Origin of the sequence: Streptomyces sp. NPDC052299 (genome assembly GCF_040679335.1) — a bacterium.
Taxonomy (GTDB): Bacteria; Actinomycetota; Actinomycetes; order Streptomycetales; family Streptomycetaceae; genus Streptomyces.
The window spans coordinates 168,988-282,763 of sequence record NZ_JBFAUP010000006.1; the positions used below are offsets into that span (position 1 = coordinate 168,988).

Below are 113,776 nucleotides of genomic sequence, written 5' to 3' on the forward strand. Positions count from 1 at the left end.
GTCAGCCACGAGCTGACGCGGCTTGGAGCCCAGGCCATGACCGCTCGGTCTTGAGGGAAGTACTTGGTGGCCCGAAGACTTACCTGGTCCGGGCCACCAACGAGCGTAAGTCAGATGGAGCCCTCCTGGATTGCCCCGTTCGCCAGACTGACCCCACGCTAGTTCGGCAGGCTGATCACTGCCCTCCGCCAGCAGAGGCGTGGGTCAGCCAGCTTGCCGTAGATCATTTATAAAACATCGCTTAAGGTGTATTGACTTTTCAGTCTCAACCACGCTCACCGCGAAGAACTGCACGCCGACCACCTGACGCATTTGCAGGCCACTGCTGTGCGCTGCCAAGAGCCACGGGATTGGTGGACGGTCGAAGGGCGGACAAGGGCGGCCGCAGCTGTGTGCGCTGCAGATCCGTTTCACAGCGGTGTGTAGCCCCGCGGAAAGTGCGATGAGTGGCACATCGACCACGACCATGTTTGCTGCCCCCGGGGCACTACCTGCGGCGAGTGTATTCGAGGGATACTGTGCAGCGAGTGCAACGTCCGGGGAGTTACATGGAACGAGTCGCTGCCGATGCGACTCCGGACGTTTGACCTTTTGAACGGCTACCTGAACGATCCGCCGGCCCGGCGGTTGAGGCGGATGAGGGAGACTGTAGCCGCCGATCCCAGCCGGTGAGAGATCGGTTGCTACACCCCCGTGTGACTCGCCCTTCCGACCAAGTGGCGTGTAAGCGAACTCCAGGAGGAGCGGTGCTTTCGTTCACGCTCGACACCAACTGCCTCATCGCAGTCGAGGAAGAACGCCCTGAGGCTGCAGCTGTTCGTGAGCTAGTGGCGCGGCAATGCGCGGGCCGGGCAACAGTGCGGCTGGTCGCCACCATGGCCGCCGAGAATCAGCGAGATGGCAGCGTCCTGGACAATTTCGCCCACTTTCAGCGGCGTATCACCGAACTCGGCTTCGGAGAGTTGGAGATCCTTGCGCCCGTGGCGGTGTTTGACCTGACCTATTTCGACTGGTGCGTACTCGCGCATGAGGAAGCTGAAGCGGAGGCCATCAGGCTGCACGAGGTGTTGTTCCCAACCTCGCCCTTCGGCTATGCACACGCGGTTCCAGCGCATTTGGACGAACAGAGGCGGGCATTCGCCGAACGCAAGTGGCGCAATCAGCGGCTCGACGTGTTGGTACTGCATACCCACATTATGGCCAACGCGGATATCTTCGTAACCAGCGATAGGAACTTCCTGAAGCAGAGCAAGCGATCACGCTTGGTGGAACTGGGGGCAGGGCTGATCCTCACCCCCGCTGAAGCTGCAGCCCACGATGTGACCAAGGCGTCCTGAATCGAATCTGCACTCCAGGCGTTGCCCGGTAAATTATCTACGCGCGCTGGCTGAAGCGCCCCTGACGGAGACGGTGATTAGCCAGCCGAACTGGGGCGTGGGGTCAGCCCGGTGATCGGGCTATCCAGGAGGGTTCCGAGGTGGTAATCGCTCCAGGTAGGGAAAGATCATCCTACCGCTGATCGGCAGTTACGGGACAGGTCTTGGGCGGCAGGAGGGGCCCACTTGCCCCGGATATCCGTCAGCTCACACAACCCGTCAGTGATCATTATCAATGAGGTGCTAGTCCGTATTGGGGAAGACCGCTTCCAACAGGTCGGCTGCGTCGATGAGGGGCTCGGTAGGAACCCGGAGATCGCCACTGGTCACTGCGTCGTTGCCATCTTCGGTAAGTTTCCATGAGACCTCCACCGTACTGGCCTGAGGATCCCTTGCGATGATCACGTAGTCATCTTGGTTGCTCATCCAGGATACATTCGGGCGAAAAGACTCCGGAGTAAGTGTGACTTCGGCGTCCTCGCCGTGGTTGTTCCAGCTAACGGGATAGTCTCGTGGGAGAAGGCGGATAGTCGAGTAGTCGAAGCTCGACGGGAATGGATCGTGCGGCCGCAGTACTGGCTCGATCATCTTCTCGAAGTCGGCGTTGTTGGGGTCGAGGTAGTCCAGGATCTCGCAGTTATGGAACGTCAGAATCAGATGAGGCTTGGCCACGAAACGATCGCGGCTGACCACCTGGACGCCAGCCCCCGGCATCCCGACGCCCAGGAAGTACTCCCGCCCCTGCGCGAGGTGCTTGGCCTTCTTGCTTCGCCACGCGCTGAGTGCTTGCTCCCGCTCCTCCGCCGACATCGGTTCCCGGCCGCCGAGGACGCTCGACGCCAATCTGAACGACGTCAAGGCGAAGGTATCTCCATCCACGGTTGGCTGTTTGGTGAACTGCTCTTCTTCGTAGCCGCGCAAGCTTTCCAAGATCTCGTCCACGCGGTCGACCCTGCAGATGGGGCCGAGCAGTCGCACCTCAAGATCAATCGGGGGCTTTCCGCCTCGGCGGACGCGCTCGACGAGCGCGAGGACCTCACCGGAGCGTGCAGGCCGCGTATTGCTGGTGCCTCGCACGTAGATCGCGCCGTCCTCGATACTGTCGCGGCGGTCGTCACCTTGATAGCTCTTGTGGCACGGGAAGATCGTCTGGCCGTCCTCCGGCGGCTGGGCGATGACGAACAGGACCTCGTTGGCGGAGTCGATACCGATCCGACCAAACTCGAAGGCTGGGAACTGGGGGCCGAGGTAGGGGCGGAGACGATCCTCGAGCTCGTGGGCCTCGGTTCCACGCGGTACTCCGGGAGCGACGCCCTTCTGCGCGCCGATGACTAGGAGCGCGTAGCCGTGGAAGTATCGGGCTGCCTCGGCCGGACGCCGGTTGGCTGCGCCCAGGAGGAACTTTGCGATCTTGGCCGCAGTCGCCTTGCTGTTCATGTCGAGGAAGCTCTTGACCTCGAGATATGTCGTCTCGGCCTCGTCGCCGACAGCCACCACATGGTCTAGAACGCCTCGCAGGGCGCGCTCACCCAGTGGGATGACGGTGGTGTCGAGAGCCGGCGTCCTGGTGTCTGAGCCGTCTGAAGGCGGGAGATTCGGCATGGAACGATTCTCCCCTCGTTGGCGACCGCTTGTTTAGGGCTCGATAGCTACGAACTTCGGTTCTCGCCAGGTGGAGTACCCCAAGCGGTGTCCGACCTGCCCTTCAATTGCCCGGAGCAGGAGACTGACTTCTGGATGTCCCTTGTTGGCGTGCCTTTGCCGATCACCTGGGCCGTCAACGGTGCCTACTGCGCCCTTCGGGCCTGGTAGCCGCCGGCGTGGCTGGTGGATGTGGTGTGGCGGACATGGGCAGCGCTGCGCTGGTCATGCTTCGGCTGTGGGCCGCCTGCGTCCGCCGGTTCGGTTGAGCGGTGATGCGCCAGGTGAGGACCTCGGCGGGGTGCTCTGCGCTGTCGAGCTCCCGCTGGGCGGCCACTTGGGCCAGGAGGCGTCGGGGGTTGTGGCCGGCGGTTTCGGCGTGGGCGAGGGTGGTGGTGAGGGCGGTCCAGTTGGGGTCGGTGAGGATCCGGTCGGCGTGGGTAGGGAGAGCCGCGCGCACGTCTTGCTCGTAGCGGTGGGCGGTTGTGGCTCGTGGTGCGCGGCGGGCCAAGTCTGCGAGGGCGGGCGTGGCTGCCTGCTGGTATGCCGACTGGAGGTGGCGAAAGGCTTCCTCGGCTGCGGCCACTTGTTGTTCGTGACCGCGCTGTTCATGCCACTTGGCGGCGGCGCGGGCCAGGTGCACGGCGGCGAAGAGCAGGGAGATGGCGAGTCCGCCCGGCTCGTTGGAGGCATAAGCGAGTTCCTTGGCGGCCTCGCGCAGGGCGGTGGCGGCCTGGTGGTCGGCACGGATGGCGGAGCGGCGGGCGCGGTTGAACGCCATTGCCGCCGCTCGTAGTTCTGTCCGGTGTGGGCCGGTCGTGGCGCTGGCGATGTTGTACAGGGCGTCGCCGAAGGCGGCCAGGTGGCCCTGGGCGGCGGCATCGTCACCGGAGTCGAGGACGGTGTGCGCCGTGTGGATGGCGGTGGTGGTGTGCCGCCATGGGTCGGCGGGGTCCGCCACATACCGGGGGCGGTCGGCCACCTTCTGGTTGGGGAGGCGTTCGCGTAGGCGGTTGATGGAGAGGTCGGGGGCGAGTTTCGAGCCGCCGTACCAGACGGGTTCGCCGGCCGCGTTGGTGTCGCCGGGGGCGGCGAGGCTGTAGCCGATGACGTCGCCGGTCTCGGGGCCGAGGCGGGTCTTGACCTTGATGCCGAGGGACTGCAGCACGGTGAAGTAGTCGGCCTCGGTTCGTACGGCGGCGGCGACCGCGTACGCCTGCTCGCGCAGCCAGCGCCGTGCAGTGACCGTCTGGCCCTGGCGCTCGGCCTTGGCGCGTTCGGCGCCGGTGGGGGTGCGGGGCGCGGTGAGGTCGCCGGACTTCAGGCGACGCAGGCCGAACTCGGCTTCGATCTTGCGACACTCGGCTTGGGCGCGCTGTCCGTCGCGGTGGGTGCGTGGGCGGCGCCCGTCGGCGCGGACGGTGGTGGCCATGATGTGGATGTGATCGTCGGCGTGGCGTACCGCGATCCACCGGCATGCCTTCTCGTCGCCGTCGGGAGCGATGCCTGTGGCGTGAACGATGCGGCGCGCGACCTCCGCCCACTCGGTGTCGGTGAGATAGCGGTCGCCTGGCGCGCTACGGACCGGGCAGTGCCAGACGTGCTGGGTTGGTTTCTTGCCGCCCAGCTCGCGGGTGCGCAGGTCGACGTGGGCGTCGAGCCGCTTGGCGAGCTGGGAGTAGGTGGCCTCGGGGGCGCGGCCGGGGTCCGGGGCGCCGGCCAAGTCCCAGGCGGCGACGATGTGAGGGTCGGTGTGTTCGTCCCGGCGGCCAGGGCCGAAGAGGTAGGCGATCAGCCCGCGGGTGTCGGAGCCGGTGGAGACGTCAGGAACCATGCGCGGTGCCCTCCGTCAGGAGCTGGTCGATCAGCCAGTAGCGGTTCTCGGCGGCTTGCTCGACGCGGTCCAGCACCGCCTCGGCGCGCTCGGGCACAGTCCCTCGGTGGATGGCCGCAGTGATCTGGTTGAGGTTCCTGCCGATGCGGTCGAGCGCGACGGTGTGTGCCTCGACGGCCTCGATCACTGGGCGGAGGGGACCGTCCTCCGGGCTGCCTACCAGCCCGGCCTTGCCCTGGGCGACGGCGAGGGCGGCGTCGCCGACGAAGCCGGCGAACTTCTGACCGCGCTGGTGAGCGGCGGCGCTGATCACACCGACCGCGGTCCGCGTGAAGCGGATGGTCTTCTCCTGGTCGCGCTTCTCCACGGTGCGCTTGCGGTTCATCAGTGCGGGCAGGACGGGAGCATCGAGATCCCGCCAGGAAAGCTGCTCGACGGGCAGTTGGACTTCGCCCGGCGGCTGAGTACTTGGGGCGATGGAGTCGACTGCCGGCGGGCAGATGTTCTCGGCTCCTGACTCCTCCGGCTCGGGCGCCCCCTGGCGTTCGGCCTTCTCCTCCGCCACCCCTGGGGCGGGGGCAAGCGCGGACGAAGCCTCGTTAGAGGCTCGTTCGCTCCAGCTTGCTGCTGATCGGCGGGTCAGGCCGAAGAACCCCTTTCGGCGGCGGGTGGGGGCGTTGTCGGTGCTCGGTTCGGGCATGGTGGTGCTCCGGTGGTCGTGTGCGGTGGGGCTTCGTCACGTCCGTCGCATCCGTCCCGTAGCTGGTCAGGACAGGTACGGAGACCGTTGCAGGTACGGAGTGATCCGTATCGGCAGGGAACTCCGTCCCCGCGCTGACCTGCGCGGGGACGGATGCGACGGATGGATACGGAGCTGGGGTCAGCGAGTGCGCCGGGGGCCGGCAGGCTCGCCGGGCGGGCTAACGAGCGGCGGGCCGGTCGGTGGGATCGGTGGCCTGCCTTGGGCCCGATGTGCGGGCGCGGCGTCGCTGGCTGTGGGTGCCGGTGGGGTGGGGTCGGGGCAGTAGCGGGCCCAGGCGTCGAGGAACTGGTTGCGGGTATACGCCTTGGCCTGCCTGCCGTTCTCGAAGCGGTGGTTGGCCGGGGCGACGCCGAAGTCGCGTAGCAGGTTGGCCAGGTGGTAGGCGTTCAACCCCTTGGTGCCGTACTCGGCCCACGGTGCCTCGGCGTCCTGGACGAGAGCGGCGAGCAGGTCGTGGCTGCGCATGGCCCTTGTGTCGCCCTGCTGCTCGAACACGCGGCGGATGTCCCGGAGCAGCCGGGTCTTCAGTGTTGTCTGCTCGTCCTGCACCACCTCGTTCCTGGTCATCGCCAGGCAGGCGGCACGGGCCCGCGAGGGCCAGTGCCCGCCGGCCAGGTCGGCGACGATCACCAGCGGCTCCCATGTATCGGCAGCGCGGTCCTCGACCGGCATCCGGGGAACCAGGCCCCCTGCGGTACTCCGCAGCGGGGCCAGCCAGGCGGTCAGGCGGTTCCGCAGCGCGTTCAGTTCCGGAACGGAATACCGCGAGCGGAATGGGGCGATGCGCTCGCCCGGCTTGCGCTTCTGCATACGGAGCACGACCGCCCGGTCCATGATCGTGTCCGGCAGGTCGCCGATCCCCGCCAGCGCCGCCATGGCGAAGGTGGGAAACGCCGTCGGCTTGTGCTCCGGACCTGAGATCCGCCAGGCCGGGCGGTTGCGCTGGTGCCCGGCGTTCAGCAGACCGCGCAGGTCCTCCTTGTCCCCGGCCTTGGGGCCGAAGATGGTGTCGGCCTCGTCCACCAGCAGCGTCGGCGGGTTCTTGCCGATCACACGGAAGACCACCGCAGGCGAGGTGTTCACCGTCATCATCGGCTGATGCACGGTCTCGTGGAGCACGTCCAGGACGCGGGACTTGCCGCAACCCTTCGTCGGCCCCACCACCGCCAAGCGCGGCGCATGCTGGAGAGCGGGCTGAATATGGGAAGCCGCCACCCACAACGTGACCGCCGACAGCGCCTCCACGCTCGGCAGCACCACATACCGGCCGATCGCCGCCCGCAGATCGTCCAGTACGACGGGCCCTTCCTGGTCCCCGCCTGCCGTGAGTCCGCCACCCTCACGGCCCCCGGTCCCCGGTCCGGGTTCGCGGACCGTCCCCGGAGCACCGTGGTCCGCCAGGACCGTTGGTCCGGGTTCGCCAGCCGACTGACCGGAACTCTCCGCCCGGTCCCCGGCTTCCGGACCGGGTCCATGGTCCGGGTTCCCGGTCCGGTCCGATAGGCCACTGAGCTGCGCGTTCTCCGTTGGTCCGGGCCCCTGGTCCGGGTTGACCGAAACCTCGGTCCGGGTCTCGGTCGCGGACCGGTCCGGGACCGGACCGACCGGACCAGCGGCACGGACCGGTCGATCGCCGGTCCCCGGAGAAGGGGACCGGTCGTCCGCTCGGTCCGGACGGTGCCACGGGATGCCCTGGCCAGGGACCGCAGCGGCAGGCCAGACGACCTTGTGGGATGGGTTCGAGGTGGCGGGGGACGTAGAGTCCTCCATCGACGTTCCTCTCAGGTGAGGGACGGGACGGGCAAGGTCCCGCCCCTCACCGGTTCGTTCGTTCAGGGATGGGCGATGGGCAGGGGAATCTCCGGTCCTCGGTGTTGGCGCGCCGGGGGCCGCTGCTGTGTCCGGGACTGCCTGCGGCTCATGAGGCCAGGCCCCACTCGTCTCCTCCGTCGGCCAGCGCGTGCTCGTAGCGCAGCAGTTCGGTCTCGGGGTAGAGCACCCGCTTGCCGACCTTGATGCCGCGCGGCCCCTTCTTGAGCTGGCGCCAGTAGCGGACGGTGCTCTCGGCTGTGCGGTAGCGCTTGGCGATCTCGGCGGTGGTCAGGTATCGCATACATTCCCATTCGGCTAGGTGGCGATTCGATCTGCATAGAGTTGTACCCCAGGATCGGCGGTTACCCAAATCGGGAAGACCATGTTTCAATTGGGATAGCGACGGTGATGATGGAGGTTCGATGGCAGGCGACAGGCCCGAGGGTGGCGAGGTGCCGCTGCTCTACAGCGAAGGCAACGTGGCAGGCCGTGTGGCCCTGGAGCGCGAGGTCAGAGGGTGGAGCACGACCGAGCTGGCAGAGCGCGTGACCAGAGCGGGCGTGAAGATGAACCAGACGGCTGTCTGGCGCATCGAGAACGGATCACCCCGCAGGCGGATCAATCTCGATGAGGCGCTCGCCTTCTCCCGCGTCTTCGAGCTGCCCCTCGAAGAGCTGATGTCACCGCCCCTCGAAGGGCTCGACATCGACAGTCGGCGGCTAGTCCAGGAAGCCGTTGAGGCGTTCTACGAGACTCGTGACGCCCGGGACCGCCTGCACCGTGCCGTCGTCGCCGTCGCCGACCACATTAAGGCCCACCCTGACAGCTCGCGGGCGATCCACGAGCAGTGCCTCCGTCTCATGGGCGACGAGCGGGACGCCCGTGTCCTCAGCGGCGACATCGAGGACGGCGGCCACTACTGACAACCGAGACGAAGGAGAGGCCACTTGGCCAACGTTCAGAAGCGCCCCACCGGCAAGTGGCGGGCCCGCTACCGGGACCTCGACGGCAAGGAGCACGCACGCCACTTCGACCGGAAGCTCGACGCTCAGCGCTGGCTCGACGAGGTCACGACCAGCATGGTCACCGGCCAGTACGTCGACCCCCGCGCCGGCCGCGTTACCTTCGAGAAGTACGCCGAGAGGTGGCAGGGCTCGCTCATCGCGAGCGAGGCGGGTGAGCGCATCACCGACAACGCGCTGCGGCTCCACCTCGTACCCGCGCTCGGCGCCCGCTCCATGGCGGCGATACGCCGCAACGACATACAGGTGCTCTTCAAGCACCTGTCCGACCAGCTTGGCCCCGGCAGCGTGCGGAACGTCTACGACGTCCTCGTGCGCGTCATGACGGCGGCCGTGGACGACAAGGTCATCGCTTCCAGCCCGTGCCGCCGGATCACCCTTCCGGTCATGTCGGACGAGGAGGTCACTCCGCCCACCGTCGCCCAGGTCGAGGCCATGGCGCGGGTGATGCCGCCGTACATCCGTGCAGCCGTCGTCACGCTCGCCGGGTCAGGTCTGCGAATAGGAGAGTTGCTGGGTCTCAAGGTGGCGGACGTCGACTTCAAGGCCGGCAGCATTCGCGTGGAGCGGCAGCGGCTCCAGTCGGGGAAGGTCGGCCCGCCGAAGACCGCGAAGTCACGTCGGACGGTTCCGGTCGGGGAGGTCGTCACCGACGCGCTCCTCGGACACCTCGCCGCGCGCCCCTCCACGGAGTGGCTGTTCACGATGGAGGAGGGGGAACCGCTCAACTACCGCCGTTGGAAGACCGAGTGGAACTGCGCCCGTAGGGCGCTCCAGGCGGAGGAGAGCGAGGCGGCCAAGAACGAGGGCCGCAAGCCCGTCGAGCTGCCGCACATGGTCACCCACGACCTGCGGCACTTCTACGCCTCCGCGCTCATCGGCGGCGGGGCGAGCGTCAAGCAGGTGCAGATGGTCCTCGGGCACGCGTCCGCCGTCATCACGCTGCGGATCTACGCGCACCTGTGGCCGGGGGAAGAAGACCGCACCCGGTCCGTGATGGACGCCGTTCTCGGCGGCCTGCGGACCGGGTGCGGACCGGTAGGGAGTCTGACCAGCGAAACCGCAGGTCAGACGACCTAACCAGAGATCAAGCCTTCTTGGTCTCCCAGAAGATCTTGTCGATCTCCGCGATCAGGTCCAGCGCCTTCTGGCCGGTGGCCGGGTCGGTCGAGCCCTTGGCGGCCGAGAGGGCCTTCAGGGTGTCGTTGACCAGCTGGTGCAGCTGCGGGTACTTCTCGAAGTGCGGGGCCTTGAAGTAGTCGCTCCACAGGACCGAGACGTGGTGCTTCGCGAGCTCGGCGCGCTGCTCCTTGATGACCACGGCGCGGGCCCGGAAGTGCGGATCCTCGTTGGCCTGGTACTTCTCCTGGACGGCCTTGACGGACTCCGCCTCGATGCGGGCCTGGGCCGGGTCGTACACGCCGCAGGGGAGGTCGCAGTGGGCGCTGACCTTCACCTTGGGGGCAAACAGGCGGGAAAGCATTGAGCTGTCCTTCCTCGTGATCGTCTTCTCAGGTGGGACATTACTCCGTGAGAACCCTGTTTCAGCGAGTGCCCCCAGGGGCTTAGGCCAAAAGTCCGGGATACGTGTGGGACCAGTGGCCGAATGTACGAAACCCTGTGGGGGACGGTGTACTGGACGGACGGGGAGGAGTTGAGGGAGGTGCCGGAGGTGCCGGAGCCGGCGGACGAGCAGCCCGCGCGCGGGCTGGCGGGGCGGGTGCCGTTCCAGGTGGTGGAGGTGACGGGGCCCTCGATGGTGCCCACGCTCCACCACGGTGACTGGCTGCTCGTGCAGTACGGGGCGCCGGTGCGTCCCGGTGACGTGGTGATCCTGCGCCACCCGTTCCAGCAGGACCTGCTGGTGGTGAAGCGGGCCGTGGAGCGCCGGTCCGGGGGCTGGTGGGTGCTGGGGGACAACAGTTACGCGGGAGGGGACAGCACGGACTACGGGGTGGTGCCCGAGGAGCTGGTGCTGGCCCGGGCCCGGGCGCGGTACCGGCCGCTGACGAAGGATCAGCGCTCGGTGCGCGGGGTGGTGACGTGGGCGGTCTCCGCGCTGCGTCCGCTGTCGGCGGCGCGCTCCGTCTCCAGGCGCTTGCGGGCCCGGTAGGCCGCCACGTTCGCCCGGGTCGCGCAGCGGTCCGAGCAGTAGCGGCGGGAGCGGTTGGTCGAGGTGTCCAGATAGGCGTTGCGGCACGGCGCGGCCTCGCACAGGCCGAGCCGGTCCACGCCGTGCGACGTGAGGTGGAAGGCCAGGCCCATGGAGGCGATCGCGGCGTAGCCCGCGGTGGCGTTGGACGGGTGGTCCGCCAGGTGCATGTGCCAGTCCGGCCTGCCGTCCGCGTCGCGCTCCTCGTGGCCGGAGATCTGCGGGCTGACCGGGAACTCCATCAGCAGCGAGTTCAGCCGGTCCACCGCGAGCCGTTCGTCCCCGGCGTCGGCCGCCTCGAACACCGCGCGCAGCCGGGCCCGGACGGAACGGAACCGGGTCACGTCCGCGTCGGTCGCCCGGCGGGCCGCCTGGCCGCTGGGCCCGAACAGCTCCCGGACCGCGTCGACCGAGGTGAGGGCGTCCGTGTTCCGGGCCGGCTGCTCGGTGTTGACCAGGCGCACGGCGTAATCCGCGTAATAGGCCAGTTCCACGAGATGTCCTTACGGCGTCGGTCCAGGGGCGGTGCGAAGCAGGCGTAATGGGTCGCTCAGCGTACAGGGTATTACGGACGGGGGCCGGGGCGGCCGGGAGGTCCGGGCGTCCCCGAAAATACCTCCGGGCACGGTGCAACCCGCCGTGCCGGCCACCGCACTGGAAGGGTGAGACGGTCCGCGCCCGCGGGCCGGGGGAGGGACAACCGGATGCGGAGCGATGACCACGCCGCGCTGCACGCCTTCGTGGAGGGCAGGCGTACCGCCCTGTTCCGCAGCGCGTTCCTGCTCTGCGGCGACCGGCACGAGGCCGAGGACCTGGTCCAGACGACCCTGGTCAAGGTGGTGCTCGGCGGCCGGCGGCACGGGCGGCTCGACAACATCGAGGCGTACGCGCGCAAGACCCTGGTCAACACCTTCATCGCGGGCCGCCGCCGGTTCTGGCGCCGCGAGCAGGCGTACGGGGAACTGCCCGAGCGGGCCGCCGAGGCACCCGACACCGACACCGGCCTGGCGGTACGGGCTGCGCTCGCCCGGCTCACGCCCAGGCAGCGGGCGGTCCTGGTGCTGCGCTACTGGGAGGACCTGAGCGTCGAGGCCACGGCCGCGACGCTCGGGATGCGGGAGAACACGGTCAAGAGCCACACGGCTCGGGGGTTGGCGGCGCTGCGCGCCGAGATGGCGGAGGTATTGGTATGAACGACGTGCGTGAGCTGCTGGGGCAGGCCGCCGACGACGCGGGACGGCCGGTCATCAGCACGGAGGCGGTGTTCGCCAAGGCGGGCCGGGTGCGGTGGCGGCGTCGGGCCGCGGTGACGGCGACGGCGGTGTGCGCGGTGGCGGCGGGGTCGTTCGTCGTGCCCCAGCTCTCTCCGGGGCCGGACGCCCCGCAGACCTCCTCCGTGGCGTCCCTGGCGCAGGAGTCCGGTGAGTCGCCGCGGGACGTGCGGCTGCTCAAGCTGCTGCCGGATCTGACCGGCACGGTGGAGGAGGTGTCGTTCGCCGACATCATCAAGCACGTCTCGCCGCCGCCGCCCGAGCCGTCCAGGACCGGGCCGCTCGACGGGCAGTACGAGATCCGCCAGGACGGCGGCGTCGGGTATCTGACCATCGACGTCATGGACGCCGAGGCCGTACGCAAGAAGCTCGGCGGCGGAGCACCGGACGCGGACCTGTGCAAGCCGGAGAACGGCGAGCCCGCCCGTACCGACTGCGTCCGCGAGGAGCTGTCCGGCGGCCGGGTGCTCACCATCTGGAGCGACGACATGGACTACGGCGACGGCACCCCGCAGTGGGGCCCCGAGCTGGTGGGCCGGCTGACCCTCGCGGACGGCTCGCTGCTGGGCGTACGCGACAGCACCGGCTTCGAAGCCGATGTCGTCCAGGGCCCGATGCTCAAGAACCCGCCGCTCACCCGTGCCCAGCTGCGCGAGCTGATGCTGCGTCCGGAGCTGCTGCCGGCGAAGTGATCCCCGAACGCGGAAGGGCGGTACGGACCGGTGTGGTCCGTACCGCCCTTCCCCGTACCGCCTAGAGCACCTTCGACAGGAACGACTTCGTCCGGTCGTGGTGCGGGTTGGTCAGGACGTCGCGCGGGTGGCCCGACTCGACCACCACGCCGTCGTCCATGAAGACCAGCGCGTCGCCGACCTCGCGGGCGAAGCCCATCTCGTGCGTGACGACGATCATCGTCATGCCGTCCTCGGCGAGGCCCCGCATCACGTCGAGCACGTCACCGACCAGCTCCGGGTCGAGCGCCGACGTGGGCTCGTCGAAGAGCATCAGCTTCGGCTCCATGGCCAGCGCCCGGGCGATGGCCACCCGCTGCTGCTGCCCGCCGGAGAGCTGCGAGGGGTAGTTCCCGGCCTTGTCGCGCAGGCCCACCCGGTCGAGCAGCCGCTCGGCACGGGCCCGGGCGACCGCCTTGGCCTCGCGGCGCACCTGGACGGGCGCCTCCATGACGTTCTCCAGCGCCGTCATGTGCGGGAACAGGTTGAAGCGCTGGAAGACCATGCCGATGTCCCGGCGCTTCAGGGCGACTTCGCTGTCCTTGAGCTCGTAGAGCTTGTCGCCCTTCTGGCGGTAGCCCACCAGCTCGCCGTCGACGTACAGCCGCCCGGCGCTGATCTGTTCCAGGTGGTTGATGCACCGCAGGAACGTCGACTTGCCGGAACCGGACGGGCCGATCAGGCAGAAGACCTCCCGCGGGGCGACCTCCAGGTCGATGCCCTTGAGGATGTGCGCGGCGCCGAAGGACTTGTGGACGCCCTCGGCCTTCACCATCGCGGTCATGCGATGCCTCCCTTCGGGCGGCCCACCGAGAGCACGGTGGCCCTCAGCTTCTGGAACGGGGTCGGCGGCAGGCTGCGGCTCGATCCACGCGCGTAGTACCGCTCCAGGTAGTACTGGCCCACGCTCAGCACCGAGGTCATGATCAGGTACCAGGCGGCGGCGAGGAAGTACATCTCCACCGGCGCCCCGGACGCCTGCCCGATGTCCTGGGCGTTCTTGAAGAGTTCGTAGAACTGCACGGCAGCCACCAGCGAGGTCGTCTTCAGCATGTTGATGACCTCGTTGCCCGTGGGCGGCACGATCACCCGCATGGCCTGCGGGATCACGACGCGCCGGAGGGTCTTGGCGTGGCTCATGCCCAGCGCGTGCGACGCCTCGGTCTGGCCCTCGTCCACCGAGAGCAGACCGGCCCGGCAGATCTCCGCCATGTACGCGGCCTCGTTGAGGCCGAGCCCGAGCAGCGCCGTGAGCAGCGGCGTCATGAAGCTGGACCAGTAGTCCTTGTAGATCGGCCCGAGGTTGATGTACTCGAAGACCAGGCCCAGGTTGAACCACACGAACAGCTGCACCAGGACGGGCGTGCCCCGGAAGAACCAGATGTAGAACCATGCGATGGACGACGTCACCGGGTTCTTCGACAGGCGCATGACGGCGAGCAGCACGCCGCCGACCACGCCGATCAGCATCGACAGGGCGGTGAGCAGCAGTGTCTGGCCCACGCCGTCGATGATGCGGTCGTCGAAGAAGTAGTCCGGGATCGCGCCCCAGTTGATCTTGCCCTGGCTGAAGGCGTAGACGATCGAGGCGAGCACGGCGATGGCGACCAGCGCCGATACGTACCGGCCGTAGTGCCGGACCGGAATGGCCCGGATGGCTTCCGGCACGGGCGCCGCCGCCGTGGCGGAGGATGCGGGCGGCTCGTCGGCCGGTCCCGTCTTCTTGATGTCAGTCACGGCTGATGCCTTTCAGCGTGGATCCGGTCAGGACCCGCCGTTCACCTTGGCCTCGGTGACCGCACCGGCCTCGACGCCCCACTTGGCGATGATCTTGTCGTACTCGCCGCTCTTGATGATCTCGTCCATGGCCGCCTTGATGGCCTGGGTGAGCTTGTCGTTGCCCTTGGCGATCGCGATGCCGTACGGGGCCGCCTCGACCTGGTCGCCGACGATCTGGAAGTCCTTGCCGCCGCCCGAGGTCTTCACCGCGTACGCGGCGACCGGGAAGTCGGAGGAGCCGGCGTCGGCGCCGCCCGAGCGGATGCGGGTCTGGGCCTCCAGGTCGGTGTCGTAGGCCTCGATGGCGATCTTCTTGCCGCCGGCGCACTTCTTGGACTCGTCCTTGGCCAGGTCGTGCGAGACGGTGTTGCGCTGGACGGCGATCTTCTTGCCGCAGAGGTCGGCCCAGGTCTTGATGCCCTGGTCGTCGCCCTTCTTGGTGTAGATCGAGACACCGGCGGTGAAGTAGTCGACGAAGTCGACGCCCTCGCCGACCTTCTTCTTCGTCTCCGGGTCGATGCCCTCCTGGCGCTCCTTGCTGTCCGTCATCGCCGACATCGCGATGTCGTAGCGCTTGGCGCGCAGGCCGGTGACCAGGGTGTCGAACGTGCCGTTCTCGAACTTGAACTCGACGCCCAGCACCTTGCCGAGCGCCTCACCGAGGTCGGGGTCGATACCGGCGGTCTTGCCGGACTTGTCCTTGAACTCGACCGGCGGGTAGGCGATGTCGGAACCGACCCGGATGACGCCCTTGGACTTGATGTCCGCGGGGAGCAGGTCGGCGGGGGAGGCCGTACCGGCGGAGGCGCCGGTGCTCGCCTTGGTCGACCCGGAGTCGTTGTTCTTCGTCTGGTCGCCACAGGCGGTCAGCAGCATGGTGCCCGCGACCGCGAGGGCGCCGACCGCGGCGATGCGGGTGGTCGCGGCCGTACGACGGGTGAAGCGTGCGGTCATGTTCGGGTTCCTCCGGCAGGGTGGGGGTGGTTCGCCAGGGCGGTAATGAAACACGGCATCGGGTATCGCCGCCTTGTGTGATTACGGCATGTTGCCACGCGGATTAGCCCGAACAGGGGGCCCGGCATGTCAAAATCGGGTAACGGGCGATCCCCGAACCTCTTGAGGCCGGTACACCAGGGCCGGACCTTTTATGGGGTTTCCTTCTCGCGGCCGGAGGATCTGCGGCGCGTCTCGCGTGCCGGACTCAGGTCCGGCACGAGGCTGACCTGTTGAAATGGCAGCCCACTATGAGTCATGTCACGGAGCGCATATGGACTCGTCCGTGACCAGGTCCGTCCGGTAAGAAAGACCTTTACACCCCTCATCCGGGGCTCAGGGCGCGTGTGCGGCGCGCCCGCGCGTACGCAACTCCCCCTGCCGGGGCGGGCCAACCGCCCGGCGCAGGGCTCGTACGCGGTGCCCGCCCACCCCTCCTCAACCAGGAGTGGCCACCCTCAAACGATGAAGACTTAAGGGGTCAACACCATGGCAGCGGAGATCGTCAATCCTCGCAGCGACAGCAGTACCGACAGCACCACCGACGAGCCGTTCGATCCGGCCTTCGCGCTCCACCGGGGCGGGAAGATGGCCGTGCGGGCCACCGTCCCGATCCGGGACCGGGACGACCTGTCCCTCGCGTACACGCCGGGCGTGGCGAAGGTGTGCTCCGCGATCGCGGAGCAGCCGGGGCTCGTCCACGACTACACCTGGAAGTCGCAGGTCGTCGCCGTCGTCACGGACGGCACGGCGGTGCTCGGCCTCGGGGACATCGGTCCCGAGGCGTCCCTCCCCGTGATGGAGGGCAAGGCCATCCTCTTCAAGCAGTTCGGCGGAGTGGACGCGGTGCCGATCGCGCTCGCGACCACCGACGCGGACGAGATCGTGGAGACCGTCGTCCGGCTCGCCCCCTCCTTCGGCGGGGTGAACCTGGAGGACATCTCGGCGCCGCGCTGCTTCGAGATCGAGCGCAAGCTCCAGGAGCGGCTGGACATTCCGGTCTTCCACGACGACCAGCACGGCACGGCCGTCGTCACGCTGGCGGCCCTGCGCAACGCCGCGAAGCTGTCCGGGCGCAGCCTGGGCGACCTGCGCGCGGTGATCTCCGGCGCCGGTGCGGCCGGGGTCGCCATCGCCAAGTTCCTGCTGGAGGCGGGGCTCGGCGACGTGGCCGTCGCGGACCGCAAGGGCATCGTGAGCCGGGACCGCGAGGACCTGACCGACGTCAAGCGGGAGCTGGCGGAGCTCACCAACCGGGCGGGCATCTCCGGCCCCCTGGAGGTGGCGCTGGCCGGCGCGGACGTCTTCATCGGCGTTTCCGGCGGCACGGTGCCGGAGGCTGCGGTCGCCTCGATGGCGCCGGGAGCCTTCGTCTTCGCGATGGCCAACCCGAACCCGGAGGTCCACCCGGACATCGCCCACAAGTACGCGTCCGTCGTGGCGACGGGGCGGTCGGACTACCCGAACCAGATCAACAACGTGCTGGCGTTCCCCGGGATCTTCGCGGGTGCGCTGCAGGTGCGGGCGTCGCGGATCACGGAGGGCATGAAGATCGCGGCGGCCAATGCGCTGGCCGACGTCGTCGGCGAGGAGCTGGCGGCGGACTACGTGATTCCGTCGCCGTTCGACGAGCGGGTCGCTCCGGCGGTGACGGCCGCGGTGGCCGCGGCCGCCCGTGCGGAGGGCGTCGCCCGGCGCTGAGGCGTTGCGGGGGCGCCGCCCCCGTGCTCCCCGCTCCTCAATCGCCGGAGGGGCTTGATTCTGGCCGCGGCCACTTTCAGCCCCCCGGCGGTTGAGCGCGGCGCGTGTCACAGGCGCAGGCGGTTACGCGCCAGTACGCCGCGCCCTATCGTCGGCGGCATGTTCGCCGCCTACGCAGCCAGCCTGGACCCCGCCCACCCCCTCAACGGTCTGGAGCTGGGCGATCGCCCAGCCCCGCGGGACCGGCCCGGGTGGACCACCGTCGACGTCCGGGCCGCTTCCCTCAACCACCACGACCTCTGGTCCCTGCGCGGCGTCGGCCTCGCGGAGGACAAGCTCCCGATGATCCTCGGGTGCGACGCCGCCGGGGTCGACCAGGACGGCAACGAGGTCGTCCTGCACTCCGTCATCGGCCAGACCGGGCACGGGGTCGGGCCCGACGAGCCCCGGTCCATCCTCACCGAGCGCTACCAGGGCACCTTCGCGGAGCGGGTCACCGTCCCCACGTACAACGTGCTGGCCAAGCCCAGGGAGCTGAGCTTCGAGCAGGCCGCCTGTCTGCCGACCGCCTGGCTCACCGCTTACCGGATGCTCTTCACCAACGCCGGGGTGCGCCCCGGGGACTCCGTGCTCGTGCAGGGCGCCGGCGGCGGGGTGGCGACCGCCGCGATCGTGCTCGGCCGGGCCGCCGGGCTGCGGGTCTACGCCACCAGTCGCGACGAGGCCAAGCGCAGGCGGGCCGTCGAGCTGGGCGCCGTCGAGGCGTTCGAGCCCGGCGCCCGGCTGCCGCACCGGGTGGACGCCGTCATCGAGACGGTCGGCGCGGCCACCTGGTCCCACTCCGTCAAGTCACTGCGCCCCGGCGGCACCCTGGTCATCTCCGGCGCCACCAGCGGCGACCGCCCCTCGCACGCCGAGCTGACCCGGATCTTCTTCCTGGAGCTGAAGGTCGTCGGCTCGACGATGGGCTCCAAGGACGAGCTGGAGGACCTGCTCGCCTTCTGCGCCACCACCGGCGTGCGCCCTGTGATCGACGAGGTGCTGCCCCTGGACCGTGCCCGGGAGGGCTTCGAACGCCTCGCGGCGGGCGACCAGTTCGGGAAGATCGTGCTCACTGTCAACAACGGTTGACATCCCGGCGATGTCAACGTAAGTTGACATCATGACCGAAGCAACGGATCTCGCCGAGCGGGCGGGCGACCGCGACCCCCGGGTGGGGCTGCGGTCGGTCGCTGCGCTGCGGCGGCTGCTGGAGCAGCTGGAAGCCGTACAAGTCAGAAGCGCCCGCGCCAAGGGCTGGTCGTGGCAGGAGATCGCGGCCGAACTGGGCGTCAGCAGGCAGGCCGTGCACAAGAAGTACGGGAGGCATTGATGTTCGAGCGATTCACCAAGGACGCCCGCGCCACGGTGACCGGCGCCGTGGGGCATGCCGAGCGCACCGGGGCCGGCACGGTCACCGCGGAACATCTGCTGCTCGCCCTCCTCGACCGGGAAGCCGGCCGGGCCTCCTTCGCGCTCACCGCCCTGGGCCTCGTGGACCGCAGGGAGTCCGTGGACGCCGCGCTCGCCGAGGCCCGCAGGCGTGGCGGCATGAGCAGGGCCGACGCCGACGCGCTCGCGGACATCGGCATCGACCTCACCGCCGTCGTCTCGCGCATCGAGGCGGCGCACGGCGAGGGGGCCCTGCGGGGCGACCGCGGGGGCCGGTGGCGGGCGGGCCGCCCGTCCTTCTCCCGCGAGGCGAAGAAGATCCTGGAGAAGTCGCTGCGCGTCGCGCTCGGGCGCGGCGACCGGTTCATCGGCGGGGAACACCTGCTGCTGGCCCTCACCGCGACCCCCGGCCCCGTGGCCGACGTGCTCGCCGACCACGGCGCGACGTACGCCTCGGCCGAGCGCGCGCTGTACGGCAACGGCGGGGCGAGCGGCCAGGACCGCAAGGCGGGCTGACCGGGGCGGGGGCCGGGCGGCCGGCCCCCGCGCCTACTTCTCGCCGTCGCCCCGCAGCACCGCGCCCAGATGCGCCGCCGCCGTCGCCAAGTGGCGTCGGGCCTCCGCGAGCTGGGCCTCCGTCACCCCGTGGTCCCGCGCCGCGTCGCGGATCTCGTCGCGGAAGCGGTCGAGCAGCCGGTCCAGATCGCGGGCCGGGTCGCCCGTGCCGCCCGTGTCCCTGCCCCACTCCGGGTCGGTGCCGGCGGCGTCCGGTTTGACGTACGGCCCCCAGCTCCCCGTACGGGCGAAGCCGCCCAGTTGGCCGGTGATCTCGGCCAGGCCCTCCCGGACCCCGGCCGGCCAGTCGCCCCGGGCGAAGTGCTCCTGGACCTGGCGGGCGGCGTTCTGCATCTGCTCGCGCGCCCGGTCCTGGGCCTCCTTCGCCTGGCGGCGGGCCTGCTGGGCGTCCTGGCGGGCGCGCCGGGACTCGTCCTTGGCGCGGCGGGCCTGCTCCTTCCACTCCTGCTTGGCCTTGCGCAGCTCCTCCTTCGCGAGGCGCCACGTCTCGTGGTCACCGAAGCCGCCGAACGGCTCCCTGCCGCCCGGCTCGGAGCCCGGCGCGGCGCCCGGGGTGTGGCGCGACTCGTCGGCCGCCGCTCGCATCTCGCTGCGCAGCTTGCCCGCCGCCCCGCGCACGTCGTCGCGCATCTCGGCGGCCAGCTCGGAGACCGACTCGCGGATCTCCAGTTCCAGATCGGCCAGCTCCCCGGTCCGGTCGGCGAGTTCGGCGCGGCCGGATTCGGTGATCGAGTAGACCTTGCGGCCGCCCTCCGTGGCGTGCGTGACCAGGCCCTCCGCCTCCAGCTTGGCCAGTCGGGGATAGACCGTGCCGGCCGAGGGGGCGTACAGGCCCTGGAAACGTTCCTCCAGCAGGCGGATCACCTCGTAGCCGTGCCGGGGCGCCTCGTCCAGCAGCTTGAGGAGATACAGCCGCAGACGGCCGTGGGCGAATACGGGGGGCATGTCAGAGCACCTTTCCGGTCGGCTCGGCGTCGTACGGTTCCTCCTCGGCCGACGGGCGGCGCAGGAGCGCGATCGAGCCCGATACGGTCGTCGCCCTCAGCGTGCCGGTGCCGGGGCCCAGGGTGCCGGTGATCTTCTTCGCGCCCCACTGGCCGCTGACCCGCAGGTCGTCGAAGCCGTTGGAGACGGAACCGCTCGCGGTGTTCGCCTCGACCCGCGCGTCGGCGGGGTGCGGCAGCCGGATGGCGATCTCGCCGGAGACCGTCGTCAGCCGGATGTCCGTGGGCTTCCCGGTCGGGTCCAGATCCAGCACCATGCCGCCGCTGACGGACTCCGCCTTCACGGAGGCGCCCGCCCCCTCGACCACCGTCAGGTCGCCGGAGACCGACTTGAAGCGCAGGTCGCCGGTGACGGACTGGGCCTCGATGCTGCCCGACACCGTCTCCGCGCCGACCGGGCCGGCGAGCTTGACGAGCGTGGTGTCGCCGGTGACGCCACGCACCTCCGTACGGCCCCGGACACCGGAGACGAAGGCCCCGGCGCCGACCACGCCGACCTCCACCGAGGAGTCGGCCGGGACCGCGAGCGAGACGACCGCGGTGCGGCGCCACTCCTTGCGGTCGAACCACTTCAGCAGGCTCTGCCAGGCCAGGTCCTCGTATGCCACGGTCAGGACGCCGTCCTCCTGCGTCACGACCAGCGGCGGGCCGTCGATGGCGGAGACCTCCAGGCGTGCGGTCGGCTCGTCGGTGCCGACCACGTTGACCGTGCCGTTGACGATGCGCACCTTCAGCGCGGTCACGGGCTCCTCGAAGGCCAGTTTCCGCGGCGCGGCGACGGCCCACGTCGAGACAGGCATGGATCTGACCTCCCGGTAGCGCTGACGACGCAACATATCGCGTCTCTTGAACAACACGATATATCGCGGCTTGGTGAAGTCAAGGAGAGGGGGCCGGGAGCGGGCGGGCAGGGTGCACAAAACCCCACAAGCAAGGACAAGGTGTCCTACGGTGTGAGGCATGGACGCGACCTCACCCGTGGGTGCCCTGCTGCTGTGCCGGACCGTGCCGGACGCCGTGCGCCCGGTCGCGCAGCTGCTGCGCGAACCGCTGCTGCTCGCGCCGGCCGGACCGGGCTGGAGCGTTCTCGTGCCGGAGGGGGAGCCCTGGCAGGGCGGCCGCCGGGCCAGGGCGGGGGAGGGTGAGCGGGCCGAGCCCGTCGACCGGGTGCTGGGCGGCTGGGCCACCGCGCTCGCGGTCGGCTCCACCTGGCCGGTGCTGGCGCTGTGGTGGGACGGCGACCGGGCCGGATACACGCTCGCCTCGGGATTCCGCCGCCCCGTGGGCTACGTCTGGCTGGCGGACGGCACCCCGGCCGGTGAGGACGAGGCCATGCGCACGTTCGCCGAGCGGCTGGGGCTCGACCCCGTACTGGACGTGCAGTCGCTCGAAGCGCTCACCCGTCCCGACCCGGACGCCGACGCCCGGGCCCGGCTGCGCGGGCTCCTCGCCGTGCTCACCCGCACCGGCCTCGCGCTCCCGGCCGATCCGGGCACCGGGACGTGGGAGGGGGCCGAGCACATCGAGTGGCCCGGGTGGCGGGACGCGGTCAGGGTCGACCTGGGCGCGGTGGAGAGCAGCCGGTTCGGACCGTGGGTGCGGGGCCCGCGGGCGCGGGCGCTGGCGGGCGCCCAGCTCGCGGCCGGACTGCCGCTCGCCCTGTGGGGAGCGGCCCGGCGCAGCGGCGGCTGGGCGTTCGCCGGGGTGCTGCTGATGGCGCACGGGGCGCTGGGACTCGCGTACGACCGCGTGCGCGAAGGCCGCCCCGGCGGGGAGTGACCCCTAGGGCCTTTCGTTTGGATCAGGCCGGGCTCGCGCGGCGTGGTACGCGCCTCTGCGGCGTTGTCGTCGGTTGCCAACGCTCCGCGTTGTCGCCCTCCTCCGCCTTGCAGCCGCACGCACCACGCCCCGCTCCCTGATCCGGCCTGATCCAAACGAAAGGCCCTACTCGTCGTCCTCGTCGTCCAGACGGGCCAGCCAGGTCGCGAGGCGCTCGACCGGCACCTCGAAGTCGGGATTGAGATCGACGAACGTACGAAGCTGCTCGGCGAGCCACTCGAAGGTGACCTCTTCCTCGCCTCGCCGCTTCTCCAGCTCCTCGATACCGCGGTCGGTGAAGTACATGGCTCGATTCTAATGGGCCCCGTCAGACAGGGGTCGGCTCCCGCGCGAGCCGTGTGGGCAGGGGCCTGTTGCGGGCCGTCGGTGTACGCACCGTCGGTGCGGGTGTCTGGGTGTACCGGTGCTGTGCCGCTTCGGCGCCACGAGCGCGGACCGTTCTCTACGACCCTCCCAGACGTCCGCGGCCGGGTTCCGTGCCACGAGCGATTCCCGGCGTCCGAAGCCGGATTCCGTGCCACGACGATTCCGACGTCCGAAGCCGGATCTGGTTCCGTCCGCCGCGCGATCGTCTCTTACCGGTGCCGTCCGGCGTGGATACAGTGCGTCGCACTCCAGCGCTGACAGGAAGGAGGGGGTGCACGAGAACGGCTGCGGCCCCCTGCTGCGAACAGGAGGCCGCGTGCCTTGCCCACCAGCTCCACCCGATCAAAGGAGAGAACCATGGGTTGCACCTGCGAGCCTACGGGCGCCGCGGAAGGCGCGTCGATCCCGGTGCGTCGCCGCAGTGGGTCGTGGTCCCTCGCCCGCACCGCCGGTCACGGACTGGCCCGAGGGCTCGCGTCCGCCGTCGGCGGCGCCCTCGTCGCCGGTCTCATCCGGTGGTGGCACCAGGGATGATCCGCAGGGGCCTGCCGCCCGCCGGGCAGCAGGCCCCACCCACAGCGCCGCTCGCGGCATGGCCGAAGTGCCTCGCCCCGGACCGGTACGCCCGTTAATCTGCGGGTAGTTGGCGAACGGGGGGTGTCATGGGTGACAGTGGGTCCCGTATTACGCGCATTGAGCTGCCGGACGGCACGCCGGTCTGGGCCAGGATCTCCGGGGCCGAGGAGCTGACCGGGCCGGCGCCCGGCGGCGGCCCGACCTACACGGACACCGGGTTCGGGGACTTCGCGGACCAGGTGCAGGCCCGGGTCGAGAGCCTGCACTCCGTGGTGACCGGGGTGGCGCGCTCGCTCGCCGTGCCGCTGCGCGCGGTGCGGCCGGACGAGGTGAGCGTCGAATTCGGCATCGAGCTGACCGCCAAGGCCGGGAAGATCGTCGGGCTGCTCGCGGACGGTGAGGCCAAGGGCGCCATCACGGTCACGCTGACCTGGAACGGCGGCGGGCCGCCCGTCGACGCGCCCCCGCCCGCCCCCGTACCGGCGCAGACCGCGCCGCCGGACCCCGCGCCCTTCGCGCCCCCCGCACCACCCCCCGCCGCGCCGCCGGGCGCCGGCGCACCTCCCGCGTACCCGCCCGCCGGGGCACCCCCCGGCGCACCGGCACACCCCGGCGGTGCGGACGACACCGACGGCGGCGGGGCATGACCTTCGGCGACCAGGGGGGCGCAGAGGGGGCCCTCGGTCCCGCCCAGGCCGCTCTCATGGACCTCGTCCAGGACGCCACCGTACGCATCCATCGCCCGCCGTCCGGGTATGCCCAGGACGGGCCGGAAGGGGACTTCCTGGGCAGCGGCTTCTTCGTCGCACCCAGCTGGGTCCTCACGTGTGCGCACGTGGCGATGCGGGGGGAGGGGGGCATGGTGGGCGTGTGGTTCAAGCAGGACCGCTACAGCGCGGAGCTGACCGAGGTGCCGGGCCGCGTCGTCGCCGCCCTGCCCGGCACCCGGCCCCCGGGCCCGGGCGGCTGGCCGGCCCCCGACCTGGCGCTCATCCAGCTCCAGCGCCCCGTCGAACACCCCTGCGTGTACGTCACCGAGCGGTCCGAGGCGATGCTCCGCAGCCGCGAGGTCCGCTGCGTCGGCTGGGCCCCCGTCCAGGGCGGCGGGCTCCAGAACCGCAGCGGCGTCTGCGTCGTCAAGGGCTCGTACGGAGGATCGGGCGACGCCGAACAGGTCGTCAGGATCGACGGCGACTGGGTGGAGCTCGGCATGTCCGGCGGCCCGCTGGTCGACCTGGCCAGGGGCGAGGTCGTCGGCGTCATCAAATCGCAGATCAACGGCCACCAGGGCGGCACCGCCGTCGGCGTCGAGCGGCTGCGCACCCTGGAGGTGCCGGCCGGGCCCGTCGAGACCGAGACCGACGACATATACCAGTCCGTCTTCCACGCCCACGACCGCTACCACGCCGACCGGCACACCAGCTCCGCCGGGTCCGAGCGGACCTGGACCGACGCGCAGAGCGAGCTGCCCGACCCGCCCGGCGGCATCCTCGGTCCCAAGCTCCGCGCCGAACTCCTCGGCCGGCTCGCCGAGCTGTCGCCGCCGGCCAGCACCCGGTCGCTGCTGACGCTGCTCGACCGGCTGCCCGGGGTCTACGCCCGCGACCACCGCCCGGCCCCGCGCGGCTGGCGCGACGGACTCGGCGCGCTCTACGACGCCCGCGCCCGCGACCGCGAGGCGCGGTTCGAGCTGATCATCCGCTACTGCATGGGCGTCCTCGCCGCCGACCGCCCCTGCGGCCAGCTCTCCGTGCGCAACGCCAAGGCGCTCTGGGACTGGGTCAAGCGCATCGCCGACACCGAACTCCCCCGCGACCTGCGACGGCAGCTCGACGTGGAGTGGGCCGCGATCCGGCTCCGTCTGGAACAGAACCGCCAGCGGTCCGCCCGCGCCCCGGCCGGCGACCCCGTCCTCTACGGCGAACGCGACTGCGTCGTGCTCCACGTGGACCTCCAGGGCTGGGCCCGCGACCAGTACGACTGGCGGGTCGCCGTGGACCGCCGGGGCGGGGAGGCGGAGCCCGTGGACGAGGACAGCCGCGGCGCGCCGCTCGGCACCGTCCCGGACCGGCTCGCCGCCGCGCTGACCGAGGCGTTCCGCCGGTGCGACGAACCGGACAGCCCCGCCATGCTCCAGGTCGTCGTCGCGCCCGCGCTCTTCGGCCTCCCGGTGGACGACTGGGAGCTGCCGCCGCACGGGACGCGGCTCGGAGCCGTACGACCGGTGGTGCTGCGCAGCCCTTACCAGGGCGCGGCCGAGGAGCGGCCCGCCCGCTGGGACGCCGGTCTCGCGGCCGCGATCCGGGCCGAGGTGGTCGACTGCGAGGACGAATTGCGGGTACGTGTACCGGAGACGGCCCGGCTGCGCACCCTGGCCCACGAGACCGTGCCCGTCCTGTGCCGCTACGGCAGCCCGGACCCCGACGTGACGGCCGGCGTGGTGCGGCTGCTCGACAGCGGCTTCGGCGTGGCGCTGCTCCAGCGGCGCGCGGCGGAGGGCGACACGGTCTGCAAGGAGTTCCACCGGCGGGTGACCGAGGCGGTGTCGGACACCGGCACCCACGACCGGCTGCCGTGGAAGATCCACGAACTGAGACGCGGGGTGAGCGCGGGGCGGACGGAGATGTACTGGTCCGCCGGCGCCGCCCTCTACTACGACGATCCGCACCGTCCGCTGCCGGGTTCCGACTTCCTGGAGGCGCCGTGAAACACCGCGCAAAGCACCAGTCGTGTACGCGAACTGGCCTTTCCCTTACGGGCGTTGGGCCGGATCGCTACGGTAGGGCACGTCCGACGCAGGCCGCCCCTGGCGGACGAGTGACAACGAGGGACACGCTATGAGTGAACCGAGCGAGTGGCTCATCTACCGGGGCATCGGCGAACCGCACGACGAGGTTCCCCAGCTGCCGCCCCCGCCCCCCTGGCGGGACTTCACCGGGGGCCGCGGGCCCGGCGGGGTGGACGGCGGCGAGTCCGCCGACCGGAGGCTCGGCATCCCCGGGCGGGTCGCCGAGGAGCACCGGCCCGGCGCCGAGGAACTGGAGATGATCAACGCGGCGCTGTATCTGCGGCGCCCGCTGCTCGTCACCGGGGACCCGGGCGCCGGCAAGAGCACCCTCGCCCACTCCGTGGCGCGGGAGCTGGAGCTGGGCAAGGTGCTGCGCTGGCCCGTGGTCAGCCGCACCACGCTCCAGGACGGCCTCTACCACTACGACGCCATCGCCAGGCTCCAGGACGTCCAGATCGCCTCGCACGCGGCGGCCGGCGGCGCGGAGGGGGCCGACGCGGCGCAGAGCGTGGGCAGTTACATCCGGCTCGGACCGCTCGGCACCGCGCTGCTGCCCTCGGACCGGCCGCGCGTCCTGCTCATCGACGAGCTCGACAAGAGCGACATCGACCTCCCGAACGACCTGCTGAACGTCCTGGAGGAGGGCGAGTTCGCCATCCCCGAGCTGGAACGGATCGCCGACCGGCTGCCCGACGGCGAGACGGACGTGCTCGACCACGACGGCAACAAGGTCCGCATCAAGGGCGGCCGGGTGCAGTGCCGGGCCTTCCCCTTCGTCGTCCTCACCAGCAACGGCGAACGGGACTTCCCGGCCCCGCTGATGCGCCGCTGCATCCATCTGGAGCTCGGCCGCCCCGACCACAAGCGCCTCGCCTCCTTCGTCAAGGCCCACCTCGGCGAGGAGGCCGCCCGCGCCAGCGACGACCTGATCGCCCACTTCCTGGAACGGTCCCGCACCGAACTCCTCGCCACGGACCAGCTGCTGAACGCCATATACCTCACGCACGCCGCGTCACCGGCGGGCCGCGACCGGCTCGCCGACCTGCTCATCCAGCGACTCGACCGGCCGAGGTGAGGCTCTGATGTCCGGTGCGGCGGACGAGACCGGTGGCGGCGGCGGGCCCGGTGCCCCGGAGCTCCACGACGACGGGTTGCTGCCCGAGCTGGTCGCCCGGCTGCGCGGCGCCGGGCTCGACCCGGACGTCGAGCAGCTCTGCGACGCCCTCTGGCTGGCCCGGTGGACCCGCGGCGCGACCGCGCCCGGCGATGAGAGCGGCCAGGGCCCCGCGCGCCGCCCCGGCCACCGCCCCTCCGAGGAGCGCCCCGGCCCCCGCCGCACCACCACCCCGGACAGCCCCGCCCCGGACGCGGACCCGGAGGCCCGGCGCGAGAAGACGCCCGCACCGGGCGACGGCGAGCGGATCTCCCTGCACCCCGTCCCCGCCCGCACGCGGACCGGCGCCCCGGACACGGCTCCGGACCCGACGGACGTCCGGCCCGGCGCGGACGCCCGCGCCACCGTGCTGCCCCTCGGCGTCCCGGCCGCGCCCGTGCTGCCCGCACCCCTCGAACTGACCCGCGCCCTGCGCCCGTTGCAGCGCTACCGGCCGGTCTCCGCACCCCTGCGCCAGGTCCTGGACGAGGCGGCGACCGCCGAACGCAGCGCCCGCGCCGGGGGCGTGGTCATGCCGGTCTTCCGCGGGGTCCGGCGCGGCGACGCCGTCGTGCAGTGCGTCATGGACGCCTCCTCGTCGATGCTGGTCTGGGACCGGCTGTTCGAGGAGCTTCAGCAGATCTTCGCCCGGATCGGCGCGTTCCGGGACGTGCAGATGCGCTACCTCCACCCCGGACCCGACGGCGGCTGCACGGTCAGCCGCAGCCCCGACCCAGCCGCCGCCCCGCTGCACTCGGCGGACCGGCTCAGCGACCCCACCGGGCGCCGGGTGACCGTCGTGGTCAGCGACTGCGCGGGCCCCCTCTGGCGCACCGGACACGCCCACCGGCTGCTGCACCAGCTCGCCCGGCTCGCCCCGGTCGCCGTGCTCCAGCCGCTGCCCCAGCGCATGTGGAACCGGACCCGGCTGCCGGTCACCTTCGGCTCGCTCACCCGGGGCGAGGGCCCGGCCGGGGCCACCCTCCTCAAGGTCAACGGCGACGCCGGGACGGGCCCCGCCCACCCCGGCGCCCTCGCCGTGCCCGTGCTGCCGCCGGTCGCGGACGCGCTCGCCGCCTGGGCCCGGCTGCTCTCCGGCACCGGCTCGGCCTCGGTCCCGGGCGCGGTCGGCTGGGTCAGGGCCGACCAGCCCGCGGCCCCCGCCCGCCGCCCGGGCGACGCCCCGTCCTCGCTGCAACTGGTCAGCCGGTTCCGCTCCACGGCCTCCCCGGCGGCCGGCCAGCTCGCCGTCTACCTCGCCGCGGCCCCCCTCTACCTGCCCGTCATGCAGCTCGTCCAGCGCACGATGCTGCCGCACTCCGGCCCCTCCGAACTCGCCGAGGTCCTGCTGAGCGGACTCCTCAGGCGGCAGGAGGGCGGCACCGGAAGCGGACAGTGGTACGCCTTCGAGCCCGACGTCCAGGAAGCACTGCTCGGGCCCCTCGGCCGCGACGAGGCCCTTCTCGTACTCAAGCACTGCTCGCAGTACATAGAGCAGCGGTTCGGCAAGGGCGGGCCCAACTTCCCGGCCCTGGCCTACGCCCAGCTCGGCGACGGCACCACGAGCGGCGCCGCGCACGGCACCCCCTGGCCCCTCCCCGGTACGGACCCCGCGTCCCGGGACGGCGCCGGGGACGCGGAGGACGCCGACGACAGTGAGGAGACCGAGGGGAACGGGGGGAACGAGAGACCCGGGGGTCCGCGCGTCCCCCATGCCTTTGCCGAAGTCGCAGCCCGCGTACTGGAGCGATTCATGCCCGTACCGCCACGATTCGTCACCCGGGAGCCCAAGACACCCGGAAACCCCCAGGCCGCCGGCCTCGCCGTGCGCCGCGCGCGGGAGCTCGTGCGCCACTTCGAGACCGACAAGATGGTGCAGCGCCTGATCGACGCCGTACAACTGCTCAGGGGGGCAGCCGACCACGGCCGGGCCCCCGCCGACGACACCGAGCTCTGGGCCGAGTACGCGCGCTGCGTGCTGCGCCTGTGGGAGGTCCAGGGCGGCGCCGACCTGCTCGAAGAGGCCGAGAGCGCCGCCGAACGGGCCGCCGCCCGCCCCGGCGCCGTACGGGAACGCGCGGTGCTCGCCAAGGTGCTGCACGCGGCCGCCGACGACCGGCGCAGGCGCGGCGACCGGCGCGGCGCGCTGGAGCTGCTGCGGCGCGCCGACCGCGAGTACACCGCGGCCTGCGCCAGCCCCGGCCTGGAGCCCGGCGAAGCCCTCCGCCTCACCCTGGAACGGGTCCGGGCCCTGGAGGCGCAGTGGCGGCTCGACGGGGACACCGCGCTCCTCCAGAGCGCCTGCGGCATGCTCGAAGCGTTCGCCGACGCCTGGCCCGACCAGGAGAACCGCCCCGCCGTCCTGCCCCTCCAGCACGGCCGCACCCTCCTGAAGCTGGCCCGGGCCACCCAGGACGGCGAACAGTCCCGCGAATACGCCCGCCAGTCGGCCCGGTCCCTGCGCACCGCGTTCGCCCAGAGCACCGGGCAGACCATGGGCACCGAGGTCCGCATCGTCCTGGACCTGGTCGACGCGCTGCTCGCCTCGGGAGCCGAGCCGGAGGAGGCCGCCACCCTCACCGCCCAGGCGCTGGAGACCGTACGCGACCAGCGGCAGCGCGCCCAGCTCCAGACCCGGGCCGGGCGCGTCCGGGCCGCCCGCTACGAACACACCGGTGACCCCGCCGAACTCGTCGCCGCCACCGAGTGGTTCGCCCGCGCCGCCCGGGGCATCCCCCGCGACTCCCGCGCCCACACCGACCTGCTCGCCGAATGGGGCGCCACGCTGCTGCGCCGCGCCGAACTCCCGGACGGGCGCGCGCACATCGGCGCCGCGGTCCGGGTCCTGCGCGACTGCCGCTCCGAGATGCCGGCCGGCGGCGCCCAGCAGTCCGAGCGCCTGCTGATGCTGGGCCGCGCCCTGATGCTGCGCCACCGCGCCACGGCGGACCGGGTCGACCTGCGGGAGGCCGAGTACCTCTTCAAGCTGGCGGCCGAGGAGGCCACCGCCCCGCTCACCGCCGCCCGCTGCTGGCTGGAGCTGGGCCGCGCCCTCCTCCAGGCCGCCGGCGTCCTCGACCGCCCGGCCCGCCGGGACGAGGCCGCGGAGGCGTTCCGGTCGGCCGCCGACGCGGCCGGCGAGGCACAAATGGAGCAGGAAAGTCCACAACATCTCCAGGAAGCCGTGGAGTTGGCTGCTACAGCCAACCACTGGCGGGGTATGACGTACGAGAGGGCGGGACGCCCCCGGGCCGCGCGCGACGCGTACCGGGCGGCCCGCCAGGAATGGCGCAAACTGCCGGACACCGGCGGCGCGGCGGGCGAAGCGACCGCCGAGCGGCTGGCGGAGCTGGAGCGGTGAGAGCGGCGCGCTCGACGGCGAGCGCGCCCGGGCCCCGGCGCGCACGCACGGCAGCGGACGACAGAGCGGGCCAGGGACGCGGGCCCGGCGGGACGCGCTCAACGGCGAGCGTGTCACCGGCCGGCCCGGAGCTGCGGTACGGGGAGGCGTGATGAGCGAGTCGACACGGTACGAGGGCACGGGCGCGGCCGGGACGGGCGAACTGCCGGACCTGCTGGGCCTGGACCTGGTGACCCTCCGGACGATGGACCACCCGGTGCTGTCCGAGGTGGTGGCTGATCTGCGCGGACGGGCGGAGCAGCCGAGGGAGATGCTGTGGGGGTTCACCAACGCCTTCTGAGCGTCGTACCGCACGGTTTCGGCCGGGGGTGTGCCCGATCAGGACATCATGGCCCTGGCCGGGCCTGCGTCCGCTGTACGCCGGGGACACTCACCCCGGGCCGGCAGCGGGGCCATCCCGGCCGGCGTACAGCACGGGGGTGCTCGAATGGCTGGACGGACGACGCCGCGGGGGGAGCGGGCCGCGCCGCGCGGTGACACCCGTGCGCGCCAGGTGCCCTTCGGCCAGTTCATCGTGAAGGTGCACGGCCGCTGCAACCTGGCCTGCCGCTACTGCTACCTGTACGAGGGCCCCGACCGCACCTGGCGCGACCGCCCGTCCGCCGCGCCGCCCGCCGTCCTCGACCGCACCGCCGCCCGGATCGCCGAGCACGCCGCCGCGCACGATCTCGGCAGCGTCGCCCTCGTCCTGCACGGCGGCGAACCCCTGCTCGCCGGACCGGGCCGGCTGGCGGCCCTCGCCGACGCCGTGCGCGAACGGGTGCCGGGCGGCTGCGCCGTACGCGCCACCGTGCAGACCAACGCCACGCTGCTCACGGACGGCGCCGTCGCCACGCTCGCCCGGCACGGCATCCGCGTCGGCATCAGCCTCGACGGCGGGCTCGCCGCCCACAACACCCTGCGCACCGACCACGCGGGCCGCCCCTCCTGGCCGGCCGCCTCCCGGGGCGCCCGGCTCCTGGCCGACCGCCACCCCGAGGCCTACGCGGGCATCCTCACCGTCGTGGACCCGCGCACCGACCCCGTGGAGATGTACGAATCACTGCTCGCCCTGCGCCCTCCGGCCCTGGACCTCCTGCTGCCGCACGGCAACTGGTCCAGCCCGCCGCCCGGCCTCGCGGCGCTACCCGGAGGCACCGGCCGGGCCACCCCGTACGGCGACTGGCTGTGCACGGTCTTCGACCGCTGGTGGGGGGCGCCCCGGCGGGAGACCCGGATCCGGCTGTTCGAGGAGTGCTTCGCGCTGCTCCTCGGGCTGCCCGCCGCGACCGAATCCCTCGGCCTGGACCCGGTCAACGCGGTCGTGGTCGAGACGGACGGCTCCATCGAGCAGGTCGACTCGCTCAAGTCCGCGTACGACGGCGCGGCCGCCACCGGCCTCGACGTCTTCCACCACACCTTCGACGAGGCGCTGCGCCACCCGGGCGTGGCCGCCCGCCAGGCGGGGGCCGGCGCGCTCGCCGCCGCCTGCCGCGCCTGTCCGCTGCTTGCCGTGTGCGGGGGCGGCCACTACGCACACCGCTACCGCGCAGACAACGGCTTCCGCAATCGCTCCGTCTACTGCGCCGACCTCGAACGGCTGATCCGCCACATCGCGGACCGGCTGGCCGAAGCAACCGCTGGAGACCCCCCATGAGTCCTGCCGTCCCCGACCACGTCCTGCGTCAGCTCGGCCGCACCGAGGGCGACGCCGTGTCGCTGGGCCTGCTCGTCCGCGACCAGGACACCCGCCGCCTCGTCCTCCTGCGCGCCGTGCTCGACGCGGCGGAGGCCGCCCCGGCCGCCGCGTGCCCACCCGCGTTGCTGGACCGCCTCCGCGAGGACTGGGCCCTCCTCGAAGCCGCCGAACTCGCGGACCGGGAAGCGGTGCGGACCGTGCTCTTCCACCCCATGGCCGGGCCGTGGGCGCAGCGGCTGCTGGGCGGGCTGACGTCGGAGGCGCCGGCCGGGCCCGACCTCCTGGCCGACCTGGCCCACCTGACGGCGCTGGTGGCCGCGGCGGGGGTGCGGGCGGGGACGGGCTTCCGGGTGCGGCTCGGTCCGCGTGGCGGCTTCCTGTCACTGCCCACGCTGGGAGCCGTACGCGCGGACCACGGACCGGTCGAACTCCGTTTCCGCGAGGGCGAGCTGACGGTACGGCCCGCCGACGGTGCGCCCTTCACCGTCCAGGTCCAGCAGGACGGGGCCACGAGCTCGGCGGACCCCCGCTGGGTGCCCCTGGTCATGCTGCCCGCCGTGGTGCCCGGGGCGGGCCCCGTACTGCTCGACGACCTCGACCCGTACCGGACGCAGGGCAGCGGGGCCGAGAACCACGGGCTGGGCGACGCCGCCCAGATCGACGACTGGGAGCGCAAGGCGTGGGCCGAGTCCTGGTCCGGGGTCGAACCGCTGCTGCGCGTGGGCGGCGAGCACCGGCTCACCGAGGCGTCCGTCCTGCTGCGCTCCATGGTCCCGCTCGGCCCGCCGCCCGGCTCCGGGCCCACCGGCCGCAGCGCAGCGCACTGCAGCGGCACCCGGCGCGAGGCGTTCGGCGCGGTGCTCAGCAGCAAGCCCTCCACCCCCGCGTACTTCGCGGCCACCCTCGTGCACGAACTCCAGCACACCAAGCTCTCCGCGCTCTGCGCCCTCGTCCCCCTGCACCACGAGGACGCCACACCCCGGCACTTCGCACCCTGGCGCCCCGACCCCCGGCCCTTCGACGGACTGCTCCAGGGCGCTTACTCGCACCTCGCGCTGGCGGACTTCTGGCAGCGGTTCGCCCTGCACGCGCACCGGTCCACCCACCGGGACCTGGCCTGGGCCGAGCACGCGCGCTGCCGGCAGCAGGTGGGGGCCGTACTGCCGGTGCTGGCCGGGTCGGCGGCGCTCACGCCCGAGGGCCGGACGGTCGTCAACGAGATGATCACGGTCTACCACCGTCTGGAGGATTCACCGCCTCCCACGGGTCACCTTGCGCGCGCGGAGGCCTACGTGGCGACCGCCAGAGTGATATGGCAGCAGAGGAACGGCTCGCGAAGGCAGTGAACATCGCCCGGATTCCAGTCGGAGCGGCCATGCTCCGGGGTATGTTGAGAAGGCTCGTATCGAGGCAGGGAGACGGTTGAATGCCCGGAACGCGTAAGCCAGTTGGAGTAACCGGGGCGAATACCGTCACGATCAGTTTCGCCGGTTTCAACCGCGCCTGGGCGGCGTGGATCGCGGACCGTCTGGAGCGGCGTGGTGTGGAGGTCGTCCAGCAGCGGTGGGACCCGCCGGTCTCGATCCCGCTGGAGGAGTCGCTGCGGGACCTGACGCTCGCACGCGGCCGCGTCCTGGTGATCCTCAGCGACTGGTACTTCCAGCTCGGCCCCCGGAGCCACGACGAGTGGAACCGCGCCCTGCGCTCCGAAGTCGCCCCGAATCCGGACCGGTTCGCCGCCGTGTGCGTCACCACGTCGGCGCTTCCCGGAGCCACCTCCGCACTGGGTGCCGCCGACCTCACCAACGTCGGCGCCGAGGAGGCGGAGCGGCGGCTCCTCGTCCGGCTGGGGCTGCCCACCGACCCGTTGCCCGCCGGCGCCCCCGCGGGCCCGCGATTCCCGTCCGACACCCCGCAGGTGTGGGGCGGAGTGCCGCGCCGCAACATCCGCTTCACCGGACGCGAGCAACTGCTCACCGACGCCTACCGGGCGCTCCAGGAATCCGGACCGGGCGCCGGGGTCGTGACCCTGCACGGCATGTCCGGCGTCGGCAAGACCCAACTGGCGGCGGAGTACGTCTACCGCTTCGGCTCCGAGTACGACGTGGTGTGGTGGGTGCAGGCCGACCGGCGCGCCCTCTACCGCCAGAAGCTCGCCGAACTCGCACCGGAACTCGGCCTGTCCACCGGCCCCGAGTACGGTGAACGGCTCAGGGCCGTCCGCGACTCGCTGCGCCGGGGCGACCCCCACTCCCACTGGCTGCTGATCCTGGACGGCGCCGACGAACCCGACCAGATCTGGGACCTCGTGCCCACCGGGCCCGGGCACGTGCTCATCACCTCCCGCAACCCGGAGTGGAGCGAGCACAACAGCAACCTCGTCGAGGTCCCCGTCTACCGGCGCGACGAGTCCGTGGCCTTCATCCGCCGCCGCGCCCCGCGCCTCACCCCGGCCGAGGCCGACCAGCTGGCCGAGGCCCTGGAAGACCTGCCGCTGCTGCTCGACCAGACCGCGGGCTGGCTCAACGACTCGGACCTGTCCGTGGAGGAGTACATCGAACTCCTCGAAGGCGGCATCGACCAGGACGTCGTCAAGGTCTCCGCCGACTTCCCGCTCGCCTTCCAGACCGCCTGGTCGATACTGCTGAACAAGCTCCGGGACACCGTTCCCGAGTCCGTCGACCTGCTGCGCCTGTGCAGCTTCTTCGCGCCCGGCTCCATCCCCGTACGGCTGCTGAAGGAGATGCCGCCGGGGGATCTGCCGGAACAGGTCTCCGGGCTGATGAGCGACCCCCTGCTGTGGAACAAGGCGATCAACCAGCTCCGCCAGTACTCCGTGGTCCGGCTGGAGTCCCACGAGTCGGTGGTCGACGCGGCCTCCGCCGGTGAATCCATCTACATGCACCGCATGGTCCACCAGATCGTCGGTCACGACATGTCGGAGGAGAACCGCCAGGAGTTCATCGACGTCGTCCGGCGCGCCCTCGCGGCGGCCGACCCGGGCCGCCCCACCGACACCCGGCTGTGGCCGGCGTACGCCGAGATCACCCCGCACCTCAAGTGGGCCGACGTGCTGAAGAGCACCGACCCCGCGGTGCAGACGCTGGTCCTCAACTGCCTGCGCTACATGTTCCTGTCGGGGGAGTACCGGGCCGGCATCAAGCTGGGCGAACGCGCCCTGGCCGCCTGGCGGGAGCTGTTCGGCGAGGACCACCCGAGGATCTGGGACCTCAGCTACCACTACGCCAATCTGCTCAGGTCCGTCGGCGACTACGCGGCCACCGAGGCCATCGAACGCGCGGCGGTCGAGCACCTGCGGGTCGAGCATGGCGCCCAGGACCTCGAATACCTGCGCGCCGCCACCGGACTCGCCGCCGACCTGCGTGGCCTCGGGCGATTCGACGAGGCGCTGGAGATCTCCAGCTCGGTGCTGGTCGGATATCAGGGACTGCTGGGCGACCAGGATTCGCGCACCCTCAGCGCGCAGAACAACCTGGCCACCACACTGCGGTTGCTGGGCAGGTACAGCGAGGCCCTCGAACTGAACGGGCGGACCTTGGACGCCCGTCGTCAGCTCCTGCGCCAGCGCCACGCATGGACCCTCTACTCCGAGATCAACTACGCCACCGACCTGCGGCTCCTCGGCCGCTACAACGAAGCGCTCTCCCTTCAGAACCAGAGCGCTCAGACCCACCGGCGGGTCCTCGGGGTGGACAACCCGCAGACCCTTCGCGCCGAGCACAACCTCGCCCTGTGCCACTACCGCAACGGCGAACGTGCCAGGGCGGCAGATCTGTTCACCCGGGTCCTCGAACGGGGCGAGCGCGCTCTGGGCGAGAGCGACCCGCTCACCATGATGTTCGCCGCCAGCCAGAGCTTCTTCGCGCGCGAACACGGCGACATCGACCAGGCACGGGCCATAAGCGAGAAGGTCGTCCAGGGCTACGTGGACATGCTCGGTGAGGAACATCCGTATGTGGCGGGCACCCGCGGCAACCACGCGCTGATCCTCCGTAGCGTCGGAGAGCGCCAGCAGGCGTACCACCTGATGGAGGAAGCGCTCGCGGGCATGGAGCGGGCCGTGGGCGAGCACCACCCCTGGACGCTGGGCTGCTCCATCAACGCCTCGGCCATCCGCAACCTGATCGGTGACGTGGAGTCGGCCGTGGCCCTGACGGACTCCGTGGTCACGCGTGCCACCGAGGTCCTGGGACGCACCCATCCCCTGACGCTCTCGGCCCGGATCGCCCACGCCGCCGACCTGCGCGGAATCCGGGACAGGCGGCGGGCGGAGAAGGTCGAGGAGGAGGCGCTCGGTGACCTGGAGGCGACACTCGGCGCGCAGCACGTGCACACCGTGTCGGCCCGCTCCAGGAACCGGCCGTACTGGGACTTCGAACCCCAGATGATCTGAGGGCATGGCACCGGTGATGCCCTGTCAGTAGCCTTGTCCGACAAGGTAATTGGGCGACTGGGGGCAACGATGGCGGTAGTTGTGGGACCACCCGCACCGGGCGAGGACGCCCCCATCCCGGTGGTCGTGGACGCCGACGCGTTCGCCGCCACCGGGGTGCCCGTCACCGACGCGGACTCCCTGTACGGCAGCGAGGAGACCCGGGACGGCGCCGGGCGCCGGGCGCTCGGGGCGGCGCAGGATCTCTACGGGGACGGTCTCGACCTCGCCGCTCGCTGACCTGGAGCGCATCCGGCGGGACGCCCTGCGGACCTTGGGCGAGTTCGCCCCGCTCACCCTCATGATCAGCACCGGAACCGCCTCCGTGCAACGGGAGGCGGGCGACCCCCGCGATGCCCTGGACCTCCACGAGCAGGTGGTGGCCGGCTACCGGAGCATGCTGGGCGACGAGCACCCGTACACCATCGGCACGCGCGGGAACCTGGGGCTGATGCGGTGGACGGCCGGCGACCGGGACCGCGGCGCCGAGGGCATCGAGCGGGCCGTCGTCCGGATGGGGCGGGCCGTCGGCGAGGACCACCCCTGGGCGATCGGCTGGGCGTTGAACGCCGCGCTGGTGCGGCCCGCGGACCGGCGTCTGCCGGGGCGTACGAACAGCGCCCGGGCCGACGAGGCGCTGGGGCCCCGTCACCCGCTGGCCGTGGCCTGCCGCCAGGTGCTCACGGCCGGTCCGGCGGACCCGCTTCCCCGGTTCTGGCCCTTCGAGCCGCTCGTCACCTGAGCCGCTCACGGCCGAGGGGCCCGCCCCGCGAACGAACGCGGAACGGGCCCCTCGGGGCGTACTGCTGCCGGTCAGGCCTCGAAGACCTCGTTGACCAGCTGGGTCTGCTCCGCCTGGTGGCGCTTGGCCGAGCCGACCGCCGGGGACGAGCCGTGCGGGCGCGAGATGCGGCGCAGGCGCTCGCCGTGCGGAACGTCCGCGCCGACGGCCAGGTCCAGGTGGTCGATCAGGTTCAGGGCGATGAACGGCCAGGCGCCCTGGTTGGCCGGCTCCTCCTGGGCCCACAGGTACTTCGCGGCGTTCGGGTACTTGGCGATCTCGGCCTGGATCTCGGCACCCGGCAGCGGGTACAGGCGCTCCAGACGGATGATCGCGGTGTCCGTGACGCCGCGCTTCTCGCGCTCGGCCTCCAGGTCGTAGTAGACCTTGCCGGCGCAGAAGACGACCTTGCGGACGGCGCTCGGGTCGACCGTGTCGTCGCCGATGACCGGGCGGAAGCCGCCGGAGGTGAACTCCTCCACCTTGGACGCCGCCGCCTTGAGGCGGAGCATCGACTTCGGGGTGAAGACGATCAGCGGCTTGTGGTGCGGGTTGTGCACCTGCCACCGCAGGAGGTGGAAGTAGTTCGACGGCAGGGTCGGCATCGCGACCGTCATGTTGTCCTGCGCGCACATCTGGAGGAAGCGCTCCGGGCGGGCGGACGAGTGGTCCGGGCCCTGGCCCTCGTAGCCGTGCGGCAGGAGCAGCGTGACGCCGGAGGTCTGGCCCCACTTCTGCTCGGCCGAGGAGATGAACTCGTCCACGACGGTCTGCGCGCCGTTGACGAAGTCACCGAACTGGGCCTCCCAGATGACCAGCGACTCCGGACGGGCCAGCGAGTAGCCGTACTCGAAGCCCATCGCCGCGTACTCGCTGAGGAGCGAGTCGTAGACGTTGTAACGGGCCTGGTCGTCCGTCAGGTAGAGGAGCGGGGTGTAGTCCTCGCCCGTGACCTGGTCGACCAGCACCGCGTGGCGCTGGCCGAAGGTGCCGCGGCGGCTGTCCTGGCCGGCGAGCCGGACCGGGGTGCCCTCCATCAGCAGCGAACCGATGGCCAGGGTCTCGCCCATGCCCCAGTCGATCGTGCCGTTCTCCACCGAGGCGGCACGGCGCTGCATCTGCGGCATCAGACGCGGGTGCACGGTGATCGACTCGGGGATGTTGACCTGCGACTCGGCGATCCGCTTGACGACCTCGGCGGAGACCGCGGTGTTCACGGCGACCGGGAAGTGCGCCTGCGGGTCGGAGACGTGCGGCTGCGCGGGCTGCGAGGTGGCCTCGCGGACCTCGGCGAAGACCTTCTCCAGCTGGCCCTGGAAGTCCTGGAGCGCCTGCTCCGCCTCTTCCAGAGTGATGTCGCCGCGACCGATCAGGGACTCGGTGTAGAGCTTGCGCACCGAGCGCTTCTTGTCGATCAGGGTGTACATCTGCGGGTTGGTGAACTCCGGGTTGTCGCCCTCGTTGTGACCGCGGCGGCGGTAGCAGATGAGGTCGATCACGACGTCCTTGTTGAACGCCTGGCGGAACTCGAAGGCGAGCCGGGCGACCCGGACGACGGCCTCGGGGTCGTCGCCGTTGACGTGGATGATCGGCGCCTCGATCATGCGCGCCACGTCGGTGGCGTACATCGAGGAGCGCGAGGACTCCGGGGCGGCGGTGAAGCCGACCTGGTTGTTGATCACCACGTGCACGGTGCCGCCGGTGCGGTAGCCGCGCAGCTGCGACATGTTGAGCGTCTCGGCGACGACGCCCTGGCCGGCGAAGGCCGCGTCGCCGTGGAGCGCGACGGGCAGGACGGTGAAGTCCGTGCCGCCCTTGTTGATGATGTCCTGCTTGGCGCGGGCGATGCCCTCCAGGACCGGGTCGACCGCCTCCAGGTGCGAGGGGTTGGCGGCCAGCGAGACCTTGATCTGCTCGCCGTCCAGGCCGGTGAAGGTGCCCTCGGCGCCCAGGTGGTACTTGACGTCGCCGGAGCCGTGCATCGAGCGCGGGTCGAGGTTGCCCTCGAACTCGCGGAAGATCTGGGCGTACGACTTGCCCACGATGTTCGCCAGGACGTTCAGGCGGCCGCGGTGGGCCATGCCGATGACGACCTCGTCCAGGCGGGCCTCGGCGGCGGAGTCGATGACCGCGTCGAGCAGCGGGATGACGGACTCGCCGCCCTCCAGCGAGAACCGCTTCTGGCCGACGTACTTGGTCTGCAGGAACGTCTCGAACGCCTCGGCGGCGTTCAGGCGGCGCAGGATGCGCAGCTGCTCCTCGCGCTCCGGCTTGGGGCGCGGACGCTCCACCCGGTCCTGGAGCCACTTGCGCTGCTTCGGGTCCTGGATGTGCATGAACTCGATGCCGGTGGTGCGGCAGTACGACTCGCGCAGGACGCCGAGGATGTCGCGGAGCTTCATCATCGACTTGCCGGCGAACCCGCCGACCGCGAAGTCCCGCTCCAGGTCCCACAGGGTGAGGCCGTGCTCGGTGATGTCGAGGTCGGGGTGCTTGCGCTGGTGGTACTCCAGCGGGTCGGTGTCGGCCATGACGTGGCCGCGGACCCGGTAGGAGTGGATCAGCTCGAAGACCCGCGCGGCCTTGGTGACGTCGTCGTCGTGCGAGGCGTCGATGTCCTTGAGCCAGCGGACCGGCTCGTAGGGGATGCGCAGCGCCTTGAAGATCTCGTCGTAGAACTCGTTCTCGCCGAGCAGCAGCTGGGAGAGGATGCGCAGGAACTCGCCCGAGGCGGCACCCTGGATGACCCGGTGGTCGTACGTGGAGGTCAGGGTCATGACCTTGGAGATGCCCAGCTTGTTCAGGGTGTCCTGCGAGGTGCCCTGGAACTCGGCCGGGTAGTCCATCGCGCCGACGCCCATGATGAGGCCCTGACCGGGCATCAGGCGGGGCACCGAGTGGACGGTGCCGATGCCGCCGGGGTTGGTCAGCGAGGCGGTGACGCCGGTGAAGTCGTCCATGCCGAGCTTGCCGTTGCGGGCGCGCCGGACGATGTCCTCGTACGCCTGCCAGAACTCGAAGAAGTTGAGCGTCTCGGCCTTCTTGATGGCCGCGACGACCAGCTGGCGGTCGCCGTTCGGCTTCACCAGGTCGATGGCGAGGCCGAGGTTGACGTGCTCCGGCTTGACGAGGGTCGGCTTGCCGTCCTTCTCCGCGTAGGAGTAGTTCATGGCCGGCATGGCCTTGAGCGCCTGCACCATCGCGTACCCGATGAGGTGCGTGAAGGAGATCTTCCCGCCGCGGGCGCGCTTGAGGTGGTTGTTGATGACGATGCGGTTGTCGAAGAGCAGCTTCACCGGGACGGCGCGCACGGACGTGGCCGTGGGCAGTTCCAGCGAGGCGTTCATGTTCTTCGCGACCGCGGCGGACGGGCCGCGCAGCGTCACGTACTCCGGTCCGGCCGGCGCCTCGGTGTCCGCGGCGGCCTTGGCCTTCGCGGCGGGGGCCTTGGCGGCCGGGGCCGGGGCTGCCTTCGCCGGAGCCTTCGGCGCGGCGGGCGCGGCGGGCGCGGCCTGGGCCGGGGCGGCGGGGGCGGCCGGGGCCTGGGCGGCGGGCTGGGCCGGAGCGGCCGGGGCCGCCGGTGCGGTGGTGGGGGCGGCCGGGGCCGCGGGCGCTGCAGCCCCCGCGGCTGCGGCACCGGTCTTGTCCGCCGTGCCGGTCTTGCCCGGCTTGTAGTCGGCGAAGAAGTCCCACCAGGCACGATCGACCGAATTGGGGTCCTGGAGGTACTGCTGGTAGATCTCGTCGACGAGCCACTCATTGGCGCCGAATGCCGCGGCCGGGTTGGTGCCCGGGCCGGCCTGGTCGGTCGAGATGCTCGAGTTACTGGGGGACTGAGACGACACGGCGGTGACCGCCCTCTTCCGCTTCGCAAGGTGATGGACAGCGGGAATCAAGGCTACGCCTCCGCAGCCGTTCCTTGCAGGCCGGGGAGGTCTTCGTCGTGCAAGTCACATCGGAAGCCGGGTTTCGGCGCTGGAAATGGCGGGAAACAAGCATGGTTCCGCTTCGCTCCGGGTACGCGAGGCCGCCGCAGCGGCCTCCTCGACCGTATCCCGTCACCGGAACACGGAGAACGCGGCCTTCCGGTTCGAACCCTATGTCAACCCCGTGGTTGCGGAATCCCCGGAAGGGTGACGCGGATACGGCAGCCGCGAGCAGATTCGGCCACTCCGATCCGGCCGCCGTGGAGATCCACCGCCCAGCGGGCGATCGCCAGGCCGAGCCCCGTACCGCCGTCGCTGCCCGGGCCGTGCGGCGAGGCCACGTCGCCCCGGTTGAACCGCTCGAAGACGCGGTGGCGCTCGGACTCCGGGATGCCGGGGCCCTCGTCCACCACCTCCAGATGCAGGGACTCCGGCTGCGGACCGCGCCGGGCCAGCACCGTGACCCGGCCGTGCGGCGGGCTGTGCTTGACGGCGTTGTCGATGAGATTGGCCACCACCTGGTGCAGCCGCTCCGCGTCCGCGTGCGCGGTCAGCTCCGGCGGCGACACGTCCAGGTGCAGATGGACGTCCGTACGCGAGTGGTTGCCCGACCCGGAGGAGAGCCGGCGGTGCGCGGCGGCGAGGTTCGCCTCCTTCAGCACCCCGGAAAGATAGGGCCACACCTCGAAGCGGTTGGCCTTCAGTGTGACGACGCCGTTGTCGAGGCGAGACAGGTCGAGCAGCGTCTCCACGAGGCGGCCCAGGCGCTCCGTCTGTTTCAGCGCGGTGCGCATCGTCTCCGGATCGGCCGAGGACACCCCGTCCACGACGTTCTCCAGGACGGCTCTCAGCGCCGCGATGGGCGTGCGCAGCTCGTGCGAGACGTTCGCCACCAGCTCCTTGCGGTGCCGGTCCACGGCCGCCAGGTCGTCGGCCATCAGATTGATGGTCTGCGCCAGGTCGCCGAGCTCGTCGCGCCGGCCCGCCCCGTTGACCCGCCGGGTGTAGTCGCCGTGCGAGATCGACCGGGCCACCGCGCGCATCTCGTCCAGCGGCGCGGTCAGGCCGTGCGCCACGAACTGCGTGATCAGCAGGGTCGCGATGACCGAGAACACGGTGATGAACCGCAGCTCGGTCCGCGTACGGAAGGCCACCATGATCAGCCCGGTGGTGATGAACACCGAGACCACCACCAGGGTGCCCAGCTTGGCCTTGATCGAGAACGGCCGCAGCCCCGGTCCGGGCGAGGTCATGGCGCGGGGGTCTCCAGCGCGTAACCCACCCCGTGCACGGTACGGATGCGCTCCGCGCCGATCTTCCGGCGCAGCGCCTTGATGTGGCTGTCGACCGTCCGGGTGCCCGAGGCGTCCGCCCAGTCCCACACCTCGGCGAGCAGCTGCTCCCGGGAGAGCACCGCGCGCGGGGTGTTGGCCAGGCAGACCAGCAGGTCGAACTCGGTCGGGGTCAGGTGCACGTCGTCGGCGCGGACCCGCACCCGGCGCTGCGCGTGGTCGATCTCCAGCTCGCCGAGCCGGAGTATGCCGCTGCGCGGCGTCACCGCGGCCAGCGCGGCCCGCTCCACCCGGCGCAGCAGCACGTGCACCCGGGCGGCCAGCTCACGCATCGAGAACGGCTTGGTCATGTAGTCGTCGGCGCCGACCCCGAGCCCGACGAGCATGTCGGTCTCGTCGTCCCGCGCGGTCAGCATCAGCACCGGCACGGGCCGCTGGGCCTGGACCCGGCGGCAGACCTCCAGGCCGTCGAAGCCGGGCAGCATGATGTCGAGCACCATCAGGTCCGGCTGCCATGCCTCGGCCGCGTCCACGGCGGCGGGGCCGTCGAGCGCGGTCTGCACGAGAAAGCCCTCCGCCCGCAGCCGGGCGGAAATGGCATCGACGATCGTGGCGTCGTCCTCGACCACCAGCACCCGGCGCTGCGCGCCCGGGGTGGCCGCGACGCCGCTGTGGGTGGTGTGTGTCTGTTCCATCGCCCCGCCCCTGCCCGTTCTCACGGAGGCCATTCCCCCGGACGTACGGTTTTCGCTCGTGAATTTAGTTGGGTGATCCCGCTACCGGTCAGCAGCGTAGAGGCAGCGGAGGCTTTCCGGCTACGCAGGGTGCAAGGCCGGCCCGCCGTGCGAGGCTCCCGCGCGGGGCGGGTGCCGGGCTTGTGGGCCTTGGCCCCCGGGTGTTCGGGGGCTTTCGATACCCGCCGGGGGAATCTCACTCGTCCCGGATTGCGAGATGGACCACGTCGGGCACACCTCGGGCAACGCCCACTTCTTCCGCCCGAACCCCCTGGAACCCGGCATTCCGCAGGGCCTGGTCGAATGCGGCGGACGGTTGTGCGGACCAGACGGCGAGCACCCCGCCCGGGTTGAGCCGCGCCCGGCAGTCGGCGAGACCGGCGGGGGAGTACAGCTCGTTGTTGTCCTCGGTGACCGTCCAGTCCGGCCCGTTGTCGATGTCCAGACACAGGGCGTCGTAACGGTCCGTAGTCGTACGCAGGTACGCGACGAGGTCGGTCGTCAGGATCTCCGTACGCGGGTCGGCGAGCGCGGGCCCCGAGATCCGGTCCAGCGGGCCCCGCCGGTGCCAGTCCACGATCGCCTCCTCCCGCTCGGCGACCGCGATCCGGCCCCACCGGGGCTCGGCGGCGGCCCGGGCGAGCGAGAACCCGACGCCGAGCCCGCCGATGAGCACGGCGGGCCCGGTGCGGCCGGGCGGGAGCGCGTCGAGCGCGGCGTCGATCAGCAGCCGCTCCGAGCGCCCGTCGGAGGTGTCCATCAGGAAGCACCCGTTGGCGATGATCTCGAAGTCCTCGCCGCGCCGGCGCAGGACGACCTCCCCGTACGGTCCCTCGCGGCGGTCCAGGGTGACGGGGGCGTCGGCGTCGGGGCCGAACGTGTGGGGCATGGCGCTGATCTCCGGTGGCCGGGGTGACTGTCCCTGCCATCCTGTCGCGCGGGGGCGGGCGGGGGCCAGCGGGTTCGTACGGGGCGCGGCCCGGCCGGCCGGGCCGCACACGTCACGCGGGGGCGCGGTGCGGGTGCGCCCCCGGCGGCGCCGTGAACCGTACGGCCGAGGCGGGCGTGGTGACGTTCGCGTCCGCGCTGATCGCCCAGGCGGCGACCCGGGAGACGACGGCGGCGGGCACCGCCTCGCTGATGCCGGGGGCGGCCGGGACGTCGTGGGTGGCGTGGGCGTCGTGGGGGAGGACGACCCGGTAGCCGCGCTCAAGGGCGGTGCGGGCCGTCGCCTGGACGCACATCTCCGACATGACCCCGCAGACGGCCAGGGACTCCACGCCCGCCGCCGCCAGGACGGTGCCCAGGGCCGTGTCCCTGAAGCCGTCGTCCCAGGTCTTGCGGATCACGGACTCCGCGGGGCCCTCCTCGACGGGCAGATGCAGCGCCCAGCCGGGCGTGAACGGCTCGTCGCCCGACCCGGGGTCGCCGTCGTTCTGGAGGTGGACGACGACCGCGCCCGCCCGGCGGGCCCGGGCAAGCAGCCCCGCCGTGCGGTCCAGCAGCACTTCGGCGGCGGGGACCGCCCCCGCGCCGGCCACCCCGTCCTTCTGCACGTCCACGACGATCAGGGCCTGTACGGGGGGCGGGGGCTCGGTCATGCGGCCATCCTGTCCGGCGGAACTCCCGCGCTCCACGGAATATCGGGGGCGCTCAGGGCCGGGGCATAAGCGTCCCGCGCAGCTGGTTGATCCCCGTGTGCCAGGGCCCGTCCTCCGCTTCCTCCCAGAGCTCCAGCGCCTCGGACGGTTCCGTCAGGACCCGGTCCAGCGCCCGGAGCGCGAGCTCGCGCAGACCGGTCAGGTCCGGAAGGGGCTCGTCCGGGCCGTAGGCGGAGTCGACGGAGGCGCCCCCGGGGCACTGCGCCGCGACCAGGGCGGCCGCCGCTATCGCCTCGTTCGCCACGTCCGAGTCCAGATAGTCCGCGGTCTCCACCGTCTCGGTCAGCGCGGCCCGGACCATGCCCTCGCGCGCCTCCGGCGCGGCCTCGTCCAGGCCGCCGCACCAGTCGGCGGCGGTGTCGTTGTCGAAGGGGCCCACGTCCCACGTACCCATGCATGTCTCCCTGGCGAATCGATCTCCACGCATCGTGACAGGCGCCACTGACAACGGCCCCGAGTGCCCGTCCCCGGGTGCCTGTCCCCGAGGGCCACGAGCTGATCGCTCAGAGCGAACAGGGCTTGGGGAACATTGCGGGGCTCACAAGCATTGAGCCGGTATAGCTCAACTTGACTGCCGAAGGGGAGATCATGGCTACTGAGTCCAACGCCGTCACACCGCTCACCCTGCCCGTGCTGCCGCTTGACGACGAGGTCGTGCTGCCGGGAATGGTGGTGCCGCTGGACCTGTCGGACACCGAGGTGCGCGCCGCCGTGGAGGCCGCGCAGGCCGCCGCCCGGGAGGGCGGGGGCAAGCCCGAGGTGCTGCTCGTCCCGCGCATCGACGGGACGTACACCGGCATCGGTGTCCGCGGCACCGTCGAGCAGGTGGGGCGGCTCTCCGACGGCGACCCGGGCGCCCTCATCCGGGGCCGCGACCGGGTCCGCATCGGAGCGGGCACCAGCGGCCCCGGCGCCGCCCTCTGGGTCGAGGGGGTCCGGGTGGACGAATCCGTCCCCGACCCTCTGCCCGGGGCCGTCGCCGAGCTGGTCAAGGAGTACAAGGCGCTCGCCACCAGCTGGCTGAAGAAGCGCGGGGCCTGGCAGGTCGTGGACCGGGTCCAGCAGATCGAGGGAGTCTCGGCGCTCGCCGACAACTCGGGGTACTCGCCCTTCCTCACGACCGCCCAGAAGGTCCGCCTCCTGGAGACCACCGACCCGGTCGCCCGGCTCAAGCTCGCCATCCAGTGGCTGGGCGAACACCTTGCCGAGCAGGACGTCGCCGAGTCCATCGCCAAGGACGTCCAGGAGGGCGTCGACAAGCAGCAGCGCGAGTTCCTGCTGCGGCGCCAGCTCGACGCCGTACGCAAGGAGCTCTCCGAGCTGAACGGCGATCCGGAGGACGAGTCCGACGACTACCGGGCCCGCGTCGAGGCCGCCGACCTGCCCGAGCACGTCCGCGAGGCGGCGCTCAAGGAGGTCGACAAGCTGGAGCGCGCCTCCGACCAGAGCCCCGAGGGCTCCTGGATCAGGACCTGGCTCGACACCGTCCTCGAACTGCCCTGGACCGAGCGCACCGAGGACGCGTACGACATCAAGGGCGCCCAGGAGATCCTGGACGCCGAGCACGCCGGCCTCCAGGACGTGAAGGAGCGCATCACCGAATACCTCGCGGTGCGCAAGCGCCGGGCCGACCGCGGTCTCGGCGTCGTCGGCGGGCGGCGCGGCGGCGCGGTGCTGGCCCTGGTGGGTCCGCCCGGCGTCGGCAAGACCTCGCTCGGGGAGTCCGTCGCCCACGCCATGGGCCGCAAGTTCGTCCGCGTCGCGCTCGGCGGTGTCCGGGACGAGGCGGAGATCCGCGGCCACCGGCGTACATACGTCGGGGCGCTGCCCGGACGCATCGTGCGCGCCATCAAGGAGGCCGGCTCCATGAACCCGGTCGTCCTCCTGGACGAGATCGACAAGGTCGGCTCCGACTTCCGGGGCGACCCGGCCGCCGCCCTCCTCGAAGTCCTCGACCCCGCGCAGAACCACACCTTCCGCGACCACTACCTGGAGGTCGAGCTCGACCTCAGCGACGTCGTCTTCCTGGCCACCGCCAATGTCCTGGAGGCCATCCCGGAGGCGCTGCTCGACCGCATGGAGCTGGTCAGGCTCGACGGCTACACCGAGGACGAGAAGGTCGTCATCGCCCGCGACCACCTGCTCCCGCGCCAGCTGGAACGGGCGGGCCTGGAGAAGGACGAGGTCACCCTGGACGAACCGGCGCTGCGCAAGCTGGCCGGCGAGTACACCCGTGAGGCCGGGGTGCGGAACCTGGAGCGCGCCGTCGCCCGGCTGCTGCGCAAGGTCGCGGCCCAGAGCGAACTGGGCGACCGCGAGCTGCCCTTCACGGTGGGCGCGGACGACCTGCGCGGTCTCATCGGCCGCCCGCACCACGTGCCCGAGTCCGCCCAGGACCCGGCCGAGCGCCGTACGTCGGTGCCGGGTGTGGCCACCGGGCTCGCGGTGACCGGGGCGGGCGGGGACGTCCTCTTCGTCGAGGCGTCGCTCGCCGACCCGGAGACCGGGGCGTCCGGCCTGACCCTGACCGGCCAGCTGGGCGACGTCATGAAGGAGTCGGCGCAGATCGCGCTGAGCTTCCTCCGGTCGCACGGCGCGGAGCTGGAGCTGCCGGTCGCGGACCTCAAGGACCGGGGCGTGCACATCCACTTCCCGGCGGGCGCGGTCCCCAAGGACGGCCCGAGCGCGGGCATCACGATGACGACCGCGCTGGCCTCGCTGCTCTCCGGACGGCTGGTCCGCACGGATGTGGCGATGACCGGTGAGGTCTCGCTGACCGGGCGGGTGCTCCCGATCGGCGGCCTGAAGCAGAAGCTCCTGGCCGCGCACCGGGCGGGCATCACCACCGTGGTGATCCCCAAGCGGAACGAGGCCGACCTGGACGACGTGCCGGCCGAGGTGCTGGAGACCCTGGAGGTCCACCCGGTCACCGACGTCCGTCAGGTCCTGGAGATCGCCCTTTCCCCGGCCACGGCGGAGCGCAGGATTCCGGCGGCGCAGGCGGCGTGACCGGCCCGGACGCGGCGGCCCGCCTCCCCTGACCGGGGGAGGCGGGCCGTTCCGCGTACCGCCGCGCCTACGGACGGTAGATCGTGCCCGGGACCGGCTCGGCCGGGGCCATCAGCTGGGGGACCGTCACGAAGGTGTAGCCCTGCTTCTTCAGGGTGTCGATGATTCCCGGCACGGCGGGCACGGTGCCCTTGTAGATGTCGTGCAGCAGGATGATCCCGTCCTTGCTCGCCTGGTCGACTATCCGCTTCCTGATCAGGGCGGAGTCGGTCGTCGAGTAGTCCTTGGCGGTGGCGCTCCACAGGATCTGGGAGAGCCCGAGGTCCTTGCAGATTCCGGAGATCGTGTCGTCGGTGCGGCCCTGCGGCGGGCGCATCAGCCGGGGCTTCTTGCCGGTGATCGCCGCGATGGCGTCCTGCGTCTTCTCCAGCTCGGCGCGTATCTCGGCCGGCTTCCGGTCGGTCAGGATCTGGTGCGACCAGGTGTGGTTGGCGATCTCATGGCCTTCGGCCGCGAGCCGCCGCACGGTGTCCGGGTGCTTCTTGACGTGGTTCTTGCCCAGCAGGAAGAACGTCGCGTGGACCTTCTTCTCCTTGAGGATGTCCAGCAGCCGGGGCGTGTCCTCCGCCGGGCCCGCGTCGAAGGTCAGGGCGATGCACTTGGCCTTGCGGCAGTCCACCGGGCCCATCGGCGCCTTGGCGTCCGAAGCGGCGTCGTCGCGGGCCGAGCCGGGCGCGGTGGTCTCCATCGTGCAGCCGCTCAGTGCGAGCGTGAGCGCTGTCACAAGACCGACGGCCAACCCCGCACCGGTCGACTTCCTCTTACTGGGCACGGCGTGCCACTCCCTCTGATGAACGAACGCACTGGTGTGCGACCTGGAACGATGACTATACATGTGATGTATACACCGGGTTCATAGTGGGGTGACCGGGACGCGGCGAAGCCCGGCGACGGGGTACGTCACCGGGCTTCGCGTGGTGCGGGGAGGCTGCCGCCGCTATCCGTTGGCGAGCGCCTGTACGCGGTCGAGGGCGCCGTTGAAGTGGTTGTGGTCGCCCACCGTCGGGCCGGAGGACGTGTACTGCCAGATCGTGTAGAAGCCCCAGCCGGCCGGGAGCGTGCCGACCGTGGTGTTGTAGCGGGCCACCCACAGCGGGTTGGTGGTGCCGAAGCTGGAGTTGTTCCCGGTGCAGGTCTGCCACCAGCTCGTCGCGGTGTAGATGACCGCGTCGCGTCCGGTGCGGGCCTTGTAGGTGTTCACGAAGTCGCGAATCCAGGACACCATTCCGGCCGCGGTCTTGCCGTAGCACTGCGCGCCGTACGGGTTCCACTCGATGTCGAGCACGCCCGGCAGGGTCTTGCCGTCCTTGGACCAGCCGCCCCCGTGGTCCACGAAGTAGTTGGCCTGGGTGGCGCCGCTGGTGGTGTCGGGGGTGGCGAAGTGGTAGGCGCCGCGGATCATCCCGACGTTGTACGAGCCGTTGTACTGCTGCGCGAAGTAGGGGTTCGTGTAGTACGTCCCCTCGGTGGCCTTGGTGTAGGCCCACTTCACGCCGCTGTTCCAGAGCGTCGACCAGGCGACGTTGCCCTGGTGGCTGCTGACGTCCACGCCTTCGGTCTGGGTGACGGTGGAGCCGACGGGCAGGCCGCCCTTGCCGTCGTGGGCGATGACGCCCATGCCCATGGTGGCGGTGCCGCGCGCGGGTGCGGTGGGGTCGCCGCCCGCGGCGTTCGAGGCGCCGGGGAGCGCGATGAGGAGGGAGAGGGCTGCGAGCAGAGTGCCGGCCGCGGCGAAGCGCGAGCGGCGGGACTTCGTGGAGCCGGATCTGTGCACGGGCATTGCGTGCCTCCGAGACCTCGGTGGGGGGGATCTGCTGACCCGGGAGGCGCCGCACGGCACCCCCGGATGCATGCCATGGTGTGGACATGCCATGCATGACGCTACGCACGTAGACCCGTGCGGCGGAAGAGGGCCTGGGCGGCGCCGTTGGTCTACTCCTGCGAAATACTGGCGGAGCTGCGGTGATGACCGGCGGCGGAAGAAACTTTCATCTGCGGGAAAGCTCTTGAGGGGAGTTGACGTGCACGGGAGCGAAAGCGGACGTGAACCCGGCGCTACCGGAGGAAGTGGTGTGGACCACGAATTCCTCGCCCTGGAGCTGGAGTTGGCCGTCTTTCTGCGCCGGGCGCGGGCCAACTCCGGCGAGATGGCGCGCGAGGTGCACCCCGAACTGGAGGCGGCCGCCTACGGCCTCTTCGTACGCCTGGAATCCGCCGGCCGGCAGCGGGCCACCGATCTCGCCGCCTACTTCGGCGTCGGCAAGGCCACCATGAGCCGGCAGCTCCGCGCCCTGGAGGCGCTCGGCCTGGTGGCGCGCGAGCCCGATCCGGCCGACGGGCGCGCGTTTCTCGTGCACCTCACCGAGGAAGGGCTCGCCCGTTTCCGCAGCGTCCGCGACGCCCGCCGCGACCGCTACGTCCGCAAGCTGGCCGACTGGGACCGCGCCGAGGTCGCGGAACTCGCCCGCCTGCTGCACCAGCTGAACGCCCGCGCCGAGGACTGAGCGCCCGGGGCCCGCGGCCGGACGGCCCTACAGCAGTACGTACGCCGCCGTCGCGTCGTCGTGGGTCTTGCCCCGCAGAAGCCTGCGCTCCGTGTCCGCGTCCTCCAGGGCGCGGACCCGGTCGATCAGCGCCTGCGGGCCCTCCTTCTCCAGGACTCCGAGGCACGCGGCCCAGTCGCCCTCACCGAACATCTCCGTCCAGCGGCTCGCCCCGTCCGTCATCGCGGCCAGGGCCCGCACCCCGGCGCGCGGCGTCCGTCCGGTGACCGCGCGCTCCACCACGGCCGGGTCGGCGGCGGCCGTGAAGAAGCCGCCCTCCTTGTTGCGCGCCCGGGCGTCGGCCACCGCGTCCGAGACCAGGAGCTCCCGGGGCAGCCGGTCGAGCCGGTCGTCCAGCACCGCGCGGACGTCCCCGGCGGGCGAGGCGAGCAGCAGCACCGAATCGGACAGCACCAGGTGCTCCACCTCGGCCTCGTCCCAACGGACCACGACGACGGTTGCCTGTGGCGTACGCACGTGAGAAAGGTCACAGGTCGAACGGTGGGCGTCCGCGGTGCGCCGGATGGACTCCGCGAGGATCTCCCGCAAGGTCAGATCCCGCCGCGAACCGGACAGTTCGACCAGGGACCCGCCCAGCCGGGCCGTGAACCACGGGACCGAGTGCACACAACCGGCATCGCCCCGCGGCGGGGTCACGCCGTCGAGCAGCACCAGCCCGCCGCCCCGACCGGAAGCGGGGAGGACCGAGGCCGTCCAGTCCTCGTTCGGGCGGTCCGGAGTGCCGGCGGCGGTCGCGAGTTCGATGCGCATGCCGCCAGTCTGCACGATGCCTTCACCGTGCCTGCACCGTGCCGCGATTGGTGTGTACCAGCAGGTCAGAAGGTTGAGAGAGGCGGAAGCGATCACTCCGCCCCGAGGTGCGGGCGGGCATCCTGCCAAAGCCCGGGCGGAAGTTCCAGCCGGTGTCCACGCATGGCCCCGGGGCCCGCTGGGGAGACTTGTTCGCCAACTCGGGAGTGTTGTTCACTCGTTCGTGTGGCGGAGCGGTTGATGCGCGCCCCCTCCTGAAAAGCACTGGAATGGTCGGGAGCCGTACCAGGGGGCGGGACGCTCGTTCATGTGACCGTGCGTCACCTCTGCTTCAAGGGCGGACGAGTCGAGATTGCGAGCACCGGTGCAGAAGAAGCGGCCTCGGAGCAAGGGCGGCAGCAACAGCGGTTCCGAGGCGGCGCCGACGACCCCGGCGGAGGGCGGTCGCCGCGTGCGCGTCCGCAGCCGGCTGGTCGCGGGCGTCGCCGTCGTCGGGATCACCGTCATAGCGGCGGGGACACCGGCCGTGCTCGCCGCCTCGTCCGACCTCACCGACTCGCAGCAACTGGTCACCCTCGCCGAGCTGAACCAGCAGGCGATCTCCCTGGCCCACTCCCTCGCCGACGAGCGCGACGAGGTCACCGTCTTCATCGCGGGCGGCCGGGAGGGCGAGCCGGGCAACCGGAGCGCCCGGGTCGACCAGCAGGTGGACGAGATCCGCGGGACCGCCCCGGCCGACCTCCTGCGCGACCTCTCCACCATCCCGTCCCTGCGCCGCGACGCGATCAGCGGCAAGGGCACGGCCCTGGAGGCCCACCGGGCGTACTCCGAGGTCATCGCCAAACTCCACGGCCTCGCCGACGAGCTCGCCCGCTCCACCCCGCCGCGCGCCGCCGACGCCACCCGCACCCCGCAGGCGCTCGGCCGGGCCACCGAGGAGGCGTCCGCCACCCGGGGGCTGCTGCTCGCCGCGCTCGCCGTGCCCCGCCCGGAGCCCGCGCCCCCGCGCATCGACCCGTTCACCGGTCTGCCCGTGCAGAGCGAGGACGAGGGCGAGACCAAGGAGGACCGCACCCGGAACGCGCTGAGCGCCGCCGCCCAGCAGGCCCGGGTCGGCGAACTCTCCGCGCTCGCCGGCTTCGACCAGTCCGCCGGTGCCACCGCCCGCGACAAGCTGGCCTCCACCGTCACCGGACCGGAGGTCAACAGCGCCGAGAAGTACCTCGCCGAGCTGACCGACCGCCCCGAACTGTCCGAATCCGACCTGAAGGTCAGCGAGAAGAAGGTCGCCGCGGCCCTCGCCGCCCGCGTCGACCGGATGCGCTCGGTGGAGTCCGCGCTCGGCACCACCCAGGTCCAGCGCCTCGAACAGCTCCGCGACGACGACGTCACCGCCCTCGAACTGCGGATCGCGCTCCTCGGCGGCTGCCTGCTCGTCGCGGTCGCCGTCTCCACCGCCGTCGCCCGCACCCTCACCCAGCCGCTCGCCGTGCTCCGGATCGGCGCCGCCCGCCTCGCCGCCGAACCCGAGACCGCCGAACCGGTCCGCTACACCGGCCGCAACGACGAGTTCGCCCAGACCGTCCGCTCCATCAACGCCCTGCACGGCCGCCTGCAGAGCCTGCTCCAGGACTTCAACGGGCGCTTCGCGCAGCTGGAGACCGAGCGCACCGAACTGCTCGCCGGGCGCGAGGCCCTGACCGTGCAGCGCGCCGAGCTCCAGGTGCGCGCGAAGGACCTGACGGCCGAGCTGGAGAAGCTGCGGAACACCGTCCACCACACCTTCGTCAACCTCTCGCTGCGCACCCTCGGCCTGGTCGAGCGGCAGCTCGGTGTCATCGAGTCCCTGGAGGAGCGCGAGCAGGACCCGGAACGGCTCGGCACGCTCTTCAAGCTCGACCACATGGCCACGGTCATGCGCCGCCACAGCGAGAACATGCTGGTCCTCGCGGGAGCGGACCACGGCCACGGCCACCCGGGCCCGATCCCGCTGGTCGACGTCCTGCGCGCGGCCGTCAGCGAGATCGAGCGGTACGAGCGCGTCACCATCCAGTCCCTGCCGCCGAACGCCCAGGTCGCCGGATTCGCCGCGGACGACCTCAGCCACCTGGTCGCGGAACTCCTGGAGAACGCCACCTCGTTCTCGCCGCCCGACTCCCACGTCCAGCTCTCCGGCTGGCTCCTGGAGAGCGGCGAGGTGATGCTCTCCGTCCAGGACGAGGGCATCGGCATGTCGTCCGTACGGATGGGCGAGCTCAACACCCGCCTGGCCGACCCCGCGCTCTTCGAGGCCGGCGAGCAGAACGCCGACGGGGCCGGGCTCGGTCTCCGGGTGGCCGCGCTGCTCGCCGCCCGGCACGGCGTACGCGTGGAGCTGCGCGAGCAGAAGGGGAGCGGGGTGGCCGCGGTCGTCGTCCTCCCGGAGGCCCTGCTGCCCAAGGACCTCCCGGCGGCCACGCCCCCGCCCGTCACCGCCCCGGGCGACGCGCCCGCGCTGAACCTGCCGGGCTCGGTGGCCGAGGCCAACTCCAACACGCTGCCGGGCCGCGCCGCGTCCACCTCGGACGACCCGATGATCGCGGCGGCGGAACGCGCCCTCGCGGAGGCGGGGGCGCCGGAGACGCCGGTGACCCCGGAGACGCCGGTGACCCCGGAGGCGCCGGTGACCCCGGAGGCGCCGGTGGCCCCGGAGGCGGACGCGGAGTCCGAGGCCCCTGACGCGGATGAGACCGCGGAGGCGGACGCGGCCCCGGAGGTAGACGGGACTCCGGAGGCCCCCGAGGCCGACGCGCCCTCCGAGACGCCGGAGGCCCCCGCGACCCCCGAGGCCGACGCGCCCTCCGAGACCCCGGAGGCCCCCGAGGCCGACCCCGAGCGCACGCTTCAGGTCCGCCTGCCCCGGCCGCCGCAGACGGCGGACGCGGCGGACGCGATCGCCGCCGGCCCGTACGCCATCGGCCCCGACCGCCACGAGCGCGCCGCGGACGAGGCCCCGGCCCCCGTCACACCCGCGGCAGCGGAACGCGCGGAACCGGCGGAGACCGTCCCCGCGCCCCGCAGGCCCGAGGGTGAGGCCGTCACCGACAAGGGGCTGCCCAAGCGGACGCCCAAGGTCGTGCGGCCCGCCGGGGCGCCCGTGGCCGAGCGGCGGGGGAGCGTCGACAAGGAGGCCCTGCGGCGCAGGCTCGGCGGCTTCCAGCAGGGGGCCAGGGACGGCCGCCGCGACGTCGAGGCCGAACTCGCCGGGGGCGCCGGCCCCACACGTACCGAGCACGCCGAGCCGGCAGGCCGTAGCGACGGCCGGACCGGAGAGACGGGGGACACAGTCGAGGAGGCACGTAGTTGACTGCGCCCAGCACATTCGGGCTGAGTACCGAGGCCCGGAACCTGCACTGGTTGCTGAGCAATCTCGTCGAGGAGGTGCCAGGGGTCCACTCGGTCACCGTCGTCTCGTCCGACGGGCTGATGCTGCTGTCCTCCGACCCCGGCCACCACGACGCCGCCGGGCCCGCGGCCCCGCAGAGCGGCCCGCGCGGCTCCAGCGCCGACCTGGCGACCATCGTCTCCGGCATCGGCAGCCTCACCGTCGGCGCCGCGAAGCTGATGGACGGCGGCGGCGTGAAACAGACCATGGTCGCCATGGACGAGGGCAGCGTCTTCGTCATGTCGATCAGCGACGGATCGCTGCTCGGGGTGCACGCCTCCCCCGACTGCGACATGGGCGTCATCGCGTACCACATGGCGCTCTTCGTCGGCCGCGCCGGACACGTACTCACCCCCGAACTCCGCAGTGAGCTGCGCAAATCGATGGAGAGCGCCCAGTGAGCCACGCCGCAGCCGGACCCGCCCGCAAACTGCCCGTCCGGGGGGCCGGCAAACGGCCCGCGCGGGTCCGCCCGTACTCGCTCACCGGCGGTCGCACCCGCTTCGGGCACGTCCTGCTGGTCGAGACGTTCGTCGCCGCGCTGGAGGCCCCCGAGGAGCGCCGCGAACTCACCAACGGCAGCCTGACGACCCGTCTGATGCCGGAGCTCAGGGCGATCGTCGAGCTCTGCCGCCGGATGCGCACCGTCGCCGAGATCTCGGCGCTGCTGAAGATGCCGCTCGGCGTGGTCCGGGTGCTGCTCAGCGACTTGGCCGACCAGGGAAAGATCCGCGTGTACGGGACCGGGCACGGCACCGGCCAGCCCGACCGCGCACTGCTCGAAAGGGTGCTCGATGGACTCCGCCGTCTCTGAGTCGCTGTTCGCACCGCGGCAGCCGGGCCCGGAGTCGCAGCCCGAGGAGAAGCTCCAGCCCTGGCAGCTGGACCGCACCAGGGCCCCGATCGCCACGAAGATCGTGGTCGCGGGCGGCTTCGGCGTCGGCAAGACCACGTTCGTGACCGCGGTCTCCGAGATCACCCCGCTGCAGACCGAGGCCATGATGACCCGGGCCAGCGAGGACACCGACGACCTCAGCGCCACCCCGGACAAGGCCACCACGACCGTCGCCATGGACTTCGGCCGGCTCACGCTGGACGACGACCTCGTGCTGTACGTGTTCGGCACCCCGGGCCAGCAGCGCTTCTGGTTCATGTGGGACGACCTGGTGCGCGGTGCGATCGGGGCCGTCGTCATGGCCGACACCCGCCGCCTCGCCGACTGCTTCCCCGCCCTCGACTACTTCGAGAGCTGCGGCCTGCCGTACATCGTGGCCGTCAACCACTTCGAGGGAACGCCGGACTTCGAGGCCGAAGACGTCCGGGAGGCCCTGACCGTACCGGCGCACGTGCCCGTAGTGATCATGGACGCGCGCAACCGGATCACGGTGGTCGAGTCCCTGCTGGCCCTCGTCGGCCACGCCCTCGACGCCACCCCGGCATAGCCCCCAGCCTCCCCCCTCAGCACCACACAACGGAGAACCGCGATGCGGAAGATACTGATAGTCGGAGCCGGTCAGTCCGGGCTCCAGCTCGCCCTGGGACTGCAGTCCAAGGGGTACGAGGTCACCCTGATGTCCAACCGCACCGCCGACGAGATCCGCTCCGGGCGGGTCATGTCCACGCAGTGCATGTTCCACACCGCGCTCCAGCACGAGCGGGACCTCCAGCTCAACTTCTGGGAGTCGCAGGCCCCCCGCATCGAGGGCCTCGGCGTCTCGGTCGCCGCCCCCGACTCCTCGCGGGCCGTCGACTGGGTCGGCAGGCTCGACGGGTACGCCCAGTCCGTGGACCAGCGCGTCAAGATGGCCGGCTGGATGGACACCTTCGCCCAGCGCGGCGGACAGCTCGTCATCCACGGCGCGGCCGTCTCCGACCTGGACTACTTCTCCCGCGCCTACGACCTGGTGCTGGTCGCGGCCGGCAAGGGCGAGCTGGTCTCGATGTTCGGCCGGGACGCCTCCCGTTCGCCGTACGACGCCCCGCAGCGCGCGCTGGCCGTCGCGTACGTGCACGGCATGGGCCCGCGCCCGGAGCACCCGGAGTTCGACGCGGTCCGCTGCAACCTCGTCCCGGGCGTCGGCGAGCTCTTCGTGATGCCGACCCTGACCACGTCCGGCCGCGCCGACATCCTGTTCTGGGAGGGCGTCCCGGGCGGGCCGCTCGACGCGTTCCAGGGCATCAAGGACCCCTCCGAGCACCTGGCGAAGACCCTGGAGCTGATGGAGAAGTTCACGCCCTGGGAGTACGCCCGCGCCACCAAGGTCGAGCTGACCGACGCCAACGGCACCCTCGCCGGCCGCTACGCCCCAACCGTCCGCAAGCCGGTCGGCCGGCTGCCCGGCGGCGGCCTGGTGCTCGGCGTCGCGGACGTGGTCGTCGCCAACGACCCGATCACCGGCCAGGGCTCCAACTCGGCGTCCAAGTGCGCCGCCGCCTACCTCGACTCGATCGTGGAGCACGGCGACCGCGAGTTCGACGAGGCGTGGATGCAGGCCACGTTCGACCGCTACTGGGACACCGCCCAGCACGTCACCAAGTGGACCAACGCCATGCTCGGCGTCCCGCCGGAGCACGTGCTGAACCTGATCGGCGCCGCCGGACAGCTCCAGCCGGTCGCGGACCGCTTCGCCAACGGCTTCAACGACCCGGCGGACTTCGAGAACTTCTTCTTCGAGCCGGAGAAGGCGGACGCCTACCTCGCCTCGGTGGCGGGCCCGGCCGCCTGATCGTGCCCTCCGGCCCCGGCTCCTACGACGCCGGGGCCGAGGACGCGCCGTACCCCTCGTCCGAGCCGTCCGTCGCGCCGGCGGGCAGCTCCGGGCCCTCGTACGAGGCGAGCGGCGTGCCGTCCGGGTCGGGCCGGACCGCGCCGAGCACCGGGTTGGACGCCACGGGCGAGACCTTCACGCTGGTACCGGGCCGGGGCGCCTGCACCACCAGGCCGTTTCCGATGTACAGCGCCACATGGGTCGCCTTCGGGAAGTAGACCACCAGGTCGCCGGGGCGCAGCGCGTTCATGGGGACCCGGGGCAGCTGCCGCCACTGCTCCTGCGAGGTGCGCGGAATGACGCGCCCCGCGCTTGCCCACGCCTGCGAGGTGAGCCCGGAGCAGTCGAAGGAGCCCGGACCCTCCGCGCCCCACACGTACGGCTTGCCGATCTGCCGGACCGCGTACCCGACGGCCTCGCCGCCCTGGGCGGTCGGCGGCCGGGACGAGGAGAGCGCGCCCGAGGCCACCAGGGCGTCCTGGGCCCGGTCCGTGTTCTTCCGCTCCAGCCCCGAGACCTCGGCGAGCTGGTCCGCGGTGAGCGAGGCGAGCTTCGCCTCCACCTGTTTCAGCCGGGTCCGTACGGTGTCGCGGTCCTTCTTCTTCCGCGCGGCCAGGGTCCGCTGCTCGGCGAGCACCTTGCGGGACTCCTTCGCCAGCTCAGCGGCCCGCTTCTCGGCCGCGCCGAGCCGCTGCACGGCCGCCACCCGCCCGGCGGCGAGGCGCTGGATGACCTGGCCCTGGGTCAGGGCGGCCTCCGGGTCGCGCATCAGGAGCAGCCGCAGATACGCGGAGAGCTCGGACCGGCCCTGGTACTGCTCCCGGGCCAGCTGCCCGGCGGCGTCCCGGCCCCTGGCCAGCGAGCGGCGCGCGGTGACGAGGGCCGCGTCGAGCTTCTTCGCCTCCGCGGCACGCTTCTTCAGCTCGGCCGTCGTGCCGTTGTAGGTCTCGGTGGCCTCTTCGGCCTGCTGGTAGAGGCGCTGCAGTTCGGTCAGCAGCCCGGCGACACCGCCGGCTTCGGGGGCGGGGGCGGGGGCGGCTACGGCCGTGGCCGGCGAGATGACGACGACGGCGGCCAGCGCCGCCGTACCGAGGGAACGCACCAGGGTGCCCGACGACACGACATCACCTCCGGAACCGGGGTGAATCGTGCGACTACCCCATGAGTGAGCGCAATTCGTTCATACGCTCACCCGTGCGACGGGGTGATGCAAGAAGCCACGGCCGTGGCGGCCGTCCACCGCCTTCCGGATTCGCCCGTAAGGCGGTGCGCGGCGTCAGGCGACCGGGAACGCGTACACCGTGCGGCCGCGCCGGACGATCGCCGTCTTGTCGTACGCCAGCACCTGGTAGCCGGCCTTGACGGTCTCGCCGTCCGGGGCCTGGTTGCCGATGTCCTGGAACTTCCAGAGGCGCTTGCCGTCGGCGGCGGAGAAGGCGGTGACCTGGCCGGGGTCCGCGGCGAGCACCGTGCTGCCCGAGCCGCTGACGGAGACCACGGGAGCCTTGTCGCCCGCCGCTTCCGTGGACCGGCGCCACTTCGGCTTCCCGGTCTTGGGGTCGAGCGCCCCCACCTCCTGGTTGCGGTTCGTCGTGTACAGCAGGTCGCCCGAGGGGAGGGACGCCCCGAAGACGGAGCCCCGGGTGCCCTTCAGCGTCCACTTCGCCTTTCCTGCGGGCGTTTCGAAGGCGCGCAGATGGGGGCCGTCCGCCGCGTAGATGGTGCCCTCCTCGTCGCCGACGGCCGCGCCGTCGAGTGCGACGTTCCCGAACCTGCGGCTCCACTGCGCCTTGCCGGTCTCACGGTCGAAGCTGCGGAAGATGCCCTTCTTCTTCGCGGCCTTCAGGGCGGCCGGGGTGAGGGTCCGGGAGTCCTGCCGCACGACGATGGCGTCCGGCCGGATCGCGATCAGCCGGAAGACGGGTGCGATCGGGCCCCGGCCGCTGGGCACCGGGGTCCGCCACAGCTCCTTGCGCTGCACGATGTCGTACCCGAACAGGTAGGACTTGACGACCTGCCGGTCCTTGCCGGGCTTCTTGCCCTTCTTCGGCTTGGGGGCCTTCACCGTGGCCTTGTGCGACCCGGTGAACCAGATGACCGACCCGGCCGAACCGACGAGCGTACGGACCGAGAGGTCCGGTGCGTCCTGGAAGCCGTCGGCGTACGCCACGCGGTGGGCGACCTTGCCGTCCTTCGCTGACAGCCACAGGAACTCCGACGGACCCGCGACGAAGCACAGCTCGTCGCCCGCCGCCAGGGCGGCCTGTCCCTTGGCCCCGTCGGCGTTCTCCCAGAGCCGTCGGCCGGTGCGCAGGTCGACGGCGCTCACATGGCTGTCGTCGGTGAGGACCAGCAGACGGTCCTTCACGAGCGCGGCGGTGAGGGGAACCGGCTCGGACGCGGGGTGGTTGTAGATCCAGCGCGGTGTCGGCGCGACCCCCGCGACGCTGGGCCCGCCCGATGTCGGCGCCGGCTTCGGGTCCGGGCCGGGCTTGTCCTCGTCGTCGCCGGAGGTCAGCGCGTACAGCGTCCCGCCGCCGACCAGCAGCCCGGCCACGCCGCCCACCGCGCCGAACAGCAGCCCGCGCCGGCTGGGCCCGGAGCGCCGGGGCTCGGCGGGCGGTGCGATGTTCGGGATGGGCGCGGGCGGCAGGGGCACGGGGGCGGGCTGGGGCGCCTGCTGCTGGTACGGCGGCTGGGGCTGCGGCTGCGGATACCCGTAGGCGGACTGGTCCGGCCACGGAGCGGGCTGCCCGGGCTGTCCCTGCTGGGCGGGCTGCCCGATCGCCCCGAGCTGCGTGGTGCGGGTGTCCGGAACGGCGCCGGACACGTCCGGGACCGTGCCGCCCGCGGCGACCGTCGGCTGCTGCCACTCGGGCACCGGGGTCGGCTGGTGCTCCGGCGGCACGGCGTCCTGTATGTCGGGCTCGGGCTCCGGCCGGGGCGCGGGCGCGACCGCGTCCCAGACGTCCCCGTACGACTTCGGGGGATGGGCACTCCGGCCGCCCGAGGGGTTCTCGTCGGACACCGGATACTGATCGGACACGGGGTTCTCCACGGACACGTTCTTTTCGGGCACGGGCAGGTTCACGGGCGGGACGGCGCCCACGGGTGCGGCGGCGGACGACGGCGCGGAATCGGGTGTCGGCGGGGCGTCGGCCCCGGGCGTGGCGCCGGACGCGGGCGGCGGGGTGTCGGCGCCGGGCGCCGGGCCCGCCCCGGCCGGCGAGTCCGCCCCTCCCGCCAGCCTCCGGGCCGTGGCGCCCTGTTGGGCCACCGACGCCGCGAGCTGCCCCGGGAGCCAGTCGCCCGCCGCCAGGGCGGACGCGCCCTCCAGGGCGAGTTCGGCGGCCACCGTGCCCGCCGTGGGGCGGTCGGCCGGGTCCTTCGCCAGGCAGCGGGCGATCAGCTCGCGCAACTCGCCGGGGACCCCGCCGAGCTCCGGGGCGGCCTCGGCGATGCGGTCGGCGGCCTCGGCCGGGGGACCGTCCGCCAGCGGGGTCGTCCCGGTCGCCGCGTAGGCGAGCAGCAGGCCGAGCACGAAGAGGTCGGAGGCCGGGCCCGCCTCCTCGCCCGCGAGCTGTTCCGGGGTCAGGTAGCCGAGCCGTACGGAGAGCCGGCCGCCCGGGCCCGCCGACGCCTCGGCCGCCGCGCCCAGCGGGCCGAAGGCGGTGAGCCGGGGGCCGTCCTCGGCGAGGAGCACGGTCCCGGGCGCGAGTCCGTGCAGCACGGCGCCGGTGGCGTGGACCCGGGACAGGGTCTCGGCGAGTCCGGCGCCCAGTATCCGTACGGCACGCCCGGGCAGCGGCCCCGCTGCCTCTATGGCCTCGGCCAGGGTCAGCGCGGGGACGTACGCGGCGGCGGTCCAGGGCGCGTCGGGCTCGTCCCCGCGGGTTTCCAGCGGCCCGTCGACCCAGCCCCCGGCGAGCCGGCCCGCGAGGCGCGCCTCGGCGTCGAAGCGGTGGCGGAAGGCGGGCGAGGCGGCGAGCTCCGGCCGGGCGGCGGTGACCACGACGAGCCCGGCGGGGTCCTCGCCGCGCGCGAGGTACTGCACGGCGGCGGCCGTCTCACGCACGCGGGCCAGCACGGTGTACGGACCGAAGCGACGTGGCTCGTCCTGACGCGGCGCCTCCATGGCGCATCCCCCCTTGTGACCGTCCCCGTCCCGTCCCCAGGGACCAGACGTTCGATCCTAGTGGGGCGGTTCCTCGGGCTTGCCGCCCGGCTTCGACCACGGCCACCGGGGCCGCTCGCGACCCTCGGGGGCGTACTCGTAGATCCACCCCCGCTGGATGCCGAGCCGCTTCGTGTGACCGGCCGGGGTCCTGCGGTACGCGTGCACCGTGGGAGGTCCGCCGGCCGCGTCCGGGACCGGGACCTCGTACCACTTGGGCGGGTGGCCGGTCGCGCCGGTCAGGACGGGCAGGACCCGGCCGTCCAGCGGGCCGCCGACGAAGGCGGTGTTCTCACTTCTCACCGGGCCAGTCTGACCGATCGGACGGACCGGAGCCGGACGGGCCGCCGGTCCCGGTCAGCCGGGCGGCAGCAGATGCGCGGCCGCGCCGGTCAGCGGGGCCAGCCGGTCCACCAGCCGCCCGGCCGGGCCCTCGGCGGTCTCCAGCGGGAGCAGCGCGGCCACGGCCGCCGCGGTCTGCGGGTCCGAGGACGAGGTGACGGCCAGCAGGCCGATGAACTGGTCGACCAGCCAGTCCCGCAGCCCGGCGGCGTCCGGCCGCTTGCCCTCGTCCAGCCAGATCAGCGAGGCCGCCTCGACCGCCGCGATCCAGGTGCGCACCATCATGCTCATCCGGGGCGCGGGTTCGCTGTGCTCGTCCTGGCCCAGGTGGCACAGGATCTGCTCGGCCGCCGCGCGCCGTACCTCGTCCACGATGGTGGTCGTCCGGGAGGTCTCGGCGACGCTGCCGCCCCGGAGCAGGGCGCTGAAACCGGCGTCGTGCTCGTCCACGAAGGCCAGATAGCGGTCGAGGACGCGGGCCACCCGCTCGGTCGGCGGGCCCTCGGCGGGCTCGGAGAAGCACAGCTTCAGCTGCTCGGCGGCGGAACGGAGCGCCGCCTCGTACAACTGCTGGCGCCCGCCCGGGAAGTAGCGGTACACCAGCGGGCGCGACACCCCGGCCACCGTCGCGACCTCGTCCAGCGAGACCTCGTCGGGGGGCCGGTGGGCGAAGAGCGTGAGGGCCGCGCCGAGCAGCTGGGTGCGGCGTTCCTCGACGCTGAGTCTTCGGTACGCGCGGCCGGGCGGCGCGGCGGCAGCTGGGGTCATGGCCCCCAGCCTAAGCGTGACCGCCCTCATGCCAGCAGGCCCGAGCTCTTCCAGAGCCTGCGCCCCACCCCGTTCAGGACACCGATGTCCTCGAAGAAGTCGGTCAGCCGCTTGGCGCCCGTCTGCATGACCTCCGTGCGGTGTCCGCTGGCCCTGACCTGGGCGACGGCCTCGTGGCGGTCGAGCCCGACGTTCTCGTACACCCGCGGGTTGATGAAGCAGACGGAGAAGACGCGGGCCGCCTGTCCGCAGCTGACGCGGGCCAGTTCGCGTTCCCAGCGGGGGGCGGTCACCATCTGGCGGCGCAGCTCCTCGCGGGCGTAGCGGACGTGGCGCGCCTCCTCGATGACGTGGATGCGGGTCACGCCGCGCACCAGGGGCTGGACGCGCTCGTCGGGGAAGGTCAGCCGCTGCATCCAGTCGAGGATCTCCTCGCCGAGGAGCGTCCCGGCGAACGAACCGGGCGTCGTGGACACGCTTTTGAGGACGCGCGCCATGTTGTGGTAGCGGCGCGGCACGGTGTAGGTGGGGCCGCCGCCCCAGGTGATCATGCGGCCGAACATCATCGAGTGCCGGCACTCGTCGGCGATCTCGGTGAGCGCGTAGCGGACGTGGTTGCTGGTCGGGGCCTTGTCGTAGACGTGCCGTACGAGCAGCTGCATGAGGATGATCTCGAACCAGATGCCGAGCGAGGCGAGGGACGCGGCCTCGTGGCGGGCCAGTTCCTGCCGCTGGTCGTGGGACATCCGCTTCCAGAGCGGTGTGTCGTAGAGCGAGACCAGCTCGGGCGGCCAGAACCACTTGCCGTCCTCCGGCGGCGTGTCCCAGTCGAGCTCCTTGTCGGGGTCGAAGGAGTGCTTGGCGGACGCCTCCAGGAGTCGTTCGGCGATCTGCTCGCGGCCGCGCAGCGGGCCGAGTGCGTCGTGGAGCGTCTGCAGGTCGCTTGTCGTCACGGTCGTCATCGCGGAGGCACCTCACCCATGGGTTACCGACGGTCACCCATTATGAGACTGCTTGTCAGCAAGGCCGTCAATCCCTTGTGTGCGACTTGTTGACCGCGCGTCTACCAACGTGTGAACCTGCCAACTGAGCGGGGAGCCCGCCGACTTCCCGGCAGTCGCGAGGCGAAGGAGCCGTCCGTGTCGACCCACGACCTCTACACCACCGCCCCCGAGGAACCGCTGTGGACCGTGCCCGCAACGGGCGCCGCCCGCTTCAGCTGGGACTACGACGACGGCCGCGAGCGCCTACTCGCCCTGTACCAGAAGGGCAAGGACAAGCAGTGGGACGGCAACAAGCGCATCGACTGGAGCCTGGAGGTCGACCCCGCCGACCCGCTCGGCACCCCCGACGAGGCCCTGACCCTGTACGGCACCCCGCACTGGGCGCGGATGACGGAGAAGGACCGGGGAGAGCTGCGCAAGCACTACACCTCCTGGCAGTTCAGCCAGTTCCTGCACGGCGAGCAGGGCGCGATGATCTGCGCCGCCCGCATCGTGGAGGCCGTCCCCGACCTGGACGCCAAGTTCTACTCGGCGACCCAGGCGATGGACGAGGCCCGGCACGCGGAGATATACGGCCGGTTCCTGCACGAGAAGATCGGGATGCTCTACCCGGTCAACGACAACCTGCAGAGCCTGCTCGGCGACACCCTGCGCGACTCCCGCTGGGACATGCCCTACCTCGGCATGCAGGTCCTCATCGAGGGCCTGGCGCTGGCCGCGTTCGGCATGATCCGCGACACCACCACCAAGCCGCTGCCCAAGCAGATCCTGGCGTACGTGATGCAGGACGAGGCCCGGCACGTCGCCTTCGGCCGGATGGCGCTGCGCGACTACTACAAGCAGCTCAGCGACGCGGAACGGCGCGAGCGCGAGGAGTTCGTCATCGAGGGCTGCTACCTGATGCGCGACCGGCTCAGCGGCGTCGAGGTCCTGGAGAACTTCGGCATCGGCAAACAGGAGGCGAAGGAGCTCTCCGAGCACTCCGAATTCCTCCAGCTCTTCCGCAAGCTGCTGTTCAGCCGCATCGTCCCGTGCGTCAAGGACATCGGCCTGTGGGGCGAACGCCTCCAGAAGGCGTACGTCGACATGGGCGTCCTGGAACTCGGCGACTCCAGCCTCGACCTGCTCATGGCCCAGGACGAGGAGATCGCCGAACAACTCGACAAGGAGCGCTTCGAGGCGGAGGAGCGGGCGAGGGTGGCAGAGGTGGCCGAGGCGATCGAACAGGGCGGGACGGACGGGGCCGCGGGGCGGTGACCCTAAGCGGGCCGCTCCATGCAGACGAGGTCCGCACGGTCGTCCCACGACGGCACGACGGTGAAGCCGAGACGTTCGTAGAGGGCGACGGCCCCGGTGCGCCAGCGCCAGACCGAGAGCCGCACGGCGCGGGCGCCCGAGTCGCCGGCCCGCTCCAGCGCGGCACCGAGCAGCATGGTGGCCACGCCCCGGCCGCGCGCGGCGGGGTCCGTCCAGAGCCGCTTGACCTCCACCGCTCCGTCGACCGGGCCGGTGACCACGACACAGCCCACCGCGGCACCGCCGTCCCGCGCGACGAGCACGGTGGCGTCCGCGAACGCGTGGTCCGGGTCCTCCGTCTCCCGCCGGTAGCGATCGGGCAGCCGGGACGGGTCGGGGACGGGTGCGCCCTTCTCCGCCTCCGTGCACAGGTGGTAGTCGGTGAGCAGCCCGGCCAGGCCGGGCACCGCGCGTAGCGAGCCGGGTGGCGGGGAGTCCACGGACACGGGGCGTCGGTCGTCCATGGCCCGAGAATCGCACGGCCGGGCCGCCCTCGGCCGGGCGGCCCCCCGAAGCCGCCTGGGCGCATGCCGTAGCTTGGGCGGCATGAGCATGCCCCCGCCGCCTCAGGACCCGTACGGCGCGCCCCAGGGCCCTTACGGGCCGCCGCCGTCCCAGCCGAATCCGTACGCCCAGCAGCAGCCCTGGGGCGCCCCGCAGGGGCCTGCGCCGCAGCCGTGGGGGGCTCCGCCCGGCGGGGCCGGGTTCCCGCCCGCCCGGCGGACCCGGCCCGGGGTGATCGCGGCGGTCGTCGCCGGCGCGCTCCTGGTGGCGGGCGGCATCGTCTTCGGCGTCGTCCAGCTGGGGGACGAGGCCGAGGACAAGCTGCCGGTGTCCAGTGGGTCGGACGGGTCCGGCGGGTCCGGCGGGTCCGACGGGTTCCCGGCCGCCGAGTACAAGCTGACCGTGCCGAAGACGCTGCTGGAGGGCGACTACACCCTCCAGGAGGACACCTCGGCGACGGACGGCAAGGACATCGAGGACACCTACGACCCGACCATCCGCGACCCCAGGGCCGTGGTCACGCAGTACGCGTCGAAGGACGGCGGGACGCTGATCGTCTCCGGGATGTGGGGCCGCATCAAGAAGCCCGAGTTCTCCCGCGACACGATCCTCAAGGGCGCCGCGGAGACCGAGGGGATGACCGTGGCCGTGCCCCCGCGGGAGTTCACGCCCGCCGGTTACGGGATCACCGTCGCCTGCGAGGTCGTCCGGTCCGAGGACGGGGGCGTCACCAGCACGCTGCCCATGTGCGCCTGGGGCGACGACAACACCGCCTCCTTCGTCGCCGTCGTCACCGAGGAGACCGCGCTCCAGGACCCCGACAAGGTCGACCTCGCCGAGGCGGCACGTCAGGCGGCCCAGGTCCGCAAGGAGATGCGCAAGCCGATCGGCGGCGCGGGGGCGGCGGGCTGACCGGACGTCACTGCGAGACCTCGATGATGTTCCCGTCCTTGTCGAGGCTGTGCTCGTTCCAGTACGTCCACCACTTGTCGTCCACGTGCTCGGGGACCTTGCCCTCCGGGTAGCGGGTGTATCCCTCGGGCGGCTCCTCGCCGTCCTTCACGCAGGCGCTGCCCGTGCTGCCGATGTACAGCACCGGGTACTCGCCGTCGGAGCAGACCGCGTCCGCCGTCGAGCAGGCGGACGTGAGCAGGGCGAACACCGCCCCGCAGGCGGCGAGGGCGGCGGTGGTCCGCAGCGGGCGGGGGCGACTGGTCGTACGCATCGGGGCACTCCTTCGGGGGGTGGCTGTCGGTGTCCAGGCTGCCGCCCCGGCCGCCGGGCCGCCCTGAGTACACGTACTCATTCACGAGGTCCGCGTACCTGTGCGAACGGCGCCCCCGGCCCCGGCAGCGCCCGCTCCACCGCGCCCGCGGCGCCCAGCAGCTCCGCGTCCCGCCCCCGGGCGGCGACCAGCTGGAGCCCCGCCGGGCAGCCGTCCCCGGTGAATCCGGCCGGAACGCTCGCCGCCGGATGTCCGCTCAGGTTGAACGCCCAGGTCAGCGCCGTCGAGAAGGTGTCGCCCGGGCCCTCGTGGCCGTGCGGGCGGTTGGGCGTGACCGGGGTCAGGAGCAGCGGTGTCCGGGCGAAGAAGGCGTCCAGACGGCGGTCGTTCTCCGCGCGCACCTCCGCCTCCGGCGGGCGCACGTCCCCGCTCCGCACCGCGGACCAGGCCGCCCCCGGGTCCAGCAGGTCGCAGCCGCCCCCGGTGAGCCGCACGACCCCGGCCGCCTCCAGCCGCCGTACCGCGCCCCGCGCCACCGCCGCCACCTCCGGCTCGGTCTCCGCGAAGCCCAGGTCAGGGCTGAAGGCGGCGGACAGCGGCAGCACCGGCGAAACACGCGAATACCCGTCCAGCACCCAGCGCAGATACGTCTCCGCCTCCGCCGTCGAGGCCGCCAGCACCCCGGCCGACGCGAGCCCGGACCGGTCCGGCGAGGGCAGCAGGCCGTTCGTCGTCTTCAGGCCGAACACCCCGCACCAGGCGGCCGGGATGCGCACCGACCCCGCCCCGTCGCTGCCCGTCGCCAGCGGCACCAGGCCCGCCGCGACCGCCGCCGCCGAGCCCGCCGACGAACCGCCCGGAGTCCGGTCCGGGCGCCAGGGGTTGAGCGTGCGGCCGTGCCGCCCGAGACCCCACGTCTGCCAGTCCGTCCCCGGACCGGGCACGGAGGTCGAGCCGACCGGGACGCCACCCGCCGCGATCAGCCGCTGCGCCGCGTACGAGCGGAGACCGGCGGGGCCCTTCACCGCGAAGGGGAGCCCGGCCAGCGGGAGCCGGGACGCGGCGGGGAGCCGGGCGAGCGCGTCCTCGGGCCAGACGTCGAGGAAGGCGCGGAGCCCGGGGTCCGCGCGGGCGATCGAGGCCAGCACCGCGCTCATGTCCCGGTAAGCCGTCATGCGCTCAGTCTTCCAGGGCCGCCTCCATCACCGCACGGGCGATCGGCGCCGCGCTGCCGCCGCCGCTGATGTCCGCGCGGTCGGCCTCGGCGTCCTCCACGACCACGGCGACCGCGACCGCCGGGCGGGGCGCGCCGTCGGCCTGCGCCCAGGAGATGAACCAGGCGTACGGCAGGTCCGAGTTGTCGACGCCGTGCTGGGCGGTGCCCGTCTTGCCGCCGACCGTCGCCCCGTCGATCGCCGCGTTCGTCCCCGTACCGTCCTGGACGACGTCGATCATCATCTGCCGCAGCTGTGTCGCCGTCATCGGGTTCATCGCCCGGTGGTAGGAGCGCGACCCCGTGGTGCGTACCGTCGCCCCGTCGTGCTTCGTCGTCCGCTCCACGAGGTGCGGGTACATCAGCTCGCCGCCGTTGGCGACGGCCGCCGCGACCATGGCCATCTGGAGCGGGGTCGCGGTGGTGTCGAACTGGCCGATCGAGGACTGCGCCAGCTGGTCGTCGCTCATCTCCGTGTCGAAGTTGCTCTTCGCCACCCCGGACGGGATCTTCAGACCGGGGTCGTTGAAGCCGAACCGTTCGGCCGCCGCCACCATCCCGTCGAGCCCGACCTCCACCCCGAGGTGCGCCATGACGGTGTTGCAGGAGACCCGGATCGCGTCGGCGAGGGACGCCTTCTCGCAGCCGCGCGACTCGTTGGGCAGCACGGTCGAGGTGCCCGGCAGGACGTACGGGGACGGGGTGTCGGTCTCCGCGTCCGGATCGGTGACGACCTCCGTGTCCAGGGCGGCCGCCGCCGTCACGATCTTGAACGTGGAGCCCGGCGGATAGGTCTGCCGGATCGCCCGGTTGAGCATGGGGCGGCTCTCCGCGCCGTTCAGCTCCCGCCAGGCGTCCGTGACGGACGAGCCGGTGCCGGAGAGCCGCCCGGGGTCGTACGAGGGGGTCGAGACCAGGGCCAGGATGCGCCCCGTCGCCGGTTCGACGGCGGCGACCGCGCCCCGCCGGTTGCCCAGGCCCTCGTACGCGGCGCGCTGCATCGCGTCCCGGACCGTGGTCACGACGTCCCCGCCCGGCTGCTGGGTCCGGGTGACCTCGCCCCACAGGGGGAGCGGGGCGAGCAGCGGGTCGGTGCCGGCGAGGATGCCGTCCTCGGCGTTCTCGATGAGGGTGGTGCCGTACGTCTGCGAGGCGTAGCCGGTCACCGGCGCGTACAGCGGCCCGTAGCGGTAGGTCCGCTCGTACGCCAGCTGCTCGCCGGTGTCCTTCGAGCCGGTCACGGGCCGCCCGTCGGCCAGGATGTTGCCGCGCGGCTGGTCGTAACGGGCGATGGTGTTGCGGCGGTTGGCCGGGTTGTCGTCCAGCGCGTCGGCCTCGAAGACCTGGACCCGGGCGGCGTTGGCCAGCAGCGCGACGAGCAGCAGCAGGCAGAACGCGGCGGCGTGCCGGATGTAGCGGATCACCGCTCGTCCTCCCCGGCCGGTGACTGCGACGGGCCCGCCGGGACCGACGCCACCACACCCGTCTCCACCTCGTCCGGCGCCGGTCTGCGGGCGAGGTCGCTCACCCGGATCAGCAGCGCCACGATGATCCAGTTGGTGACCACGGACGAACCGCCCTGCGCCAGGAAGGGCATCGCCATCCCGGTCAGCGGGATCAGCCCCGTCACCCCGCCCGCGATCACGAAGACCTGGAGCGCCAGGATCGAGGCGAGGCCGATCGAGAGCAGCCGCCCGAACGCGTCGCGCAGCGAGAGCCCCGCCCGGAATCCGCGCGCCACCAGCAGCGCGTACAGCAGGAAGAGCGCGGTCAGCCCGGCGTAGCCCAGCTCCTCGCCCGCCGTCGCCAGGATGAAGTCGGACTTGGCGGCGAACCCGATGAGCACGGAGTGGCCGAGCCCCAGCCCCGTACCGAGCATCCCGCCGGCCGCGAAGGCGAACAGGGACTGCGCCAGCTGGCCGGGACCGCGTCCGGCGTCGATCGAGGCGAACGGGTCGAGCCAGTCCTGCACCCTGCTGTGCACGTGCGGTTCGAACGAGCCGACGACGAACGCGCCGACCGCCGCGAGCAGCAGCCCCACCGCGATCCAGCCCCGGCGCCCGGTCGCCACGTACAGCAGGATCACGAACAGGCCGAAGAAGAGCAGCGAGGTGCCCAGATCGCGTTCCAGGACCAGGACGCCGACGCTGAGCAGCCAGATCGCCACGATCGGGCCGAGCACCCGCCCGGTGGGCAGCTGGAACTTCCAGACCTTGCGGCCGGTGTACGCGAGGGCGTTGCTGTTCGCCGCGAGGTAGGCGGCGAAGAACACCGCGAGCAGGATCTTGGCGAACTCGCCGGGCTGGAAGGAGAATCCGCCGACCCGGATCCAGATCTTCGCCCCGTTCACGGCCGGGAAGAAGATCGGCACGATCATCAGGACCAGCGCTGCGGCCACCGAGACGTACGCGTAGCGCTGGAGGACGCGGTGGTCGCGCAGGAACACCACGACCGCGATGAAGAAGGCGACCCCGATCGTGGACCAGATCAGCTGGGTCGGCGCCGCCCGGTCGCCCGGGGTCTCCAGGTCCAGCCGGTAGATCAGCACCAGGCCGATCCCGTTGAGCAGGACGGCGATGGGCAACAGCAGCGGATCGGCGTACGGGGCGCGGAGCCGCACCGCGAGATGCGCGAGCAGCGCCAGCAGCCCGAGCCCGCCGCCGTAACCCGCGACGTCGGGCGGGACCGCGTCGTCGTGGGCGAGCCCGACCGCGGCGTAGCCGTAGACGGAGATGAGGACGGCCCCGATGAGGAGCGAGAGTTCCACGCCGCGCCGCCTGGGCAGGCGCAGCTCGGGCGGGGGTGCGTCCGCCGTCGATGCGGTCATGCCCCGCAACGTAGCAAGACGCGGGTGTTATGTCGGTTATGTCGCGGCGCGTACGAGCGGCCCCTCGCCGTCCGGTCCCGCGTAGCGGGGCAGCGTCAGCCGGGCCACCGCCCCGCCGTCCGGCGCGTTCCCGAAGGTGAGCACCGCGCCCATCACCTCGGCCTGCCCGGCCGCGATGGTCAGCCCGAGGCCGTGCCCCTTGCCGCCGCCCTCGGTGCGGAAGCGCTGCGGGCCGCCCTCCGTCAGGTAGGCCGGGAAGCCGTCGCCGTGGTCCCGCACGGTCACCACGGGCCCGTCGACGGTCAGCACCACGGGCGGCCTGCCGTGCCGGTGGGCGTTGCCGATCAGGTTGCCCAGGACGCGTTCCAGGCGCCGCCTGTCCGTCTCGACGCGCACCGGCTCCCCGGTGACCTCGACCCGGGTGTCCGTGCCCTGCGCGGCGCGGGCGGCGAGCGGGGCCAGCTCGTGGACGGCCAGATCGACGTGTTCGGTGCGGGCGTCCAGGCGGGAGATCTCCAGCAGGTCCTCGGTCAGGGCGCGCAGGGCCCGGGCCCGGTCCTGCACCAGCTCGGACGGGCGGCCCGGCGGCAGCAGCTCGGCGGCGGCCGACAGACCGGTGAGCGGGGTCCGCAGCTCGTGCGCCACGTCCGCGGTGAACCGCTGTTCCGCCTGGAGCTTGCGCTGGAGCGCCGAGGCCATGGTGTCGAGCGCCCCGGCGACGACGGCGACCTCGTCCTGCCGCCGCGACGGGTCCGCCGTGCGCGGGTCGTCGACACGGGCGTCCAGGTCGCCCGCCCCGATCCGCCGGGCCACCCGCGCGGTCTGGTGCAGCCGCCGGGTGACCCGGGTGACCGCGAACGCGCCGACCAGCAGCGTGGCGCCGATCGCCAGCACCGAGGAGCCGAAGATCGCCCCGTCCAGGCCGTTGATGGTGCGGGCGCTCTGGGCGTAGTCCGTCCAGGCGGCGAGCGCGTGCCCGCCGTCCGCCGGGGCCGCCGCCCACATCACGGGCCGCCCGGCGAGCCGGCCGACCATCGTCCCGCGCCGCCCGCCGGAGGCCAGCGCCCGCAGCGGCCCGGGCAGCTCCGGCGGATCGACCCCGGAGCGCGGCGGCAGGGCCTCGCCGGCCTCGTAGGCGCGCGACACCTCGGTCAGCCGGGTGAGGGACTTCTCGCGGGCGTGCCCGACGGTCTGGCGGGTGACCGCGGTGTGCACCAGGACGCCGAGGAGCGCGGCGAGCCCGCAGCACATCACGGTGATGAACACCGCGGCCTTCCAGGTCAGCGTCGCGGTCCAGGCCGGGAGGCGCGGCCGGGAACGCCGCCGCGGGGCCCGCGCCCGGCGGCTCACCTGCGCTCCGCCGACAGGGAGGCCGTGGGCCGGGGCGTGCGCGGGGCGGAGGGGCGCGGCACCGGCGTGCGCCGTCCGCCGTCGCGGGTGCGCAGGATCTCGTCCTGCGTCGGCAGCATCGCGCGCTGCCGCTCGTCCCAGGACCAGGCCGTGCGGTACTCGTAGCCCGTGATCGCCGACGGCGCCCGCATGATGAGGTCGAGCCCGGCGAGCTGGACGCTGATGACGGCGTCCGAGGTGGACATGATCCGGGTCAGCCCGCCGGACTCCGGCATGTAGACCCGTACGGACAGCTGGCGGCCGGGCATGCGGACCGCGAGGACCATCTCGTCCCGGCCGTCGCCCGTGAGGTCCCGGAAGTACGGCGGCAGCACCGGGCAGGTCCGGGGCGCCGACCGGCAGGCTTCGACCAGCTCCACCGTCCGGGCCGGCAGCTCGCCGCCCTCCCCGGCCCGCTCGGGCGGCACCTTCAGGCCCGCCCGCACCACCGCGACCGGGTCGAGCCGGCGCACGTCGCCACCGGTGACCCGGATGCCGGGGATGCGCGCGGTCTCGCCCTCGCCGTAGTCGTAGGGGGCGGCGGACGCCGGGGGGAGCGTCGGCCACAGCCGCACCGGGCCGTGCGCGGGCGCCGCCCGCCCGGCGCTCCGCAGCTCCCCGCCGGTACCGCAGCCGGCCAGCAGCACGGCCCCCAGGGTCACCAGGGCGGGCAGCCGCAGACGCATGACTTCCTCCGTTCCCGGCGGGCGGACGGGCCGACCCCGCCGACCTTATGCGGAAGGAAGTCTCTTATGTGTATTTAGTGCTGATGGCGCATTCGGTGCTGACGCCCGGTCAGGGCGGCGCCGCCTACTGCTGGTACGGGTTCTGCCCCTGCCCCGAAGGCCCCTGGGCGCCCGGCGCGTAACCCTGCTGCGGCGCCTGTCCGAACGGGTTCCCGCCCTGCGAGGCCATCTGCTGGGACAGCAGCTGGTCGGCCTGCTCCTTGGGTATCCGCTGCTCGCCGCCGCAGAACGTGCACTGCGTGGCGTACGAGGTCGAGATCGGGAACAGCGGCACGAAGAACAGCGTGAACTTCGTGACCCGCTTGCGCAGCGTGTGCGCCGCCGGGTTCCCGCACCAGCCGCAGACCAGCGTGAGGATCGCCAGCTGGTACAGATAGCCCCGCGTGCCGAAAATGATCATGTCGATTCCTTCCCCGTGTTCCCCGGGAGCGCCCGGCGGCAGAGCGCCAGCAGCTTTTCGTCGGTGTACGTGTCGTGGCTGCCGTAGGCGCCTTCCGGCGCGTTGTGACGGCGTACGGAGGTGAGCTCGGCGAGCAGCACACGTGCCGCGTCCGACCCTGCACCAGCGGGCCCCGTCCGCGCCAGGCATTCCGCCACCCGGACCCGGACCCGCCGGTTCTGCTCCCAGGCGGCCAGCAGCACCGGGACGGACTCCTCGGCACGACCGGAAACCTCCCACAGAGCGATCGCCGCGTCCACCCTCAGCCACACGTTCCCTTCGTACAGCAGCTCCCGCAGCCGGGGCGCGGTCGCCGCCGCCCGCGCGCCGAGCCGCCGCACCGCGCCCGCCGCCGCCCGTCGCGCGTCCACGTCCCAGGCGGCAAGACCGGCGGTCAGCGCGGGCAGCACCGCGTCGGCGTCCCCCTCCACCGCCCACAGCGCCCCGGCCGCCTCCGCAGCCTCCACCGTGCCGGTCCGCCGCATCAGGGCCCGCAGTTCCGGTACGGCGCAGAGCGAGGCGGGCCCGAAGGCGCCGAGCGCCCGTAACGCCGCCGTGCGCAGCCGTTCGCCGCCGGACTCCGGCGCCCCGCGCAGCACCCGCAGCACCTCCGGGGCCGCCGCGCCCGCCCGGAGCGCGGTGAGCGCGCCCAGCAGCGGCCCCACCCGGTCGAACGCGCACTCGTCGAGCACCGCCTCGCCCAGCCGCCGCTGCAGCGCACCGGTCAGCGGCCGGGCCGCCTCGCCCAGGCGGGCGACCCCGGTCTCCAGCTCGGGCGGCACCAGGGGATGTCCGAGGGCCGCCGTCAGGGCGGGCAGGGCGCGCGGGTCGCCCAGCCGGGCCAGGGCCGTCGCCGCACTGCCCAGCCGGGTCCGCCCGTCCGGACAGGTCCGCACCCAGTCCCCGGGGTCCGCCGCGACCCGCGCCGCCAGCGCGTCCGCCGCCGGGGCGGCCAGCCCGGACAGCCCCTCCAGCAGGTGCGCCGCCGCCTCGGCGAGCCTCGGCTCGGGCGCGGCCAGCTGCTCGCCCACCAGCCGCACCAGCTCCGCGTACGAACCCCGCCAGCCGCCGATCAGCCGGTCGCTCATGCGGACGGCGTCGACGCGCTGCCAGGGGTCGGGGCTGCGCAGCTGGTCGGCCAGGAGCGCGGTCCGCTCGGCGACCCGGTCGTCGAGCCCGGTGTGCAGCGCGCGCAGCAGATCGGCCGTCCAGGGCGCGGCCCGCCCCGCCGTCTCCTCGGCGGACAGCGCCCGCACCTGCCCCCGCAGGGTGAGCGGGACCGCCTCGGCTTCCGGCCCCGGCGGCTCCACGGGGCGCGCCCGGGGACCGCCGGGGCCGGAGGACGAGGTGCGCAGCTGCCCCAGCAGGCCCGTCACCACGGGCACCACGTCGCCCGGCAGCGCGCCCGGGGCGCAGCGCGCCAGCTGGGCCAGGGCCGCGAGCCGAAGCCCCGGCGGCCCGGGGTCCCTCGCCAGCCGGCCGAGCCAGTCGGCGACCGGACCCGCCAGCGGCCGGTGGCGCAGGGCGAGCCGTCCCGCCGCCTCGACCAGGGCGAGCCGCACCTCCTCGTCCCGCTCCGCCGCCAGCCGCGCCCGCAGCAGGGCCAGCACCCTGGCCGGGTCGTCGTGCAGGGCGGCCAGCGCGAGCGGGGCGCTCAGCCGTACACCGGGGTCCTCGTCGGCCAGCAGCGCGAAGAAGACCCCGGCACCGGCGGTGACGGCCGCCGCGGCCATCGCGTAGTTGGCGGCGCCCTCCGCCTCGTCCTCGCCGATCTCCGCCTCGTCGTCCGCCCCGAGGTCGATGCCGCCGATGCTGGTCAGCAACTCGACTATGTCGCCCCGGTCCGGCACCCAGGGATCGGCGACCAGCTCGAAGAGGAAGGGGATGGAGGCCAGGGTGCACGGATAGACCTCGCCCTGGTGGTGCACCGCCCCGTACATCCCGTCCAGCGCCCGTTCCCGCTCCGCCGGATCGGGGGAGGCCAGCCCCCGCAGCAGCGCCGGCACGTCGTCCGCCGGTCCGTAGGCATGTCTCATCGAGGCCCAGTCGACCTCTTCGATCCCCGCGAACACGCCATCGCCTCCCCGCCGACGTCACACACGCAGTGTCTGCGCAGAGTGTGCACCACGGCCCGGGCGATCCGGTCCCGTCCGGCGAGGATTTGCTCTGCGCCATGACAGAGTCGCGCCCGTGCGGTATGCGCGGGGGCGGCTACGCGTGCGGAAGCGGCCGCCCCTCTTCCGGTTCGCAGAGTGGGGCCAGCAGATCGCCGTGCCGGTCGAGGCGTGCCGCCATGGCGTCCGCCAGGAACACCAGATCGCCGGGGGAGCGGCAGCCCTCGATCTCCGCCCAGGTCACCGGCGCCGAGACGGCCGGCTCGGCGCGGGCGCGCAGGGTGTAGGGCGTGGCCGTCGTCTTCGCGGCGGCGTTCTGGCTGAAGTCGACGAAGACCTTCCCCGGCCGCAGCGCCTTCCGCATCCGGTGCACCACGAGGTCCGGGAGCTCCTTCTCCGCGCGGACGGCCAGCCCCTTCGCGTACGCCGACACCGCCGCCGAGTCGGTGGGGACGATCGGGACCAGCAGATGCAGGCCCTTGGCGCCCGAGGTCTTCCCGTACGCCGTGAGGCCGTCCTCGGCCAGCCGCTCCCGCAGCCACAGGGCGACCCGGCAGCACTCGACCACCGTCGCGGGCGGCCCCGGGTCCAGGTCGAGGACCAGCCGGTCGGCCACCGCGGGGGTCTCGGCCCGCCACTGGGGGGTGTGGAACTCCACCACCAGGTTGGCGGCCCACATCAGCGAGGCGAGGTCCTGCAGGACCACCTGTTCGGACGGCTCGCTCTCGCGGTGCGGCACCGGGGCCCGGCGTACCCAGGACGGAGTACCGGGCGGCGGGTTCTTGGTGAAGAAAAGCTGGCCCTCCGGCCCGTCCGGATAGCGCAGGAAGGACACCGGCCGGTCCCGCAGATGGGCGAGCAGCACCCCGGCCGCCGTGGCCGCGTAGTAGTGCAGCACCTCGCCCTTCGTGGTGCCGGTGGCCGGATACAGCACCTTGTCCAGATTGCTCAGGGACAGCCGTCGCCCCTCCACCTCGGTGATCGGCGTCATACGATAAGAATCACACGCATAACGCATCTTTCTCCGCATATGCGGATTCAAGGGGTGAATCGTGAGGTCCATCTGGAACGGCGCCATCTCCTTCGGGCTCGTCAGCATCCCGATCAAGCTGGTCAACGCCACCGAGAACCACTCGATCTCGTTCCGGCAGATCCACGTCGAGGACGGCGGGCGCATCCGCTACCGCAAGGTGTGCGAGCTGGACGGGGAGGAGGTGACCTCCGCCGAGATCGGCAAGGCGTACGAGGACGCCGACGGCACGATGATCCCGATCACCGACGAGGACCTGAGCCATCTGCCGCTGCCCACCGCGAAGACGATCGAGATCGTGGCCTTCGTCCCGGCCGACGCGATCGACCCGCTCCAGATGGACGCGGCGTACTACCTCTCGGCCAACGGCGTCCCGGCGGCGAAGCCCTACACCCTGCTGCGCGAGGCCCTGAAGCGGAGCCGGAAGGTGGCCCTCGCCAAGTACGCGCTGCGCGGGCGCGAGCGGCTCGGCATGCTCCGGGTCGTGGACGACGTGATCGCCATGCACGGGCTGCTCTGGCCGGACGAGATCCGGGCCCCCGAGGGCGTCGCCCCGGAGTCCGACGTGACGGTGCGCGACGCGGAGCTGGACCTCGCGGACGCCCTGATGGACACCCTCGGCGAGGTCGACATGGACTCGCTGCACGACGACTACCGGGAGGCCGTCGAGGAACTGATCGCCGCGAAGGCGTCGGGCGAGGCGCCGGAGCCGGCCGACAAGGGCGCGAAGGGGGGCGGCAAGGTCATCGACCTGCTCGCGGCCCTGGAGAGCAGCGTCAAGGCGGCGAAGGAGGCCCGGGGCGAGGAGGGGGAGGAGTCCGTGGCGGACGTCACCTCCCTGGCGGACCGCAAGTCGTCGGGCGGCGCCGCCAAGAAGTCCGCCTCCTCGCCGAAGTCCACCGGCGGCAAGAAGTCCACGTCGAGCGGCAAGGGCAAGCCGGCGGCCAAGAAGACGGCCACCAAGAGCACCGCGAAGAAGACGGCGGCCAAGAAGACGACGGCGAAGAAGCAGAGCGGGTCGAAGAGCGCGGCGTCCCGCAAGCGCGCCTCGGCCTGACGCCTGACGCCTGCCCCCGTCATGGACGCGGGGCCGGCCACCGTGATCGGTGACCGGCCCCGCTCGTCCCAGCGCCGGGCGGTCAGCGCCGGCGGTAGGAGCTCACATAACCGGCGGCCGGGGTGCCGACGCCCGTCACGTCGTCGTAGCCGTGCACGGCCGCCAGCGAGGCGTCCTTGCCCAGGCTGCGCACGGTGGTCCGCAGACCGTCCGCCGCGTCGTACCCGTTGATGTAGTCCACCCGGACCACGGCCAGGTCGCGGTCCGCGCCCAGCGGGTGGTCGGTCACGTCGTGGTACGCCTTCGAGCCGTACCGGGCGTAGATCGCCGGGTTGGCGAAGCCGATCGGACGCCCGTGCCGGGCCTCCTGCGCGAGGGCCTGGATGCCCGCGATGACCGGGGCCGCCAGCGAGGTGCCGCCGATGCGGTACTCGTCGTAGCCCAGCGAGCCGTCGGGCAGGGTCTGGGTCTGGCCGACCAGGAAGCCGGTGTTCGGGTCGGCGACGGCCGCGATGTCCGGGGCGGTGCGCATCCGGGTCTTCCCGTTCGCCTGAGCCAGCGAGTCGGGCACGATCCCGCGCTGGTAGGACGGCTGCTTCACGGTGGAGCTGGTGCCGCCGCCCGCGCCCGAGGTGTAGGCGCCGGGGAATCCGGTCCAGCTGCGGCCGTCCGCGGCCAGCGGGGCGTTGAGCGTGCCCCAGCCGGTCTCCCAGAGGTACTTGTCGTGCTTGCCGACCGCGAGCGCGGTGCCGCCGACCGAGGTCACCCAGGCGGAGTTGGCCGGGACGTCGATCTGCTTGGTGCCGGTCGAGGCGACGTTGTCGCCCGCGTCACCGGAGGAGAAGTAGAAGCCGATGCCCTCGACCGCGCCCATCTTGAACACCTGGTCGTAGGCGAGCGCCAGGTCCGGGGTCTGGTTGGCCTCGACGTCGCCCCAGGAGTTGGAGACGATGTCCGCGAGGTGGTGGTCGACCACCTTGTTCAGCGAGTCCAGCAGGTCGTTGTCGTAGCAGGAGGCGCCGCCCACGTACACGATGTCGGCGGCGGGCGCGACCGCGTGCACGGCCTCGACGTCGAGGGTCTCCTCGCCGTACCAGCCGGACGCCCCGCACTCCTCGGTCTTCGTGTAGTCCTCGGGCAGCACCTGGCTCAACTGGCCGCGCTTGTAAGGCGCGTCGCCGTTGCGCTTGGCGTATTCGGCGGCGTCCTTCGCGATGGTCGGCGAGGCGTACGCGTCGGTGATGGCGATGGTCACCCCCTTACCGGTGTAGCTCCCGGCCCCGTACGCGGCACGCAGCTGCTTGCCGGTGTAGCCCTTGACCGCGTACGGCGCCTTGGAGCCGTACGCGTCCGGCAGCGTGGTGGCCGTCTTCTGCCCGAAGTACGTGGAGAGCGGGCCGGAGTTGCGGAAGACCGCGTCCGGCGGCGGCAGCACGTCGTCGTGGCGCGAGGTGTGCGGGGCGTTGTCCAGGCCGGACACGGCGAGCACGGCGTCGGCCAGCGCGGCGGGGACCGAGGCGGTGGCGGAGGGGGCCCGGTAAGTGCGTCCGCCCTTGCGGTAGTTGCGCAGCTGGGTGGAGAACACCTTCTCGGCCGCGGCGACGTCGCCGGTGGCCGAGACGTAGTGCTCGTTCGCCCCGGTGACCGTCAGCCCACCGGCCTCCAGCCACTGGCGGACCTGGTCGGTCTGCTCCTGGGTGGCCCCGAACCGGGCCTTGGCCTGCGCGGGGGTCAGGAACTTCCCGTACGAGGAGGAGTCCGGGTCCGACACGGCGGCGGCGTAGGCGGCGAGGCCCTTCGCGTCCCGGCCCGCCAGGTGCACCCGGACGGACACCTTGGCGCTGTCGGACGCGGCCCCCTGGTCGGCCGTGGCCGTGGCCCAGGACGGCTTGGTGCCCTGCAGCGCCTCCCGGCCGCTGTGCGCGGAGTCGGCACTGGCGTCGGGCATCCCGAGGGCGAGCGCCCCGGCGAGCAGCGGCAGTGTCACTGCCATGCTCAGCCCGGCACGTCGTCCGGCGCGGCTGAATATCAAAACAACAACCCCCTGCGATATGGGTCTCGCGTGCGGAGCATGTGCCGAATGAAGTGCACATGTAATGCGCCACTGTGGCGAGGAACGATTCATGCAGGGGGCATGCATTGGCCAAGAAACAGCCAAGTACGCCCGGCCGAGAGCCGGTTCACCCGAAATTGCCGGGTAGATGATCATTGTGCCCCTCGCCCGGGTGCGCGGTAAGGTACGGAGGGCCGCGACTGGCGCGCACCTTCTCGCAAGGTGCTCAGTGGAATCGACCACGAGGGAGCGGCACACCCCGGGGGCGTCATGCCGGAGAGCCGTCCGCCTGGGCATCCGGGTCCACGCCGCAGCCATGCGACCGACCCGGGAGGAACCCGTGACCGCGTCCGTACCCGCACATCCCCGCCACCCCGCCCTGGCGGGCGCCGACCCCGAACTCGCCGCCCTCGTGGCCGCCGAGGAGCAGCTCCAGGCGGACACCCTGCGCCTGATCCCCAGCGAGAACTACGTCTCCGCCGCCGTGCTCGAAGCCTCCGGCACCGTGCTTCAGAACAAGTACTCCGAGGGCTACCCCGGGAAGCGCTACTACGAGGGCCAGCAGGTCATCGACCAGGTCGAGACGCTGACCGCCGAGCGCGCCAAGGCCCTCTTCGGCATGGACCACGCCAACGTCCAGCCGTACTCCGGCTCACCGGCCAACCTCGCCGTCTACCTGGCCTTCCTCAAGCCCGGCGATACCGTGCTCGGCATGGCCCTGCCCATGGGCGGCCACCTCACGCACGGCTGGGGCGTCTCCGCCACCGGCACCTGGTTCAACGGCGTGCAGTACGGCGTGCGCCGCGACACCGGCCGCGTCGATCTGGACGAGGTACGCGACCTGGCCCTCGCCGAGCGGCCCAAGCTGATCTTCTGCGGCGGCACCGCCGTGCCCCGCACGATCGACTTCGCGGGCTTCGCGGAGATCGCCCGCGAAGTGGGCGCGGTCCTGGTGGCGGACATCGCGCACATCGCGGGCCTGGTCGCGGGCGGCGCCCACCCCTCGCCCGCGCCGCACGTGGACGTCGTCTCCACGACCACCCACAAGACCCTGCGCGGCCCGCGCGGCGCGATGCTCCTCAGCCGCGCCGAGTACGCCCGCGCCCTGGACCGCGCCGTCTTCCCCGGCCTCCAGGGTGGCCCGCACAACCAGACCACGGCCGCGATCGGCGTGGCCCTGAAGGAGGCGGCCACCCCGGACTTCCGCGCCTACGCCCACGCGGTGGTGGCCAACGCCCGCGCACTGGGCGAGGAGCTGGCGGCCCGGGGCTTCGACCTGGTCTCCGGCGGCACGGACAACCACCTGCTGCTGGTGGACCTCACGGCCAAGGACGTCCCGGGCAAGCCGGCGGCGAAGGCCCTGGACCGGGCGGGCATCGTCGCCAACTACAACGCCGTCCCGTACGACCCGCGCAAGCCGTTCGACCCGTCGGGCATCCGCCTGGGGACGCCCGCACTGACGTCGCGGGGCGTCCCGGTCTCGGAGATGGCCCGGATCGCGGAGTGGATCGACCGCGTGGTCACGGCCGCCCGGGCGGGCGACGAGGACACGGTCGGGAAGGTGCGGGCCGAGGTGAAGGAGCTGATGGACGCGTACCCGGCCCCGGGGCTGCCGGTCGGCTGAGCACATGACAGTGCCCCGCACCACCGGTGCGGGGCACTGCGCGGGGCTCAGCCCTGGACGGCGTACGCGACGAACTCGCCCCAGGCCGTGGGCGAGAGGGCGAGCTCGGGGCTGCGCTGGTCCTTGGAGTCGCGGACGTGGACGGCGGCGGGGCAGGTGGCGACCTCGACGCAGCTGTCCCCCTCGGAACCGCTGTAGCTCGACTTGTGCCAGTCCATCGCCACCTCGACACAGGCGTCACCCTGCGAGCCGCTGTAACTGCTCTTGAACCAGGTCAGGCTGGACGTGCTCATAGCGCTCCTCGCATTCGCTTCAGCAGGCTCAGCGAGTCCTCGGGGCTCAGAGCCTGTGAGCGCAGTTTCGCATACCGCTGCTGAAGGATGCTGATCTCTTTCGGATCGGAGATCAGCCGCCCGTTCTGCTGACCCTCCGAGTAGGCGAACCATCGGTGTTCGGGCGTCTCCGCCAACAGGATCGGGCCATCCGTGCCTGCGTGGTGTGGCTGACGCGTGGGCATGATCTGAAACTCCACGTTCCAGTTCCCCTCGATCAACTCAATCAAGTGATCCAGGAGTTCACGCGTGACGTCGTCCCCGCCTGTGTGCCGCTCCAGCACCGACTGCTCCACGATGAAGCTGAACGCAGTGGGTGGCCTCCGGTCGATGGACAGCAGCTCCTGACGGGCCAACCGTGCCGCGATTCGCTGCTCCAACTCCTCAGGGTTCGGCAAGGGCGGCACGTCGAGCGAGATGGCCCGTGCGTACGCCTCGGTCTGCAACAGGCCCGGAATCACCCGGCAGTCGTACGTGTAAAGGCTGATCGCGGTCGCTTCCAGGCGTGCCCACTGCACGAACCAACTCGCCAGCCCGGGCTGCCGGGTCAGGTAGGGCGCGGCCTTGCGGAGGGCCCCCGTGTTGCCGAGGGCCGGTTCCGCGCTCTCCACGAAGCCGCGTTCCGGCCACCGTCGGCCCTGCTCAATGGAGGCGATCGTGTGCTTCGAGTAGCCGACGAGTTTGCCGAACTGCTCGCGGCTCAGGCCCGCGTGTTCGCGCAGGGCATGGACGACCGCGCCGAAGGTGCGCAGACTGTCCGAAGCCTCCGGCTCCGTACCGCCCGCAGATCCCGTACCGCCGTCCGTGTTCCCGTAGGCCATCGTGGCCACCTTTCGCGCCGCCGCACCCCGTCGTACCGCTTCTGACTCGGTGTCATGGTCGAGGCGGGGGCTACGTACTGTCCACCAGGCGTGTGCGTACGCTGACGCAGCGTACGCGCTCCGGGCCTGGTGTGAGCGGGGTTCTCGGCGTTGTGTGCGAAGGACCGCGCCGGGGCGTCGACCACCTGTACGTTCCCGCCATGGACATGGACAAAACGAGCGAGAACGCGGAGTCGCGGTTCTCCGCTCTCCTCGCCGCTGCGGCGAAGCTTCCGGGCGTGCGGATCGACCGGGACGCGTACCTCCGGACGGCCCTGCGTCGTCACTGCTCGGAGGAGGACATCCGCCGGGCGACGGAGGAGACCCCGGCGGCGGCGGGGATACCCCTCGATGTCCTGGACCGGGTGGCGAACGAGTCGATCCGCTACGAGACCGCCAAGGTGAGCGCGCTCTCGGCGGCCACCGGGCTTCCGGGCGCCCTCGCCATGCCCGCCACCGTGCCCGCCGATCTCGCTCAGTACGTCGGACACATGCTGCGGATCGCGCAGAAGCTCGCCTACCTCTACAGCTGGCCCGATCTCTTCTCCGGCGAGGACGACGTCGATGACGCGACCAGGAGCGTGCTCACGCTGTTCTTCGGGGTGATGTTCGGGACGCAGTCCGCGAACGTGGCCGTGGGGAAGGTGGCCGAGGCGATCTCCAAGGAGGTCGCCAAGAAGCTGCCGCAGAAGGCGCTGACCAAGGGCGTCGTCTATCCGGTCGTGAAGAAGGTCGCCGCACACCTCGGGGTCAAGATGACGAAGCAGACCTTCGCCAAGTCCGTCTCGAAGGCCGTTCCCGTCGTCGGGGCCGTGGTGTCCGGCGGGTTCACCCTGGCGACCTTCCTCCCCATGGCGAAGAGGCTCAAGAAGCATCTCTCCGGCCTGGAACTCGCCGAGCCGACCGGCCAGGTCATCGTGGGCGAGACCGTACCGCCCACGGACGAGGTGAACATCCCGAAGCAGGGCCGCGATTGGCGGCTCGTGCGGCGCCGCAAGGAAGTCGAGGAGTGATCGCCCGCCCGGATCCCGGGTCTCGGATCTCGGGTCCCGGGCGGTGTGTTCGGGGTGCGCTTGAGCTTCGGGATCCGAGACCCGAGCGGTGTTCTTCATCCGGCGGGGAAAGGCGGGAAGGGGAAACCCTCCCACCCTCCCCACCCCGTCACGGCCAGCAAGTATGACTAATTGTGAGCGAGTTGCAGCGGAAAGTCGCGACTGCTTACGGTGCCCCCAACGAAACGACCCCGACGCGGTGTTCTCAGCACCGGCCGGGGTCTGACCAAAGATCGAATCCACTGGAAAGTACCGATCTCATGGCTGCTCAGCACTTTAGTCCCGCCCTCCCCGCGCCCGAAGCGCCGCGCCCGCACCGCGCGGCCAAGTCCGGCTACGGCAAGCAGGCCGCCCCCGGCCAAGCCCCCTCCCGCCCGGCCGACTTCGCCTCCCTGCCCGAGCGTGAGCGGTACATCGCGGGCTACATCGACCGCCTCCCCGAGGGTGCCGCCATGGACATCAAGTCGCTGGCCAAGGACCTCCCCCTCTACGGCCAGATGGCCATCGGCTCCGCCCTGCGCGCGCTCGCCGTGGCCGGACACCTGCGCCGCGTACGGCGCCGGGTCGAGGGGGAGGGCGCGAGCCGGTGGGTGACGTACACCTACTGGTCCCGGACCGCCCGCGACAACGAGTGGTGGACCGCCGCGCTCTCCGGGCCGACCGACGTACCCCCGCAGCGCACCGCCCCCGAGCCGCCCGCGCTGCCGAAGGCTCCCGGCGCGCCCTCCGCCGCCTACCTCACCCTCGCCGCACTCGGCCGCCGCGACCCCCGGCTGGCGCTCTCCGCCGCCGACTGCGCCGCCCTGGAACCGCTGGCCGCCGCCTGGTTCGCGCGCGGCGCGGGCGCCGAGCACCTGACGTCGGCCCTCACCGCCGGACTGCCGGAGGCTGTGACGCACCCGCTCGGCCTGGTGCGCCGCCGCCTCACGGACAAGATGCCGCCGCACGTCCCGGACGCGCCCGGCCCCGCGAACGGCCTCCGGGTCGAGTGCGTCGAATGCGGCCGCCCCGGCCCGGCGCCCGCCCTCCGGGACGGCCTCTGCCGCCCGTGCCGGGGCCCGCAGGCACGGACCGCGCCCCCGGAAGCCGCCGACGGGGTCCCGGCCCGCGTCGCCGGGCTCCGGGAGCTGATGCGGACACCCTGAGCGCGTACGCTCACCCGGAGTACGCAGGTGATCACTGGTGCGCGCCACCGGCGTACCGCCATTTTGGGGGCATGACACCACTGCCCACCGCGGACGCCCCCCACGCTCCGGCCACCGCATACGCGTTCACCCAGCGCTTCAGCTCCACCCCGCGCGGCGCCCGGCTCGCCCGTCGCCTCGCCCTGCACCAGCTCGACGCCTGGGGCGTGCCGCACGGCAGCACCGCGTCCGACACCGCCGCCGTGCTCGTCGCCGAACTCGCCGCCAACGCCGTCACGCACGGCCGCGTCCCCGGCCGCGACTTCGAGCTGTCCCTGCGCCTCACCGGCCGGACCCTCCGCATCGAGGTCTCCGACGCCCGAGGCGAACGCCGCCCGCCCGCCGGAGGCGTGGCCGAGCCCGCGCCGCTCGCCGAGGAGGGCAGAGGGCTGCTCCTGGTCGCGGCGCTCGCTCACCGCTGGGAGGTGCTGGACCGTGCCCCCGTCGGCAAGACGGTCGCGGCCGAGCTGGAGCTGCCGGGCTGATGGCGGGCTGCGGAGTCTGCTGAGCGACGCAGAAGGGGGGGGAGAATCCGAAAGTAGGAAAGTGCGAGGCTCGCACTTTCCTCCGGCCCCGGGTACTCTGATGCAACGAGGCAGACAGGGATGCGGAGAGGGAGGTCACTCATGGCTGCGACCACGTTCCATGCCGGCGTACGCGACAAGGGGCAGCTGACGCTGCCCGTAGGGGTCCGCGAGGCGCTGGGGGTCTCCCCGGGTGACGAGCTTGAGTTCGCCATCAACGACGACGGGGTTGTCGAGGTGCACGGACTACGGAAGATCCGCACGGACCAGGCGTGGTTCTGGACGGAGCGGTGGCAGGCGGGTGAGCGCGAGGCGAGTGAGGACATCGCCGCTGGGCGCACCACCCGGCATGAGGACGCGGACGCGATGTTCGCGCACCTCGCCGAGGAGAACTGACCCCGACCCCTGGGAGGCCCATTGCCGACTTTCGAGACGACCGCTCGCTTCGACCGTGATTTCAAGAAGCTCCTCCCTGAGGAGCGGGCGCGGTTCCAGGACTGCATCCGGAAGAAGTTCGTGCCGGACGCGGTCGACGGGCGGTTTCGGCCCGGCCTCCGGGTCAAGCCGGTCCAGGGAGTCCCGCTCCCGGCCGGTGCACGTCCCGTCATGGAGATGGCCTGGGCGCCCGACGGGCGTGCCACCTGGCAGTACGCGGACGAGGTCCGCGCGGGTGAGCCGCACATCGTCTGGCGCCGGGTCGGCGGACACGAGATCTTCGATCCCGGCCCCGCTTGAGGGACAGAGGGCCGCACACGGTGTGTGCGGCCCTCGCGCGATGCCGGGGCTGCCCGACGTGGGGGCCTCAGCCGGTGGTGAGCAGGCGCTGCCAGGTCGCGGGGCCGGTGATGCCGTCGGCGGTCAGCCGGTGGCCGCGCTGGAACACGCGGACCGCGTCGGCCGTGGCGTTGCCGTAGGCGCCGTCGACGGCGATGCGGGCGCCGTGGCGGCGCAGCTGGGTCTGGACGGCCTTGACCGGGGTGCCGTGCGCGCCGGAACGCAGGGTCGGGGCGAGGCGCTGCCAGGTGACCGGGCCCAGGATGCCGTCGGCGCGGAGGCGGTGGCCGCGCTGGAACGCCTTCACCGCCCGGGCCGTGGCGGGGCCGTAACGCCCGTCGGCCTTGATGCCCAGCAGCTGCTGGGCCGTGGTCACCGCGTGCCCCCGTGAGCCGGAGCGGAGGGTGGGCCAGGCCCGGCTCACGGGCGTGGTCGAACCGCCGGGACGGTAGGTGATGTCCCAGTGGTTGCCCTCGCGGAGGTACTCGACGGTCCCGGCCACGCGCTTGGAGCCGCTGGTGGGGCGGGAGTGGTTGACGATGTACCTGTTGATGCAGTCGCCGAGGGCGATGTCGACCTTGTACCCCTTGCCGTGGGTGTAGGCGCCCTTGGTCGTGTGCGGCGGGATCTCGGCCGCACCGGTGATGACGATCCGGCAGCGGCTCGCGCGCCGCAGGGCGATCACTCCGTCGACGGTCGTCCTCCGGATGCCCTGGAAGCTGGTGCAGCCGTTCCGGTTCTTGTCCTCGCAACCCTTGCTGGCTCGCCAGGCGATCCCGGCCCGGCGGAGCTTGGCCTTCGCCTGGGACGGGGTGTAGTAGGGGGACGCGGCCGGACGGGCGGCGGCGGTGCCGTGCTTGCCCGGGGTGGGGGACGTGGCCTCCGCCGCGGTGCCGAGCAGCAGGGTGGCGGCCGTCGCGGTGCCGATCGCGAGCGTGAGCAGGCGGGCGGGGAGAAGCTGCGTACGGGACACGGTGTGCACTCCTTGCGTGGGTGTGGGGTGGGGAAACGGGCGGCGTCAGGCGCCGCGCGGGGAGACGTAGCCGGAGACGGGGTGCGAACGGGTCCGGGCCGTGCGCGGGTCGATGTTCTTGCGGAGGGTGACCTTGTCGCCGTAGTTGCCGTCGACCGTGTCGATGCGCCCGTCGCCGTGGACGGCGACGACGATGCCGACGTGGCCGCCGGTCCGGTTGGCGGGCTTCCCCCACACGACGATGTCGCCGGGCTGGGGACCCGTGCGGTGGAAGAGGCCGTTGCGCTGACCCCACAGCCCGACCGCGCGGGCGACGAGCGTCCTCGGCACCGACGAGTCCTGGACGCCCGCCTTCCGCCACGTCCACGAGGCGAACGCGGCGCACCACGCCGTGTGCGCGCAGTCCTTGAGATAGGTGCGGCAGCCGGACGGTTCGGAGACGCCGATCTGGCCGCGGGCGGTGGCCACGATCCGGGCGCGCAGTGCGGAGACGTCGCCGGAGGGGTGGCCGGGGGCGGCGGTGGCGGCGAGCAGCGCCGCCCAGGTGCGCGCTCCGGCCACCCCGTCGACGGGCAGCCGGTGGGCCCGCTGGGCCGCCCGCACCGCGTCGCCCGTCTTCGGACCGAAGGTTCCGTCCCGGTCGATGCGGTGGCCCTCCTGGACGAGCTGGCGCTGGAGCGCCCGTACGGCCCTGCCCTCCGCCCCGGGCCGCAGGGTGACGGCCAGGGCCACCCAGGTCCGCTTGCCGACGACGCCGTCCGGGGTCAGGCGGCGGGACGACTGGAAGCCCTTCACCGCGCGGGTGGTCGCCGCTCCGAACACCCCGTCCGCGGCCACCGGGCGCCCGGCCCCGGCGAGCAGGTCCTGGACGGTGCCGACGTCCGTACCGCGTGCCCCGGCCCGCAGCACGGGCCACGTTGCCGCGGTCCTCACGACGGAGGCGTGCGAGGCCGGGGCGGCGGCCGCGAGGGAGGGGGCCACGGGTGCGAGCAGCGCACCGGACAGCGTGACGGTCAGCAAGGCACGGGAGAGAGCGCGGGGCCGGATCACAGGGTTCTCCTTCGAGGTGGCCTCCGCCGCGCAGGGCACGACGAGCCACGCCGTGGCACGGCGAGGAAGCCCGTTCGGGGCGGAGGGAGAGGGATGTGCGGCGCCGCGTCGGCGACCGCCGGACACAGATTGCCCCGCCGGCCCGACGGGCCTCTACTCTGCGCTGGGGGCCGTCTCATGCACCGCTGATTCAGCGGTCATGCACGGCCCTGACCTGCTGTTTCGTAGCTGTGCATGCATATGGCGATCAAGGGATGGGCAGATGGGGCAACCCGATCAGGTGAATGCGGGGGCCGAGTTGTCCACGCTGCTCCGGCAGTGGTGGCAGGGCGAAGAGGTCGTGCTCAAGCAGGACTCCGTCGTCGGCAAGCTCAAGGCACACGGAATCGAGATCACCCAGGCGACGCTGTCCCGGTACCTGGACCCGGGCAAGCCGTCGATCGCCCGGGAAGAGGTGATCAGGGCGCTCCACACGATCTTCCGGCGCCCGCCGGAGGACCTGCCGCTCGCCCTCGGCCTGTGGGAACGCGCCACCACGGAACGCACGGCCCGGAACCGGACGCGGGCGACGCCCCCGGCCGACCCGGCACCAGGCCCGCAGCGCCCCTCGCGCCGCCGGCCCTACGGACTCGCCGCCGCCGTCCTCGTCCTCCTCGGCGCCGGGGCCCTGTGGCTGGCCGCCCCCTGGGAGAGCGCGCGTCCATCCGACGACGCCGCGCCGGCCGCCGCCACCCCGTCGCCAGGGGCCCTGGCCGTCTGCGAGGGAGAGGCGTGCACCGGACTGGAGCCCAACTACACGGTGTGCCGCAACGACGCGGTCACCACCTTCGTCGACGCCGACGAGGTGGTCGGCGTCGAGCTGCGCTACAGCCGGGCATGCAAAGCGGCCTGGGCCAGAATCGGCCAAACCCGTCCCGGAGACATCGCCCGGATCACCGACCGCGACGGGCGGACCCAGAAGCGAGCGCAGATCAGCGGGCACGGAACCCACTCCGCGATGCTGCCGGCCGCCCACCCCCGGGACGTCAGGGCCTGCGCGGTGCTCGCGGCGCGCACCATCTGCGCCAACATCCCCACCAGCGCCGGACGATGACACAAAAAAGCGCTGACCGACATTTCTGTGGGTCAGCGCTTCTGTGGCACTTCCTGCGAAGTGCCCCCGGCAGGATTCGAACCTGCGCACCCGGCTCCGGAGGCCGATGCTCTATCCCCTGAGCTACGGGGGCGTATCGCGGTGCTGCTCTGCGACGGGTGAAACACTACCAGCTCCGACGGGGTGCCCGTGAACAGGTATTGCGCGTCATCGCGTGAGGGCGCGTGCCCCCTCGTACACACATTTGGCCATCCTCGTGGGGCCTCCTCCGGGGGCGGAAGTGGGCAAAACCCGGACGCAGCCACTCCGGTGCGCCTACTCTCGAAGGGTGTCTGGGGCATGCGGCCGCGTGCTTGTTGTCGACGACAACAAGGTCATCCGGCAGTTGATCAGGGTCAACCTTGAGCTGGAGGGCTTCGAGGTCGTGACCGCGGGCGACGGTGTCGAGTGTCTGGATCTCGTGCACCGGGTCCGCCCCGACGTCATCACGCTCGATGTGGTCATGCCCCGGCTCGACGGCCTCCAGACCGCCACCCGGCTGCGGTCCGACCCGCGCACCGGGCATGTGCCGCTCGCGATCGTCAGCGCCTGCACGCCGTACGAGGTGGACCACGGGGTCGCCGCCGGGGTGGACGCGTTCCTGGCCAAGCCGTTCGAGCCGGGCGAGCTGGTGATGCTCGTGCGCCGGCTCGCGGAGCGGGGCCGGGCGACCGCGCCGGTCACCGGGCCGGGGGCCGGGCGGGCGGAGAGCGCCGCCGGCTGACCGCATGGCGAAACCGGTTCGCGAAGGGCCCCCCTCCCTCCCATACGCTTGTCCCGTGACCCCCGTCGATCTCTCCACGACCGTGCTGCACGCCGTGCGCCGCGCGGTCCGCGAGGACGCCCTGCACGCGCCCGTGCCCGCGCGCGTACGGGTGGAGAGGACCCGGCCCGGCGGACGCGGCGACTACGCGAGCGCCGTCGCGCTGCAGCTCGCCGGACCCGCCGGCCTCCACGCCCGCGAGGTCGCCGAGATCCTGCGCGACCGGCTCGCCGGGGCCCCCGGAGTCGCCGGGGTCGAGATCACCGGACCCGGCTTCCTCAACTTCACGCTCGACGCCGCCACCGGCGCCGCCGCCCACCGCGACCTCGTCCACCGGGTGCGGGAGCAGGGGGAGCGGTACGGGCACGGGGACACCCTCGCCGGACAGCGGCCGCACCTCGTCCACGCCCGCGAGGTCCGGGCCGCCGTCACCGCCGACGCCGTCCGCCGCCTCCTGGCCGCCCAGGGCGCCGGCGCACGCCTCGCCTGCGAGGGCGGGCCGGACCCGGACTGGACGCGGCTCAGGGTGAGCGCCGAGGCGTACGACATGCCCGCGGGGGCCGCCGGTGCGCGGGCGGAGGCCCCGATACGCCCCGTCCCCGCCGGGGACACCGCCGCCGACCTGCTGGCCCGGCTCGGCCCCGACGCCGCCCGCTGGGGTCTCCTCCGGCCCGCCGGGCACGACCGAGCCCCGCTCGGGCCCGGGCTCCTCGCGCAGACCGAGGCCAACGCGCTCTTCCGCGTCCGCTACGCCCACGCCCGCGCCCGCGCCGTGCTCCGGGGCGCGGCCCGGCTCGGGGTCGCCGCCGCGGGGCCCGGTGAGGACATCGACACCACCGGGGCCACCACCCTGCTCACCCTCCTCGACGCGCACCCCGCCGTCCTCGCCGCCGCCGCCCGCCACCGCGCCCCCGACCGGCTCGCCCGGCACCTCGAAGCGGTCGCCGCCGCCTTCTTCGACTTCCACGACGCCGCCCCCCCGCTTCCCGTCGGGGACGAGAAACCCTCGGCCGCCCACCGCTCCCGGACGGCCCTCGCCGAAGCCGCCGGGACGGTGCTGGCCGGCGGCCTGTCCCTGCTCGGCGTCAGCGCGCCCGAACACCTCTGAGCACCCGAAAGAGCAGAGCCACACGATGAGCCGATCCGCACACCCCGCCGGACCCCGTCACGCCGACGTCATGTCCGACGGCCACTACCTCGCCCCCGCCGACGACCTCAACGTCCTGGACGAGAAGGTCTGGTCCCGCACCGTCGCCCGCGACGAGCACGGCGCCCTGACCGTCGGCGGGCTCACGGTCTCCCACCTCGCCGAGGAGTTCGGCACCCCCGCCTACTTCCTGGACGAGACCGACTTCCGGTCCCGCTGCCGCGCCTGGGCCGACGCCTTCGGGCCCGGGGCCGACGTCTTCTACGCCGGGAAGGCGTTCCTCTCCCGGGCCGTCGTGCGCTGGCTCAAGGAGGAGGGGCTCAACCTCGACGTCTGCTCGGGCGGCGAGCTGGCCACCGCGCTCGACGCGGGGATGCCCGCCGAGCGCATCGCCTTCCACGGCAACAACAAGACGGTCGAGGAGATCGAGCGCGCCGTCGCCGCGGGCGTCGGGCGCATCGTCCTCGACTCCTTCCAGGAGATCGTCCGCGTCGCCCACGTCGCCCAGGGCCTCGGCAAGCGCCAGCGCGTCCAGATCCGGGTCACCGTCGGCGTCGAGGCGCACACCCACGAGTTCATCGCCACCGCCCACGAGGACCAGAAGTTCGGCATCGCGCTCGCCGGGGGACAGGCCGCCGAGGCCGTGCGCCGGGCGCTCACCCTGGACGGGCTCGAACTCGTCGGCATCCACTCCCACATCGGATCGCAGATCTTCGACATGGCCGGCTTCGAGGTCTCGGCCCGCCGCGTCGTGCAGCTGCTCGCCGAGGTGCGCGACGAGCACGGCGTCGAGCTGCCCGAGATCGACCTCGGCGGCGGCCTCGGCATCGCGTACACCTCCGAGGACGACCCGCGCGAACCGCACGAGATCGCCAAGTCGCTCGGCGACATCGTGACCCGCGAGTGCGAGGCCGCCGGGCTCGCCACCCCCCGCATCTCCGTCGAGCCCGGCCGCGCCATCGTCGGCCCGACCGCCTTCACGCTGTACGAGGTCGGCACGGTCAAGCCGCTGGAGGGCCTGCGCACCTACGTGAGCGTCGACGGCGGCATGTCGGACAACATCCGGACCGCGCTGTACGACGCCGAGTACAGCGTCGCGCTCGCCTCGCGGACCTCGGACGCCGAACCGATGCTCGTCCGGGTCGTCGGCAAGCACTGCGAGAGCGGCGACATCGTGGTCAAGGACGCCTTCCTGCCGGCCGACCTGGCCCCCGGCGACCTCATCGCCGTGCCCGCCACCGGCGCGTACTGCCGTTCCATGGCGAGCAACTACAACCACGCCCTGCGCCCGCCGGTCGTCGCCGTGCGGGACGGGGAGGCGCGGGTGATCGTCCGGCGCGAGACGGAGGAAGATCTCCTGCGTCTCGATGTCGGCTGATGCCGTATTTCCGGGGGCGTACCACGCTGCCCCCGTAAACATCTCAGGATCCGGACGGGTGGCGGGAACACCCGTCCGGTGAGTGAGACTGGTCCGTACTACAGGTGTAAAGGAAACGAGGTCGGATGATGCGTACGCGTCCGCTGAAGGTGGCGCTGCTGGGCTGTGGTGTGGTCGGCTCAGAGGTGGCGCGCATCATGACGACGCACGCCGACGACCTCGCCGCGCGCATCGGCGCACCGGTGGAACTCGCCGGTGTCGCCGTCCGCCGGCCCTCCAAGGTGCGCGAGGGCATCGACCCCGCGCTGATCACCACGGACGCGACCGCCCTCGTCAAACGCGGCGACCTCGACGTCGTCATCGAGGTCATCGGCGGCATCGAGCCCGCCCGCACCCTGATCAGGACCGCCTTCGAGCACGGCGCGAGCGTCGTCTCCGCCAACAAGGCCCTGCTCGCCGAGGACGGCGCGGCCCTGCACGCCGCCGCCGAGCAGCACGGCCGGGACCTCTACTACGAGGCCGCCGTGGCCGGTGCCATCCCGCTCGTACGGCCGCTGCGCGAGTCCCTGGCCGGCGACAAGGTCAACCGGGTGCTCGGCATCGTCAACGGCACCACCAACTTCATCCTCGACAAGATGGACACCAGCGGCGCCGGCTACTCCGAGGCGCTGGACGAGGCCACCGCCCTCGGTTACGCGGAGGCCGACCCCACCGCCGACGTGGAGGGCTTCGACGCCGCCGCCAAGGCCGCCATCCTCGCCGGGATCGCCTTCCACACCCGGGTCCGCATCGGCGACGTGCACCGCGAGGGCATCACCGAGGTCACCGCCGCCGACATCGCGTCCGCCCGCCGCATGGGCTGCACCGTCAAGCTCCTCGCCATCTGCGAGCGCGCCGCCGACGGCGCCTCCGTGACGGCCCGCGTGCACCCCGCGATGATCCCGCTCAGCCACCCGCTCGCCTCCGTGCGCGAGGCGTACAACGCGGTCTTCGTGGAGGCCGAGGCGGCCGGGCAGCTGATGTTCTACGGCCCCGGCGCGGGCGGCGCTCCCACCGCGTCCGCGGTCCTCGGCGACCTCGTGGCCGTCTGCCGCAACAAGCTCAACGAGGCCCCCGGGCCCGGCGAGTCCGCGTACACGCGCCTGCCGGTCAGCCCCATGGGCGACGTCGTCACGCGGTACCACATCAGCCTCGACGTGGCCGACAAGCCGGGCGTGCTCGCCCAGGTCGCGACGGTCTTCGCCGACCAGGGCGTATCCATCGATACGGTCCGCCAGCAGAGCCGGCCGGACAGTCAGGAAACCGACGGCGAGGCATCGCTCGTCGTCGTCACCCACCGCGCGCCCGACGCCGCCCTCTCCGGGACCGTCGAGGCGCTGCGCAAGCTCGACACCGTGCGCGGTGTCGCCAGCATCATGCGTGTTGAAGGGGAGTAAGGACCCATGACCACCAAGGGCACCCACCAGTGGCGCGGCATCATCGAGGAGTACCGGGACCGTCTCCCGGTCACGAGCACGACGCCGGTCGTCACGCTCCGTGAGGGCGGTACGCCGCTCGTCCCCGCTCAGGTCCTCTCCGAGCGCACGGGCTGCGAGGTGCACCTCAAGGTCGAGGGCGCCAACCCCACCGGGTCCTTCAAGGACCGCGGCATGACCATGGCCATCACCCGGGCCAAGGAGGAGGGTGCGCAGGCCGTCATCTGCGCCTCCACCGGCAACACCTCCGCCTCGGCCGCCGCCTACGCGGTCCGGGCCGGCATGGTCTGCGCGGTCCTCGTGCCGCAGGGCAAGATCGCGCTGGGCAAGATGGGCCAGGCGCTCGTGCACGGCGCCAAGATCCTTCAGGTCGACGGCAACTTCGACGACTGCCTGACGCTGGCCCGCTCGCTCTCGGACAACTACCCGGTCGCGCTGGTCAATTCGGTCAATCCGGTCCGTATCGAGGGCCAGAAGACCGCCGCGTTCGAGATCGTCGACGCCCTCGGCGACGCCCCGGACATCCACGTCCTCCCGGTCGGCAACGCCGGCAACATCACCGCGTACTGGAAGGGCTACACCGAGTACGCGGGCGACGGCATGTCGACGCACAAGCCGCGCATGTGGGGCTTCCAGGCGTCCGGCTCCGCGCCCATCGTGCGCGGCGAGGTCGTCAAGGACCCGTCGACCATCGCCACCGCGATCCGGATCGGCAACCCGGCCTCCTGGAACTACGCGCTGGCCGCGCGCGACGAGTCGGGCGGCTTCATCGACGAGGTAACGGACCGTCAGATCCTGTCCGCTTACCGGCTGTTGGCCTCCCAGGAGGGCGTCTTCGTGGAGCCCGCGTCGGCCGCGTCCGTCGCCGGTCTGCTCAAGGCCGCCGAGGAGGGCAAGGTCGACCCCGGCCAGCGCATCGTCTGCACGGTGACCGGAAACGGCCTCAAGGACCCCGACTGGGCCGTCGCGGGCGCCCCGCAGCCCGTCACCGTCCCGGTCGACGCGGCCGCCGCCGCCGAGAAGCTGGGCCTGGCGTAAGCACGTAACGCCTCACCCCGGGCCGGTCCGCACGACGGCCCGGGGCGGGCGACGACTCGTCAGAAAAGGCGTCCTACCGGCCCTTTCCGGCAACGAGAGCGCACCGCGGGCGTGCGACACGCATCGTGCGCCTCCTGTGCGCCCTATGTCGCCACAGAACCTTCCTTCGATAAGCTGTACCCAACCCGCCCCGCCGCGTCTGCCGGGGTGCCCCGGGCCGTTGCGGCTCCCCCGAAGAACCCCCGCCCGCAGCCCCCGGAATCCCCGCCGCCTCACAAGGAGAGTCGTCACAGCGATGGCCGGTCCCGCCTTCCGAGCCGCCGCCGTCCGGGTGCGCGTCCCCGCGACCAGCGCCAACCTGGGCCCCGGTTTCGACGCCCTCGGCCTGTCGCTCGGCCTGTACGACGACGTCGTCGTCCGCGTCGCCGACTCCGGACTGCACATCGACATCGCCGGTGAGGGCGCGGACACCCTGCCCCGCGACGAGAAGCACCTGCTCGTACGGTCCCTCCGCACCGCCTTCGACCTGCTCGGCGGGCAGCCCCGCGGCCTGGAGATCGTCTGCGCCAACCGCATCCCGCACGGACGCGGCCTCGGCTCCTCCTCCGCCGCCATCTGCGCCGGAATCGTCGCCGCCCGCGCCGTGACGACCGGCGGCGACGCCCGGCTGGACGACGCCGCCCTGCTGGAGCTCGCCACCGAGATCGAGGGCCACCCCGACAACGTCGCGGCCTGCCTGCTCGGCGGATTCACGCTCGCCTGGATGGACGGCGCATCAGCCCGCGCGATCAGGATGGATCCCGCTGAATCCATCGTTCCGGTGGTTTTCGTCCCCGGCAAGCCGGTACTCACCGAAACCGCCCGCGGCCTCCTGCCGCGCACCGTCCCGCACGTCGACGCCGCGTTCAACGCCGGCCGTGCCGCCCTCCTCGTAGAGGCCCTGACCAGGCGCCCCGAGCTGCTGCTCACGGCCACCGAGGACCGGCTGCACCAGGACTACCGCGCGCCCGCCATGGCCGAGAGCGTCGAACTCGTGGCCCGGCTGCGCGCCGAGGGCGTCCCCGCGGTCATCTCCGGCGCGGGACCGACGGTGCTGGCCCTGGCCGGGGACGGCGAGGCCGACAAGGTCGCGGCGCTGGCGGGCGAGGGATGGGCGGCCAACCGGCTCGCTCTCGACGCGCAGGGCGCGAGCGTCCTGCCACTGACGCCGTAGCCGCGAGGCCACTGGCCGAGAAGTGATTGCCGGTGAGTGAGAGGGGGAATGTTTGTTGGAGCCGGTAGTGTTAACCTCAAGTCTGCAATCGACGTCCATGAGGCGCGTTGCTTCGTGTCCCCTTCGGGACCACCATTTCTTCCGGGAGCCTCCCCAACTGCCTGAGCAGCCTGCCTGAGCAGTTGCGAGCACGCTCCGGAACCGGCACGACACCCCTCGCTCGTCCAGGAGTGGGACCGAGCAGGGGGATGCTCGCGCCGGGCACATGCACACCTCATCTCTCCGCCGTTCCATCCGGCGGACCACCGCCCCGGCACGGGCCGCACCAACCGAGGACCGCAGCCGGACAGCACAACCGGTCGCCGAGCCAGAAGGCCGACGTCCGCTCCAGGGAAGGACCCTTCGTGAGCGACACCACCGATCTGATGGGCGTGACTGCCGACAAGAACGTCGACAGCGCCGCGCCCGCCGAAGGTGCTGCCACTGGCACCACCGCACGGCGCCGCCGCTCCGGCACCGGCCTTGAGGGCATGGTCCTGGCCGAGCTGCAGCAGGTCGCGTCCGGCCTCGGCATCAAGGGCACCGCGCGGATGCGCAAGAGCCAGCTGATCGAGGTCATCAAGGAGGCCCAGGCCGGCGGCGGCTCCTCCGCCCCCAAGGCCAAGGCCGCCGCGGCCCCCGCCGAGGGCGCCGAGACCAAGCCGAAGCGCCGCGCCACCTCCAAGGCCCGCACCGGCTCCGACGAGGCCCCGGCCGCCGCGCCCGCCGACAAGGCCACGGCCCAGCAGCAGATCGACATCCCGGGCCAGCCGGCCAGCGACGACCAGCCCGCGGGCGAGCGCCGTCGCCGCCGCGCCACCGCGCAGGCGGGCAGCCCGGAGAGCAAGCCGGACGCCAAGGCGCAGACCAAGGACCGCGCCCAGGACGAGCCGAAGCAGGAGCAGAAGCACGAGGCGCCCGCCGAGGACCGCTCCGCCGAGTCCAAGGCCGAGGCCGGCGCGGACAACGCCGAGGGCCGCCGGGGCGACCGCCAGCGCGGGGACCGGGGCGAGCAGCGCCGCGACCGCCAGCGCGACGGCCGGCGCGGCAAGGGCGACGACCAGGGCGGCAACCGGCGCCAGGGCGGCGGCGGCCAGAACCAGGGCGGCAACAACGGCCCGCAGGACGACGGCTACGACGACGAGGGCGGCCGGCGCGGCCGGCGCGGGCGCTACCGCGACCGCCGGGGCCGTCGTGGGCGCGACGACTTCGCCGACGCCCCGCCCGTCACCGACGACGACGTCCTGATCCCCGTCGCGGGCATCCTGGACATCCTCGACAACTACGCGTTCATCCGTACCTCCGGCTACCTGCCCGGCCCGAACGACGTGTACGTCTCGCTCGCCCAGGTCCGCAAGAACGGCCTGCGCAAGGGCGACCACGTCACCGGCGCGGTGCGCCAGCCCAAGGACGGCGAGCGCCGCGAGAAGTTCAACGCGCTGGTCCGCCTCGACTCGGTCAACGGCATGGCGCCCGAATCGGGCCGCGGCCGCCCCGAGTTCCAGAAGCTGACGCCGCTCTACCCGCAGGACCGGCTCCGCCTGGAGACCGACTCCAACGTCCTGACGACGCGGATCATTGACCTGGTCGCCCCCATCGGCAAGGGCCAGCGCGGTCTGATCGTGGCGCCGCCGAAGACCGGCAAGACCATGATCCTCCAGGCCATCGCCAACGCGATCACGGTCAACAGCCCCGAGTGCCACCTGATGGTCGTCCTCGTGGACGAGCGTCCGGAAGAGGTCACCGACATGCAGCGGTCGGTGAAGGGCGAGGTCATCTCCTCGACCTTCGACCGCCCCGCAGAGGACCACACCACGGTCGCCGAGCTGGCCATCGAGCGCGCCAAGCGCCTGGTCGAGCTGGGCCACGACGTGGTCGTCCTGCTGGACTCGATCACCCGCCTGGGACGCGCGTACAACCTCGCGGCCCCCGCCTCCGGCCGCATCCTGTCCGGTGGTGTCGACTCGACCGCGCTCTACCCGCCGAAGCGCTTCTTCGGTGCCGCGCGCAACATCGAGGACGGCGGCTCGCTGACCATCCTGGCCACCGCGCTCGTCGAGACCGGCTCGCGCATGGACGAGGTGATCTTCGAGGAGTTCAAGGGCACCGGCAACATGGAGCTCAAGCTCGACCGCAAGCTCTCCGACAAGCGGATCTTCCCGGCGGTGGACGTCGACGCGTCCTCCACCCGCAAGGAGGAAATCCTGCTGGGCGGCGAGGAGTTGGCGATCGTCTGGAAGCTGCGCCGGGTGCTCCACGCGCTGGACCAGCAGCAGGCCATCGAGCTCCTGCTCGACCGGATGAAGAAGACCCAGTCGAACGCGGAGTTCCTGCTCCAGATCCAGAAGACGACACCGGCCCCGGGCAACAACGACTAGTCGTCGCCCGCCGGCAGCACACAGGGCCGCCCCCGCACTTCCGGTGCGGGGGCGGCCCTGTGCCGTGGTCCGTTGCCGTTCCGAGACCTTCGCCACACGGACGGCGTCGCGCGGCGCCTTCGTACGACCGTGGCACGGTCCAAGAAACCGCAGGTGAGCGCCCGAATTCCGGCCGGCGCCGCTCCCGCGCGAGCCGTTCCGGACCCACACGGGGGACACAGCCGCCTGTGCCACGCTTCTTGTCGCCGCCGACGCAAGGGGGTAGCCGACCGAACGAGGGAGACGCATGAGCGAGCGAAGCGGGAGCAACGGCCGAATACGGGCCACCGGCAAACGCCGGAAGAAGCCGTCCCGCGGCCGCAGGGCGAAGCGCGTGGCCCTCTGGAGCCTGGCCGGTGCGGTCGTGGTGGGCGGTGCGGGTCTCGGCTACGCGTACGTCCACCTCAACGGCAATCTCCAGGCCGTCGACATCAACACCGCGCTCGGCAAGGACCGCCCGGAGAACGTCGACAACGGCTCCGAGGACATCCTCGTCCTGGGCTCCGACTCCCGTTCCGGCGCGAACGGCGAGTACGGCGCGGACGAGGGCGCGGCCCGCTCGGACACCGCGATGGTCGTCCACGTCAACAAGGGACACAAGACCGCGAGTGTGGTCTCCATCCCGCGCGACACCCTCGTCACCCGGCCCGACTGCACCGGCGACGTCAGCGGCGACCCCGTGCCCGGGCAGCAGCGCGCCATGTTCAACACGGCGTACGAGGTCGGCGGACCGGCCTGCGCGGTCAAGACCGTCGAATCCATGTCCGGCATCCGCATGGACCACTACCTCGAGGTCGACTTCACCGGCTTCAAGAAGCTGATCGACAAGCTCGGCGGCGTCGAGATCACCACCACCAAGGCGATCGACGACCCGGACAGCCACCTGGACCTCGAACCCGGCACCCACACCCTGAACGGCGAGCAGTCCCTCGGCCTCGTCCGCACCCGGCACAGCGTCGGCGACGGCAGCGACCTCGGCCGCATCCAGCTCCAGCAGGCGTTCATCAAGGCGCTGATGCAGCAGGTCAAGAGCGTGGGCGTGTTCGACGGCACCAAGCTGTACGGCATCGCGGACACCGCCACCAAGGCGGTCACCACCGACTCCGACCTCGGCTCGGTCACCGAACTCGCGGGCTTCGCCAAGGGCCTCAAGGGCCTCGGCTCCGACCACGTGAACATGGTGACCCTGCCCGTCCAGTACGACCCCGCCGACCCGAACCGCGTCATCCCGCTGGAGAAGGCCGACCGGCAGGTCTGGGACGCGCTGAACGCCGACAAGCCGGTCCCCGCGTCCGCGACGAAGCAGTCGGCGGGCGACAAGGGCGACGCGAGCACGATCGTGCGGTGACCCCGGCCCCCGGTCGTGTCCGGGGGAATACCCGGCCGTCCACCCTGGTTTTGGGAGATGCGGCCGGTCCTGGCAGACTGGTACGTCGGCCCCGGTTCACGGACGCGCAATCCGCGCGTGCGACCCGGAGCCCTCCCGAACCTAGGAGACACCCTTGAAGCGCGACATCCACCCCCAGTACGTCGAGACGCAGGTCAGCTGCACCTGTGGCGCGTCGTTCACCACCCGCTCCACGCTGGACAGCGGCACCATCCGTGCCGAGGTCTGCTCCGAGTGCCACCCGTTCTACACGGGCAAGCAGAAGATCCTCGACACCGGTGGCCGTGTGGCCCGCTTCGAGGCCCGCTTCGGCAAGGGCGCCAAGGCCGCCGGCAAGTAGCGAGCCGTCCGCGCCGGTCCGCGGTGCCCTTTTCCGAGGGCGCCGTGGCCGGCGTTTTTTTCCGGTCCGGGCACGGGGTCTCCGTACCCCGGCCCCGGCAGGCACCCACCGGCCGGCAGGCACGACGAGCGAAGGAACCAGGAGCCCGAGATGTTCGAGGCGGTCGAGGAACTGATCGGCGAGCACGCCGATCTCGAGAAGCAGCTCGCCGACCCCGCGGTCCACGCCGACCAGGGCAACGCGCGCAAGCTCAACAAGCGCTACGCGGAGCTGAGCCCGATCGTCGCGACGTACCGCTCCTGGAAGCAGTCCGGCGACGACATCGAGACCGCCCGCGAGCTCGCCGCCGACGACCCCGACTTCGCCGCCGAGGTCAAGGAGCTGGAGCAGCAGCGCGAGGAGCTCACCGAGAAGCTCCGCCTCCTGCTCGTCCCCCGGGACCCCAGCGACGACAAGGACGTGCTCCTGGAGATCAAGGCCGGGGCGGGCGGCGACGAGTCCGCGCTGTTCGCCGGCGATCTGCTGCGCATGTACCTGCGCTACGCCGAGCGCGTCGGCTGGAAGACCGAGATCATCGACTCCACCGAGTCCGAGCTCGGCGGCTACAAGGACGTCCAGGTCGCCGTGAAGACCAAGGGCGGCAACGGGGCCACCGAACCGGGCCAGGGCGTCTGGGCCCGGCTGAAGTACGAGGGCGGGGTGCACCGCGTGCAGCGCGTGCCCTCCACCGAGTCCCAGGGCCGCATCCACACCTCCGCCGCCGGTGTCCTCGTGACGCCCGAGGCCGAGGAGGTCGACGTCGAGATCCACGCCAACGACCTCCGCATCGACGTCTACCGCTCGTCCGGCCCCGGCGGCCAGTCCGTCAACACGACCGACTCCGCCGTCCGCATCACGCACTTGCCGACCGGCGTCGTCGCCTCCTGCCAGAACGAGAAGAGCCAGCTCCAGAACAAGGAGCAGGCGATGCGCATCCTGCGCTCCCGGCTCCTCGCCGCCGCCCAGGAGGCCGCCGAGCAGGAGGCTTCGGACGTACGTCGCAGCCAGGTGCGTACGGTCGACCGCTCCGAGAAGATCCGGACGTACAACTTCCCGGAAAACCGGATCTCGGACCACCGCGTCGGCTTCAAGGCGTACAACTTGGACCAGGTGCTCGACGGCGACCTGGACGCGGTCATCCAGGCGTGCGTCGACGCCGACTCCGCCGCCAAGCTGGCCGCCGCCTGAGCCCACCGCCCGCCCCGCCCCGCTCGTGAACCCGTACGGAGAACCGCGATGAACCTGCTGCTCGCCGAGGTGGCCCAGGCCACCCAGCGGCTGGCCGACGCCGGTGTTCCCTCACCGAGATTCGATGCCGAGGAACTCGCCGCCTTCGTCCACGGCGTCAAGCGGGGCGAGCTGCACAACGTGCCGGACGCCGACTTCGACGCCCGCTACTGGGAGACCATCGCCCGCCGCGAGGCCCGCGAACCCCTCCAGCACATCACCGGACGGGCCTTCTTCCGCTACCTGGAGCTCCAGGTCGGGCCCGGCGTCTTCGTGCCGCGCCCCGAGACCGAGTCGGTCGTCGGCTGGGCCATAGACGCCGTCCGCGCGATGGACGTCGTGGAGCCGCTGATCGTGGACCTGTGCACCGGCTCCGGCGCCATCGCCCTCGCCATGGCCCAGGAGGTCCCGCGCTCCCGCGTGCACGCCGTGGAGCTCTCCGAGGACGCCCTGAAGTGGACCCGGAAGAACGCCGAGAACTCCCGCGTCACCGTCCACCGCGGCGACGCGCTCACCGCCCTGCCCGAGCTGGACGGCCAGGTCGACCTGGTCATCTCCAACCCGCCGTACATCCCGCTCACCGAGTGGGAGTACGTGGCGCCCGAGGCACGCGACCACGACCCCGAGATGGCGCTGTTCTCCGGCGAGGACGGCCTCGACACCATCCGGGGCATCGAGCGCACCGCGCACCGCCTGCTCCGCCCCGGCGGCCTGGTCGTCATCGAGCACGCCGACACGCAGGGCGGCCAGGTGCCCTGGATCTTCACCGAGGAACGGGGCTGGGCCGACGCGGCCGACCACCCCGACCTCAACCGGCGGCCCCGGTTCGCCACCGCCCGCAAGGCGATGCCGTGACCGGGGGCCGCCATCCCTACCAGCCCTACCCGTACATGCTTGAGGAGGCCGGCTGATGGCACGGCGATACGACTGCAACGACGCGACCGACCGCACGACGGGGCTGCGCGAAGCCGCGTCGGCCGTCCGCCGCGGCGAGCTCGTCGTGCTGCCCACCGACACCGTGTACGGGATCGGCGCGGACGCCTTCGCCTCCGAGGCGGTCGGCGACCTCCTGGAGGCCAAGGGCCGGGGCCGCAACATGCCCTCGCCGGTCCTCATCGGCTCCCCGAACACCCTGCACGGCCTGGTCACCGACTTCTCCGAACAGGCGTGGGAGCTGGTCGACGCGTTCTGGCCGGGCGCCCTGACGCTGGTCGCCAAGCACCAGCCCTCGCTCCAGTGGGACCTCGGCGACACCCGGGGCACCGTCGCCGTCCGGATGCCGCTGCACCCGGTCGCCATCGAGCTCCTCACCGAGGTCGGCCCGATGGCCGTGTCCAGCGCCAACCTGACCGGCCACCCCTCGCCGGAGACCTGCGACGCCGCCCAGGAGATGCTCGGCGACTCCGTGTCCGTCTACCTCGACGGCGGCCCGACCCCCGGCATCGTGCCCTCGTCCATCGTGGACGTCACCGGCAAGGTGCCCGTCCTGCTGCGCGCCGGGGCGCTCTCGGCGGAGGAACTGCGCAAGGTGGTACCCGACCTCGAGGTGGCCAATTGACCGCCCCCGAGGGGCGTGGCATAGCGGGGCGGCCCGACACTTTCCGCATCCTCCACGTCAGCACCGGCAACGTCTGCCGCTCGCCGATCACCGAGCGGCTGACCCGGCACGCCCTGGTGCACCGGCTCGGGGACCCGCTCCAGGGCGGGCTGATCGTGGAGAGCGCCGGGACCTGGGGCCACGAGGGCGCCCCGATGGAGGCCAACGCCGAGGTGGTCCTCGCCGACTTCGGCGCGGACGCCACCGGCTTCACCGGCCGTGAGCTGCTGGACGAGCACGTGATCCGTGCCGACCTCGTGCTCACGGCCACCCGCGACCACCGCGCCCAGGTCATCTCCATGGGCCACTCGGCCGGGCTACGCACCTTCACGCTCAAGGAGTTCACCAGGCTGGTCCGGGCCATAGACCCGGCCACCCTGCCCGACGCCCGCGAGGAGGGCGTGGTCGAGCGTGCCCGCGCCCTGGTCCGGGCCGCCGCCGCGCTGCGCGGCTGGCTGCTCGCCCCGACCGCGGACGCCGACGAGGTCCACGACCCGTACGGCGCCCCGATCACCTTCTTCCGGTCCATCGGCGACGAGATCAGCCAGGCCCTGGACCCGGTCGTCACGGCGCTGACCGGCGTCTCCGCGCCCCACTGACTTCTTCCGTGCAACCATCACGGCGGGCTCCGTGTCCTCAACCATGGGACCGACGTAGTTAAGGTGTGGGCTGAGATGGCCGGCGACAACTGTGGGGCAGCCCGTGCGTGATTACCTGCTGACACTCTGTGTCACGGCCGCTGTGACCTACTTGCTCACCGGCCCGGTGCGCAAGTTCGCCATCGCGGTCGGGGCGATGCCCGCGATCCGCGCGCGCGACGTCCACCGCGAACCGACCCCGAGGCTCGGCGGCATCGCCATGTTCGGCGGGCTGTGCGCGGGGCTCATCGTCGCCAACCACCTGGCCAACCTCGACGGGGTCTTCGAGCTCTCCAGCGAACCGAGAGCGCTGCTCTCCGGGGCTGCGCTGATCTGGCTGATCGGGGTCCTGGACGACAAGTTCGAGATCGACGCCCTGATCAAGCTGGGCGGGCAGATGCTCGCCGCCGCCGTGATGGTCCTCCAGGGCCTCACGATCCTCTGGCTGCCGATCCCGGGCGTCGGCACCGTCGCCCTCACCCCGTGGCAGGGCACGCTGCTCACCGTGGCGCTGGTCGTCATCACGATCAACGCGGTCAACTTCGTGGACGGCCTGGACGGGCTCGCGGCGGGCATGGTCCTGATCGCCGCCGCCGCGTTCTTCCTGTACACCTACCGGCTCTGGTACGGGCACACCATCGAGGCGGCCGCCCCGGCGACGCTGTTCTCGGCGATCCTGATGGGCATGTGCCTCGGCTTCCTGCCGCACAACATGCACCCCGCGCGGATCTTCATGGGCGACTCGGGGTCGATGCTCATCGGCCTCGTGCTCGCGGCCGGCGCGATCTCGGTGACCGGGCAGGTCGACCCGGACACGATGAAGATCTTCGAGGGCAGTGAGCGCCAGGCGACCCACGCGATGCTCCCGGTCTTCATCCCGCTGCTGCTGCCGCTGACCATCATCGCCATCCCGGCGGCGGACCTGGTGCTGGCCATCGTGCGGCGCACCTGGAACGGCCAGTCGCCGTTCGCCGCGGACCGGGGCCACCTGCACCACCGGCTGCTCAACATCGGCCACTCGCACAGCCGGTCGGTGCTGATCATGTACTTCTGGTCGGCGCTGATCGCCTTCGGCGCGGTGGGGTACTCGGTGCACTCGACGTCCCTGTGGATCGTGATCGTGATCGTGGGGCTGAGCGCGCTCGGGCTGATCCTGCTCCTGCTGCCCGCCTTCACCCCGCGCGCCCCGCGCTGGGCGGAACGCTTCGTGCCGCCGCGCTACCGCCGCAGACGGCGTCGTCCGGAGGAGCCGGGTGCCGCCGCGTCGGAGGAGGCCGCGGAGGGCCAACAGGGGGCCGTGGACGGCCAGATGGAGACGGGTGCGACGGGCGGGGCCGGGGGCGCCGCCGAGGAGCGTGAGGGGGCTTCCGGGGCGCCCGTCGCCGCGGGCGTCTCGGGCGTCAACGGAGCGACCGCCATCGGTCACCGTTCGCGGGCGGGGGACCGCCGAGCGGCCGGTTCCACCCGTCACTGAACCGGTCACCGGCACCCAATAGCAGACAAATCGAAGCGATACTTCGCTCACGCGTGCTCATTAGCCCTCACGTGTGACAGCAAGCACACTTTCTTGGTAAAGACCTCATCAAATAGTTTGTGATACCGTTCACGAAGCCCGGTGACGGAGCCGAAGGACCTGATGTAGCACGGTCCATCGGCCCGAGGCATCGACTCGGACCGGGCCTACGCTCGTCCATGACGACACACTGCCCACCCCCAGCAAGCGGAGCTGCCGCCATGCCGTCCAACGACGTCCGGACTCTCCTCCAGACCGCCGTACCCACCGCTGCCGCCGGCGCCGTAGCCGCCGCGATCAGCGCTGGCGTCGCCGGCGGCAAGGGAGCCCTGGGCGCGATCGTGGGGACGATCGTGGTCATCCTCTTCATGGGGATCGGACTCGTGGTCCTGCAACGGACCGCCCGGTCCATGCCCCACCTCTTCCAGGCGATGGGGCTCGCGCTCTACACGGCGCAGCTCCTGCTGCTGTTCATCTTCGTCGCCGTATTCAAGAACACCTCGCTGTTCAACCCGAAGGCGTTCGCGATCACCCTGGTCGCGACGACCCTCGTGTGGATCGGCGCACAGGCGCGTGCGCACATGAAGGCGAAGATCCTTTACGTGGAACCCGAATCCGACAAGGCCGAGAAGGCCGGGAAACCGGGGTCCGACGCGTGAAGGGTAGGGGCGGAATAAGTGCGGGGTCAGGACCCTGCTATCGTCCGGTTCCAACTGCGGCACTGCGGGCGCGTGCATGTGAGCTGACGCCTGCTCGATCGCGAGGCTCACATGCCTGACTGCCGCTCACACATCCGAAACACCAGTCCAGTGCCGAACCGCGGCTGCGCGCCGCGCCGACACAACGAGGTTGCCGTACCTATGCGCCACGCTGAAGGAGCCCGCGGTGAGTGCTGACCCGACACAGGTGCTCGCCTTCGAGACCGATTGCCACCTCTTCGACGGTTGTGGCTTTCCGGCACCCGGCCTGCACTCGTTCCTGTTCGAGCCCCTCTGGGGCGACGCGGACAGCAACTTGTACTTCAACAAGACGATGCTGCTGGCCCTGCTCGGCTCGGTGATCATCGTTGGCTTCTTCTGGGCCGCCTTCCGCAAGCCGAAGTTGGTGCCCGGCAAGCTCCAGATGACGGCCGAGGCCGGATACGACTTCATCCGCCGCGGCATCGTCTACGAGACGATCGGCAAGCGCGACGGCGAGAAGTACGTCCCGCTGATGGTCTCCCTGTTCTTCGTCATCTGGATGATGAACCTCTGGTCCATCATCCCGGTTGCCCAGTTCCCCGTGACGGCGATCATCTCGTACCCCGCGATCCTCGCCCTGATCGTCTACGTGCTCTGGGTCGGCCTGACCTTCAAGAAGCACGGCTTCGTCGGAGCCCTCAAGAACTTCTCGGGCTACGACAAGAGCCTCGGCGGGGTCCTGCCGCTCTCGATGACCATCGAGTTCTTCTCGAACCTGCTGGTCCGGCCGTTCACGCACGCGGTCCGGCTCTTCGCCAACATGTTCGCGGGCCACACGCTCCTGCTGCTCTTCACGATCGCCAGCTGGTACATGCTCAACGGCATCGGGATCGCCTACGCAGGTGTGTCGTTCGTGATGGTCATCGTGATGACCGCCTTCGAACTCTTCATCCAGGCTGTTCAGGCTTACGTCTTCGTGCTGCTGGCCTGCAGCTACATCCAGGGCGCTCTCGCCAAGGGCCACTGAGCACCCCACTCCTGAAGCACCCGGTGGCCAACCCCCACCGGACATTGAAAGAGAAGGAAGAACCGGCATGTCCGCTCTCCAGACCCTCGCCGCCGGCGTCGAAATCAAGGGCAACCTCGGCTCGATCGGTTACGGCCTCGCCGCGATCGGCCCCGGCGTCGGCATCGGCATCATCTTCGGTAACGGCACCCAGGCGCTCGCCCGTCAGCCCGAGGCTGCCGGTCTCATCCGCGCCAACCAGATTCTCGGCTTCGCCTTCTGTGAGGCGCTCGCCCTGATCGGTCTGGTCATGCCGTTCGTCTACCCGACCTCCTGACCGGTCGCGAACAGCCCATTCGACGGAAGGCACTGACGTGAACCCCCTGGTTCAGCTCGCGGCGGAGGAAGCGGAAAACCCGCTCATTCCGCCGATCCCTGAGCTCGTCATTGGCCTCATCGCTTTCGTCATCGTCTTCGGCTTCCTCGCCAAGAAGCTCCTCCCGAACATCAACAAGGTTCTGGAAGAGCGCCGCGAGGCCATCGAAGGCGGTATCGAGAAGGCCGATGCGGCCCAGACCGAGGCCCAGAGCGTTCTTGAGCAGTACAAGGCTCAGCTCGCCGAGGCCCGCCACGAAGCCGCTCGTATGCGCCAGGAGGCGCAGGAGCAGGGCGCCGTGATCCTGCAGGAAATGCGCGCCGAGGGCCAGCGCCAGCGCGACGAGATCGTCGCCGCCGGCCACGCCCAGATCGAGGCCGACCGCAAGGCCGCCGCCGCCGCGCTGCGCCAGGACGTGGGCAAGCTCGCCACCGACCTGGCCGGCAAGCTCGTCGGTGAGTCCCTGGAGGACCACGCCCGGCAGAGTGGCACCGTCGACCGCTTCCTCGACGAGCTCGAGGCGAAGGCCGAGGCCGTCCGATGAACAGCGCGAGCCGCGAGGCACTGGCTGCCGCACGCGAGCGTCTCGACGCGCTGACCGACTCCACGTCGGTCGACGCGGCGAAGCTCGCCGAGGACCTGGCCGGCGTCACGGCGCTGCTGCACCGCGAGGTGTCGCTGCGCCGGGTCCTGACCGACCCGGCGCAGCCGGGCGAGGCCAGGGCCGAGCTGGCAGGCCGCCTGCTCGGCGGCCAGGTGGGCGGCGAAGCCGTCGACCTGGTCTCCGGCATGGTCCGCTCGCGCTGGTCGCAGTCGCGTGACCTGGTCGACGCGGTCGAGGAGCTGGCGAACACCGCCGACCTCACCGCCGCCCAGCGCGCCGGCGACCTGGACGACGTCGAGGACGAGCTCTTCCGGTTCGGCCGCATCGTCGCCTCGGACACCGGCCTGCGTGCCGCGCTCACCAGCCGGACCGCGTCCCCCTCCGCCAAGGGCGAGCTGCTCCGCAGCCTGCTCGGCGGCAAGGCGCGGCCCGCCACCGAGCGCGTCATCGTGCGGCTTGTCACCCAGCCGCGTGGACGTAGCCTGGAAGCGGGACTCGACTCCCTCTCCAAGCTCGCCGCGGAGCGCCGGGAGCGCATGGTCGCGATCGTCACCTCCGCGGTGCCGCTCAGCGACCGGCAGAAGCAGCGCCTGGGTGCCGCCCTGGCGAAGATCTACGGCCGCCCGATGCACCTGAACCTGGACGTGGACCCCTCGGTCCTCGGCGGGATCGCGGTGCGGGTCGGCGACGAGATCATCAACGGCACCATCGCGGACCGCCTCGACGAGGCGACCCGCCGCATGGCCGGCTGACGCAGGCGCAGCGCAACAGAACAGAGCAAGACCAGCGGCCCGGTTGGGCCGTGCAGAAACTGCAGAAGATTCCTGGGGGTCGGCCCCCAGACCCCCTTAAGAAACTTCGGGCCCAACAAGGAGAGCAGGGAACCCAGATGGCGGAGCTCACGATCCGGCCGGAGGAGATCCGGGACGCGCTGGAGAACTTTGTCCAGTCGTACAAGCCGGACGCGGCCTCGCGCGAGGAGGTCGGTACGGTCAGCGTTGCCGGCGACGGCATCGCGAAGGTGGAGGGTCTGCCCTCCGCCATGGCGAACGAGCTGCTGAAGTTCGAGGACGGCACCCTCGGTCTCGCCCTCAACCTCGAGGAGCGCGAGATCGGTGCGATCGTCCTCGGCGAGTTCAGCGGCATCGAAGAGGGCCAGCCGGTGCAGCGCACCGGTGAGGTGCTCTCCGTCGGCGTCGGCGAGGGCTACCTCGGCCGCGTCGTAGACCCGCTCGGCAACCCGATCGACGGTCTCGGCGAGATCGCGACCGACGGCCGCCGCGCCCTCGAGCTGCAGGCCCCTGGCGTCATGGTCCGTAAGTCGGTGCACGAGCCGATGCAGACCGGCTACAAGGCCGTCGACGCCATGGTGCCGATCGGCCGCGGCCAGCGTCAGCTGATCATTGGCGACCGTCAGACGGGTAAGACCGCGCTGGCCGTCGACACGATCATCAACCAGCGCGACAACTGGCGCTCGGGCGACGTGAACAAGCAGGTGCGCTGCATCTACGTCGCCATCGGTCAGAAGGGCTCCACGATCGCGTCCGTGCGCGGTGCCCTCGAAGAGGCCGGTGCGCTCGAGTACACGACCATCGTCGCCGCCCCGGCGTCCGACCCGGCCGGCTTCAAGTACCTCGCGCCGTACACCGGTTCGGCCATCGGCCAGCACTGGATGTACCAGGGCAAGCACGTCCTGATCATCTTCGACGACCTCTCGAAGCAGGCCGACGCCTACCGCGCCGTCTCCCTGCTGCTGCGCCGTCCGCCGGGCCGTGAGGCGTACCCCGGCGACGTCTTCTACCTCCACTCGCGTCTGCTGGAGCGCTGCGCCAAGCTCTCCGACGACATGGGTGCCGGTTCGATGACGGGTCTCCCGATCGTCGAGACCAAGGCGAACGACGTGTCGGCGTTCATCCCGACCAACGTCATCTCCATCACCGACGGCCAGTGCTTCCTGGAGTCCGACCTGTTCAACGCCGGTCAGCGTCCGGCCCTGAACGTCGGTATCTCGGTCTCCCGCGTCGGTGGCTCCGCCCAGCACAAGGCCATGCGCCAGGTGTCCGGCCGCCTCCGTGTCGACCTCGCCCAGTACCGCGAGCTGGAGGCGTTCGCCGCCTTCGGTTCCGACCTGGACGCGGCCTCCAAGGCTTCGCTGGAGCGCGGTAAGCGCATGGTCGAGCTGCTGAAGCAGCCGCAGTACGCCCCGTTCCCGGTCGAGGAGCAGGTCGTCTCCGTCTGGGCCGGCACCAACGGCAAGATGGACGACGTCCCGGTCGAGGACATCCGCCGCTTCGAGACGGAGCTGCTGGAGTTCCTGCGCCGCGAGCGCAAGGACCTCCTCACCAGCATCCGCGAGGGCGCCAAGATGTCCGACGACACGCTGCAGGCGATCGCCGACGCCGTCGCCGCCTTCAAGCAGCAGTTCGAGACCTCGGACGGCAAGCTCCTGGGCGAGGGCTGATCGATGGGCGCTCAGCTTCGCGTTTACAAGCGCCGCATCCGCTCCGTCACCGCCACGAAGAAGATCACCAAGGCGATGGAGATGATCGCCGCCTCGCGCATCGTCAAGGCGCAGCGCCAGGTGGCGGCGTCGACGCCGTACGCCACCGAGCTGACCCGCGCGGTGACCGCGGTGGCGACCGGCTCCACCACCAAGCACCCGCTGACCACCGAGGCCGAGTCCCCGGCCCGGGCCGCGATCCTGCTCATCACGAGCGACCGCGGTCTGGCCGGCGGTTACTCCTCCAACGCCATCAAGGCCGCGGAGAAGCTGACCGAGCGGCTGCGCGGTGAGGGCAAGGAGGTCGACACGTACGTGATCGGCCGCAAGGGTGTCGCCTACTACGGGTTCCGCGAGCGCAAGATCGCGGACTCGTGGACCGGCTTCACCGACAGCCCGACGTACGCGGATGCCAAGCGGGCGGCCGCCCCGCTGATCGAGGCGGTGTCGAAGGAGACCGCCGAGGGCGGCGTCGACGAGCTGCACATCGTCTTCACGGAGTTCGTGTCGATGATGACGCAGAACCCGGTCGACGACCGGATGCTGCCGCTCAGTCTCGGTGCCACGGAGCAGGAGACCGGCAAGGGCGAGATCCTGCCGCTCTTCGACTTCGAGCCGTCGGCGGAGGACGTCCTCGACGCCCTGCTTCCGCGGTACGTCGAGAGCCGTATCTACAACGCGCTGCTGCAGGCCGCTGCTTCCGAGCACGCCGCCCGCCGCCGCGCGATGAAGTCGGCCACCGACAACGCCGGTGAGCTCATCAAGACGCTCTCCCGGCTTGCCAACGCGGCCCGCCAGGCCGAAATCACCCAGGAAATCAGCGAGATCGTCGGTGGTGCCAGTGCGCTGGCCGACGCGACCGCGGGGAGTGACAAGTAATGACGACCACAGTTGAGACGGCCGTTGCCACGGGCCGCGTCGCCCGGGTCATCGGCCCGGTCGTCGACGTGGAGTTCCCCGTCGACGCGATGCCGGACATCTACAACGCGCTGACCGTCGAGGTGGCCGACCCGGCCGAGGACGGCAAGCTCAAGACGCTGACGCTCGAGGTCGCCCAGCACCTCGGCGACGGCGTGATCCGCGCGATCTCGATGCAGCCGACCGACGGTCTGGTCCGCCAGGCCCCGGTCACCGACACGGGCACCGGCATCACGGTCCCCGTCGGTGACATCACCAAGGGCAAGGTCTTCAACACCCTCGGCCAGATCCTCAACAAGCCCGAGGCCGAGGCCGAGGTCACCGAGCGCTGGCCGATCCACCGCAAGGCGCCCAACTTCGACCAGCTCGAGTCCAAGACCGAGATGTTCGAGACCGGCGTCAAGGTCATCGACCTCCTCACCCCGTACGTCAAGGGTGGAAAGATCGGTCTGTTCGGTGGTGCCGGTGTCGGCAAGACCGTTCTGATCCAGGAGATGATCTACCGCGTCGCCAACAACCACGACGGTGTGTCGGTGTTCGCGGGCGTCGGTGAGCGCACCCGTGAGGGCAATGACCTCATCGAGGAGATGGCCGACTCCGGCGTCATCGACAAGACGGCGCTCGTCTTCGGCCAGATGGACGAGCCGCCGGGGACCCGTCTCCGCGTCGCCCTGGCCGGTCTGACCATGGCGGAGTACTTCCGCGATGTGCAGAAGCAGGACGTGCTCTTCTTCATCGACAACATCTTCCGGTACACCCAGGCCGGTTCCGAGGTGTCCACCCTGCTCGGCCGCATGCCGTCCGCAGTGGGTTACCAGCCGAACCTGGCCGACGAGATGGGTCTGCTCCAGGAGCGCATCACGTCGACCCGCGGTCACTCGATCACCTCGATGCAGGCGATCTACGTTCCCGCGGACGACCTGACCGACCCGGCGCCGGCGACCACCTTCGCCCACCTCGACGCGACGACGGTTCTCTCCCGTCCGATCTCCGAGAAGGGCATCTACCCGGCCGTGGACCCGCTGGACTCGACGTCCCGCATCCTCGACCCGCGGTACATCGCCGAGGACCACTACGCGGCGGCCATGCGTGTCAAGGGGATCCTGCAGAAGTACAAGGACCTCCAGGACATCATCGCGATCCTCGGTATCGACGAGCTGGGCGAGGAGGACAAGCTCGTTGTCCACCGTGCCCGTCGCGTCGAGCGCTTCCTGTCGCAGAACACCCACGTCGCCAAGCAGTTCACCGGCGTGGACGGTTCGGACGTTCCGCTCGACGAGTCGATCGCCGCGTTCAACGCCATCTGCGACGGTGAGTACGACCACTTCCCCGAGCAGGCGTTCTTCATGTGCGGTGGCATCGAGGACCTGAAGGCCAACGCCAAGGAGCTCGGCGTCTCCTGAGCCTCCGGCTCACCGAGGGGGGCGGGTGCGTCCCGTCCCCCTCACCACGCCCCGTAGAATTGACCCAACACCCGGCACGACCGCCGGGTGGTGACCCGAGGAGCCACCCTTGGCTGCTGAGCTGCACGTCGAGCTGGTCGCCGCGGACCGCAGTGTCTGGTCCGGCGAGGCCACCCTGGTCGTCGCGCGCACCACGTCCGGCGACATCGGCGTCATGCCCGGTCACCAGCCGCTTCTGGGTGTGCTGGAATCGGGCCCGGTGACGATCCGTACGAGCGAGGGCGCGACCGTCGTCGCCGCCGTGCACGGCGGTTTCATCTCGTTCGCCGACGACAAGCTCTCGCTTCTCGCGGAGATCGCGGAGCTTGCCGACGAGATCGACGTCGAGCGCGCGGAGCGTGCGCTCGAGCGTGCGAAGTCGGACACGGACGCCGCTTCCGAGCGGCGCGCCGAAGTGCGACTGCGTGCGGTGGCGGCACACTAGCCACCTCACGACATGGTTTTACCCTCAGCCGCGGCCCGTGCCGGAGACCCCTCCGGACCGTGTCGCGGCTGAGGCGATGCAGATGCAGGTGACGTACGGACGGTTTTCCGTTTACTCGATGATGCGAGGAGGTCGGTGGAGATGTACCTCGCGCTGTGGGTGGGCGGACTGGTCGTCGCACTGGTCGCGCTGGGACTCTTCGTCTTCGGTCTGCGCCGGCGGCTGATCCAGCGCTCCGGCGGGACCTTCGACTGCAGTCTCCGGTGGAACGTACCCGAGGAGCCCGACCTGTCCGGCAAGGGCTGGGTGTACGGCGTCGCCCGGTACAGCGGCGACAAGGTGAACTGGTTCCGGGTCTTCAGCTACTCGCCGCGTCCGCGCCGGGTCCTGGAACGCTCCGCGATCGAGGTCGTGGCCCGCCGGATGCCGGAGGGCGAGGAGGAGCTGGCGCTGCTCTCCGACGCCATCGTGCTCGGCTGTCTCCACCGGGAGACCCGCCTGGAGCTGGCGATGAGCGAGGACGCGCTGACCGGTTTCCTGGCCTGGCTGGAGGCGGCCCCGCCCGGCCAGCGGGTGAAC

The 113,776-nt window shown here is 71.9% G+C and carries 105 protein-coding genes, 1 tRNA gene, 1 pseudogene and 1 riboswitch (2 of these 108 running past the window's edge); of the genes and pseudogenes, 64 read left to right on the forward strand and 43 right to left on the reverse strand.

The window, feature by feature from the left end; all coding sequences use genetic code 11:
* From hemC to AB0L33_RS12610, 3 genes and pseudogenes are all read left to right on the forward strand, one after another.
* Positions 1-54 carry the 3' end of a hydroxymethylbilane synthase gene (gene hemC, locus AB0L33_RS12600; RefSeq protein WP_365680423.1) on the forward strand. It extends 861 nt beyond the left edge of the window, so 54 of the gene's 915 nt are visible here — the last part of the coding sequence; its start codon lies beyond the left edge, outside the window; its stop codon occupies positions 52-54.
* Positions 55-444: 390 nt separating this feature from the next.
* Positions 445-672 (forward strand): annotated as a pseudogene (locus AB0L33_RS12605) (endonuclease domain-containing protein); the annotation flags it as partial.
* A gap of 74 nt (positions 673-746) precedes the next feature.
* Complete coding sequence (locus tag AB0L33_RS12610; RefSeq protein WP_365680424.1) at positions 747-1,337, forward strand: hypothetical protein; 591 nt, start codon at positions 747-749, stop codon at positions 1,335-1,337.
* A gap of 282 nt (positions 1,338-1,619) precedes the next feature.
* On the opposite strand, the gene AB0L33_RS12615 is transcribed toward AB0L33_RS12610, so the two are convergent.
* The 5 genes from AB0L33_RS12615 to AB0L33_RS12635 form a co-directional block, all read right to left on the reverse strand.
* Positions 1,620-2,978, reverse strand: coding sequence for a hypothetical protein (locus AB0L33_RS12615; RefSeq protein WP_365680426.1), 1,359 nt, complete (start codon positions 2,976-2,978; stop codon positions 1,620-1,622).
* Between the two features lie 175 nt (positions 2,979-3,153).
* Positions 3,154-4,851 (reverse strand): mobilization protein, encoded by a 1,698-nt coding sequence (locus AB0L33_RS12620; RefSeq protein WP_365680427.1) that lies wholly within the window; start codon positions 4,849-4,851, stop codon positions 3,154-3,156.
* On the reverse strand, positions 4,841-5,416 hold the full coding sequence (locus AB0L33_RS12625) for a hypothetical protein (protein ID WP_365680819.1): 576 nt from the start codon (positions 5,414-5,416) through the stop codon (positions 4,841-4,843). Before AB0L33_RS12625 ends, AB0L33_RS12620 begins: the two co-directional genes overlap by 11 nt.
* A 315-nt stretch (positions 5,417-5,731) precedes the next feature.
* Positions 5,732-7,015, reverse strand: a complete 1,284-nt coding sequence (locus AB0L33_RS12630; RefSeq protein WP_365680821.1) for a DUF3631 domain-containing protein — start codon at positions 7,013-7,015, stop codon at positions 5,732-5,734.
* A 517-nt stretch (positions 7,016-7,532) separates the two neighbouring features.
* On the reverse strand, positions 7,533-7,727 hold the full coding sequence (locus tag AB0L33_RS12635; RefSeq protein ID WP_365680429.1) for a helix-turn-helix domain-containing protein: 195 nt from the start codon (positions 7,725-7,727) through the stop codon (positions 7,533-7,535).
* A gap of 121 nt (positions 7,728-7,848) precedes the next feature.
* On the opposite strand from AB0L33_RS12635, the gene AB0L33_RS12640 reads away from it, so the two are divergent.
* Both AB0L33_RS12640 and AB0L33_RS12645 read left to right on the forward strand, forming a co-directional pair.
* Positions 7,849-8,349, forward strand: a complete 501-nt coding sequence (locus AB0L33_RS12640; protein ID WP_365680432.1) for a helix-turn-helix transcriptional regulator — start codon at positions 7,849-7,851, stop codon at positions 8,347-8,349.
* Positions 8,350-8,373: 24 nt separating this feature from the next.
* The gene (locus tag AB0L33_RS12645) at positions 8,374-9,528 is read left to right on the forward strand and encodes a site-specific integrase (RefSeq protein WP_365680434.1); all 1,155 of its coding nucleotides are present in this window, start codon (positions 8,374-8,376) and stop codon (positions 9,526-9,528) included.
* Positions 9,529-9,535: 7 nt separating this feature from the next.
* On the opposite strand, the gene sodN is transcribed toward AB0L33_RS12645, so the two are convergent.
* Positions 9,536-9,931, reverse strand: a complete 396-nt coding sequence (sodN, locus tag AB0L33_RS12650; protein ID WP_239223397.1) for a superoxide dismutase, Ni — start codon at positions 9,929-9,931, stop codon at positions 9,536-9,538.
* Between the two features lie 123 nt (positions 9,932-10,054).
* Here sodN and sodX point away from each other — a divergent pair, with 123 nt between their 5' ends.
* Entirely contained in the window at positions 10,055-10,561 is a 507-nt protein-coding gene (sodX, locus tag AB0L33_RS12655) for a nickel-type superoxide dismutase maturation protease (RefSeq protein WP_365680437.1), read from the forward strand.
* Here the strand turns inward: sodX and AB0L33_RS12660 are convergent.
* A complete protein-coding gene (locus AB0L33_RS12660; RefSeq protein WP_365680439.1) occupies positions 10,465-11,094 on the reverse strand; it encodes a CGNR zinc finger domain-containing protein in 630 nt (209 codons plus the stop codon). The genes sodX and AB0L33_RS12660 overlap by 97 nt on opposite strands.
* 210 nt (positions 11,095-11,304) lie before the next feature.
* Here AB0L33_RS12660 and AB0L33_RS12665 point away from each other — a divergent pair, with 210 nt between their 5' ends.
* Both AB0L33_RS12665 and AB0L33_RS12670 read left to right on the forward strand, forming a co-directional pair.
* On the forward strand, positions 11,305-11,793 hold the full coding sequence (locus AB0L33_RS12665; RefSeq protein ID WP_365680441.1) for a SigE family RNA polymerase sigma factor: 489 nt from the start codon (positions 11,305-11,307) through the stop codon (positions 11,791-11,793).
* Positions 11,790-12,563: a hypothetical protein gene (locus tag AB0L33_RS12670; protein ID WP_365680443.1), complete on the forward strand. Its 774-nt coding sequence runs from the start codon at positions 11,790-11,792 to the stop codon at positions 12,561-12,563. The genes AB0L33_RS12665 and AB0L33_RS12670 overlap by 4 nt, the downstream gene beginning before the upstream one ends.
* Before the next feature lie 61 nt (positions 12,564-12,624).
* On the opposite strand, the gene AB0L33_RS12675 is transcribed toward AB0L33_RS12670, so the two are convergent.
* From AB0L33_RS12675 to AB0L33_RS12685, 3 genes are read right to left on the reverse strand one after another with little or no spacing between them, the layout of a single operon-like run.
* Positions 12,625-13,386 carry an amino acid ABC transporter ATP-binding protein gene (locus AB0L33_RS12675; RefSeq protein ID WP_365680445.1) on the reverse strand — a complete coding sequence of 254 codons (762 nt, stop codon included), beginning with the start codon at positions 13,384-13,386 and terminating at the stop codon, positions 12,625-12,627.
* Positions 13,383-14,339 (reverse strand): amino acid ABC transporter permease, encoded by a 957-nt coding sequence (locus AB0L33_RS12680; RefSeq protein ID WP_365680447.1) that lies wholly within the window; start codon positions 14,337-14,339, stop codon positions 13,383-13,385. Before AB0L33_RS12680 ends, AB0L33_RS12675 begins: the two co-directional genes overlap by 4 nt.
* Before the next feature lie 27 nt (positions 14,340-14,366).
* The gene (locus AB0L33_RS12685; RefSeq protein ID WP_365680449.1) at positions 14,367-15,335 is read right to left on the reverse strand and encodes an ABC transporter substrate-binding protein; all 969 of its coding nucleotides are present in this window, start codon (positions 15,333-15,335) and stop codon (positions 14,367-14,369) included.
* Between the two features lie 528 nt (positions 15,336-15,863).
* Between AB0L33_RS12685 and AB0L33_RS12690 the strand changes: the two genes are divergently transcribed.
* The 4 genes from AB0L33_RS12690 (at position 15,864) to AB0L33_RS12705 (ending at position 19,022) form a co-directional block, all read left to right on the forward strand.
* Complete coding sequence (locus tag AB0L33_RS12690) at positions 15,864-17,075, forward strand: NADP-dependent malic enzyme (RefSeq protein WP_365680451.1); 1,212 nt, start codon at positions 15,864-15,866, stop codon at positions 17,073-17,075.
* A 159-nt stretch (positions 17,076-17,234) separates the two neighbouring features.
* Positions 17,235-18,206, forward strand: coding sequence for a zinc-binding dehydrogenase (locus AB0L33_RS12695; RefSeq protein WP_365680453.1), 972 nt, complete (start codon positions 17,235-17,237; stop codon positions 18,204-18,206).
* 31 nt (positions 18,207-18,237) lie between these two features.
* Positions 18,238-18,447 carry a helix-turn-helix domain-containing protein gene (locus AB0L33_RS12700; protein ID WP_018102716.1) on the forward strand — a complete coding sequence of 70 codons (210 nt, stop codon included), beginning with the start codon at positions 18,238-18,240 and terminating at the stop codon, positions 18,445-18,447.
* Positions 18,447-19,022 carry a Clp protease N-terminal domain-containing protein gene (locus AB0L33_RS12705; RefSeq protein ID WP_365680455.1) on the forward strand — a complete coding sequence of 192 codons (576 nt, stop codon included), beginning with the start codon at positions 18,447-18,449 and terminating at the stop codon, positions 19,020-19,022. The genes AB0L33_RS12700 and AB0L33_RS12705 overlap by 1 nt, the downstream gene beginning before the upstream one ends.
* Positions 19,023-19,055: 33 nt before the next feature.
* Here AB0L33_RS12705 and AB0L33_RS12710 read toward each other — a convergent pair whose 3' ends face one another.
* Positions 19,056-20,027, reverse strand: a complete 972-nt coding sequence (locus AB0L33_RS12710; RefSeq protein ID WP_365680457.1) for a helix-turn-helix transcriptional regulator — start codon at positions 20,025-20,027, stop codon at positions 19,056-19,058.
* A gap of 1 nt (position 20,028) precedes the next feature.
* The gene (locus AB0L33_RS12715; protein WP_365680459.1) at positions 20,029-20,886 is read right to left on the reverse strand and encodes a hypothetical protein; all 858 of its coding nucleotides are present in this window, start codon (positions 20,884-20,886) and stop codon (positions 20,029-20,031) included.
* 160 nt (positions 20,887-21,046) lie between these two features.
* Between AB0L33_RS12715 and AB0L33_RS12720 the strand changes: the two genes are divergently transcribed.
* Complete coding sequence (locus tag AB0L33_RS12720; protein WP_365680461.1) at positions 21,047-21,865, forward strand: hypothetical protein; 819 nt, start codon at positions 21,047-21,049, stop codon at positions 21,863-21,865.
* A 165-nt stretch (positions 21,866-22,030) separates the two neighbouring features.
* Here AB0L33_RS12720 and AB0L33_RS12725 read toward each other — a convergent pair whose 3' ends face one another.
* Complete coding sequence (locus tag AB0L33_RS12725; RefSeq protein WP_003992906.1) at positions 22,031-22,210, reverse strand: DUF6104 family protein; 180 nt, start codon at positions 22,208-22,210, stop codon at positions 22,031-22,033.
* Positions 22,211-22,953: 743 nt separating this feature from the next.
* Here AB0L33_RS12725 and AB0L33_RS12730 point away from each other — a divergent pair.
* The 10 genes from AB0L33_RS12730 (at position 22,954) to AB0L33_RS12775 (ending at position 37,102) form a co-directional block, all read left to right on the forward strand.
* Entirely contained in the window at positions 22,954-23,514 is a 561-nt protein-coding gene (locus AB0L33_RS12730; RefSeq protein ID WP_365680463.1) for a CU044_2847 family protein, read from the forward strand.
* On the forward strand, positions 23,511-25,574 hold the full coding sequence (locus AB0L33_RS12735) for a trypsin-like peptidase domain-containing protein (protein ID WP_365680464.1): 2,064 nt from the start codon (positions 23,511-23,513) through the stop codon (positions 25,572-25,574). The genes AB0L33_RS12730 and AB0L33_RS12735 overlap by 4 nt, the downstream gene beginning before the upstream one ends.
* 130 nt (positions 25,575-25,704) lie before the next feature.
* Complete coding sequence (locus tag AB0L33_RS12740) at positions 25,705-26,730, forward strand: MoxR family ATPase (RefSeq protein ID WP_365680466.1); 1,026 nt, start codon at positions 25,705-25,707, stop codon at positions 26,728-26,730.
* Positions 26,731-26,737: 7 nt separating this feature from the next.
* Positions 26,738-30,169, forward strand: a complete 3,432-nt coding sequence (locus tag AB0L33_RS12745) for an SAV_2336 N-terminal domain-related protein (protein ID WP_365680468.1) — start codon at positions 26,738-26,740, stop codon at positions 30,167-30,169.
* A gap of 151 nt (positions 30,170-30,320) precedes the next feature.
* Entirely contained in the window at positions 30,321-30,509 is a 189-nt protein-coding gene (gene fxsA / locus AB0L33_RS12750; protein ID WP_365680470.1) for an FxSxx-COOH cyclophane-containing RiPP peptide, read from the forward strand.
* Positions 30,510-30,722: 213 nt separating this feature from the next.
* Positions 30,723-31,865, forward strand: a complete 1,143-nt coding sequence (locus AB0L33_RS12755) for an FxsB family cyclophane-forming radical SAM/SPASM peptide maturase (RefSeq protein WP_365680823.1) — start codon at positions 30,723-30,725, stop codon at positions 31,863-31,865.
* Complete coding sequence (locus tag AB0L33_RS12760) at positions 31,862-33,253, forward strand: HEXXH motif domain-containing protein (protein ID WP_365680473.1); 1,392 nt, start codon at positions 31,862-31,864, stop codon at positions 33,251-33,253. The genes AB0L33_RS12755 and AB0L33_RS12760 overlap by 4 nt, the downstream gene beginning before the upstream one ends.
* An 80-nt stretch (positions 33,254-33,333) precedes the next feature.
* Positions 33,334-36,321, forward strand: coding sequence for an FxSxx-COOH system tetratricopeptide repeat protein (gene fxsT / locus AB0L33_RS12765; RefSeq protein WP_365680475.1), 2,988 nt, complete (start codon positions 33,334-33,336; stop codon positions 36,319-36,321).
* Between the two features lie 81 nt (positions 36,322-36,402).
* Complete coding sequence (locus AB0L33_RS12770; RefSeq protein WP_365680477.1) at positions 36,403-36,600, forward strand: hypothetical protein; 198 nt, start codon at positions 36,403-36,405, stop codon at positions 36,598-36,600.
* Positions 36,601-36,661: 61 nt separating this feature from the next.
* Complete coding sequence (locus tag AB0L33_RS12775; RefSeq protein WP_365680479.1) at positions 36,662-37,102, forward strand: tetratricopeptide repeat protein; 441 nt, start codon at positions 36,662-36,664, stop codon at positions 37,100-37,102.
* Positions 37,103-37,173: 71 nt separating this feature from the next.
* Here the strand turns inward: AB0L33_RS12775 and AB0L33_RS12780 are convergent, their stop codons facing one another.
* The 6 genes from AB0L33_RS12780 to AB0L33_RS12805 form a co-directional block, all read right to left on the reverse strand.
* Complete coding sequence (locus AB0L33_RS12780; protein ID WP_365680481.1) at positions 37,174-40,986, reverse strand: multifunctional oxoglutarate decarboxylase/oxoglutarate dehydrogenase thiamine pyrophosphate-binding subunit/dihydrolipoyllysine-residue succinyltransferase subunit; 3,813 nt, start codon at positions 40,984-40,986, stop codon at positions 37,174-37,176.
* Positions 40,987-41,243: 257 nt separating this feature from the next.
* Complete coding sequence (locus AB0L33_RS12785; RefSeq protein ID WP_018102697.1) at positions 41,244-42,320, reverse strand: HAMP domain-containing sensor histidine kinase; 1,077 nt, start codon at positions 42,318-42,320, stop codon at positions 41,244-41,246.
* Positions 42,317-43,054 (reverse strand): response regulator transcription factor, encoded by a 738-nt coding sequence (locus AB0L33_RS12790; RefSeq protein ID WP_073963975.1) that lies wholly within the window; start codon positions 43,052-43,054, stop codon positions 42,317-42,319. Before AB0L33_RS12790 ends, AB0L33_RS12785 begins: the two co-directional genes overlap by 4 nt.
* A gap of 235 nt (positions 43,055-43,289) precedes the next feature.
* Positions 43,290-43,982, reverse strand: coding sequence for a spermidine synthase (locus AB0L33_RS12795; protein ID WP_365680483.1), 693 nt, complete (start codon positions 43,980-43,982; stop codon positions 43,290-43,292).
* A gap of 112 nt (positions 43,983-44,094) precedes the next feature.
* Positions 44,095-44,694, reverse strand: coding sequence for an isochorismatase family protein (locus AB0L33_RS12800; RefSeq protein ID WP_365680485.1), 600 nt, complete (start codon positions 44,692-44,694; stop codon positions 44,095-44,097).
* 52 nt (positions 44,695-44,746) lie between these two features.
* Complete coding sequence (locus AB0L33_RS12805) at positions 44,747-45,148, reverse strand: DUF4259 domain-containing protein (RefSeq protein WP_365680487.1); 402 nt, start codon at positions 45,146-45,148, stop codon at positions 44,747-44,749.
* 194 nt (positions 45,149-45,342) lie between these two features.
* Between AB0L33_RS12805 and lon the strand changes: the two genes are divergently transcribed.
* Positions 45,343-47,763 (forward strand): endopeptidase La, encoded by a 2,421-nt coding sequence (gene lon, locus AB0L33_RS12810; RefSeq protein WP_365680489.1) that lies wholly within the window; start codon positions 45,343-45,345, stop codon positions 47,761-47,763.
* A 67-nt stretch (positions 47,764-47,830) separates the two neighbouring features.
* Here lon and AB0L33_RS12815 read toward each other — a convergent pair whose 3' ends face one another.
* Positions 47,831-48,511 carry a polysaccharide deacetylase family protein gene (locus AB0L33_RS12815; RefSeq protein ID WP_365680825.1) on the reverse strand — a complete coding sequence of 227 codons (681 nt, stop codon included), beginning with the start codon at positions 48,509-48,511 and terminating at the stop codon, positions 47,831-47,833.
* 249 nt (positions 48,512-48,760) lie between these two features.
* Positions 48,761-49,603 carry a lysozyme gene (locus tag AB0L33_RS12820; RefSeq protein WP_365680491.1) on the reverse strand — a complete coding sequence of 281 codons (843 nt, stop codon included), beginning with the start codon at positions 49,601-49,603 and terminating at the stop codon, positions 48,761-48,763.
* A 241-nt stretch (positions 49,604-49,844) separates the two neighbouring features.
* Here AB0L33_RS12820 and AB0L33_RS12825 point away from each other — a divergent pair, with 241 nt between their 5' ends.
* Positions 49,845-50,327 carry a MarR family transcriptional regulator gene (locus AB0L33_RS12825; protein WP_073963965.1) on the forward strand — a complete coding sequence of 161 codons (483 nt, stop codon included), beginning with the start codon at positions 49,845-49,847 and terminating at the stop codon, positions 50,325-50,327.
* A gap of 27 nt (positions 50,328-50,354) precedes the next feature.
* On the opposite strand, the gene AB0L33_RS12830 is transcribed toward AB0L33_RS12825, so the two are convergent.
* Entirely contained in the window at positions 50,355-51,137 is a 783-nt protein-coding gene (locus AB0L33_RS12830) for a hypothetical protein (protein WP_365680493.1), read from the reverse strand.
* Positions 51,138-51,501: 364 nt separating this feature from the next.
* On the opposite strand from AB0L33_RS12830, the gene AB0L33_RS12835 reads away from it, so the two are divergent.
* The 5 genes from AB0L33_RS12835 to AB0L33_RS12855 are packed head-to-tail and all read left to right on the forward strand — an operon-like array spanning position 51,502 to position 57,287.
* Positions 51,502-54,483, forward strand: coding sequence for a nitrate- and nitrite sensing domain-containing protein (locus AB0L33_RS12835; protein WP_365680495.1), 2,982 nt, complete (start codon positions 51,502-51,504; stop codon positions 54,481-54,483).
* The gene (locus tag AB0L33_RS12840; RefSeq protein WP_365680497.1) at positions 54,480-54,962 is read left to right on the forward strand and encodes a roadblock/LC7 domain-containing protein; all 483 of its coding nucleotides are present in this window, start codon (positions 54,480-54,482) and stop codon (positions 54,960-54,962) included. Before AB0L33_RS12835 ends, AB0L33_RS12840 begins: the two co-directional genes overlap by 4 nt.
* Positions 54,959-55,375 (forward strand): DUF742 domain-containing protein, encoded by a 417-nt coding sequence (locus AB0L33_RS12845; protein WP_365680499.1) that lies wholly within the window; start codon positions 54,959-54,961, stop codon positions 55,373-55,375. Before AB0L33_RS12840 ends, AB0L33_RS12845 begins: the two co-directional genes overlap by 4 nt.
* A complete protein-coding gene (locus AB0L33_RS12850; protein WP_365680501.1) occupies positions 55,356-56,003 on the forward strand; it encodes an ATP/GTP-binding protein in 648 nt (215 codons plus the stop codon). The genes AB0L33_RS12845 and AB0L33_RS12850 overlap by 20 nt, the downstream gene beginning before the upstream one ends.
* Positions 56,004-56,045: 42 nt before the next feature.
* Positions 56,046-57,287 (forward strand): styrene monooxygenase/indole monooxygenase family protein, encoded by a 1,242-nt coding sequence (locus AB0L33_RS12855; RefSeq protein ID WP_365680503.1) that lies wholly within the window; start codon positions 56,046-56,048, stop codon positions 57,285-57,287.
* Positions 57,288-57,309: 22 nt separating this feature from the next.
* Here the strand turns inward: AB0L33_RS12855 and AB0L33_RS12860 are convergent, their stop codons facing one another.
* The 5 genes from AB0L33_RS12860 to AB0L33_RS12880 all read right to left on the reverse strand — a co-directional run bounded on the left by AB0L33_RS12860 (position 57,310) and on the right by AB0L33_RS12880 (position 63,575).
* Complete coding sequence (locus AB0L33_RS12860) at positions 57,310-58,449, reverse strand: C40 family peptidase (RefSeq protein WP_365680505.1); 1,140 nt, start codon at positions 58,447-58,449, stop codon at positions 57,310-57,312.
* A gap of 156 nt (positions 58,450-58,605) precedes the next feature.
* The gene (locus AB0L33_RS12865) at positions 58,606-61,464 is read right to left on the reverse strand and encodes a PQQ-binding-like beta-propeller repeat protein (protein WP_365680507.1); all 2,859 of its coding nucleotides are present in this window, start codon (positions 61,462-61,464) and stop codon (positions 58,606-58,608) included.
* 57 nt (positions 61,465-61,521) lie between these two features.
* The gene (locus AB0L33_RS12870; protein ID WP_365680509.1) at positions 61,522-61,806 is read right to left on the reverse strand and encodes a hypothetical protein; all 285 of its coding nucleotides are present in this window, start codon (positions 61,804-61,806) and stop codon (positions 61,522-61,524) included.
* Between the two features lie 54 nt (positions 61,807-61,860).
* Positions 61,861-62,613, reverse strand: a complete 753-nt coding sequence (locus AB0L33_RS12875) for a TetR/AcrR family transcriptional regulator (protein WP_365680510.1) — start codon at positions 62,611-62,613, stop codon at positions 61,861-61,863.
* Positions 62,614-62,639: 26 nt separating this feature from the next.
* Complete coding sequence (locus tag AB0L33_RS12880; protein WP_365680512.1) at positions 62,640-63,575, reverse strand: diiron oxygenase; 936 nt, start codon at positions 63,573-63,575, stop codon at positions 62,640-62,642.
* A 177-nt stretch (positions 63,576-63,752) separates the two neighbouring features.
* Between AB0L33_RS12880 and AB0L33_RS12885 the strand changes: the two genes are divergently transcribed.
* Complete coding sequence (locus AB0L33_RS12885; RefSeq protein WP_365680513.1) at positions 63,753-64,874, forward strand: ferritin-like domain-containing protein; 1,122 nt, start codon at positions 63,753-63,755, stop codon at positions 64,872-64,874.
* 2 nt (positions 64,875-64,876) lie between these two features.
* Here the strand turns inward: AB0L33_RS12885 and AB0L33_RS12890 are convergent, their stop codons facing one another.
* Positions 64,877-65,377 (reverse strand): GNAT family N-acetyltransferase, encoded by a 501-nt coding sequence (locus AB0L33_RS12890; RefSeq protein WP_365680516.1) that lies wholly within the window; start codon positions 65,375-65,377, stop codon positions 64,877-64,879.
* Between the two features lie 82 nt (positions 65,378-65,459).
* On the opposite strand from AB0L33_RS12890, the gene AB0L33_RS12895 reads away from it, so the two are divergent.
* Positions 65,460-66,329 carry a hypothetical protein gene (locus tag AB0L33_RS12895; protein ID WP_365680518.1) on the forward strand — a complete coding sequence of 290 codons (870 nt, stop codon included), beginning with the start codon at positions 65,460-65,462 and terminating at the stop codon, positions 66,327-66,329.
* A gap of 7 nt (positions 66,330-66,336) precedes the next feature.
* Here AB0L33_RS12895 and AB0L33_RS12900 read toward each other — a convergent pair whose 3' ends face one another.
* From AB0L33_RS12900 to ligD, 9 genes are all read right to left on the reverse strand, one after another.
* Positions 66,337-66,642, reverse strand: a complete 306-nt coding sequence (locus tag AB0L33_RS12900; protein WP_365680520.1) for a hypothetical protein — start codon at positions 66,640-66,642, stop codon at positions 66,337-66,339.
* 77 nt (positions 66,643-66,719) lie between these two features.
* Complete coding sequence (locus AB0L33_RS12905) at positions 66,720-67,817, reverse strand: amidase (protein ID WP_365680522.1); 1,098 nt, start codon at positions 67,815-67,817, stop codon at positions 66,720-66,722.
* Positions 67,818-67,821: 4 nt separating this feature from the next.
* A complete protein-coding gene (locus tag AB0L33_RS12910; RefSeq protein WP_365680524.1) occupies positions 67,822-69,279 on the reverse strand; it encodes a penicillin-binding transpeptidase domain-containing protein in 1,458 nt (485 codons plus the stop codon).
* Positions 69,276-70,682 (reverse strand): FtsW/RodA/SpoVE family cell cycle protein, encoded by a 1,407-nt coding sequence (locus AB0L33_RS12915; RefSeq protein WP_365680526.1) that lies wholly within the window; start codon positions 70,680-70,682, stop codon positions 69,276-69,278. The genes AB0L33_RS12910 and AB0L33_RS12915 overlap by 4 nt, the downstream gene beginning before the upstream one ends.
* Positions 70,683-70,718: 36 nt before the next feature.
* On the reverse strand, positions 70,719-72,032 hold the full coding sequence (locus AB0L33_RS12920) for a HAMP domain-containing sensor histidine kinase (protein WP_365680529.1): 1,314 nt from the start codon (positions 72,030-72,032) through the stop codon (positions 70,719-70,721).
* Positions 72,029-72,757, reverse strand: a complete 729-nt coding sequence (locus AB0L33_RS12925; protein ID WP_365680532.1) for a hypothetical protein — start codon at positions 72,755-72,757, stop codon at positions 72,029-72,031. The genes AB0L33_RS12920 and AB0L33_RS12925 overlap by 4 nt, the downstream gene beginning before the upstream one ends.
* Positions 72,758-72,881: 124 nt before the next feature.
* Complete coding sequence (locus AB0L33_RS12930; RefSeq protein ID WP_365680534.1) at positions 72,882-73,217, reverse strand: zinc-ribbon domain-containing protein; 336 nt, start codon at positions 73,215-73,217, stop codon at positions 72,882-72,884.
* Positions 73,214-75,328, reverse strand: coding sequence for a PBS lyase (locus AB0L33_RS12935; RefSeq protein WP_365680535.1), 2,115 nt, complete (start codon positions 75,326-75,328; stop codon positions 73,214-73,216). The genes AB0L33_RS12930 and AB0L33_RS12935 overlap by 4 nt, the downstream gene beginning before the upstream one ends.
* Positions 75,329-75,467: 139 nt before the next feature.
* The gene (gene ligD / locus AB0L33_RS12940) at positions 75,468-76,361 is read right to left on the reverse strand and encodes a non-homologous end-joining DNA ligase (protein ID WP_365680537.1); all 894 of its coding nucleotides are present in this window, start codon (positions 76,359-76,361) and stop codon (positions 75,468-75,470) included.
* 61 nt (positions 76,362-76,422) lie between these two features.
* On the opposite strand from ligD, the gene AB0L33_RS12945 reads away from it, so the two are divergent.
* On the forward strand, positions 76,423-77,457 hold the full coding sequence (locus AB0L33_RS12945) for a Ku protein (protein WP_365680539.1): 1,035 nt from the start codon (positions 76,423-76,425) through the stop codon (positions 77,455-77,457).
* A gap of 82 nt (positions 77,458-77,539) precedes the next feature.
* Here the strand turns inward: AB0L33_RS12945 and AB0L33_RS12950 are convergent, their stop codons facing one another.
* A complete protein-coding gene (locus AB0L33_RS12950; protein ID WP_365680541.1) occupies positions 77,540-79,450 on the reverse strand; it encodes a S53 family peptidase in 1,911 nt (636 codons plus the stop codon).
* Positions 79,451-79,696: 246 nt separating this feature from the next.
* Positions 79,697-79,812: riboswitch (ZMP/ZTP riboswitch) on the forward strand.
* Positions 79,813-79,826: 14 nt separating this feature from the next.
* On the opposite strand from AB0L33_RS12950, the gene glyA reads away from it, so the two are divergent.
* The gene (gene glyA / locus AB0L33_RS12955) at positions 79,827-81,134 is read left to right on the forward strand and encodes a serine hydroxymethyltransferase (protein WP_365680543.1); all 1,308 of its coding nucleotides are present in this window, start codon (positions 79,827-79,829) and stop codon (positions 81,132-81,134) included.
* Positions 81,135-81,181: 47 nt separating this feature from the next.
* Here glyA and AB0L33_RS12960 read toward each other — a convergent pair whose 3' ends face one another.
* Positions 81,182-81,427 carry a DUF397 domain-containing protein gene (locus AB0L33_RS12960; RefSeq protein ID WP_365680545.1) on the reverse strand — a complete coding sequence of 82 codons (246 nt, stop codon included), beginning with the start codon at positions 81,425-81,427 and terminating at the stop codon, positions 81,182-81,184.
* The gene (locus AB0L33_RS12965) at positions 81,424-82,287 is read right to left on the reverse strand and encodes a helix-turn-helix transcriptional regulator (protein WP_365680547.1); all 864 of its coding nucleotides are present in this window, start codon (positions 82,285-82,287) and stop codon (positions 81,424-81,426) included. The genes AB0L33_RS12960 and AB0L33_RS12965 overlap by 4 nt, the downstream gene beginning before the upstream one ends.
* Before the next feature lie 200 nt (positions 82,288-82,487).
* Here AB0L33_RS12965 and AB0L33_RS12970 point away from each other — a divergent pair, with 200 nt between their 5' ends.
* The 5 genes from AB0L33_RS12970 to AB0L33_RS12990 all read left to right on the forward strand — a co-directional run bounded on the left by AB0L33_RS12970 (position 82,488) and on the right by AB0L33_RS12990 (position 85,821).
* Positions 82,488-83,339 (forward strand): hypothetical protein, encoded by an 852-nt coding sequence (locus AB0L33_RS12970; RefSeq protein WP_365680549.1) that lies wholly within the window; start codon positions 82,488-82,490, stop codon positions 83,337-83,339.
* 299 nt (positions 83,340-83,638) lie between these two features.
* Positions 83,639-84,523 (forward strand): MarR family transcriptional regulator, encoded by an 885-nt coding sequence (locus tag AB0L33_RS12975; protein ID WP_365680551.1) that lies wholly within the window; start codon positions 83,639-83,641, stop codon positions 84,521-84,523.
* Between the two features lie 71 nt (positions 84,524-84,594).
* Positions 84,595-85,047 carry an ATP-binding protein gene (locus AB0L33_RS12980; protein ID WP_365680553.1) on the forward strand — a complete coding sequence of 151 codons (453 nt, stop codon included), beginning with the start codon at positions 84,595-84,597 and terminating at the stop codon, positions 85,045-85,047.
* Between the two features lie 141 nt (positions 85,048-85,188).
* Entirely contained in the window at positions 85,189-85,482 is a 294-nt protein-coding gene (locus tag AB0L33_RS12985) for an AbrB/MazE/SpoVT family DNA-binding domain-containing protein (RefSeq protein ID WP_365680555.1), read from the forward strand.
* Positions 85,483-85,503: 21 nt separating this feature from the next.
* Positions 85,504-85,821, forward strand: a complete 318-nt coding sequence (locus tag AB0L33_RS12990) for a hypothetical protein (RefSeq protein ID WP_365680557.1) — start codon at positions 85,504-85,506, stop codon at positions 85,819-85,821.
* Positions 85,822-85,888: 67 nt separating this feature from the next.
* Here the strand turns inward: AB0L33_RS12990 and AB0L33_RS12995 are convergent, their stop codons facing one another.
* Together AB0L33_RS12995 and AB0L33_RS13000 are read right to left on the reverse strand one after the other, a co-directional pair.
* Positions 85,889-86,833 (reverse strand): peptidoglycan-binding protein, encoded by a 945-nt coding sequence (locus AB0L33_RS12995; protein ID WP_365680559.1) that lies wholly within the window; start codon positions 86,831-86,833, stop codon positions 85,889-85,891.
* 45 nt (positions 86,834-86,878) lie between these two features.
* Positions 86,879-87,883, reverse strand: coding sequence for a peptidoglycan-binding protein (locus AB0L33_RS13000; protein WP_365680561.1), 1,005 nt, complete (start codon positions 87,881-87,883; stop codon positions 86,879-86,881).
* A gap of 262 nt (positions 87,884-88,145) precedes the next feature.
* Here AB0L33_RS13000 and AB0L33_RS13005 point away from each other — a divergent pair, with 262 nt between their 5' ends.
* The gene (locus AB0L33_RS13005) at positions 88,146-88,976 is read left to right on the forward strand and encodes a DUF2690 domain-containing protein (protein ID WP_365680563.1); all 831 of its coding nucleotides are present in this window, start codon (positions 88,146-88,148) and stop codon (positions 88,974-88,976) included.
* A gap of 61 nt (positions 88,977-89,037) precedes the next feature.
* Here AB0L33_RS13005 and AB0L33_RS13010 read toward each other — a convergent pair.
* Positions 89,038-89,109, reverse strand: a tRNA-Arg gene (locus AB0L33_RS13010).
* 216 nt (positions 89,110-89,325) lie between these two features.
* On the opposite strand from AB0L33_RS13010, the gene AB0L33_RS13015 reads away from it, so the two are divergent.
* From AB0L33_RS13015 to AB0L33_RS13130, 24 genes are all read left to right on the forward strand, one after another.
* Positions 89,326-89,739, forward strand: a complete 414-nt coding sequence (locus AB0L33_RS13015; RefSeq protein ID WP_365680827.1) for a response regulator — start codon at positions 89,326-89,328, stop codon at positions 89,737-89,739.
* A gap of 55 nt (positions 89,740-89,794) precedes the next feature.
* Positions 89,795-90,886 carry an ArgS-related anticodon-binding protein NrtL gene (nrtL, locus tag AB0L33_RS13020; RefSeq protein WP_365680565.1) on the forward strand — a complete coding sequence of 364 codons (1,092 nt, stop codon included), beginning with the start codon at positions 89,795-89,797 and terminating at the stop codon, positions 90,884-90,886.
* Between the two features lie 25 nt (positions 90,887-90,911).
* A complete protein-coding gene (gene lysA, locus AB0L33_RS13025; protein WP_365680567.1) occupies positions 90,912-92,303 on the forward strand; it encodes a diaminopimelate decarboxylase in 1,392 nt (463 codons plus the stop codon).
* Positions 92,304-92,428: 125 nt separating this feature from the next.
* Entirely contained in the window at positions 92,429-93,739 is a 1,311-nt protein-coding gene (locus AB0L33_RS13030) for a homoserine dehydrogenase (protein ID WP_365680569.1), read from the forward strand.
* A 6-nt stretch (positions 93,740-93,745) separates the two neighbouring features.
* Positions 93,746-94,816 carry a threonine synthase gene (gene thrC / locus AB0L33_RS13035; RefSeq protein WP_073963920.1) on the forward strand — a complete coding sequence of 357 codons (1,071 nt, stop codon included), beginning with the start codon at positions 93,746-93,748 and terminating at the stop codon, positions 94,814-94,816.
* A gap of 295 nt (positions 94,817-95,111) precedes the next feature.
* Positions 95,112-96,029, forward strand: coding sequence for a homoserine kinase (gene thrB, locus AB0L33_RS13040; RefSeq protein ID WP_365680572.1), 918 nt, complete (start codon positions 95,112-95,114; stop codon positions 96,027-96,029).
* Between the two features lie 404 nt (positions 96,030-96,433).
* Entirely contained in the window at positions 96,434-98,446 is a 2,013-nt protein-coding gene (gene rho / locus AB0L33_RS13045; RefSeq protein WP_365680574.1) for a transcription termination factor Rho, read from the forward strand.
* A 286-nt stretch (positions 98,447-98,732) separates the two neighbouring features.
* On the forward strand, positions 98,733-99,833 hold the full coding sequence (locus AB0L33_RS13050) for an LCP family protein (RefSeq protein WP_365680576.1): 1,101 nt from the start codon (positions 98,733-98,735) through the stop codon (positions 99,831-99,833).
* Positions 99,834-99,987: 154 nt separating this feature from the next.
* Positions 99,988-100,212 carry a 50S ribosomal protein L31 gene (gene rpmE / locus AB0L33_RS13055; protein ID WP_018102644.1) on the forward strand — a complete coding sequence of 75 codons (225 nt, stop codon included), beginning with the start codon at positions 99,988-99,990 and terminating at the stop codon, positions 100,210-100,212.
* Positions 100,213-100,362: 150 nt separating this feature from the next.
* A complete protein-coding gene (prfA, locus tag AB0L33_RS13060; protein WP_143619759.1) occupies positions 100,363-101,439 on the forward strand; it encodes a peptide chain release factor 1 in 1,077 nt (358 codons plus the stop codon).
* 48 nt (positions 101,440-101,487) lie between these two features.
* Positions 101,488-102,333, forward strand: coding sequence for a peptide chain release factor N(5)-glutamine methyltransferase (gene prmC, locus AB0L33_RS13065; protein ID WP_018102642.1), 846 nt, complete (start codon positions 101,488-101,490; stop codon positions 102,331-102,333).
* 55 nt (positions 102,334-102,388) lie between these two features.
* Positions 102,389-103,036 carry an L-threonylcarbamoyladenylate synthase gene (locus AB0L33_RS13070; protein ID WP_365680579.1) on the forward strand — a complete coding sequence of 216 codons (648 nt, stop codon included), beginning with the start codon at positions 102,389-102,391 and terminating at the stop codon, positions 103,034-103,036.
* Positions 103,033-103,674, forward strand: a complete 642-nt coding sequence (locus AB0L33_RS13075; RefSeq protein ID WP_073963914.1) for a protein-tyrosine-phosphatase — start codon at positions 103,033-103,035, stop codon at positions 103,672-103,674. Before AB0L33_RS13070 ends, AB0L33_RS13075 begins: the two co-directional genes overlap by 4 nt.
* Before the next feature lie 91 nt (positions 103,675-103,765).
* Positions 103,766-105,187, forward strand: a complete 1,422-nt coding sequence (locus AB0L33_RS13080; protein WP_365680582.1) for an MraY family glycosyltransferase — start codon at positions 103,766-103,768, stop codon at positions 105,185-105,187.
* Between the two features lie 260 nt (positions 105,188-105,447).
* On the forward strand, positions 105,448-105,885 hold the full coding sequence (locus AB0L33_RS13085; RefSeq protein WP_365680584.1) for a hypothetical protein: 438 nt from the start codon (positions 105,448-105,450) through the stop codon (positions 105,883-105,885).
* 226 nt (positions 105,886-106,111) lie between these two features.
* Positions 106,112-106,933, forward strand: coding sequence for a F0F1 ATP synthase subunit A (gene atpB, locus AB0L33_RS13090; protein WP_143619749.1), 822 nt, complete (start codon positions 106,112-106,114; stop codon positions 106,931-106,933).
* Between the two features lie 67 nt (positions 106,934-107,000).
* The gene (gene atpE / locus AB0L33_RS13095; RefSeq protein WP_018102636.1) at positions 107,001-107,249 is read left to right on the forward strand and encodes an ATP synthase F0 subunit C; all 249 of its coding nucleotides are present in this window, start codon (positions 107,001-107,003) and stop codon (positions 107,247-107,249) included.
* 37 nt (positions 107,250-107,286) lie between these two features.
* Positions 107,287-107,832: a F0F1 ATP synthase subunit B gene (locus AB0L33_RS13100; protein ID WP_018102635.1), complete on the forward strand. Its 546-nt coding sequence runs from the start codon at positions 107,287-107,289 to the stop codon at positions 107,830-107,832.
* Positions 107,829-108,644: a F0F1 ATP synthase subunit delta gene (locus AB0L33_RS13105; protein ID WP_365680587.1), complete on the forward strand. Its 816-nt coding sequence runs from the start codon at positions 107,829-107,831 to the stop codon at positions 108,642-108,644. The genes AB0L33_RS13100 and AB0L33_RS13105 overlap by 4 nt, the downstream gene beginning before the upstream one ends.
* Before the next feature lie 137 nt (positions 108,645-108,781).
* On the forward strand, positions 108,782-110,353 hold the full coding sequence (gene atpA, locus AB0L33_RS13110) for a F0F1 ATP synthase subunit alpha (protein WP_143619743.1): 1,572 nt from the start codon (positions 108,782-108,784) through the stop codon (positions 110,351-110,353).
* 3 nt (positions 110,354-110,356) lie between these two features.
* Positions 110,357-111,271, forward strand: coding sequence for a F0F1 ATP synthase subunit gamma (locus AB0L33_RS13115; protein ID WP_164399147.1), 915 nt, complete (start codon positions 110,357-110,359; stop codon positions 111,269-111,271).
* Positions 111,271-112,713 carry a F0F1 ATP synthase subunit beta gene (gene atpD, locus AB0L33_RS13120; protein ID WP_073963908.1) on the forward strand — a complete coding sequence of 481 codons (1,443 nt, stop codon included), beginning with the start codon at positions 111,271-111,273 and terminating at the stop codon, positions 112,711-112,713. The genes AB0L33_RS13115 and atpD overlap by 1 nt, the downstream gene beginning before the upstream one ends.
* A 109-nt stretch (positions 112,714-112,822) precedes the next feature.
* Positions 112,823-113,197, forward strand: coding sequence for a F0F1 ATP synthase subunit epsilon (locus AB0L33_RS13125; RefSeq protein ID WP_143619738.1), 375 nt, complete (start codon positions 112,823-112,825; stop codon positions 113,195-113,197).
* A gap of 141 nt (positions 113,198-113,338) precedes the next feature.
* Positions 113,339-113,776: the 5' portion of a DUF2550 domain-containing protein gene (locus AB0L33_RS13130; RefSeq protein WP_020207372.1), read on the forward strand. It continues 9 nt past the right edge of the window; only the first 438 of its 447 coding nucleotides appear in the window; its start codon is at positions 113,339-113,341; its stop codon lies off the right edge, out of view.

Bases quoted from the DNA above. Each gene is read 5' to 3' on its own strand.
- AB0L33_RS12615 (WP_365680426.1), bottom strand. From the start codon at position 2,978: ATGCCGAATCTCCCGCCTTCAGACGGCTCAGACACCAGGACGCCGGCT.
- AB0L33_RS12620 (WP_365680427.1), bottom strand. From the start codon at position 4,851: ATGGTTCCTGACGTCTCCACCGGCTCCGACACCCGCGGGCTGATCGCC.
- AB0L33_RS12635 (WP_365680429.1), bottom strand. From the start codon at position 7,727: ATGCGATACCTGACCACCGCCGAGATCGCCAAGCGCTACCGCACAGCC.
- AB0L33_RS12640 (WP_365680432.1), top strand. From the start codon at position 7,849: ATGGCAGGCGACAGGCCCGAGGGTGGCGAGGTGCCGCTGCTCTACAGC.
- sodN (WP_239223397.1), bottom strand. From the start codon at position 9,931: ATGCTTTCCCGCCTGTTTGCCCCCAAGGTGAAGGTCAGCGCCCACTGC.
- sodX (WP_365680437.1), top strand. From the start codon at position 10,055: ATGTACGAAACCCTGTGGGGGACGGTGTACTGGACGGACGGGGAGGAG.
- AB0L33_RS12665 (WP_365680441.1), top strand. From the start codon at position 11,305: ATGCGGAGCGATGACCACGCCGCGCTGCACGCCTTCGTGGAGGGCAGG.
- AB0L33_RS12670 (WP_365680443.1), top strand. From the start codon at position 11,790: ATGAACGACGTGCGTGAGCTGCTGGGGCAGGCCGCCGACGACGCGGGA.
- AB0L33_RS12675 (WP_365680445.1), bottom strand. From the start codon at position 13,386: ATGACCGCGATGGTGAAGGCCGAGGGCGTCCACAAGTCCTTCGGCGCC.
- AB0L33_RS12685 (WP_365680449.1), bottom strand. From the start codon at position 15,335: ATGACCGCACGCTTCACCCGTCGTACGGCCGCGACCACCCGCATCGCC.
- AB0L33_RS12690 (WP_365680451.1), top strand. From the start codon at position 15,864: ATGGCAGCGGAGATCGTCAATCCTCGCAGCGACAGCAGTACCGACAGC.
- AB0L33_RS12695 (WP_365680453.1), top strand. From the start codon at position 17,235: ATGTTCGCCGCCTACGCAGCCAGCCTGGACCCCGCCCACCCCCTCAAC.
- AB0L33_RS12700 (WP_018102716.1), top strand. From the start codon at position 18,238: ATGACCGAAGCAACGGATCTCGCCGAGCGGGCGGGCGACCGCGACCCC.
- AB0L33_RS12705 (WP_365680455.1), top strand. From the start codon at position 18,447: ATGTTCGAGCGATTCACCAAGGACGCCCGCGCCACGGTGACCGGCGCC.
- AB0L33_RS12710 (WP_365680457.1), bottom strand. From the start codon at position 20,027: ATGCCCCCCGTATTCGCCCACGGCCGTCTGCGGCTGTATCTCCTCAAG.
- AB0L33_RS12715 (WP_365680459.1), bottom strand. From the start codon at position 20,886: ATGCCTGTCTCGACGTGGGCCGTCGCCGCGCCGCGGAAACTGGCCTTC.
- AB0L33_RS12720 (WP_365680461.1), top strand. From the start codon at position 21,047: ATGGACGCGACCTCACCCGTGGGTGCCCTGCTGCTGTGCCGGACCGTG.
- AB0L33_RS12725 (WP_003992906.1), bottom strand. From the start codon at position 22,210: ATGTACTTCACCGACCGCGGTATCGAGGAGCTGGAGAAGCGGCGAGGC.
- AB0L33_RS12730 (WP_365680463.1), top strand. From the start codon at position 22,954: ATGGGTGACAGTGGGTCCCGTATTACGCGCATTGAGCTGCCGGACGGC.
- AB0L33_RS12735 (WP_365680464.1), top strand. From the start codon at position 23,511: ATGACCTTCGGCGACCAGGGGGGCGCAGAGGGGGCCCTCGGTCCCGCC.
- AB0L33_RS12740 (WP_365680466.1), top strand. From the start codon at position 25,705: ATGAGTGAACCGAGCGAGTGGCTCATCTACCGGGGCATCGGCGAACCG.
- AB0L33_RS12745 (WP_365680468.1), top strand. From the start codon at position 26,738: ATGTCCGGTGCGGCGGACGAGACCGGTGGCGGCGGCGGGCCCGGTGCC.
- fxsA (WP_365680470.1), top strand. From the start codon at position 30,321: ATGAGCGAGTCGACACGGTACGAGGGCACGGGCGCGGCCGGGACGGGC.
- AB0L33_RS12760 (WP_365680473.1), top strand. From the start codon at position 31,862: ATGAGTCCTGCCGTCCCCGACCACGTCCTGCGTCAGCTCGGCCGCACC.
- fxsT (WP_365680475.1), top strand. From the start codon at position 33,334: ATGCCCGGAACGCGTAAGCCAGTTGGAGTAACCGGGGCGAATACCGTC.
- AB0L33_RS12775 (WP_365680479.1), top strand. From the start codon at position 36,662: ATGATCAGCACCGGAACCGCCTCCGTGCAACGGGAGGCGGGCGACCCC.
- AB0L33_RS12785 (WP_018102697.1), bottom strand. From the start codon at position 42,320: ATGACCTCGCCCGGACCGGGGCTGCGGCCGTTCTCGATCAAGGCCAAG.
- AB0L33_RS12790 (WP_073963975.1), bottom strand. From the start codon at position 43,054: ATGGAACAGACACACACCACCCACAGCGGCGTCGCGGCCACCCCGGGC.
- AB0L33_RS12795 (WP_365680483.1), bottom strand. From the start codon at position 43,982: ATGCCCCACACGTTCGGCCCCGACGCCGACGCCCCCGTCACCCTGGAC.
- AB0L33_RS12800 (WP_365680485.1), bottom strand. From the start codon at position 44,694: ATGACCGAGCCCCCGCCCCCCGTACAGGCCCTGATCGTCGTGGACGTG.
- AB0L33_RS12805 (WP_365680487.1), bottom strand. From the start codon at position 45,148: ATGGGTACGTGGGACGTGGGCCCCTTCGACAACGACACCGCCGCCGAC.
- lon (WP_365680489.1), top strand. From the start codon at position 45,343: ATGGCTACTGAGTCCAACGCCGTCACACCGCTCACCCTGCCCGTGCTG.
- AB0L33_RS12815 (WP_365680825.1), bottom strand. From the start codon at position 48,511: ATGGAGACCACCGCGCCCGGCTCGGCCCGCGACGACGCCGCTTCGGAC.
- AB0L33_RS12820 (WP_365680491.1), bottom strand. From the start codon at position 49,603: ATGCCCGTGCACAGATCCGGCTCCACGAAGTCCCGCCGCTCGCGCTTC.
- AB0L33_RS12830 (WP_365680493.1), bottom strand. From the start codon at position 51,137: ATGCGCATCGAACTCGCGACCGCCGCCGGCACTCCGGACCGCCCGAAC.
- AB0L33_RS12850 (WP_365680501.1), top strand. From the start codon at position 55,356: ATGGACTCCGCCGTCTCTGAGTCGCTGTTCGCACCGCGGCAGCCGGGC.
- AB0L33_RS12855 (WP_365680503.1), top strand. From the start codon at position 56,046: ATGCGGAAGATACTGATAGTCGGAGCCGGTCAGTCCGGGCTCCAGCTC.
- AB0L33_RS12865 (WP_365680507.1), bottom strand. From the start codon at position 61,464: ATGGAGGCGCCGCGTCAGGACGAGCCACGTCGCTTCGGTCCGTACACC.
- AB0L33_RS12875 (WP_365680510.1), bottom strand. From the start codon at position 62,613: ATGACCCCAGCTGCCGCCGCGCCGCCCGGCCGCGCGTACCGAAGACTC.
- AB0L33_RS12880 (WP_365680512.1), bottom strand. From the start codon at position 63,575: ATGACGACCGTGACGACAAGCGACCTGCAGACGCTCCACGACGCACTC.
- AB0L33_RS12890 (WP_365680516.1), bottom strand. From the start codon at position 65,377: ATGGACGACCGACGCCCCGTGTCCGTGGACTCCCCGCCACCCGGCTCG.
- AB0L33_RS12895 (WP_365680518.1), top strand. From the start codon at position 65,460: ATGAGCATGCCCCCGCCGCCTCAGGACCCGTACGGCGCGCCCCAGGGC.
- AB0L33_RS12900 (WP_365680520.1), bottom strand. From the start codon at position 66,642: ATGCGTACGACCAGTCGCCCCCGCCCGCTGCGGACCACCGCCGCCCTC.
- AB0L33_RS12905 (WP_365680522.1), bottom strand. From the start codon at position 67,817: ATGACGGCTTACCGGGACATGAGCGCGGTGCTGGCCTCGATCGCCCGC.
- AB0L33_RS12915 (WP_365680526.1), bottom strand. From the start codon at position 70,682: ATGACCGCATCGACGGCGGACGCACCCCCGCCCGAGCTGCGCCTGCCC.
- AB0L33_RS12925 (WP_365680532.1), bottom strand. From the start codon at position 72,757: ATGCGTCTGCGGCTGCCCGCCCTGGTGACCCTGGGGGCCGTGCTGCTG.
- AB0L33_RS12930 (WP_365680534.1), bottom strand. From the start codon at position 73,217: ATGATCATTTTCGGCACGCGGGGCTATCTGTACCAGCTGGCGATCCTC.
- ligD (WP_365680537.1), bottom strand. From the start codon at position 76,361: ATGACGCCGATCACCGAGGTGGAGGGGCGACGGCTGTCCCTGAGCAAT.
- AB0L33_RS12950 (WP_365680541.1), bottom strand. From the start codon at position 79,450: ATGGCAGTGACACTGCCGCTGCTCGCCGGGGCGCTCGCCCTCGGGATG.
- glyA (WP_365680543.1), top strand. From the start codon at position 79,827: ATGCGACCGACCCGGGAGGAACCCGTGACCGCGTCCGTACCCGCACAT.
- AB0L33_RS12960 (WP_365680545.1), bottom strand. From the start codon at position 81,427: ATGAGCACGTCCAGCCTGACCTGGTTCAAGAGCAGTTACAGCGGCTCG.
- AB0L33_RS12965 (WP_365680547.1), bottom strand. From the start codon at position 82,287: ATGGCCTACGGGAACACGGACGGCGGTACGGGATCTGCGGGCGGTACG.
- AB0L33_RS12970 (WP_365680549.1), top strand. From the start codon at position 82,488: ATGGACATGGACAAAACGAGCGAGAACGCGGAGTCGCGGTTCTCCGCT.
- AB0L33_RS12975 (WP_365680551.1), top strand. From the start codon at position 83,639: ATGGCTGCTCAGCACTTTAGTCCCGCCCTCCCCGCGCCCGAAGCGCCG.
- AB0L33_RS12980 (WP_365680553.1), top strand. From the start codon at position 84,595: ATGACACCACTGCCCACCGCGGACGCCCCCCACGCTCCGGCCACCGCA.
- AB0L33_RS12985 (WP_365680555.1), top strand. From the start codon at position 85,189: ATGGCTGCGACCACGTTCCATGCCGGCGTACGCGACAAGGGGCAGCTG.
- AB0L33_RS13005 (WP_365680563.1), top strand. From the start codon at position 88,146: ATGGGGCAACCCGATCAGGTGAATGCGGGGGCCGAGTTGTCCACGCTG.
- lysA (WP_365680567.1), top strand. From the start codon at position 90,912: ATGAGCCGATCCGCACACCCCGCCGGACCCCGTCACGCCGACGTCATG.
- AB0L33_RS13030 (WP_365680569.1), top strand. From the start codon at position 92,429: ATGATGCGTACGCGTCCGCTGAAGGTGGCGCTGCTGGGCTGTGGTGTG.
- thrC (WP_073963920.1), top strand. From the start codon at position 93,746: ATGACCACCAAGGGCACCCACCAGTGGCGCGGCATCATCGAGGAGTAC.
- thrB (WP_365680572.1), top strand. From the start codon at position 95,112: ATGGCCGGTCCCGCCTTCCGAGCCGCCGCCGTCCGGGTGCGCGTCCCC.
- AB0L33_RS13050 (WP_365680576.1), top strand. From the start codon at position 98,733: ATGAGCGAGCGAAGCGGGAGCAACGGCCGAATACGGGCCACCGGCAAA.
- prfA (WP_143619759.1), top strand. From the start codon at position 100,363: ATGTTCGAGGCGGTCGAGGAACTGATCGGCGAGCACGCCGATCTCGAG.
- prmC (WP_018102642.1), top strand. From the start codon at position 101,488: ATGAACCTGCTGCTCGCCGAGGTGGCCCAGGCCACCCAGCGGCTGGCC.
- AB0L33_RS13070 (WP_365680579.1), top strand. From the start codon at position 102,389: ATGGCACGGCGATACGACTGCAACGACGCGACCGACCGCACGACGGGG.
- AB0L33_RS13085 (WP_365680584.1), top strand. From the start codon at position 105,448: ATGCCGTCCAACGACGTCCGGACTCTCCTCCAGACCGCCGTACCCACC.
- atpE (WP_018102636.1), top strand. From the start codon at position 107,001: ATGTCCGCTCTCCAGACCCTCGCCGCCGGCGTCGAAATCAAGGGCAAC.
- AB0L33_RS13105 (WP_365680587.1), top strand. From the start codon at position 107,829: ATGAACAGCGCGAGCCGCGAGGCACTGGCTGCCGCACGCGAGCGTCTC.
- atpA (WP_143619743.1), top strand. From the start codon at position 108,782: ATGGCGGAGCTCACGATCCGGCCGGAGGAGATCCGGGACGCGCTGGAG.
- AB0L33_RS13115 (WP_164399147.1), top strand. From the start codon at position 110,357: ATGGGCGCTCAGCTTCGCGTTTACAAGCGCCGCATCCGCTCCGTCACC.
- atpD (WP_073963908.1), top strand. From the start codon at position 111,271: ATGACGACCACAGTTGAGACGGCCGTTGCCACGGGCCGCGTCGCCCGG.